This is a genomic window from Pseudomonas sp. NFR02 (assembly GCF_900119375.1).
GTDB classification, from domain to species: domain Bacteria; phylum Pseudomonadota; class Gammaproteobacteria; order Pseudomonadales; family Pseudomonadaceae; genus Aquipseudomonas; species Aquipseudomonas paracarnis.
In genome coordinates, this window is sequence record NZ_FPJJ01000011.1 from 1 (window position 1) to 95,101 (window position 95,101).

78 protein-coding genes and 2 pseudogenes are annotated in these 95,101 nt (G+C 60.2%); 41 read left to right on the forward strand and 39 right to left on the reverse strand.

The annotated features are described in order from the left end of the window. Positions 1-3,222, forward strand: a 3,222-nt coding sequence (locus BT199_RS25095; protein WP_072435665.1) for an RNase A-like domain-containing protein, incomplete at its 5' end; no start/stop codon positions are given. Continuing rightward, positions 3,219-3,521: a contact-dependent growth inhibition system immunity protein gene (locus BT199_RS25100; RefSeq protein ID WP_072435666.1), complete on the forward strand. Its 303-nt coding sequence runs from the start codon at positions 3,219-3,221 to the stop codon at positions 3,519-3,521. The genes BT199_RS25095 and BT199_RS25100, both read left to right, overlap by 4 nt. A gap of 76 nt (positions 3,522-3,597) precedes the next feature. On the opposite strand, the gene hemB is transcribed toward BT199_RS25100, so the two are convergent. The 3 genes from hemB to BT199_RS25115 all read right to left on the reverse strand — a co-directional run bounded on the left by hemB (position 3,598) and on the right by BT199_RS25115 (position 6,233). After that, complete coding sequence (hemB, locus tag BT199_RS25105; RefSeq protein WP_019817510.1) at positions 3,598-4,572, reverse strand: porphobilinogen synthase; 975 nt, start codon at positions 4,570-4,572, stop codon at positions 3,598-3,600. Positions 4,573-4,688: 116 nt separating this feature from the next. Continuing rightward, on the reverse strand, positions 4,689-5,531 hold the full coding sequence (locus tag BT199_RS25110) for a PhzF family phenazine biosynthesis protein (RefSeq protein ID WP_072435667.1): 843 nt from the start codon (positions 5,529-5,531) through the stop codon (positions 4,689-4,691). A 3-nt stretch (positions 5,532-5,534) separates the two neighbouring features. Beyond that, complete coding sequence (locus BT199_RS25115) at positions 5,535-6,233, reverse strand: glutathione S-transferase N-terminal domain-containing protein (RefSeq protein WP_032892475.1); 699 nt, start codon at positions 6,231-6,233, stop codon at positions 5,535-5,537. Between the two features lie 250 nt (positions 6,234-6,483). Here BT199_RS25115 and BT199_RS25120 point away from each other — a divergent pair, with 250 nt between their 5' ends. The 3 genes from BT199_RS25120 to BT199_RS25130 all read left to right on the forward strand — a co-directional run bounded on the left by BT199_RS25120 (position 6,484) and on the right by BT199_RS25130 (position 12,547). Then, positions 6,484-7,185, forward strand: coding sequence for a histidine phosphatase family protein (locus tag BT199_RS25120; RefSeq protein WP_072435668.1), 702 nt, complete (start codon positions 6,484-6,486; stop codon positions 7,183-7,185). A gap of 58 nt (positions 7,186-7,243) precedes the next feature. Then, positions 7,244-8,299 (forward strand): permease, encoded by a 1,056-nt coding sequence (locus BT199_RS25125; protein ID WP_072435669.1) that lies wholly within the window; start codon positions 7,244-7,246, stop codon positions 8,297-8,299. A 138-nt stretch (positions 8,300-8,437) separates the two neighbouring features. Continuing rightward, positions 8,438-12,547: a leucine-rich repeat domain-containing protein gene (locus BT199_RS25130; protein WP_072435670.1), complete on the forward strand. Its 4,110-nt coding sequence runs from the start codon at positions 8,438-8,440 to the stop codon at positions 12,545-12,547. Here BT199_RS25130 and mnmH read toward each other — a convergent pair. The 4 genes from mnmH to BT199_RS25150 all read right to left on the reverse strand — a co-directional run bounded on the left by mnmH (position 12,544) and on the right by BT199_RS25150 (position 15,810). Beyond that, positions 12,544-13,650: a tRNA 2-selenouridine(34) synthase MnmH gene (gene mnmH, locus BT199_RS25135; protein ID WP_072435671.1), complete on the reverse strand. Its 1,107-nt coding sequence runs from the start codon at positions 13,648-13,650 to the stop codon at positions 12,544-12,546. The genes BT199_RS25130 and mnmH overlap by 4 nt on opposite strands. After that, positions 13,650-14,684: a selenide, water dikinase SelD gene (selD, locus tag BT199_RS25140; RefSeq protein WP_072435672.1), complete on the reverse strand. Its 1,035-nt coding sequence runs from the start codon at positions 14,682-14,684 to the stop codon at positions 13,650-13,652. The genes mnmH and selD overlap by 1 nt, the downstream gene beginning before the upstream one ends. A gap of 93 nt (positions 14,685-14,777) precedes the next feature. Then, positions 14,778-15,527 carry a TerC family protein gene (locus tag BT199_RS25145; protein WP_014717958.1) on the reverse strand — a complete coding sequence of 250 codons (750 nt, stop codon included), beginning with the start codon at positions 15,525-15,527 and terminating at the stop codon, positions 14,778-14,780. Between the two features lie 31 nt (positions 15,528-15,558). Then, positions 15,559-15,810: a hypothetical protein gene (locus BT199_RS25150; RefSeq protein ID WP_014717957.1), complete on the reverse strand. Its 252-nt coding sequence runs from the start codon at positions 15,808-15,810 to the stop codon at positions 15,559-15,561. Positions 15,811-15,944: 134 nt separating this feature from the next. Here BT199_RS25150 and nhaR point away from each other — a divergent pair, with 134 nt between their 5' ends. Then, the gene (gene nhaR / locus BT199_RS25155) at positions 15,945-16,847 is read left to right on the forward strand and encodes a transcriptional activator NhaR (protein WP_072435673.1); all 903 of its coding nucleotides are present in this window, start codon (positions 15,945-15,947) and stop codon (positions 16,845-16,847) included. A 4-nt stretch (positions 16,848-16,851) separates the two neighbouring features. On the opposite strand, the gene BT199_RS25160 is transcribed toward nhaR, so the two are convergent. Next, positions 16,852-18,006: an MFS transporter gene (locus tag BT199_RS25160; protein ID WP_072435674.1), complete on the reverse strand. Its 1,155-nt coding sequence runs from the start codon at positions 18,004-18,006 to the stop codon at positions 16,852-16,854. A 241-nt stretch (positions 18,007-18,247) separates the two neighbouring features. Here BT199_RS25160 and sstT point away from each other — a divergent pair, with 241 nt between their 5' ends. Further along, a complete protein-coding gene (gene sstT, locus BT199_RS25165) occupies positions 18,248-19,468 on the forward strand; it encodes a serine/threonine transporter SstT (protein ID WP_072435675.1) in 1,221 nt (406 codons plus the stop codon). Positions 19,469-19,539: 71 nt separating this feature from the next. Here the strand turns inward: sstT and BT199_RS25170 are convergent, their stop codons facing one another. Together BT199_RS25170 and BT199_RS25175 are read right to left on the reverse strand one after the other, a co-directional pair. Further along, positions 19,540-22,800, reverse strand: coding sequence for a hypothetical protein (locus tag BT199_RS25170; protein ID WP_072435676.1), 3,261 nt, complete (start codon positions 22,798-22,800; stop codon positions 19,540-19,542). A 180-nt stretch (positions 22,801-22,980) separates the two neighbouring features. Next, complete coding sequence (locus tag BT199_RS25175; protein WP_072435677.1) at positions 22,981-23,490, reverse strand: DUF1993 domain-containing protein; 510 nt, start codon at positions 23,488-23,490, stop codon at positions 22,981-22,983. A 117-nt stretch (positions 23,491-23,607) separates the two neighbouring features. Between BT199_RS25175 and BT199_RS25180 the strand changes: the two genes are divergently transcribed. Next, the gene (locus BT199_RS25180; RefSeq protein WP_014717951.1) at positions 23,608-24,258 is read left to right on the forward strand and encodes a YceH family protein; all 651 of its coding nucleotides are present in this window, start codon (positions 23,608-23,610) and stop codon (positions 24,256-24,258) included. Positions 24,259-24,830: 572 nt separating this feature from the next. Here the strand turns inward: BT199_RS25180 and BT199_RS25190 are convergent. Beyond that, the gene (locus BT199_RS25190; protein ID WP_072435679.1) at positions 24,831-25,649 is read right to left on the reverse strand and encodes a shikimate 5-dehydrogenase; all 819 of its coding nucleotides are present in this window, start codon (positions 25,647-25,649) and stop codon (positions 24,831-24,833) included. A 156-nt stretch (positions 25,650-25,805) separates the two neighbouring features. On the opposite strand from BT199_RS25190, the gene BT199_RS25195 reads away from it, so the two are divergent. From BT199_RS25195 to BT199_RS25205, 3 genes are all read left to right on the forward strand, one after another. Then, on the forward strand, positions 25,806-26,180 hold the full coding sequence (locus tag BT199_RS25195; protein WP_019818659.1) for a hypothetical protein: 375 nt from the start codon (positions 25,806-25,808) through the stop codon (positions 26,178-26,180). Between the two features lie 234 nt (positions 26,181-26,414). Continuing rightward, positions 26,415-26,609: a hypothetical protein gene (locus BT199_RS25200; protein ID WP_003190284.1), complete on the forward strand. Its 195-nt coding sequence runs from the start codon at positions 26,415-26,417 to the stop codon at positions 26,607-26,609. 91 nt (positions 26,610-26,700) lie between these two features. After that, positions 26,701-26,883 (forward strand): hypothetical protein, encoded by a 183-nt coding sequence (locus tag BT199_RS25205; protein ID WP_072435680.1) that lies wholly within the window; start codon positions 26,701-26,703, stop codon positions 26,881-26,883. Positions 26,884-26,886: 3 nt separating this feature from the next. Here the strand turns inward: BT199_RS25205 and BT199_RS25210 are convergent, their stop codons facing one another. Then, positions 26,887-27,954 carry an AI-2E family transporter gene (locus BT199_RS25210; RefSeq protein ID WP_019818663.1) on the reverse strand — a complete coding sequence of 356 codons (1,068 nt, stop codon included), beginning with the start codon at positions 27,952-27,954 and terminating at the stop codon, positions 26,887-26,889. 171 nt (positions 27,955-28,125) lie between these two features. On the opposite strand from BT199_RS25210, the gene yegQ reads away from it, so the two are divergent. After that, on the forward strand, positions 28,126-29,439 hold the full coding sequence (gene yegQ / locus BT199_RS25215; protein WP_072435681.1) for a prephenate-dependent tRNA uridine(34) hydroxylase TrhP: 1,314 nt from the start codon (positions 28,126-28,128) through the stop codon (positions 29,437-29,439). 22 nt (positions 29,440-29,461) lie between these two features. Here yegQ and BT199_RS27790 read toward each other — a convergent pair whose 3' ends face one another. The 3 genes and pseudogenes from BT199_RS27790 to BT199_RS25225 all read right to left on the reverse strand — a co-directional run bounded on the left by BT199_RS27790 (position 29,462) and on the right by BT199_RS25225 (position 32,640). Then, complete coding sequence (locus tag BT199_RS27790; protein WP_370874666.1) at positions 29,462-30,283, reverse strand: methyl-accepting chemotaxis protein; 822 nt, start codon at positions 30,281-30,283, stop codon at positions 29,462-29,464. Between the two features lie 36 nt (positions 30,284-30,319). Continuing rightward, a pseudogene (locus BT199_RS27795) lies at positions 30,320-31,141 on the reverse strand (cache domain-containing protein); the annotation flags it as partial. Positions 31,142-31,320: 179 nt separating this feature from the next. Next, the gene (locus BT199_RS25225; RefSeq protein WP_161794324.1) at positions 31,321-32,640 is read right to left on the reverse strand and encodes a Na+/H+ antiporter family protein; all 1,320 of its coding nucleotides are present in this window, start codon (positions 32,638-32,640) and stop codon (positions 31,321-31,323) included. Positions 32,641-34,012: 1,372 nt separating this feature from the next. On the opposite strand from BT199_RS25225, the pseudogene BT199_RS27800 reads away from it, so the two are divergent. Both BT199_RS27800 and BT199_RS27805 read left to right on the forward strand, forming a co-directional pair. Further along, positions 34,013-34,159: pseudogene (locus BT199_RS27800) on the forward strand (HAMP domain-containing protein); the annotation flags it as partial. Positions 34,160-34,261: 102 nt separating this feature from the next. Next, positions 34,262-35,017: a methyl-accepting chemotaxis protein gene (locus BT199_RS27805; RefSeq protein ID WP_370694801.1), complete on the forward strand. Its 756-nt coding sequence runs from the start codon at positions 34,262-34,264 to the stop codon at positions 35,015-35,017. Between the two features lie 128 nt (positions 35,018-35,145). On the opposite strand, the gene BT199_RS25235 is transcribed toward BT199_RS27805, so the two are convergent. The 4 genes from BT199_RS25235 to BT199_RS25250 are packed head-to-tail and all read right to left on the reverse strand — an operon-like array spanning position 35,146 to position 37,737. Continuing rightward, a complete protein-coding gene (locus BT199_RS25235) occupies positions 35,146-36,459 on the reverse strand; it encodes a sensor histidine kinase (protein ID WP_014717944.1) in 1,314 nt (437 codons plus the stop codon). Next, complete coding sequence (locus BT199_RS25240) at positions 36,456-37,124, reverse strand: response regulator transcription factor (protein ID WP_003190268.1); 669 nt, start codon at positions 37,122-37,124, stop codon at positions 36,456-36,458. The genes BT199_RS25235 and BT199_RS25240 overlap by 4 nt, the downstream gene beginning before the upstream one ends. Next, positions 37,124-37,435 (reverse strand): PepSY domain-containing protein, encoded by a 312-nt coding sequence (locus BT199_RS25245; protein WP_003190266.1) that lies wholly within the window; start codon positions 37,433-37,435, stop codon positions 37,124-37,126. The genes BT199_RS25240 and BT199_RS25245 overlap by 1 nt, the downstream gene beginning before the upstream one ends. Further along, positions 37,435-37,737 carry a PepSY domain-containing protein gene (locus tag BT199_RS25250; protein WP_014717943.1) on the reverse strand — a complete coding sequence of 101 codons (303 nt, stop codon included), beginning with the start codon at positions 37,735-37,737 and terminating at the stop codon, positions 37,435-37,437. Before BT199_RS25250 ends, BT199_RS25245 begins: the two co-directional genes overlap by 1 nt. A 158-nt stretch (positions 37,738-37,895) precedes the next feature. On the opposite strand from BT199_RS25250, the gene BT199_RS25255 reads away from it, so the two are divergent. The 5 genes from BT199_RS25255 (at position 37,896) to codA (ending at position 42,821) form a co-directional block, all read left to right on the forward strand. Further along, on the forward strand, positions 37,896-38,975 hold the full coding sequence (locus BT199_RS25255; protein ID WP_072435683.1) for a patatin-like phospholipase domain-containing protein: 1,080 nt from the start codon (positions 37,896-37,898) through the stop codon (positions 38,973-38,975). Positions 38,976-39,072: 97 nt separating this feature from the next. After that, complete coding sequence (queD, locus tag BT199_RS25260) at positions 39,073-39,429, forward strand: 6-carboxytetrahydropterin synthase QueD (protein WP_003190259.1); 357 nt, start codon at positions 39,073-39,075, stop codon at positions 39,427-39,429. 64 nt (positions 39,430-39,493) lie between these two features. Further along, positions 39,494-40,117 carry an NUDIX hydrolase gene (locus tag BT199_RS25265; protein WP_072435684.1) on the forward strand — a complete coding sequence of 208 codons (624 nt, stop codon included), beginning with the start codon at positions 39,494-39,496 and terminating at the stop codon, positions 40,115-40,117. A gap of 149 nt (positions 40,118-40,266) precedes the next feature. Continuing rightward, on the forward strand, positions 40,267-41,535 hold the full coding sequence (gene codB / locus BT199_RS25270) for a cytosine permease (RefSeq protein WP_060764293.1): 1,269 nt from the start codon (positions 40,267-40,269) through the stop codon (positions 41,533-41,535). 50 nt (positions 41,536-41,585) lie between these two features. Next, a complete protein-coding gene (gene codA, locus BT199_RS25275; RefSeq protein WP_072435685.1) occupies positions 41,586-42,821 on the forward strand; it encodes a cytosine deaminase in 1,236 nt (411 codons plus the stop codon). Positions 42,822-42,830: 9 nt separating this feature from the next. Here codA and BT199_RS25280 read toward each other — a convergent pair whose 3' ends face one another. The 5 genes from BT199_RS25280 to BT199_RS25300 all read right to left on the reverse strand — a co-directional run bounded on the left by BT199_RS25280 (position 42,831) and on the right by BT199_RS25300 (position 49,776). After that, a complete protein-coding gene (locus tag BT199_RS25280) occupies positions 42,831-44,975 on the reverse strand; it encodes a lipase family protein (protein WP_072435686.1) in 2,145 nt (714 codons plus the stop codon). Between the two features lie 14 nt (positions 44,976-44,989). Then, on the reverse strand, positions 44,990-45,748 hold the full coding sequence (locus BT199_RS25285) for a hypothetical protein (protein WP_256575754.1): 759 nt from the start codon (positions 45,746-45,748) through the stop codon (positions 44,990-44,992). 13 nt (positions 45,749-45,761) lie between these two features. Then, the gene (locus BT199_RS25290; protein WP_072435688.1) at positions 45,762-46,598 is read right to left on the reverse strand and encodes a DUF4123 domain-containing protein; all 837 of its coding nucleotides are present in this window, start codon (positions 46,596-46,598) and stop codon (positions 45,762-45,764) included. After that, a complete protein-coding gene (gene tssI / locus BT199_RS25295) occupies positions 46,598-48,493 on the reverse strand; it encodes a type VI secretion system tip protein TssI/VgrG (protein ID WP_072435689.1) in 1,896 nt (631 codons plus the stop codon). Before tssI ends, BT199_RS25290 begins: the two co-directional genes overlap by 1 nt. Positions 48,494-48,789: 296 nt before the next feature. Continuing rightward, positions 48,790-49,776 (reverse strand): hypothetical protein, encoded by a 987-nt coding sequence (locus BT199_RS25300; RefSeq protein WP_020301889.1) that lies wholly within the window; start codon positions 49,774-49,776, stop codon positions 48,790-48,792. Between the two features lie 350 nt (positions 49,777-50,126). Between BT199_RS25300 and BT199_RS25305 the strand changes: the two genes are divergently transcribed. Continuing rightward, on the forward strand, positions 50,127-51,278 hold the full coding sequence (locus BT199_RS25305; RefSeq protein WP_014717858.1) for an MFS transporter: 1,152 nt from the start codon (positions 50,127-50,129) through the stop codon (positions 51,276-51,278). A gap of 8 nt (positions 51,279-51,286) precedes the next feature. Here the strand turns inward: BT199_RS25305 and BT199_RS27580 are convergent, their stop codons facing one another. The 7 genes from BT199_RS27580 to BT199_RS25340 form a co-directional block, all read right to left on the reverse strand. Next, the gene (locus BT199_RS27580) at positions 51,287-52,204 is read right to left on the reverse strand and encodes a type III secretion protein (protein WP_256575751.1); all 918 of its coding nucleotides are present in this window, start codon (positions 52,202-52,204) and stop codon (positions 51,287-51,289) included. 176 nt (positions 52,205-52,380) lie between these two features. Then, positions 52,381-52,548, reverse strand: a complete 168-nt coding sequence (locus BT199_RS27585) for a hypothetical protein (RefSeq protein ID WP_020301887.1) — start codon at positions 52,546-52,548, stop codon at positions 52,381-52,383. Between the two features lie 291 nt (positions 52,549-52,839). After that, positions 52,840-53,859, reverse strand: coding sequence for a type III secretion effector protein (locus tag BT199_RS27295; protein WP_175556225.1), 1,020 nt, complete (start codon positions 53,857-53,859; stop codon positions 52,840-52,842). 234 nt (positions 53,860-54,093) lie between these two features. Further along, the gene (locus BT199_RS25325; RefSeq protein ID WP_072435691.1) at positions 54,094-56,487 is read right to left on the reverse strand and encodes a TonB-dependent siderophore receptor; all 2,394 of its coding nucleotides are present in this window, start codon (positions 56,485-56,487) and stop codon (positions 54,094-54,096) included. A 97-nt stretch (positions 56,488-56,584) separates the two neighbouring features. Then, a complete protein-coding gene (locus tag BT199_RS25330; protein WP_072435692.1) occupies positions 56,585-57,535 on the reverse strand; it encodes a FecR family protein in 951 nt (316 codons plus the stop codon). Positions 57,536-57,561: 26 nt separating this feature from the next. Then, entirely contained in the window at positions 57,562-58,062 is a 501-nt protein-coding gene (locus BT199_RS25335) for a sigma-70 family RNA polymerase sigma factor (protein ID WP_014717852.1), read from the reverse strand. Positions 58,063-58,141: 79 nt separating this feature from the next. Next, positions 58,142-58,543, reverse strand: coding sequence for a c-type cytochrome (locus tag BT199_RS25340; RefSeq protein ID WP_020301884.1), 402 nt, complete (start codon positions 58,541-58,543; stop codon positions 58,142-58,144). Between the two features lie 147 nt (positions 58,544-58,690). Here BT199_RS25340 and BT199_RS25345 point away from each other — a divergent pair, with 147 nt between their 5' ends. From BT199_RS25345 to BT199_RS25355, 3 genes are read left to right on the forward strand one after another with little or no spacing between them, the layout of a single operon-like run. After that, positions 58,691-59,491, forward strand: coding sequence for a glucose 1-dehydrogenase (locus BT199_RS25345; RefSeq protein WP_072435693.1), 801 nt, complete (start codon positions 58,691-58,693; stop codon positions 59,489-59,491). Continuing rightward, entirely contained in the window at positions 59,484-61,310 is a 1,827-nt protein-coding gene (locus BT199_RS25350) for a glycoside hydrolase family 15 protein (RefSeq protein ID WP_019818710.1), read from the forward strand. Before BT199_RS25345 ends, BT199_RS25350 begins: the two co-directional genes overlap by 8 nt. Further along, a complete protein-coding gene (locus BT199_RS25355; protein WP_072435694.1) occupies positions 61,298-62,209 on the forward strand; it encodes an alpha/beta fold hydrolase in 912 nt (303 codons plus the stop codon). The genes BT199_RS25350 and BT199_RS25355 overlap by 13 nt, the downstream gene beginning before the upstream one ends. On the opposite strand, the gene BT199_RS25360 is transcribed toward BT199_RS25355, so the two are convergent. Further along, positions 62,195-63,163 (reverse strand): GlxA family transcriptional regulator, encoded by a 969-nt coding sequence (locus BT199_RS25360; protein WP_014717847.1) that lies wholly within the window; start codon positions 63,161-63,163, stop codon positions 62,195-62,197. The two genes, BT199_RS25355 and BT199_RS25360, sit on opposite strands and share 15 nt — an antisense overlap. 89 nt (positions 63,164-63,252) lie before the next feature. On the opposite strand from BT199_RS25360, the gene BT199_RS25365 reads away from it, so the two are divergent. Next, complete coding sequence (locus BT199_RS25365) at positions 63,253-63,933, forward strand: DJ-1/PfpI family protein (protein ID WP_072435695.1); 681 nt, start codon at positions 63,253-63,255, stop codon at positions 63,931-63,933. A gap of 165 nt (positions 63,934-64,098) precedes the next feature. On the opposite strand, the gene BT199_RS25370 is transcribed toward BT199_RS25365, so the two are convergent. Continuing rightward, a complete protein-coding gene (locus tag BT199_RS25370; RefSeq protein ID WP_019818714.1) occupies positions 64,099-64,353 on the reverse strand; it encodes a DUF6124 family protein in 255 nt (84 codons plus the stop codon). Positions 64,354-65,293: 940 nt separating this feature from the next. Further along, positions 65,294-65,923: a LysE family translocator gene (locus tag BT199_RS25380; protein WP_072435697.1), complete on the reverse strand. Its 630-nt coding sequence runs from the start codon at positions 65,921-65,923 to the stop codon at positions 65,294-65,296. Positions 65,924-66,092: 169 nt separating this feature from the next. On the opposite strand from BT199_RS25380, the gene BT199_RS25385 reads away from it, so the two are divergent. The 15 genes from BT199_RS25385 to BT199_RS25455 all read left to right on the forward strand — a co-directional run bounded on the left by BT199_RS25385 (position 66,093) and on the right by BT199_RS25455 (position 85,698). After that, positions 66,093-66,608, forward strand: coding sequence for a sigma-70 family RNA polymerase sigma factor (locus BT199_RS25385; RefSeq protein ID WP_014717844.1), 516 nt, complete (start codon positions 66,093-66,095; stop codon positions 66,606-66,608). Further along, positions 66,595-67,545: a FecR domain-containing protein gene (locus tag BT199_RS25390; RefSeq protein WP_072435698.1), complete on the forward strand. Its 951-nt coding sequence runs from the start codon at positions 66,595-66,597 to the stop codon at positions 67,543-67,545. Before BT199_RS25385 ends, BT199_RS25390 begins: the two co-directional genes overlap by 14 nt. Positions 67,546-67,649: 104 nt before the next feature. Then, positions 67,650-70,136 carry a TonB-dependent siderophore receptor gene (locus BT199_RS25395; RefSeq protein ID WP_072435699.1) on the forward strand — a complete coding sequence of 829 codons (2,487 nt, stop codon included), beginning with the start codon at positions 67,650-67,652 and terminating at the stop codon, positions 70,134-70,136. Between the two features lie 415 nt (positions 70,137-70,551). Beyond that, positions 70,552-71,991 (forward strand): undecaprenyl-phosphate glucose phosphotransferase, encoded by a 1,440-nt coding sequence (locus BT199_RS25400; protein WP_014717841.1) that lies wholly within the window; start codon positions 70,552-70,554, stop codon positions 71,989-71,991. Further along, entirely contained in the window at positions 71,991-73,451 is a 1,461-nt protein-coding gene (locus tag BT199_RS25405) for a mannose-1-phosphate guanylyltransferase/mannose-6-phosphate isomerase (protein WP_014717840.1), read from the forward strand. The genes BT199_RS25400 and BT199_RS25405 overlap by 1 nt, the downstream gene beginning before the upstream one ends. Further along, positions 73,451-74,362, forward strand: a complete 912-nt coding sequence (locus BT199_RS25410; RefSeq protein WP_014717839.1) for a glycosyltransferase family 2 protein — start codon at positions 73,451-73,453, stop codon at positions 74,360-74,362. The genes BT199_RS25405 and BT199_RS25410 overlap by 1 nt, the downstream gene beginning before the upstream one ends. A 6-nt stretch (positions 74,363-74,368) precedes the next feature. Further along, the gene (locus tag BT199_RS25415; protein ID WP_072435700.1) at positions 74,369-75,166 is read left to right on the forward strand and encodes a polysaccharide biosynthesis/export family protein; all 798 of its coding nucleotides are present in this window, start codon (positions 74,369-74,371) and stop codon (positions 75,164-75,166) included. 76 nt (positions 75,167-75,242) lie between these two features. After that, positions 75,243-77,222, forward strand: a complete 1,980-nt coding sequence (locus tag BT199_RS25420) for an exopolysaccharide transport family protein (protein WP_072435701.1) — start codon at positions 75,243-75,245, stop codon at positions 77,220-77,222. Beyond that, positions 77,222-78,403, forward strand: a complete 1,182-nt coding sequence (locus BT199_RS25425) for a glycosyltransferase (RefSeq protein WP_072435702.1) — start codon at positions 77,222-77,224, stop codon at positions 78,401-78,403. Before BT199_RS25420 ends, BT199_RS25425 begins: the two co-directional genes overlap by 1 nt. Continuing rightward, entirely contained in the window at positions 78,400-79,740 is a 1,341-nt protein-coding gene (locus tag BT199_RS25430) for a glycoside hydrolase 5 family protein (protein ID WP_019818726.1), read from the forward strand. Before BT199_RS25425 ends, BT199_RS25430 begins: the two co-directional genes overlap by 4 nt. Positions 79,741-79,762: 22 nt before the next feature. Beyond that, positions 79,763-80,977, forward strand: coding sequence for a glycosyltransferase family 4 protein (locus tag BT199_RS25435; protein WP_072435703.1), 1,215 nt, complete (start codon positions 79,763-79,765; stop codon positions 80,975-80,977). Then, entirely contained in the window at positions 80,968-82,071 is a 1,104-nt protein-coding gene (locus BT199_RS25440) for a glycosyltransferase family 4 protein (RefSeq protein WP_060767117.1), read from the forward strand. Before BT199_RS25435 ends, BT199_RS25440 begins: the two co-directional genes overlap by 10 nt. After that, positions 82,071-83,474: an O-antigen ligase family protein gene (locus BT199_RS25445; protein ID WP_072435704.1), complete on the forward strand. Its 1,404-nt coding sequence runs from the start codon at positions 82,071-82,073 to the stop codon at positions 83,472-83,474. Before BT199_RS25440 ends, BT199_RS25445 begins: the two co-directional genes overlap by 1 nt. Continuing rightward, on the forward strand, positions 83,471-84,292 hold the full coding sequence (locus BT199_RS25450; protein WP_014717831.1) for an acyltransferase: 822 nt from the start codon (positions 83,471-83,473) through the stop codon (positions 84,290-84,292). The genes BT199_RS25445 and BT199_RS25450 overlap by 4 nt, the downstream gene beginning before the upstream one ends. Beyond that, the gene (locus tag BT199_RS25455; RefSeq protein ID WP_072435705.1) at positions 84,292-85,698 is read left to right on the forward strand and encodes a lipid II flippase MurJ; all 1,407 of its coding nucleotides are present in this window, start codon (positions 84,292-84,294) and stop codon (positions 85,696-85,698) included. The genes BT199_RS25450 and BT199_RS25455 overlap by 1 nt, the downstream gene beginning before the upstream one ends. Before the next feature lie 36 nt (positions 85,699-85,734). On the opposite strand, the gene BT199_RS25460 is transcribed toward BT199_RS25455, so the two are convergent. The 3 genes from BT199_RS25460 to BT199_RS25470 form a co-directional block, all read right to left on the reverse strand. Continuing rightward, a complete protein-coding gene (locus BT199_RS25460) occupies positions 85,735-86,313 on the reverse strand; it encodes a DUF4174 domain-containing protein (RefSeq protein ID WP_019818734.1) in 579 nt (192 codons plus the stop codon). Between the two features lie 152 nt (positions 86,314-86,465). Then, on the reverse strand, positions 86,466-87,098 hold the full coding sequence (locus BT199_RS25465) for a glutathione S-transferase N-terminal domain-containing protein (RefSeq protein WP_014717828.1): 633 nt from the start codon (positions 87,096-87,098) through the stop codon (positions 86,466-86,468). Between the two features lie 48 nt (positions 87,099-87,146). After that, positions 87,147-89,504, reverse strand: coding sequence for a DNA polymerase II (locus BT199_RS25470; RefSeq protein WP_014717827.1), 2,358 nt, complete (start codon positions 89,502-89,504; stop codon positions 87,147-87,149). A gap of 217 nt (positions 89,505-89,721) precedes the next feature. Between BT199_RS25470 and BT199_RS25475 the strand changes: the two genes are divergently transcribed. After that, on the forward strand, positions 89,722-91,935 hold the full coding sequence (locus BT199_RS25475; RefSeq protein WP_072435706.1) for a TonB-dependent receptor: 2,214 nt from the start codon (positions 89,722-89,724) through the stop codon (positions 91,933-91,935). 41 nt (positions 91,936-91,976) lie between these two features. Here BT199_RS25475 and BT199_RS25480 read toward each other — a convergent pair whose 3' ends face one another. Then, on the reverse strand, positions 91,977-92,444 hold the full coding sequence (locus BT199_RS25480; protein WP_072435707.1) for an SRPBCC family protein: 468 nt from the start codon (positions 92,442-92,444) through the stop codon (positions 91,977-91,979). Positions 92,445-92,542: 98 nt separating this feature from the next. Between BT199_RS25480 and BT199_RS25485 the strand changes: the two genes are divergently transcribed. After that, positions 92,543-92,944 carry a GFA family protein gene (locus BT199_RS25485; RefSeq protein ID WP_072435708.1) on the forward strand — a complete coding sequence of 134 codons (402 nt, stop codon included), beginning with the start codon at positions 92,543-92,545 and terminating at the stop codon, positions 92,942-92,944. Position 92,945: 1 nt separating this feature from the next. On the opposite strand, the gene mrdA is transcribed toward BT199_RS25485, so the two are convergent. Further along, the gene (mrdA, locus tag BT199_RS25490) at positions 92,946-94,838 is read right to left on the reverse strand and encodes a penicillin-binding protein 2 (RefSeq protein ID WP_014717825.1); all 1,893 of its coding nucleotides are present in this window, start codon (positions 94,836-94,838) and stop codon (positions 92,946-92,948) included. Between the last annotated feature and the right edge of the window lie 263 nt (positions 94,839-95,101).

Sequence of the window (95,101 nt, forward strand, 5' to 3'; positions counted from 1 at the left end):
CGCCATACGCAGTTTCCATTGCCCAGCGACTCTCGACCCGCAATCACCAATAGCCTGGCGGAAGCGGCGATCTATTTGGGTTCGGCGCCTGACGAGTTGGTGCTGGCCCAAGCGTCACGGTTCTATCACTTTCGCGACGGTGTACTGACTGCGATCAGCGATGCGTATGACAACCGTCTACGCATTTGCCGTGATCGTTCCGGGCGGATTGAGCGGCTGGATAACGGCGCGGGTCGCTCGTTGCTGTTGCGTTATGAGCTGGATCGCATCGTTGCGGTGGACTACCAAGTACATCGTGCCAAAGGGCGAGAGCCCTACGTGTGGGAGACCGAGCAGAACCTTGTTTCCTACGCCTATGACGAACATGGACGACTGGTTTGCGCGACCAATGCTGTCGGTGAAAGCGAGCGTTATCGGTACGACGATCAGCACGTCATTCTTGAGCGCCAACTGGCCGGTGGCGCGAGTTTCTTCTGGGAATGGGAACGCGCGGGCAAGGCGGCGCGCTGCGTCCGGCATTGGGCAAGTTTTTCGCAGATGGACACGCGTTACGCCTGGGGGGATGACGGGCGTGTCACGGTGCATAACGCCGATGGTAGCCAGGAGGTGTATGTCCATGATCAGCGGGCGCGGCTGGTACAGAGGATTGATCCGGATGGTGCCACGCATTTCAAATCCTACGACGACAAGGGCCGGCTGACCGTCGAGCAAGACCCGATGGGCGCGGTGACGGCCTATCAGTACGACGATGCCGGACGCTTGGTGGCGCTGTTTCCGGGGGAGGATGAGCCGACATCCTACGAGCATGACAATGGGTTCGTACGAGTTGTGCGCCGTGGTGAGGCGGTCTGGAAATATGAGCGTAATGAGCAAGGCGATGTAACGCGTAGGGCCGATCCCGATGGTGAGGTTACTGACTACAGCTACAACAAACAGGGACAACTGACCGGTGTTTGGTATCCCGACAGCAGTTGCCATCGGCTGGTGTGGAACGAGCGTGGGCAGTTGCTTGAAGAGCAATTGCCCAACGGCGGGATCAAGCGTTATCGCTATGACGATCTAGGCCGGCAGATTGCGCGTGAGGATGAGCATGGGGCTCAAACTCAATATCAATGGGATGCCGTCGGGCGTCTGCTAAAGCTGATCGAGCCCGGTGGTGGTTGTAGGGAATTCAGCTACAACCCCTACGGCAAAATCATCGCCGAACGCGACGAACTGGGCCACGTCACCCGCTACGAATACGCCGACGGCCTGCACCTGATCAGCCGCCGGCTCAACGCCGACGGCACCCAAGTCAAGTACCGCTACGACAACGCCCGGCTGCTGCTCACCGAGATCGAAAACGAAGCCGGCGAAACCTACCAACTCGACTATCACCCCAACGGCCTGATCCGCCAGGAAACCGGCTTCGACGGCCAGCGCACCGCCTATGCCTACGACCTCAACGGCAACCTGCTGGAAAAGACCGAATACGGCGACGATGGCAGTCAGCTAATCACCCGTTACGAGCGCGACCACGCCGGGCGCCTCGTAAGAAAAACCCTGCCCGACAGCGCCGTTGTCGACTATGCCTACGACCGCCAAGGCAACCTCCTCAGCGTCGAGGACGGCCACTGGGCGTTGGCCTACGAATACGACCGCCAAAACCGCCTCACCGCCGAACACCAGGGATGGGGCACCCTGCGCTACGGCTACGACGCTTGCGGCCAGCTGAAAAACCTGTGCCTGCCAGACAACAACCGCGTCACCTTCAACCACGACAAAGGCGGCCACCTCGCCACGGTCGAACTCAACGGTGAAGTACTCACCTCACATCTGTTCAAGAGCGGCCGCGAACACCAGCGCCAGCAAGGCCAACTGCTCAGCCACTACCACTACGATGACCAACACCGCCTGCACGCCCACGCGGTGACCCAACAGCAAAACCACCTCTACCAACGCCAATACGACTACGACAAAGCCGGCAACCTCACCCGCCTGCTCGACACCCGCAAAGGCGAACACCGCTACCACTACGACCCCCTCGCCCGCCTGACCCGCGCCGACCACTCCCAAGACGTACAGGAACGCTTCGGCCACAACCCCGCTGGCAACCTGCTGATGCAAGACCGCCCCGGCCCGGACATCGTTGCGGCCAACCGCCTGATGATCCAGGGCGACCGTCATTACGACTACGACGCCTTCGGCAACCTCATCCGCGAACGACGCGGCAAGGGCCAGCAACTTGTCACTGAGTACCGCTACGACTGCCAGCATCGGTTAGTCGGGGTTACAACGCCCAACGGCCAAACCGCCAGCTATCGCTATGACCCATTTGGACGCCGCATCAGCAAAACCGTGGACGACAAAACCACCGAGTTTTTCTGGCAAGGCGACAAGCTGATTGCCGAACACCATGCAGAGCGCCATCGCAGCTACCTCTACGAACCCGGCAGCTTCCGCCCATTGGCACTATTGGACGGTTTCGGCCCAAAAGAAACCAAGCCCTACCACTACCAACTCGACCACCTCGGCACCCCGCAGGAACTGACCAACCCCGAGGGCGAAATCGTCTGGTCCGCCCACTACCGCGCCTACGGCCAGATCGCCCGGCTCGACGTAGGCAACATCGAAAACCCGCTGCGGTTTCAAGGGCAGTATTTCGATCAGGAAAGCGGCCTGCACTACAACCGCCATCGCTACTACAATCCGGATATTGGTCGTTACCTGACGCCGGACCCGGTGAAGTTGGCGGGGGGGATCAATGGGTACCGGTATGTGCCCAATCCGACAGGTTGGGTAGACCCGCTGGGACTTAGCTGTAAAAAAACAAGCTGCCCTGAAGGGCCGTATAGCGTAATCGTTCCAGGAGGAGGTTTAGCCGCACATGAGGCGGCAGGAGGACATCTAATGCAAAAGCATGTCGGTAGAACTGATCAACAGCTGCTGGACCGCTTGAGACAGGAACCACATATCCCGGCAGCCTCTACGTTTCATGATCGCGCAACAGCTGAACTCGCCGTTTCAAAGGTATTGGATAACAATCAAGACAAAATCAAAGACTTCCTAGAAGGAAACAACCAGCAGATAGTCATCACTCAACTATCCCCAGAGCCAATCGGCACAAGTTTCAAAAAGAACACTACGACACCTGTACCCGGAAAAGAAATTTACTTAATTATTCGCAGAGACCAAAAAATGCATACTGGATATCGAATTCACACAGGGTTTCCAAACCCATGAATAAAGACTACCCCGAGCTGCAGCAATTTCTTGCTGGATACTTCAATCAAGATTGGGTTGATGATCACAAAAGCGCAAACGACGTAATTGATTTTTTTATTTCGGAGTCGCCTGAAGATACGATAAAAATAGTGCTATCAGAGCTAGAAAAACTAATATCAGCCAAAAAAACAGAGCAAGATCTTCAAGACTTTTTACTCTCTGATATCGGCTGTTATTACTATTACCCTAATGAATGGAGTGATGGGCAAACGTGGTTAAACCATGTTGCCTTAACATTAAAAAACGCCATTAAATAATTTCCTGGCCGAGATACGGGGCTGCTAGGCAGCCCCACGCGAGCAAGCTCGCTCGCCACCGGTGTACTCAGCTCCTTTAGATCCCCGCCACCGCCAAATCCATCGCAAAATACGTAAATATCAAATCCGCCCCCGCCCGCTTGATCGACCCCAACGTCTCGCGCACCACTCGATCCTCATCAATCGCCCCGGCCTGTGCGCCGAACTTGATCATCGCGTACTCACCGCTCACCTGGTACGCCGCCACCGGCAGGCGCGAGGCTTCGCGGATGTCGCGGATGATGTCGAGGTAGGCACCGGCAGGCTTGACCATCAGCGCGTCGGCGCCTTCCTGTTCGTCCAGCAGCGATTCGCGCACGGCTTCGCGGCGGTTCATCGGGTTCATCTGGTAGCTTTTGCGGTCGCCCTTGAGCGCGCTGCCGCCGGCTTCTCGGAAGGGGCCGTAGAGGGCCGAGGCGAATTTGGTGGAGTAGGCCATGATCGGGATGTGGGTGAAGCCGGCGTCATCCAGCGCGCGGCGGATGGCCTGGACCTGGCCGTCCATCGCCGCTGACGGGGCGATCACGTCGGCGCCGGCGCGGGCGGCGGCCACGGCTTGTTTGCCGAGGTTGACCAGGGTCGCGTCGTTGTCGACATGGGCACCGTGCATCACGCCGCAGTGGCCGTGGTCGGTGTATTCGCAGAAGCAGGTGTCGGACATCACGATCATTTCCGGCACGGCGTCCTTGATGATCGAAGACATGCGCGAAACCAGGCCGCGTTCTTTCCACGTGTCGCTGCCGCTGGCGTCGAGGTGGTGGGACACACCGAAGGTCATCACCGACTTGATGCCAGCGCGGGCGTAACGCTCGATCTCACCGGCGAGTTTTTTCTCAGGAATGCGCAACACACCCGGCATGCTGGTGATGGGCACGAAGTCGTCGATTTCTTCTTCGACGAAAATCGGCAGTACCAAGTCGTTGAGGGTGAATTCGCTTTCCTGGAACAGGCCACGCAATTCCGGGGAGCGGCGCAGGCGACGTGGACGGGCTTGGGGGAACTGGCTGGTCATGGCAATCCTGAAAAATGGCTGAACACTTTGGGGCGAAAGCTTATGCCCCCAAGTCCCGGCAACACAAATGCCGAGGGGCCAATAGTGTATTGCCGGGTGCGTAACAATTCATTGATCTAAAGCTGTAGACGCCCTTCGATGCACAACGCTACGGCGCCGCCCACCCAGATTTCATCGCCCTGGCGCTCGATATGAATACGCCCCGCTCGCCCAATCGCCGTGCCTTGGCTGACCACGTAACGGCTGGGCGCCAGGCCCTCGGCGAGCAGCCATTGGGCCGCGCCGGCATTCAAGCTGCCGGTGGCCGGGTCTTCGGCGGCGCCATCGCCAGCGACAAAAGCGCGCACTTCAAAGTGCGCGTCCACCGCATCACGCGTCGGATCACAGGGGGCGATCACCCCTACGGCCAGACCCAGCAGTTGCGCATAGTCCGGTTGCAACGCAAGCACCGCGTCACGATCAGCCAGCATCACCGCCAGCCAACCCGCACCATTGTCGACCCACTGGCTGCGCACAATCGCCTCGGGCGCCAGCTTCAAAGCCAGGCGCACGCGCTCCAGCAACGGCGCCTCCACGGGCCCTGCACGCAACAATGGCGGCGCGATAAACGCCAGTTGGTCACCCTGGCGACGAATACGCACCAAGCCGATTTCGCACTCCTGGATAATCTCCTCCCCACGTGGCACGCCGCCAGCCTGCAACCAGGCGTGGCAACTGCCCAAGGTCGGATGCCCGGCGAACGGCAGCTCTTTGAGGGTGGTGAAGATTCTTACCCGATAGTCAGCACGTGGGTCGCGCGGCGTCAGTAAAAACGTGGTTTCGCTGAGGTTGGTCCAATTGGCAAAGTCCGCCATCTGCTGGTCGGTGAAGCTATCGGCCCCCAGCACCACGGCCAAGGGGTTGCCTTTGAGCGGCACGCTGCTGAATACATCCAGTTGTTGAAAATCGAAAGTCGGCATGCTTCAGCTCGGGATGTTCAGGCCACGGATCACCGCCGGACGTGCAACAAAGCCATCCAATGCGCGCAGTACGTTAGGGAAATCGGTGATGCCTACCAGATCACCGGACTCGTAGAACCCGATCAGGTTGCGAACCCACGGAAAGGTCGCAATGTCGGCGATGCTGTACTCGTCGCCCATGATCCAGGTGCGGCCCAACAGGCGCTTTTCCAGCACGCCCAGCAAGCGCCGCGATTCGGCGGCGTAGCGATCACGCGGACGCTTGTCTTCATACGCCTTGCCGGCGAATTTATTGAAGAACCCCAGTTGGCCAAACATCGGGCCAATGCCGCCCATCTGGAACATCAACCATTGCAGGGTTTCATAGCGGGTGGCCGGGTCTTCGGAGAGCAACTGGCTGGTCTTTTCCGCCAGGTAAATGAGGATCGCGCCGGATTCGAACAGCGCCAGCGGCTGGCCACTCGGGCCGTTGGGGTCGATGATCGCAGGGATCTTGTTGTTGGGGTTCAGGGACAGGAACTCGGGAGACAATTGGTCCTGGGTGTCGAAGCTGACCTTGTGCGCCTCATAAGGCAGGCCCAGTTCTTCGAGCATGATCGACACCTTGACGCCGTTGGGCGTGGGTAGCGAATACAGCTGCAGGCGTTCTGGGTGCTGGGCGGGCCATTTGCTATTGATCGGGAAAGCGGCGAGTGCGTTCATCGAGAACCCCCTGGTCGGAAAGCCCCATCATAGTCATCTGCCTGCCGTCGTGCATGGGTCATCGTTGCGCAACATTTGCCGGCTAGTATCCCGCGGGGGCGAACCAAAGCGCCCGAATGCACTCTTAAGAGCGCCCGAAGAATGAATGGAGGCTGCTTGCTATATCGACAGGGAACACCGCAGGACGCTGATGCGTCACTGGGGCCGGGCTTGTCCGCCTTAACCCGACGCACGAAGACTCGAACCTATCATGAAGATCAAGCCTCTGCGCCTTGTGCAACAATTCAAACGTTATTCATACATGATGTTGCCGCTGCTGCTGGTCAGCGCGGCCATCGTCACCGCTCTTGACGCCCGTGAAAGCCGTGCCCAACCCGTGGACGGCGTGCAAACCCTGGTATTCCTGCGCCATGGCGAAAAACCGGCCGGTGGCCTGGGCCAACTCAATTGCCAGGGCCTGAACCGCGCCATGAACCTGGCGACCCTGTTGCCGGAAAAGTTCGGCAAAGCCAACTATGTGTTCGCTGCCAACCCGACGCGCAACGTCGAGGAAGGCGAACTGGATAACTCCTACAGCTATATTCGCCCACTGATCACCATCAGCCCCAGCGCGATCAAGCTCGGCCTGCCGGTGAATATCGAGTTTTCAGCGAATGACACCAGTGCCCTGGCCGAAGAACTGGTCGAGGACAAGTACCGCAACGCGACCATCTACACGGCCTGGTCCCACGGTTACTTGCCGGAACTGATCAACAAAGTCGCCAGCGAAGCCGCCGGCGAAAAACACACCATTACCGATGATTGGTCTGGAAATGACTACGACTCCCTGTACGTGCTGACATTGACCTGGCACAACGGCAAAGCTTCGCTGCTCAGCCGCAACTACAAGCAAGGGCTGAATAACGGCGGGGAAAACTGCCCGGACCCGACCCAGGTCAGCGCAGATATCTGAAGCTTGGGCCGCAGGGGCGTATGATGCCGGGCTATCGACTCACCTGCGGATCCTCTCCATGTCCAACCTCGCTTCCACCCAGCCCAACCGCGGCTGGGCATTCTGGTGCAAACCTGCGCTGTTTCTCCTGGTGGCCTGCATCGGCCTCTACTATGTGAAGTGGTCGCCCTACTACCTCAAGGTGTTTGTAGCGGCCGACAACCACAGCATTGGCGCCTCGATTCTCAATGACCAGCAAAGCTCGCCCCTGGCGGCGGCGCTAGCCTATGCCCAGGTGTATTTCCTGGCCATCTGGAAAGCCGCCGTACTGGCAGTGATCCTCGGTTCATTGCTGCAGGTATTGATCCCTCGCGACTGGCTGCTGCGCCTGTTTGGCCGCGCCGGGCTGGGCTCGACCCTGCGCGGTGGGCTGTTCGCCCTGCCGGGGATGATGTGCAGCTGCTGCGCGGCCCCGGTGGCGGCGGGCATGCGCCGCCAGCAGGTGTCGGTCGGCGCGGCGCTGGCGTTCTGGATTGCCAACCCGGTATTGAACCCGGCCACACTGGTGTTCATGGGCTTTGTGCTGGGCTGGGGTTTCACCGCGCTGCGGCTGGTGGCGGGGATTGTGCTGGTGGTGGGCGTGTCCCTGGTGGCACAGCGTATTGCGCGCCCGGACCATGTGCCGGAAGCCGCGCTGGAGGCCGTTGCCGACGTCAGCACGGTGGAGTCGCAGCCGTTCCTGAGCCGCTGGTTACGCACGCTGTGGCAGCTGTTCTGGAGCACTATCCCGGTGTATATCCTGGCGGTGCTGATCCTCGGCGCGGCGCGGGTGTGGCTGTTCCCTCATGTGGACGGGGCGATGGCCGACAGCCTGGTGTGGCTGGTGCCGCTGGCGATTGTGGGCACGCTGTTCGTGATTCCGACAGCGGCAGAGATTCCCATCGTACAAACCATGATGACCCTGGGCATGGGCACCGGCCCGGCCGTCGCCTTGCTGATGACCCTGCCGAGCGTGAGCCTGCCGTCACTGCTGATGCTGCGCAAGGATTTCGATGCGCGGGTGCTGGTGACGGTAGCCGGGTTGACCATGTTGATGGGCGTCGTATGTGGCTTGATCGGGGCCGTTATCCTTTAACTGTTCACGTAAAACCGAGCGCCGCGTCCTGCTGCATTTGACGCGGCCTCCTATTTCCAGTCACCTGGATTTCCGATCCTCTTCCCTGTGCGCCAGCGGTATTGTCGAGCCTCCTATTCCGCAGACGGAACTGCTCATATGACAAACACCGCCCCCCATCAAAGTAGCCGCGAAATATTGCACGACATTTTGCGCAAAGCCATGCCCTTGACCCCTTATGACCACGGCGCGCAAACGATCAGGGATAAATGGGGCGCCGACCTCGACCCCATGAGCGCCCAACTGGTCACGCTTGACTACGACTACCATGGCCACCCACCGATTGATGGCGTGCACCAGGGACGAATTCGCTTCCAGCATTCACTGGTACAAGCGCTGCTCAGCGACTATCAAGCCGTGGCCGATGATCGTTTTGGCGAAACCGCCTTTGGCCTCTACACACCGCCGCGAGTCGGACCGGCCATTAAAATTGTCGAACATGTTGACGAGTTTGCCTATCAAGGCAGCGGCAACCATACCGCCTACGAAGGCATCTACCGCTGTGTCGACCCGCAAACCTACGGACCTGAAACACAAATTGATATCACGCCTGCCAGCTTCAAGAAATGGGTATGGCAACTCGACTACAAAGATATCTACAACGACTACCTGGACAAAACCCTGCCCAGTGACGAAACCATCACAGCCCATGCACCCTATGCATTGCGCACATCGGTAAAGACCGCTTTTGTCATGACAGCTTTTTTGCAAAAGCGCGAGTCCAGCTTGTCCCTCGACGGGTTGAAACTCGCGCTGTCGGCAGCAGGCCTTGGCGAAGGCCAGATCGAATTCGGCTTCATCAACAATGCCCAACTTGAGCAGCGCACCTGTCCCATGGCGCATGTGCAAGCCTCACGCCTGATGATCTATCGCTATACCGCCCGAGACATATGGGTATTTCGTCACCGTACCAGCGGGCGGGTGTTGATGTACATTCCAGGCAATTCATCCCCGCTGCATGAGTTTTCCGATCTCAAAGCAATGCGCACCTGGGTCGTGCAGCAAGGCAAAGACAGCGCCTGCAAGAAAGCGTTGGCCAGCCATTTTGCCAAGGATGATCGTTTGGACGGCACTTATCATGCCGGTGTGTTCACGGCGTTGGAGGCCATGGTCGAATACCCGAAGATGCATCGACTGGGTCGTGAAGCCGGTTTTTTCAACAACGATGGCTATTGGAACCCGGATGATTACATCAGTCTGGACACTGTACCCAATGCGCTTGATCCCTTTGTCGAATTGGTCAAGGTGCTCAAGGAAGACAACCTCAATACCGCGCAGGAAGCGATCCGCGATGATGCCGACGTCAACCGTGCCAACCTGAGCGCCGCGGTCGAGACGGCGGTGAGCTGGATCAACCGCTGGGGTGCCCTGGCTATATTTTTCCCCGGCGGCGAAGGGTTCCTGGCGCTTGCCGGCTTGATCGAGGCCGGCTACGGACTGAACGAGATCGCCAGCGCCGACACCCACGCCGAACAGGCTAAGGGCCTGACCCGTGTAGTGTTCGGCTTGCTCAACGCGCTGCCTTTGATCGTGAAGGCAGGTACGGCGCTGGCCCGCGATGTCGATGCGGCAGCGCAGGCGGTCAAAGTGCCGGAAAGTGAAACCCCGGGCGCGCCCGAGCCGGTGCCTGAATCGCTGCCGGCACTGCCGGTGAAGCCCCCATCCGGCATCCCGTTGCAGCCACCGGGCACCGAAGGACTCGAGTTGACGCAGTGGACCCGCCCGCAGTTGATGCGGGGTTTCGGCGACGCAGTTGAAGGCTTGTCCGATGAAACGCTGGAGCAGATCCGTCAGGTCAGCGATGTCTCGGATGATCACCTGCGTTATCTGCATGCCGAGGGCCTGGCGCCGCAGGGGATACTGGCGGACACGATTGTACGCTTCAAGTTGGACAGCGAGGTGGAACTTGCGCTGCATCAAAAGGGGGGAGCTGTTGCCCTGAGCGAACGCATCGCATTATTCGATCGGCGTTATCTGGAGGTCGTCAAACCCGACAGCGAACTGCTCCAGAGCCTGAGTCATGAGTTCCCGTCCTTGCCCAAGGCGGTACTCGAAGAGATGTTGGCCCGGGAAAACCTGAGCCCTCACAGTGAGCTGACACTAGGCCAGATGAAACAACTGTTTCAGCGTTTTGAACCGCATGTGCACGGCTATGAGCAAAGCCTGCGCATGGCTCGCGCCTACGAGGGCTTGTTTCTCGGCTCGGTACGCAGTACCGACAGCGATACGTTGCTGCTGCACAGCTTCAGACGCATGCCTGGCTGGCCGAAGGACGTTTCGATTGTCGTGCGTGACGGCTCGCCCACCGGGGCTGTGCTGGACCGGGTCGGTGCCACGTCACTGCCCAAGCAGCGGTTGGTGGTCAAAATCGGCAATCAATTCCAGGGGTACAACGAACTCCGGCAGCCGACTCACGCCTCGGATGATTTCGCCGATATGCTTGTGCATACCATGACCGAGGACGAGCTGAGGGCCATGAACCTGCACCTTGACCGGGGACTTGAGCATTTCAGGTTCAAAGTCCGTCGCAGCCTGTTGAACCGCGCCGACTTCACCAGCGTGCTTCAGCGCCAATCGCTCAGAAGCGCGTTTTTCGAGCCCGAGGATATCGGGTTGCGGGGAGGTGCCGGTGGTCAGCAGGCGCAGGTGCCGACGACAACCACTCGGGCCCAGGTCAAACGCTACTTTCCAGAGGCGACGGACCAACACGCGGATGACTTTATTGCGCGGTTTGGTGATACGCATGCGGCCGAGATCGAGCTGCAGCGTCTTCAGAGTGGTTATCCACAACTGGAACGGGAGGTTGGTGCCTGGGAGAAAAGCTATAAAGGCCCCGATGTCGCAGAGCGCAATCGGCGACTTGCAATCGGCGCCACCCTGCGTCGGCTGTACAAGTGGCAAGGCGAACCCGCAGAGAGAGTCTATCGCGATGGCCGACTGCTGGGTTTCAAGCTGAATATAAATCTGGGAACTCGCACCAATCAAACGGCTCCGCTTTTTTCGACGCGTCTCAATTCTGTTGTCTCCCTGAGATTGACGGGGCGCATTAACCGGCAGATGGAGGCTTTATTCACAAACTTTTCCCATATTGAACGGCTGGAAATGTCTTTGTCCGGACTCAGCAGACCGCCAGCAGCTCTGGAACTACTCACTGAGTTGAGAGCTCTGGACATGAGCAGGACCTCGCTCATCCTGAACTCAGTCGATACTGCAGTACTCGCAAAACTACCCCGTTTGCAAGAGCTGAACCTGGCACATTGCCGCCTGAAGGAGGCGCCGCCATTATACGGTTTGAAAAATTTGCGGGTACTGAATCTGAGTTACAACAACATCTCCATGGTTTCATACAGCTTCGGTGGAGTGTCTGAGATGACACATTTGGAGGTACTGGATCTGAGCTGGAACCGGAGGATGCTATATGCGCCTGACATTGGAAGTATGCCAGCGTTACGGGTATTGGACCTGACAGAAACCGGCCTCACACAGCCGCCTTCCGCGTTTGGCACTGCGCACGCGCCGCTGCAGCTGGAGATATTGAGACTAAGCGGTAATAACCTACGCGTTGCACCTTCGCTCAGAGGCATGACGGCCTTGCACGAAGTGGACCTTACCAATACGGGTATAGACAGATTCCCGGAGGGCATCACGTCAGAAATCCCCAGCACCCGCTTGATACTGCGTGACAATCATATTGCCTCGATCCCCGAATCCATCGAACTCAGAAAGGGTTTTGACCTGAGAGGCAACTCTATTAACGACCCGGTTTCCTTGCGGCGCCTGATTGCTGCACGCCGACAAACAGGCACCGATATCTGGCTGGGAGCGCCGAACAACGACAGGACGATAAACCTTTGGCTGCGAAATGTGCCGCAAGCGCAGATTCCTAACAAAAGTGCGCTTTGGCTTAGCTTTGCTAACGATTCTGCGAACCAGGTGCTGATGGAACAGATTCGAGCCCTGAGTCGTACGCCCGAATTCCTGGTCGAGCGTCAGCTGTTGCAGCGTCGGGTCTGGACGTTTCTTGAGAACTTCAATGAAGCCAGTGCTGGTGCGCGTGAGGAGATGAGAGCCATCGCAGACGCTGGTAATGCGAGCCCGCAGAGCCTCGCAGGGATGTTCGAGAGGCTGGAAACAATAATACGGGAGCATGACGCGGGGAGACAAAACCTGCCCATGTATCCGCTGCCCAAGCGCCCGAGACTCCATTAACAAGACTGCAAGGCGCTGCGCTCGCGCAAATACGCCACCACGGCGCCCTGCTCCCCTGCGAACTCGATTCGCGCCCCTTTGTTCTCGCGCTGAAACGCGTACATCGGGTCGTAATACTCGCGCAACAAGCCTTCGATCCACACGCGGTGCAGGTCCACTGCCCTGCTGCGGGCCTGTTCCGCCAGGGCGTTCTGCAAAATCGCCTGCAGCCGCTGGAAGCGCTCGCCGCCCAGGCGCTTATGGATATTGGCCAGGCTCTGGGTCAGACGTTCGGCAAACAATGCCTGGCCATGCTCACCAAATACCGCAATGAATTCGGCGCACAGGTCGACCACGTAGTCCTTCAGGATGCGCTCGACCCGGCCTTCGACGCTGTCTTCCAGCCACACCATCGGGAACGTCTGCATACCTTTGTGCAACGGCAGCGGCAGCGCGCAACTGCCGATCATGCGGCTCTCATCCTCGACCACGAACTGTTCGATACCCGCCACGCGCTTCTTCAGCAGGTCGACCGCGAGCCGGTTTTCGAAATCGATAGTGGACGGTTGCGCCGTGGCGCGCTTGCCGAAGCTGGAGCCGCGATGGTTGGCGTGCCCTTCCAGGTCCAGGGCGTTGCTTAACTGGCCGAGCACTTCGGTCTTGCCGGTGCCGGTCATGCCGCCGAGCAAGACGAAATCACATTGGGCGGTGGCCTGCTCGAGCGTGTCCAGCAGGAAGGTGCGCATGGCCTTGTAGCCACCGCCGACGCGGGGGTATTCGATACCCGCTTCGGTTTTCAACCATTGCTGCACGATTTGCGAGCGTAGCCCGCCGCGAAAGCAGTAAAGGTAGCCCTCCGGATTAGCCTGGGCAAACTGCGCCCACTGCTCGATACGTTCAGCCTTGATCGCCCCCGACACCAACTGATGGCCAAGCACGATTGCAGCCTGCTGGCCCTGCTGCTTGTAGCAGGTGCCCACTCGCTGACGCTCGTCGTCGGTCATCAACGGCAGGTTGACCACGCCGGGAAACGCGCCCTTGGTGAATTCGACCGGCGCGCGGGTGTCCATCATCGGCCGGTCGTTGAGGAAGATATCGCGGTAATCGGTGATGTCAGTCGCCATCAAATCACCTCTACCGCGTGGGTCTGCCGCTCCAGCAGTTCGCCGATCGGCTCAAGGGCCAGCCCCAGTTCAGCGGCCACCGCGTTGAACTCGGCGTCGCCTTCGGGCGTGACGGCGATCAACAGGCCACCGCTGGTTTGCGGATCGCACAGCACGCGCTTGTGCAGCTCCTGTACACGCCCGAGCTTGCTGGCGTAGCTGTCGAAGTTGCGCAAGGTGCCACCGGGTACGCAGCCCAGGTCCAGGTAGTACTCAACGCCCGGCAGGCGTGGGACTTTTGCATATTCGATGCGGGCCGTGAGACCACTGCCGTCGGCCATTTCCACCAAGTGCCCGAGCAGGCCGAAACCGGTGACATCGGTCATCGCCGTGACACCGGCCAATTTGCCGAAGCGGCTGCCAGGCTTGTTCAGCGTGCACATCCAGTCGCGGGCCAGGCCGATATCCGCTTCGCGCAACTTGCCCTTCTTTTCCGCAGTGGTAAGGATGCCGATGCCCAAGGGTTTGGTCAGGTACAGCTTGCACCCGGCGGTGGCAGTGTCGTTGCGCTTCATGTGGCGCTTTTGCACGATGCCGGTCACGGCTAGGCCGAAGATGGGTTCCGGCGCGTCGATGGAGTGCCCACCCGCCAGCGCAATGCCCGCAGCGTCGCATACCGCACGGCCACCGCGGATCACTTCGCGGGCGATCTCCGGCGCCAGTACATTCACCGGCCAGCCAAGAATGGCAATAGCCATCAACGGGTCGCCGCCCATGGCGTAGATATCGCTGATGGCATTGGTGGCCGCAATGCGGCCGAAGTCGAAGGGGTCGTCGACAATCGGCATGAAAAAGTCCGTGGTGGACACCACGCCGCGCTCGTCGTCGATGGCGTATACCGCCGCATCGTCGCGGGAGGCATTGCCCACCCACAGGTTGGGGTCGAGGTTCTGTGCACCGCTGCCCGCAAGGATCACTTCCAGGACCTGGGGCGAAATCTTGCAACCGCAACCCGCACCGTGGCTGTACTGGGTAAGGCGAATCGGCTCGTTCATGGGGGACCTCAAGCTATCAAGTGGGCCGATTCTAGCAGACAGCAAAAGGCCGGCTGGGCTCTTGTGAGCACAGCCGGCCTGTTTGTTCAGCGGTTACTGGCGCGCAGCGAGCAAACGTGCGTGCCGGTTACGCCGGGCGATGTTCAAGCATTCGATCGCCGCCGAGAAGGCCATGGCCGCATACACGTAGCCTTTTGGCACGTGGGCGCCGAAGCCTTCGGCGATCAGCGTCATGCCGATCATGATCAAGAAGCCCAGGGCCAGCATCACCACGGTCGGGTTGTCGTTGATGAACTTGGCCAACGGTTCAGCGGCCACCAGCATCACGATCACCGAGACCACCACGGCAATGATCATGATCGGCAAGTGCTCGGTCATGCCCACGGCGGTGATGATGCTGTCGATGGAGAACACCAGGTCGAGCATCAGGATCTGGCCGATGGCGGCAGCAAAGCCGATGGTCACGGTATTGCTGACGGTTGCCTTCTCTTCAGGCTCCGGGTCCATGCTGTGATGGATCTCGGTGGTTGCCTTCCACACCAGGAACAGGCCGCCGGCGATCAGGATCATGTCCTTCCACGAGAACGCCTGGCCGAATACTTCGAACACCGGTGTCGTCAATTGCACGATGAACGCGATGGTGCTCAACAGGCCCAGGCGCAATATCAACGCCATGCTGATACCAATGCGCCGCGCCTTGGCCCGGTGCTTCTCCGGCAGTTTATTGGTAAGGATCGAGATAAAGATCAGGTTATCGATGCCCAGCACGATTTCCATGACGATCAAGGTAGCCAGTGCGACCCAGGCGGTGGGGCTGGCGGCCAGTTGTAAAAGGTAATCCATAGGTCAGTCCTGACGTGGTAGTGCTGGGGAATTAGGTTTCTTTGGTGTCGGATTCAGCAGCGTTTTCAGCGTCTTTTTCCTGCTTCTCAGGGCTGATCAAGCCCTGGGTTGCTTCACTCAATGCCTGCTCGGCGGCCTTGTGGGTGTCGTCGATGGCCTGCTTGGCCGACTCGGTAGCCTTGCCCAGCACCTGTTGCGCGCTTTTCTCGACTTGATCACAGCCGCTGACCCCTATCAATGAAAGCGCAAGCAACGACGCCGCGCCCAGGGAATTGAGTTTCATGATGTATTCCTCGTTAGAACCATTGGGTCCAAGTAGTGGCCCCTCGATAGCGAGGCATTCTATGCAGACGAACAGTTCAGTAAAATTCGTATTTTTCTCGCGTATACTTCGGTTTTTGCGAAGTGTAAGCGAGCATGCTCAATTATCGACAGCTGCATTACTTCTGGGTGGTGGCCAAGACCGGCAGCATCGTGCGCGCCTGTGAGCAGTTGAACCTCACGCCGCAGACCATCAGCGGGCAGATCAGCCTGTTGGAGCAGACCTTCGGTATTGCCCTGTTTCAGCGGGTCGGGCGCCAGCTTGAACTGACCGAAGCCGGGCGCCAGGCGCTGCCCTACGCCGAGCAGATGTTCCAGACCGGCAACGAACTGGAGGCGATGCTGCGCGCCCAGCCCGACGAACAGCAGATCCCGTTCCGCGTTGGGGTGGCGGATGTGGTGCCCAAATCCATCGTGTACCGGTTGATCGCGCCGACCATGGAGTTGAGCGAACCGATCCGCATCACCTGCCGTGAAGACAAACTCGAGCGTTTACTGGCCGACCTGGCGATCCAGCGCCTGGACCTGGTGATTTCCGACAGCCCCATGCCCACGCACTTGGACATCAAGGGCTACAGCCAGAAGCTGGGAGAATGCGGCATCAGTTTTTTCGCCACCCAGGCGTTGGCTGACCAGCATGGGGGGGATTTCCCAAAGTGTTTGCAGGGCGCACCGCTGTTGATTCCGGGGGCAGAGACCGTGGTGCGCAGCCGTTTGCAACGCTGGTTTGCCGAACAGCAGATTCAACCCCGCATCATCGGCGAGTTCGACGACAGCGCCTTGATGCAGGCCTTCGGGCAATCCGGCAGCGGGATTTTTATCGCGCCCAGCGTGATCGCCGACGAGGTGGTGCGCCAATACGGCGTGGCGCTGATCGGCCAGACCGATGCAGTGACCGAGTCGTTTTATGCGATCTCAGTGGAGCGTAAGGTCAAGCACCCCGGCATTGTGGCCATTACCGAGGGTGCCCGGCGGGAGTTGTTTACCGCCCTGCCCTGATCGCTCAGGCATTGAGCGCCTTGGGTTTGGCGGTCATCAGCCACAGTGCGAGCAGGATCGACACCAGGATAAACCCCGAAGCGGCAAACCCCAGGCTGCCCAGGCCCAGGGTGTCGATGACATGCCCGCCCACCATCGCGCCCACGCCAATGCCGAGGTTGGCGCCGGCAATGTTCAGCGACGCCGCAAACGCCGGCGCATGGGGCGCGGCCTTCATCAAGCGCACATGGCTGACCAGGAACATCGCCGCCTGGGTCACGCCCCACACCGCCATCGCCGCGGCCAGGCCGATGGCCGAGTGAATCGCCGGCACCACTGCCACCATGCCCGCGATCATGAACCCGCAGAACACCATGGACGCAATCAACGGATGACGATCCACGGCACGTCCGCCCAGGGAGTTGCCGATCAGCCCGACCGCGCCAAAGCCCATCAGGCACCAGCCCACCAACGTGCCGTCGAACCCGGCCAGGCGCTCAAGGATATCTGCCAAGTAGGTATAGGCGGTGAACATGCCACTGAACACCAGGATCGACAGCAGGATATGCCCCTGCATCACGGGGCTGCGCAGGATCTTGAATTGCGAGCGCAAGCTGGCCTGCTGGTGCTTGGCCGGGGTAACCGGCAGGTAGACATACAGCAGCAATGCCTTGGCCAGGGCAATCACCGCGAGCACGGCGAACGCGGTGCGCCAGCCGAACATATCGGAAATCAGCGTGCCCACCGGAATACCAAATACGGTGGCGCAAACAATGCCAAAGCCGATTTTTTCAATCGCACGCCCGGCGAACTCAGGGCCGACAATGTCAACCGCCGTTTCGCTGGCCAGGGCCCAGAACACGGGCAAGCCCAGGGCTGGGATCAAACGGGCCAGGGCCATTACCCAAATATTCGGCGCCAGTGCCGCCACCGTATTGGCCGCTGCAAACATGATCAAGATGCTGATAAACAGACGCTTGCGTGGGAAGCGTGCGCAGTAGGCAGTGAGGAACGGGCCGAACGCGGCCACGGTGAACGCGAACAAGGTCACCAGCAGCCCGGCCTGGGACACACTGACGTTCAGGTCCCGAGCAATCGAGGGCAACAGGCCGACGATGACGAATTCTGTGGTCAGCACGGTAAAACCGGCGGCTGACAGCAGCAGGATAGGAAACAACATGAAAACTCCAGAAACAACGACATCAACGACAGCCCGAGGGGCCCGCTGACGGATAGGAAAGATGAGAGGGATGAAGCTTAACAGAACATGTGCGGATCTGACCAAGCCCGACTGAAACGGGTGACGGAATGCCGCAGCGAACGAGACGCGTCCTACAGCATGCTAGACTTCGCGCCTGCTTCCTACAGTGCTTTCTGCCTGCAATGCTGCGCCCTACTAAAAAAACTAGAGACAACTCTTTATGACTGCTGCCCCTTCCCTGTTGCAACGTTTAATGCGCGTCAGCCTGGTCACCCAAATTGTCATCGGCCTGATTGCCGGGATCGTGTTGGCCTTGCTGTTCCCCGAGGCCGCGCGCGCCACCGGTTTTATCGGCAAGGTATTTGTCACGGCGCTGAAGGCTGTCGCGCCGATCCTGGTGTTTGTGCTGGTCATGGCTTCCATTGCCAACCACAAGCACGGTCAGGAAACCCACATCCGCCCGATCCTGTTTCTGTACCTGCTCGGCACTTTTTCCGCCGCCGTGGTTGCAGTGGTCGCCAGTATGTTGTTCCCGTCTGCCTTGGTACTGGTCACCCATGACGCCACGGTAAGCGCCCCCGGCGGTATCGGCGAGGTGCTGCAAAGCCTATTGCTCAGCGTGGTGGATAACCCGGTCAGTGCGCTGATGAACGCCAACTTCATCGGCATCCTGGCCTGGGCCATTGGCATGGGCATCGCCATTCGCCATGCCGGTGAAACCACCCGTACGGTATTGGACGACTTGTCCAACGGCGTCACCCTGATCGTACGCGTGGTGATCCGCTTCGCCCCGCTGGGCATCTTTGGCCTGGTGGCCTCCACCCTGGCCACCTCGGGCTTCGGCGCCCTGCTCGGCTATGCCCACCTGCTGGCCGTGCTGATCGGCTGCATGTTGTTCGTGGCGCTGGTGATCAACCCGGCCATCGTGTTCTGGAAACTGCGTCGCAACCCTTACCCGCTGGTGCTGATGTGCCTGCGCGAAAGCGGCATCACCGCGTTTTTCACTCGCAGCTCAGCGGCGAATATTCCAGTGAACCTGGCGCTGAGCAAACGCCTGGGTCTGCATGAAGACACCTACTCGGTGTCGATCCCGCTCGGTGCCACCATCAACATGGCCGGCGCCGCAATCACCATCACCGTGCTCACCCTGGCGGCTGTGCACACCCTCGGGATTGCCGTGGACCTACCAACCGCCGTACTGCTCAGCGTGGTCGCGGCCATTTGCGCCTGTGGGGCTTCCGGCGTGGCGGGCGGCTCGCTGCTGCTGATTCCGCTGGCGTGCAGCCTGTTTGGTATTCCAAGTGAAATCGCCATGCAGGTTGTCGCCGTTGGTTTCATCATCGGCGTACTGCAGGATTCGGCCGAAACGGCACTCAACTCATCTACCGATGTGTTGTTTACTGCCGCGGCGTGCCTGGGTAAAGAAGACCAGGCCGCCTGAATGAGCAAAAAAAAGCCCGAGCCGTTCACTCAGAACCGACTCGGGCGTTTTCAATGACGGCTGAATATCTATCAAGATGGCGAAGTGGCCGCAGTGAATCCCTGAAGGGGCATCCCGTATCGCTCGTTTGTTTGCGGATTGAATCGGTACCACTTACCGGTAACGGTATCTAACTGAGCCATGATCTTCGTCGCATCCTCGCCCGGAGAAGTGCCCACCGTTACATTTTTCGGCTTATGCTTAAAAACCCTGTCAACACTGCGGTTAGCCGCAATGATCTTCCAGCCAAGGCTTCCTTTGCCCAGGATCGACGAGAACGTTGTCAGCCCCCTTGTGCCAATGGCTGCCCCGCCCGCAAATGGGTTGGCGGCGCTGATAAGTGCCCGCCCCAGCCTGCCTGTAACCCCCCCACGCCCTAGCTGCCCACCGACCTTGGCGATCTTTGAAATTTTGCCGACCGCGCCTGCACCTGCGACAACAAAACCAAATACGTCAAATGCCAGGAAAGTGAGTCCTTCACCGATCCTTCCCTGCTGAAAACTGTGAAGTGCCGACGCGCCCGGTATCAGTGCACGGGTCACCGCCTGGATTTTTTCGAATTCAGTCACTTCAGTGTCGAACGTGGTGACACCTCTGGCCGCGTTGACCACCGTTTCACGTTCGTCGGCCCTGAAAAAATGGCGTGTGACTACGTCTGCTATATGCTGCGTTCGCTGCGAATTGAAGGCTTGAGTAGGAGATGAAGTTTGAAGCTTTGATTCTCGCTCTTTACGTTCTGCCGGATCATTGGCATTAATTTCACTGATTTTGGTGTTGGATCGAACTCTGACCTTGGGTTTATTCGTAGCAACGGGGCTCCACTCGCCTTGCAACCCTGTCTTCAGCCCCTCCGCTAAATCTGCGCGATGCTGCAGCCCGCCCGTCGCGGGATTGAATTCGTAAATCCGTTTCTTGCCTTTATGCAGCGTCTCAAGAAATACAGAGCTACTTTTAACTTCTTCAGTCTCCGAAACATCGTACTGAATCTTGTAACCTGCCGATGTAATGGTTTGGGTAACTTTTTCCTCCCCATAGATTTTCAACGCGCCGTGCTGCAGTGCCTCTTGATCCTCCTGAGGCAGCAAAGACATCTGATGTTTAACATTCACGCTCATGGCGTCTTTAAATCCGTCGAAATACTCCAAGACATGTGATTCGAACGCTTCGTTTAAAGATTCCATCTCGCGAACGTCAGCCGCTATTTTTTCAATCGGAACAGCGGGATCATTGGAAAACCATCTGACATGTTGCTGCGGGGCCGAATAGATATCCAATATCGAATAGGGACCTTTTAAATCGCGGTGATTCTCGGTTGGATAGATTGTTTTTTTCTCGAAGTCTATTTTCCCATAGGTTTCCTCGGGAAAACGGTTCCTCAATATACTCAGCCCTAATTCCGAGCGACTATGTAATACCGTGCGTTGCGCTTCTGAAGCAGTTGTCAATAACTCGAAGCGCTCGTTCGCGAGGACGCCGGCACGTTCAATCTCTTCATTCGTATAATTGTTATCCTCCCGTTTTTCGATGGCCCCATCTGCCACCGCCCAATGAATCAACCCCTCTCGCGCCGCCGCCGCTTCCACTTGTATCCCGGCAGCATCTATGGGCCTCAAGTCGTCTTGGAGCAACTGCTCATACGTTTTAGTCGCCGCCAGACCTGGAGCGCGCATCTCAGCTTTGGCAACGATCGATTTCAAACTGACCCAATTCGGTGAGCCGTAAGTCACATGATCCGGGACATCTTTGACCAGCAATTCCGGAGCGTGGTGCGACAACAGCAGATAGGCCGCAACAGGAGCGTTACCGCCGTATGACTTGCTCAGATGATCAGTTAGCCCTTTCAGAACAAATGACAGCGGTTTTCCCCAGTTCTCGCGCGCCGACAGATCAAACCCAGCCACCTTGTTCTTTTCGCCCGGTTTCCACAACGCATCCTGATTGAGGCCTATCTGGAGAGCCGAAAGTGCCCAATCCTCAACACTGCCGACCCCCTCGAACTTGTCGCGCAAGGCTTCGCCCAAGGACTGCGCAGCCGGACTTTGCAAAAGCCTCAAGATCGCTTGTCGGGGATCTTTCAACTCTGCTTCGGACCATTGGATGGTTTGCGTAAGATACCCGAACGCGTTTTGGCTCAATTTCAACTGATCGAATTCAGGCAGCGCCATCGCGTTATAGGAAACAGCATCGTAGATCGCCTGCTGTTGGGTCGTATCGAGCGGCGTTGGCCACGCTAGCCCCCCGCCAAAATCCTGATGCGGTTGTGGGTACTGAAGTTGTTGTAAACTGTTGCCCATTTCCATTATCTCGGCTTTATTAACCGGATGCTTCCAGCCATTGGCCGTCATGAACTGCAAAAGGTTCACGTGTCGTCCGGCCATGGGTTGGTTATCCAGGTGGAAACCCGAGTCAGGGCCAAGCTTGATCAGTTGAGATTGCAGGAAAGATTGAAATCCGGCATCACGATCATAGGGAGGTCGGTAACTGCTTAGAATGCTGGGATCGTGGCGACGCCAGGATTCTTGCTGATCCAGATAATCGTCTACCCCCACAAGAGCTTTGATCAGGCCAGCGTTGAAGGATTGCAGATCGCGTCTATCGGCAAGTTGTTGTTTTTGCAACATCAGGGTTTCTTCAGAACGCGCCTGACCAACGCCCGACGTCGCAAATGCGTTGTTTTTTTGCAGCTCCCGAGCTCGTTTTCGATCTTCGGTTGAATCGTTATGTATCGTCTCTCCGTAAAACTGTGCAATCAACTTGAGGGGTACACTTTCGGCGCGCACGGCTGAGTAGCTTATCCCATCGGGAGCATAGGCTTTCAATGCGACCATAATGGGCCCTGCGTATAACGCCCACTGAGGGTGGTCTTTTAAAGTAAGTCGGGCTATCGCTCCATTTTTTTTATTAACGCTCAGCGTCCCGTCAGAGGCGATCTCCATGGTGGTCGGGTCAAAACCTTTCCGCTCCAGCATAAATATAAGATTCGGGTCTTCAAGTGTATTACGCAACTGTGTACGCCATTGGCCGAGAGACGACGCGTCTGGAATACTCGGAATAATAGTGTGCTCATCACGAGTCCGATCCTCTAGGGCATCTGCATAGAGGGCGGCCAATTCACTGTCAGCTTGAGCACGGTCAGAGGTTGATAGAACCGCTTCATTACCGTTAGCCTCTCGACGGGGCCGGCTCGTCGCAAGCGAGCTTGAAGACGAATCCTGGCTGACGGACGTATTGCGTGTGGCTTCGAAATAAGCGTTATGGGTGGTCGACGTTAACGCAGAGGAGGAAAGCTGCATTTAGTTTGTGGTCTCCAGGTTCTTCGGTTGAAAGTTTAATAGGCACTCCTGAGTGAGATTTACTGAATATTGGTTGCATCAAGATATGTAACAAAGCATTGGTGAAAAGAATATCCTGCAAAAAAAAACCGAGGCCGTTCATTTCAGAACAAGCCCCGGTTTTTTTATTGAAGCGTGAGTTTAGAACGCGCCCATGTAATCACGCTTGCCCACTTCCACACCGTTGTGACGCAACAAAGCGTAAGCGGTGGTGACGTGGAAGAAGAACTGCGGCAGGCCGTAGGTCAGCAGGTAGGACTGGCCGCTGAAGCGCTTCTCTTTCGGCGTGCCTGGGCGGGTGATGATTTCGATACCTTCCTTGCCGTCGATCTGCTCGGGCTTGATGGTGTCGACGAAGGCCAGGACCTTGGCGATCAGTGCTTGCAGGTCGGCAAAGGTGACTTCGCTGTCTTCGTACTTCGGTACTTCGATCTCGGCCAGGCGTGCCGACACACCTTTGGCGAAGTCCACGGCGATCTGCACCTGGCGCACCAACGGGAACATGTCCGGGAACAGGCGCGCTTGCAGCAAGGCGTTGGGCTCGATGTTCTTGGCGCTGGCGTGGGCTTCGGCTTTGTTCAGCACATCGCTCAACGCGTTGAGCATTTGCTTGAAGACTGGGATAGAAGCGGCGTACAGGGAAATGGTCATGTCAGTCTCACTGATAATGGCAGGGTTGGAACCAGCGGCGATTATAGCCATGCCCGGTGCTTGTCTTTTATTTTTTGAGGATTACGCTGGTGAGCTTCACTGCATAGGGAAAGCGCGATGACCGCCGAGCACGACACCGACACCCCTGAGCCGCGCCTGAACAGCACGGAAATCCGCATCCTGGGCTGCCTGATCGAAAAACAGGCGACCAACCCGGAAACCTACCCCCTCACCCTCAACGCCCTGGTGCTGGCCTGCAACCAGAAGACCAGCCGCGAGCCGGTGATGAACCTCAGCCAAGGCCAGGTCGGCCAGAGCCTGCGCGCGCTCGAAGGCCAAGGCTTCACGCGCCTGGTGATGGGCAGCCGCGCCGACCGCTGGGAGCACCGTGTGGACAAGGCCCTGGAACTGGTGCCGGCCCAGGTGATCCTGACCGGGCTGCTGTTCCTGCGGGGGCCGCAGACCGTCAATGAGTTGCTCACCCGCAGTGGGCGTATGCATGACTTTGAGGATGCCGAACAGGTTGTGCATCAGCTCGAGCGCCTGATTGCACGAGGACTGGCGCTGCTCGTGCCGCGTCAGGCGGGGCAGCGGGAAGACCGGTATACCCATGCACTGGGGGACCCGGCAGATATTGAAGCGATTATGACCGCGCGGGGGAATCCGGTAGAGCGTAGCGCAGGGGCTGTTTCGGTGGAGCGCATTGAAGAGCTGGAAGCGCGGATTGCCGCACTGGAAGAACGGCTGGCGCAGCTGGAACAGGGATAATGCAGATAAACATGTGGGAGCTGGCTTGCCTGCGATAGCCATTGGTATCGACACAACTTTGTAGGTTGCAGCAGCCAACGGTAACTACGATGCGAAGCGAGCCGCTCTTGATCTTGCTCTGCTTTTGATCTTAGGCGCCCCGTTAAACCACGCTGGCCGAACGCAGGCTTTAATTCGTGGGTAACCCGGCAGGACGCCGGGTTAGCCGCCCCGCGCCATGGATGGCGCGTGGCGGCGGCCCACGGATTCAAGCCTGCGTTCGGGCACACCGAGCCTAGGCGAGGTGCCGAGTGGTGGGGCAAGAGCCTTTTGCTTACTTTTGGGCTCTTTTCAAAAGTGAGCCGCTGTAAAAGCGGAACCCTAAGTAGCCGTTACCGCAGGAATGGATATGTACTCGGTATTACGGCGTCGACTGTGAGGCCGTCTTCGCAGGCAAGCCAGCTCCCACAGTTGGATCGTGGGGTGTCAGGTAGATAGCCGTCGCCTGGCAGGCCGCCATCGCAGGCGAGCCAGCTCCCACAGTTGGATCGCGTGCGCGTCAGTTAGATCACCGAATGGTTGTGCGTAAGGCTTTAGCTGCGGGCGAAGGCCACCGCTGCCTCGAACTGCTCCTGCGTAGGCCGCACGCCGGTATAAAGCACAAACTGCTCCAACGCCTGGATAGCGATCACTTCCAGCCCGGTAATCACCCGCTTGCCCTGGGCACGGCCACGCACGATCACCGGCGTTTCCGCCGGGATCGCCACCACATCGAAGACGGTCTCAGCCTGATCGATTGCCTCGGCCTCAAACGCCAACGCATCCGCCTCCGCCCCGCCAGTCATGCCGATGGGCGTCACGTTGATCAGCATCTGTGGCCGCAGGCTGCCCAGATCCGCCTGCCACGCGTACCCCAGGTTCCTGGCCAATGCCTGGCCCGCCACCTCATTACGTGCCACGATCACGCCATTGGCGTACCCCCCGTCACGCAAGGCACTGGCGACCGCCTTGGCCATGCCGCCGCTGCCGCGCAGGGCGAAGCTGGAGTCCTTGGGTACCGCGTGTTTTTTCAGCAGTTGCTCGATGGCGATGTAGTCGGTGTTGTAAGCCTTGAGGTGGCCGTTGGTGTTGACGATGGTGTTCAGGGAGTCGATGGCTTGAACCGAATCGTCGAGTTCGTCCACCAAGGCAATGGCAGCCTCCTTGAACGGCATGGACACCCCGCAACCGCGCACACCCAGGGCGCGGATACCGCCGATCGCGCCGGGCAGGTCCTGGCTGCTGAAGGCTTTATAGTAAAAATTCAGACCCAGTTGTTCATACAGGTGGTTATGAAAACGCAGGCCAAAGTTCCCAGGGCGCGCCGACAGTGACATGCACAGTTGGGTGTCCTTGTTGGGGTGCATCTGCATGGATAACTCCTTGAAGTAAGCAAATCGGTACAGACCTTACACAACCTTTACTCACTGGCCGTGCTGTTTTCTCGAAATACGTTGTCTTAAAAGTATCCCCGCGACAATCCTTGAGTCTATTGATTGCAGACCACAAGCGCAGGGGCTAATTGAGGAATGACCATCATGCGTAAACTTCCCAGGATCGCCTTGCTTATCGGCGCACTCGCAATGGCCGGCCAAGCTTCCGCCCACGGTGGTGGTTGGGGTGGCCCGGCCGTGTTCGGTGCGCTTGTCGGCGCAGCGGTAGTCGGCTCTGTGGTTGCCAGCCAGCCGCGTGAGGTGTACGTGCAACAACCGGTGTATGTGCAGCCGCAGCCGGTGTATGCCGCGCCGCCGCCGGTCTACTACGCGCCACCGCCACCAGTGTATGTGCAACAGCAGGTTTACTACCGCCCGGCGCCCGTCTATTACGGCCCACCGCGCGGTTATTATGGGCCACCTCGTGGCTACTACGGCCCGCCCCACGGTTACTACCGCCATGGTTGGTAAGGTTTAATCCCGTTGACAGCCACAGGCCTCGCCCACACGCGGGGCCTTTTTTTGCCTGGGAAGTCCGGATTTATCCTGCCAGTGTCGCTGTGAGAACAACGCCCGAGCGCCAATCCCACATCATAAGCGTCAAATATCCTCTTGATCGATTGCGGGCTGCGCTGTCATGTTTGCGTCACAAAACAGTCGCACTATCGACTCAGTCCAGCCAATAACAATTAAGGACGATTGACCATGCCCACACAAAACCCGCACCGCACCGCCGGCCTTTGCACCTCCAGCAAGGTCTACAGCGCCTTGACTGAACTCAAGCACCTTGAAGGCCATCGCAGCGCCAAGTTCCTGGCATTACTGGCAGAAAACCTGGTGCGCAAGGGCCTGCTCAGTGAGCACGAAGTGGTGAACATGCTCGACCAGGTGGTGGATTAACGCCTGGCGTTGATGTCGACTATCGAGCCAGGTGATTTTTCCCAGGCATCGGCAAACCGTAAGGTGACCTCCATAACGTTTGGAGGTATTTATGCCCACTGTTCAAATCATGTCTGTCATCGGCAGCGCCGTCCCCGCCCCGCTGCGCAAACTGGGCTTGCTCGCCTGCTGGTATGTCGTGCGCGATGGCGAGCCGATCAGCGGCCCGCTCACCTCGTTATCCGATGCCGAAACACAACGCCAAATGGCAACCGACTTCAGGCTCGAGGCCTGAACGCTATGGCAGCGGCAACTTGACCCGGGGCTTGGTTTCGACGAACAACGCCCAGCACGACATGAACAACGCCGCCACCAGCGGCCCGATGACAAAGCCGTTAAGGCCGAACACCGACAGGCCGCCCAAGGTCGAGATCAGGATCAGGTAGTCCGGCATCTTGGTGTCCTTGCCCACCAGGATCGGGCGCAGTACGTTGTCCACCAGGCCAATCACGAACACCCCGAACAGCCCCAGCACCACGCCCTGCCAGATCGAACCGCTCAACAGGAAGTAAACCGCCACCGGCCCCCAGACCAGCCCGGCACCCACCGCTGGCAATAGCGACAGGAACGCCATCAGCACGGCCCAGAGCAAGGCACTGGGGATGTCCAGGAACCAGAAAATCAAGCCTCCCAGCGCACCTTGGGTCACAGCCACCAGCACGTTGCCCTTGACCGTGGCGCGCACCACGCGGTTGAACTTGAGCTGCAGGCGACGCTTTTGCGGCTCGGCCAACGGTACGGCTGTGCGCACTTTGCGTACCAGTTCCGGGCCATCGCGCAGCAGGAAAAACAGCAGGTACAACATGATGAAAAAGCTCACCAGGAAATCAAACGTCCCCTGGCCGAAGCTGAACGCCTGAGAGGCAAAGAACTGACTGCCCTGCATCGCGCCCTTGACGACCTTTTCCCGCAGCCCTTCGAGGTTGCCCATGCCAAAACGGTCGAGCAATTGCTGGAAATACGGCGGTAGAACGTTCTTGAATTGCTCGATATAACCCGCCACGTCGAGTTTGCCGCTCTCGATGTTTTTGTAGAGCGTGGCCCCCTCTTGCACCAGCAAAGCACTGGTGATGATCACCGGCAGAATCGCGATCACCAGGCACACCATCAAGGTGGTCAGGGAGGTCAGGTTGCGGTTCCAGCTAAAACGCTGCTGCAGGCGGCGCTGCATCGGCGCAAAGATAATGCCCAGGATCACGGCCCAGAACACCGCGCCGTAGAACGGCAGCAATATCCAGATAAAAGCCACCGTGACCAAGGCCAGTAGCAGCAACAGGGTTTTGAATTGCAGGTTGGTTTGATTCATGTCCGGTCCATGTCAGAAAAACAGGGCCGATGGCGGCCCTGTTGCTTAGTCCGCAGCCAAACGTGGGAGTGCCCTTGTTTATCGAACAAGCATAGATCGCCATGCGTAGACGTGGATCAATGAACGGCGCCCGGCCCTGCACTACCCTCGCGCCTTTTGCGACCTACAGCCATGCCCTCGATGATTGCCCCCGAACTGCTCGCCCCTGCCGGCACCCTGAAAAACATGCGCTACGCCTTCGCCTACGGTGCCGATGCGGTCTATGCCGGCCAACCGCGCTACAGCCTGCGGGTGCGCAACAACGAGTTCGACCACGCCAACCTGGCCCTCGGCATCCACGAAGCCCATGACCTGGGCAAGCGCTTCTACGTGGTGGTGAACATTGCGCCGCACAACGCCAAGCTCAAGACCTTCCTCAAGGACCTGGCGCCCGTGATCGCCATGGGCCCGGATGCGCTGATCATGTCCGACCCGGGGTTGATCATGCTGGTGCGCCAGCACTTCCCGCAGATGCCGATCCACCTGTCGGTACAGGCCAATACGGTGAACTGGGCCAGCGTGGCGTTCTGGCAGCAACAAGGCATTTGCAGGGTGATTCTGTCGCGGGAGCTGTCCCTGGAAGAGATCGGCGAAATCCGCCAGCAAGTGCCGGCGATGGAGTTGGAGGTGTTTGTACATGGCGCCTTGTGCATGGCCTATTCCGGGCGGTGCCTGCTGTCGGGCTACATGAACAAGCGCGATGCCAACCAGGGCACCTGCACCAATGCCTGCCGCTGGAAATACCAGGCCACGCCGGCAGTGGAGAATGCCACTGGCGATATCGTCCATGAATATCAACCCACATTAGGGATCGGCACGCCCACCGATCAGGTGTTCCTGCTACAGGAAGCCAATCGCCCCGATGACTCCATGCCCGCTTTCGAAGACGAACATGGCACCTACATCATGAACGCCAAGGACCTGCGGGCCGTGCAGCATGTGGAACGCCTGGCACAGATGGGCGTGCATTCGTTGAAGATCGAAGGCCGCACCAAGTCCCACTTTTACTGCGCGCGCACCACCCAGGTGTACCGCCAGGCCATCGATGACGCAGTGGCCGGCCGGGCGTTTGACCGCGGCTTGATGACCAACCTCGAGTCCCTGGCCCAGCGTGGCTACACCGAAGGTTTTCTGCGCCGCCACGTGCACGATGAATACCAGAACTACCAGAACGGCAGCTCGGTTTCCGAGCGCCAGCAGTTTGTCGGGGAGCTGACTGGCGAACGTCGTGGCGCGTTGGCCGAGGTGAAGGTCAAGAACCGCTTTGCGCTGGGCGACCACCTGGAGTTGATGACGCCCGCGGGCAATTTTCATTTTGACTTGCCGAGCCTGCATAACGCCAAGGGCGAAAGCATTGAGGTGGCGCCGGGGGACGGGCATACGGTGTATGTGCCGATTCCGGCGCAGATGGACCTGCGCTTTGGCCTGCTGATGCGCGACGTTTAAACCCTGCCATGGGTTGAATGGATCAGATCCTGAACTGGCCCACCAACTGCCCGAGGCGCTGGCCCAGGTCGGCCAGACTGCGAGACGTCTGAGCGCCCAGTTGGGTTTCGTCCGCCACGCTGTCCACCGCTACCGCAATCTGATGCACGCTGCGGTTGATCTCTTCCGCCACGGCGGTCTGCTCTTCCGCGGCGCTGGCGATCTGGGCGTTCATTGAGTTGATGGTGCCAATCAGTTGCGCCATGGTGTCCAGGGACGCGCCGGCCTGGTTGGCCTGGGCCGAAGTGCCGTCGCCGGCATCGCTGGAGCGGCGCATAGCGTCCACGGCCGCCTCGGTGCCTTTTTGCAGGCGATCGATCATGCCCTGGATTTCCTGGGTGCTGGTTTGGGTGCGACTGGCCAGGGCGCGCACTTCATCGGCGACTACGGCAAAGCCACGCCCAGCCTCCCCGGCCCGTGCGGCCTCGATGGCAGCGTTGAGCGCCAGCAGGTTGGTTTGCTCGGCGATGGAGCGGATCACGCCGAGCACACTGACGATTGACGACACATCCTGCTGCAGGCTGTCCAGGGACACGCCGCTGCTGCGGATGTCGTTCACCAGCGCATGGATCTGCGCGATGCTGCCGTCTACCACACGTTTGGCGGCCTGGCCTTCGGCGTCGGTCTGCTGCGCAGCGACGGCGGCGCCTTGGGCACTGCGTGCCACTTCGTGCGCCGCCGAAGACATCTGGTTGATCGCAGTGGCCACCTGGTCGGTCTCGTGGCGCTGGCGTTCCATGGCCTGTTCGGAACGCTGGGCCTGGTCGGACACCTGGCTCACCAGCCCGGTGAGTTGGGCGGTCATGTCGGTGATCTGGCGCACCAGGCCGTGGATTTTCTCGACAAAGCGGTTGAATGCACCGGCCAGGTCGCCGAGTTCATCCTGGCTGGTAATGGCCAGGCGGCGGGTCAGGTCACCTTCACCCGCGGCGATGTCATCGAGGTTGGCTTTCATCAGGTGCAGCGGGCGCAGGATGGTATTGGCCAGCAGCATGCCCACGGCGGCGATCACCAGCAACACCACCACGGCGACGCCGAGGATGCTCAACAGCACGCCTTGCATGCGCTTTTCGACTTTAGCCTGCACCACTGCCACCTGGGCGTCGATGCCATCGAGGTTCACCGAGGTGCCGATCACCATGTCCCACTTGGGCAGGTACTCGGTATAGCCGAGCTTGGGCACCAGTTCGGTCTGGCCGGGCTGGGTCGAGCTGTATTGCAGGTAGTGGGTGCCGTCCTTGCCGACCTTGACCAGGTCGCGGTTGACGTAGACGCCGTTGGGATCGCGGTTGTCCTTGAAGCTCTTGCCCACGCCGTCCGGGCTGTTGCCCTTGAACAGGCGGATGGTCTCGGAGTCGTAGCCGAAGAAATAGCCATCTTTGCCGTAGCTGGTATTGGATAACAACTTGACCACCTGCGCCCGCGCCGCGCTGTCGCCGGGGGCTGCCGCGTCGTAGAGCGGCTTGATGGTGGTCATAGCCACCTCGACATAACTTTGCAGGGTGGCCTTGGCGTCGTTGAGCAGGCGCTGACGGGTTTCATCCACCTCGTTGCGGGCCTGGCCCTGCAGAATCCACACGGTGGTCAGGCTGATGACCACGGCAAACAACAACACCGGCACGACAGCAAGGGCCAGGACTTTGGCCTTCAAACTCAGACGCATGGCTTTTCTCTCTTGTTAGTGGCGACTTGAGAGGTTAACGGCCATGTGAGCGATTACTGTAGGCGCGAGCTTGTGTGGCCAGAGCTTGCTCCCGCTCGGGTGCGCAGCGCACGCAAGCTTTTTGGGGCTGCTTCGCAGCCCAGCGGGAGCAATCTCTGGCCACAGGGGGCTCACTTGGATCAGAGCGTCATCGCAGCCAGCCAGCCGAACGCCAGCAGCGGCAGGTTGTAGTGCAGGAAGGTCGGTACCACGGTGTCCCAGATATGGTGGTGCTGGCCGTCGATGTTCAGGCCGGAGGTGGGCCCGAGGGTGGAGTCCGAGGCGGGCGAACCGGCGTCGCCCAAGGCCCCGGCGGTACCGACAATGCACACGATGGCCAGCGGGCTGAAGCCCAGTTGCACACACAGCGGCACGAAAATCGCCGCGAGGATCGGCACCGTGGAAAACGACGAGCCGATGCCCATGGTCACCAACAACCCCACCAGCAGCATCAACAACGCGCCAACGCCCCGGCTATGACCGATGAACGCTGCCGAGGCCTGCACCAGCGAGTTCACGTCACCGGTCGCCTTGAGCACTTCGGCAAAACCTGAGGACGCGATCATGATGAAGCCGATCATCGCCATCATCTTCATGCCTTCGGTGAACAGGTCATCGGTGTCGCGCCAGCGCACGATGCCCGACACCGAGAAGATCAGGAACCCGGCCAGGGCGCCGATGATCATCGAGTCCAGCCACAATTGGATGATGAACGCCGAGGCAATCGCCAGGCCGGCCACCAGCAGGGTCAGCGGGTTGTACTGCACCGCCACTTGCTCGACACGCTCGATTTTCTTCAGGTCGTACACACGCTTTTTGCGGTAGCTGATCAACACCGCCACCAGCAGGCCGACCACCATGCCCAGCGCCGGCAAGCCCATGGCGTGGGTGACATTGACCCCGCTGATATCCACTCCGCTCTTGGCGACGTTAGCCAGCAGGATCTGATTGAGGAAGATATTGCCAAAGCCCACCGGCAGAAACATGTACGGCGTTATCAGGCCGAAGGTCATCACGCAGGCGATCAGGCGACGGTCCAGTTGCAGCTTGGTCAGCACATACAGCAGCGGCGGTACCAGCAGCGGAATAAACGCAATGTGGATCGGCAAGATGTTCTGCGAGGCAATCGCCACCACCCACAACAGGCCGATCAGCAGCCATTTAACGTGGTTGCCACCGCTGGCGTCCTGGCGGTCCACCAGCAGCAAGGCTTTGTCCGCCAGGGCATGGGCCAGTCCGGACTTGGCAATCGCCACGGCGAAAGCCCCGAGCAATGCGTAGGACAAGGCCACGGTTGCGCCGCCGCCCAGCCCGCCGTTGAAGGCCTTGAGCGTGGCCTCGATACCCAGGCCACCGGTCAAGCCGCCCACCAGGGCGCCGACGATAATGGCGATGACCACGTGCACGCGGGACAGGCTGAGTACCAGCATGGTGCCGACCGCGGCGATGACTGCGTTAATCATGGTTACCTCAAGCAGAAACAAAAAAGACAGGCATGCCCGCGCGCGGCCCATGGGAACAGCTGCCGGCGTGCAAGCTTGAAAGAGGTCTTATTAGAGGGCGCGCACTTTGCAGGAGCTGGGCTGTCATGTCAAAAACTGTGGTGAGGCAAAGCCCTCTGGACGGATAAAGAATTACAGGCGCTGGCCGATACGCTGTCTCTATGTGCTTTCAGGTAAGGATGTCCCGATGTCGCTCAGGCAGCTCTCCATTCAATGGAAAATCACCCTGCTGGCGGGCCTCTGCCTGCTGGGGATCGTGACCCTGCTGGTGGGTCTGTCGCTGTATCGCATGGCGCAGAGCTCGCAACAGGTCAAGGCATCCAGCATGCAGATGCTCGACGAAGCCGCCCAGTCGCGCATCGAGGCCCAAGGCGAAGTGCAAGCGCTGGGCATTCGCCAGCAGTTCATGGATGCCTACCAATACGGCCATGGTTTTTCCCGCCAGGTGCTGTTTTTGCGCGAACAGGCCGAGAAGCGCTTTCTCGATGCCTTCGACACCCGTGAAGACCTGACCCGCCAGGTCAAGGCCGCCCTGCAGGCCAACCCCGACCTGCTCGGCCTGTCCCTGGTGTTCGAAGCCAATGCGCTGGACGGCAAAGACGAACTGTTCGCCAACCAGGCAGAACTAGGCAGCAATGACAAAGGCCGTTTCGCACTGTACTGGTCGCAACCGACACCGGGAAAAATCACCTCGATGGCACTGCCCGAGAGCGACATGGCCGACACCTCCATCGGCCCCAGCGGCGAAAAAGCCAACGCCTGGTTCACCTGCCCGCGCACGACTCTCAAACCCTGCGTGATCGAGCCCTACTTCTATGTGATCGACGGCCAGAACGTGCTGATGACCAGCATCGTGTTCCCGCTGATGGTCAATGGCAAAGTCATCGCCTCGCTGTCGGTGGATATCAACCTCAACAGCCTGCAGGCGGTCAGCCAACAGGCCAGCCAGAAACTGTACGACGGCCAGACCCAGGTCAGCATCCTCAGCCCGACCGGCTTACTGGCCGGCTACAGCCCGGATGCCAGCAAACTCAGCCAACGCCTGGAGCAGGTCGACCCGGCCAGCGGCGCACAGTTGACCAGTGCCTTGGCCAGCAGTACCCAGACCCACAGCCTGCGCACCGACCATCAACTCAAGGTACTGGCGCCTTTTGCGCCGATTCCCGGCGGTAAGGCGTGGGGCGTATTGCTGGATGTACCGGAAAAAGTCCTGGTCGCCCCCGCCGAAGCGCTGAAAAACCAGCTGGACGCCGACAACGCCAAAGGCACCCTGCTAGAACTGGGCCTGGGCCTGCTCGCCGCCGTGGTCGGCTTGATCCTGGTGTGGCTGATGGCGCGCAGCGTGACCCGGCCAATCCTTGGCGTGGCGCACATGCTTGAGGATATCGCCAGCGGCGAAGGCGACCTGACCCGGCGCCTGGCCTACGCCAAACAGGACGAACTGGGCCAATTGGCCGGCTGGTTCAACCGCTTCCTCGACAAGCTGCAGCCGATCATTGCCGAGGTCAAACGCTCGGTGCAGGACGCCCGCGGCACTGCCGACCAGTCCGCGGCCATTGCCACGCAAACCAGCGCCGGCATGGAGCAGCAGTACCGCCAGGTGGATCAGGTGGCTACCGCATCCCACGAAATGAGCGCCACCGCCCAGGACGTGGCCCGCAGCGCCGCCCAAGCGGCCCAAGCCGCCCGAGATGCCGACCAGGCAACTCGTCAAGGCTTGACGGTTATCGACCGCACCACCGCCAACATTGGCGAGCTCGCCGCCGACATGAGCACCGCCATGACCCAGGTAGAGGGCTTGGCCGCCAACAGCGAACAGATCGGCTCGGTGCTTGAAGTGATTCGCGGCATCGCCGAGCAGACCAATCTGTTGGCGCTCAACGCCGCCATCGAAGCCGCTCGCGCCGGTGAAGCCGGCCGCGGTTTTGCCGTGGTCGCCGACGAAGTGCGCAACCTGGCGCGGCGCACCCAGGAATCGGTGGAAGAAACCCGCCTGGTGATCGAACAATTGCAAACCGGTACCAGCGACGTGGTCGGCTCCATGGGCAACAGCTATCGCCAGGCTCAGGGCAGCGTCGAACAGGTCGGCCAGGCCGTCACCGCCTTGCGCCAGATTGGCGATGCGGTCACGGTGATCAGTGATATGAACCTGCAAATCGCCAGCGCCGCCGAAGAGCAAAGCGCCGTGGCCGAAGAGATCAACAGCAACGTGGCGACCATTCGCGATGTGACCGAGTCGTTGTCGGAGCAGGCCAATGAATCGGCGCGGGTCAGCCAGGCGTTGAACAGCCTGGCAAATCAGCAGCAGGGGTTGATGGATCAGTTCAGGGTCTGAATGTAGCAAGGCTTTACTGTGGGAGCCGGGCTTGCCCGCGATGCAGACACCTCGGTATGTCAGGCAAACCGAGTCGATGCTATCGCAGGCAAGCCAGCTCCCACATTTTGAGCGGTGGTGTGTGAATGCTAGCGCCGTGGCAACTGGATCAATACCTTGAGCCCACCCAGCTCGCTCTCTTGCAGTTGCAACACCCCACCCCACACCTCAACGATATCCCGCACGATCCCCAAACCCAGGCCATGGCCAACCCTTTGCTCATCCAGGCGTGCGCCACGGCTGAACACTTGGTCGCGCTGGGCCTCGGGAATGCCGGGGCCGTCGTCTTCCACCGCCAGCCGATAGCCCTGGGGCGTCTCGCTAACGCTCAGGCGTACCTCGGCGTCCGCCCATTTACAGGCGTTGTCCAACAGGTTGCCCAGCAGTTCCAGCAGGTCTTCACGGTCCCAAGGCAGTTGCAGGCCCGGCGCCACCTGGTAGCTGAGGTCCAGGTGTTCGCCGTGGATCATGCGCAGGGTGGCCAGTAAACCGGGCAGTTCTTGTTCACAGTCAAACAACGCGCCCGGCAGCGCATCACCCGCCAGGCGCGCACGGTTGAGTTCACGGTTGAGGCGCTGCTGCACCTGCTCCAATTGCTCGCGCAGCAACTGGCTCAGTTGCGGATGATCCTTGAGGGCGTCACTGGAGGCCGCGCTCAACAACACTGCCAGCGGGGTTTTCAGCGCATGCCCCAGGTTGCCGAGGGCGTTGCGCGAGCGCTTGAGGCTGTCTTCGGTGTGCGCCAACAGGTGGTTGATTTGCGCCACCAGTGGCTCCAGCTCAAGCGGCACCTGAGTATCGAGTTGCGAGCGCTGGCCTTGTTGCAGTTGGGCGATCTGGTTACGTGCGGTCTCCAGGGGGCGCAGGGCACGGCGCACGGTGACCCGTTGCAGGATCAGCACCAGCAGCAGCGCCGCCAGCCCCATCACCAGGCCGACCTGACGCATCAGGCGAAAGCTCTCGCGCACAGGCGTGTAGTCCTGGGCCACGCTGATGGAAATCGATTGGCCAAAGCGCTTGTAGTCCGAGCGCAGCACCAACAGTTGCTGGCCTTCGGGTCCCAGTTGCAGGTTGCCCTTGAGCCCCGCCACCGGGAGCCGGGGCAGTTCCTGGTCCCACAGTGAGCGGGAGCGCCAATGCACATCGGCAAAGTCGATACGAAAGTAATGCCCGGAAAATGGCCGTTGGTACGCCGGCGACAGGCGTTGCTCATCCAACTGCACGCCGTTGGGCCCACGCACCAGCGCCACCAGCAGGTTTTCGCTGTCGTTGCGCAAGCCCGCTTCAAGGTAGCGCTGCAAACCCGCCTCGAACAACCACAGGCTGGTTTGCGCCAGCACCACGCCGACGATCACCATCACGCTGATCAACCCCAGGCTCAAGCGCCGCTGGATCGACCTCATGCCGGAGTGGCGCCGAATCGGTAACCCTGACCGCGTCGGGTCTCGATCACGCTGCGTCCCAATTTGCGCCGCAGGTGGTTGACGTGCACCTCCAGCACATTGGAGTCGCGTTCGGTCTCACCGTCATACAAGTGCTCGGCAAGGTGGCTTTTGGACAGGATCTGTTCGGGATGCAGCATGAAATAGCGTAACAAGCGAAACTCGGCAGCCGTCAGTTGGATCTCGGCGCCGTCACGTAGCACGCACTGGCGCCCTTCATCCAAATGCAGGCCGGCGGCTTGCAGGGTGGGCTGGTTCGTCTGGCCGTGGGAGCGGCGCAGCAGCGACTGGATGCGCAGGTACAGTTCTTCAGGGTGAAAGGGTTTGCTCAGGTAATCATCGGCGCCGGCCTTGAGCCCTTCGATACGCTCGGCCCAGGAATCGCGGGCGGTAAGGATCAGCACCGGGATGGCCAACGCGGCGGCGCGCCATTGGGCCAGCACGTCAAGCCCGGGCAAACCGGGCAGGCCAAGGTCGAGAATGATCAAGTCATAGGGCTCGCTGCGCCCTTGATACACGGCGTCCCGGCCGTCGGCCAGCCAGTCGACTGCATAACCCTGGCGCTGCAGGCCGGCCATCAGTTCGTCGGCCAGGGGCACGTTGTCTTCCACCAGGAGCAGGCGCATCAGTCTTCCTCATCTTTGATCAGGTCGCCATTGGTGGCATCCAGCTTGATCTCGCGCACCACGCCCTCGGTGGTCACCAGTTCCACTTCATAGGCGTATTGCCCGTGTTTCTTTTCCAGTTCGGCCTCCAGCAGCCGCGAGCCGGGGTATCGCGCCATGGCCTGCTGCAACAGCTGTTCCAATGGCAGGATCACGCCTTGCTGGCGCAGGGCCAGGGCTTCGTCCTGGTTGAGGTCGCGGGCCGCCAGGCTGGAACAAAACACCATGAGCACCAGCGCCACGCGACTGCCGACGCGTAAATTTACCTTCATTACGTATCCTGATGATTCTTGAGAACCTGCCCGGTGAGCGCATTCAATTCAACATCCCATTCAATGCCGTCGGTATCTCGTAGCTCGACTTCATAAACGTACTTGCCGTACTCCTCATCCAAATCGGTGTCCAGCAGCGTCGAACCAGGGTGAAGGGCCAGGGCCGTAGCGTCCAATTGATCGAAAGCGACAATTGTAACAGTGGCCGGCACGATCAGTGGCTTGTCGGGGTCCACGGCGGCGGCCGGGGTCGCCGTAACGAGGATGATAGCGGCGGCGCCCAGGGCAGTGAGGCGCTTCATGATAAGTCTCCGTTACATGATGTTTTCCTACGCCGGCCACGGTACGCGCTGCAACTTAACTGAAACTGAATTGCCACCATGGCAATTCCGGTTAAGCCATTTTTCCCACTGCCTGCGAGATTTCTTATACTGCCCCGCTCGCCTCAACAGAGACCGGTATGACAGCCATCCATATCAAGTTCCCGGCCTTGACCCTCAAGGCCGGCAAACGCGCCTTCACCCGCATCCGCGAGCAGGGCCTTGCGCCTGCCGACGTCGGTATCCTCCCCGGCGCGGCGGGCGGCCCCAAGGCCCTGGGTATCCAAGGGCTGGACCTGGCGCTGTTCGGTGACTGGTTGCCCCGTGCGCCGCGCGAGCGTGCGCTGATCGGCGCGTCCATCGGCTCGTGGCGGTTCGCCAGCGCCTGCCTGCCCGACCCGGTGCAAGGTTTGCTCGACCTGGGCCGCCTGTACAACGAGCAGCGCTTTGCCAAAGGCGTGACCATGGCGCAAGTCAGCCAGAGCTGCCAACGCATGCTCGACGACCTGCTGGCCGGGCGCGATGCGCGGGTGCTGGACAACCCCGACTATCGGCTGAACATCATGGTGGTCAAGAGCCACGGATTGCTCGCCGATGACCACCGTGGGCGGCTGGGGCTGGGCCTGTCATCGGTGATTGCCGATAATCTGCGGGGCCGCGCACGGCTGTCGCGGCATTTCGAACGGCTGATCATCCACGACCCGCGTCAGGCGCCTCCGGTACACCCCCTGAAAGATTTCCCCTCGCGCTTCCTCACCCTGGACGTGGGCAACCTGCGCCAGGCGTTGCTCGCGTCCGGCTCGATCCCCATGGTCATGCAAGGCGTGCGCGACCTGCCCGGTGCCGGGGTCGGCACCTACCGCGACGGCGGCCTGTTGGATTACCACCTCGACCTGCCCTACCACGGCGATGACATTGTGCTGTACCCGCACTTTACCGACCGGGTCATCCCCGGCTGGTTCGACAAGGGCCTGCCATGGCGACGCAGCAACCAGCAGGGCTTGCAGGATGTGTTACTGCTGGCGCCGTCCAGGGACTACCTGGCCCGCCTGCCCCACGGCAAGCTGCCAGACCGCAGCGACTTCAAGCGTTTCATGGGCGATGATCCAGGCCGCAACAAATATTGGCAAACTGCCATGAGCGAGAGCCAACGACTGGGAGATGAGTTTTTGGCATTGGCAGATAACGGCAAGCTCGGCGACCGTTTGCTAGCCCTTTGACCGCATGGGCGCCTGCGGCCGAGGGGCGGTATGCGCAGAGGTTGAGCAAACTGTTAAACTCGCCGCCTGCCAGACACCTGACCGAGCTGAAAACACTGTGGAAATCTTCAAAGAGTTTACCTTCGAATCCGCCCACCGCCTGCCCCACGTACCGGAAGGCCACAAATGCGGGCGTCTGCATGGGCACTCGTTCAAGGTGGCCATCCACCTGAGCGGCGACCTGGATCCCCATACCGGCTGGATTCGCGACTTCTCGGAGATCAAAGCGATTTTCAAGCCGCTCTATGAACGCCTCGACCACAACTACCTCAATGACATTCCCGGCCTGGAAAACCCCACCAGCGAAGTGCTGGCCAAGTGGATCTGGAATGAACTGAAACCCTTGCTGCCGGAACTCAGTGCGATCCGTATCCACGAGACCTGCACCAGTGGCTGCATCTATCGCGGCGAGTAAGCGATAACGTGTTGGAAAACCACCTGCGGGTGGTTTTTTTTGGAAATGCTTTCAGGAGAACGTGATGGAAACCACCTGGCTGGCCCAAGCCAAGCGCTTGCAGGCGCTGGCTTCCACGGGGTTGCATTTCTGCACCGATGCTTTCGAGCGCGAGCGCCTGGAGGAAATTGCCCTGATCGCTCACACCATGCTGGCGCAATTGGGCAACGTACCGCTGGAGCGTATCACCGGCCTGGTTTCGGATTTCGCCCAGCGTTATTCGACACCGATGATCGACGTGCGCGGTGCGGTGATCGAAGGTGAGCGGATTTTGCTGGTACGGGAATCGACCGATGGCTGCTGGGCATTGCCCGGTGGTTATGCCGATATAGGTTTGTCGGCGGCCGAGAACATCATCAAGGAAATCCACGAAGAAGCCGGGCTCACTGTCACCGCAAGGGCGCTATACAGCGTGACGCACAAGGCCAAGGGCTCGTACCGGCCAGATGTGAGGGATTTCTACAAGTTGTACTTCCTTTGTGACCGGGTGGACCAACTCGCACCCACGGCAGGTTTTGAAACCACCGAAGTCGGCTTTTTCACCTTGGATGACCTGCCGCCCCTGTCTCGCGGGCGCACGATTGAAAGTGATCTTGAGGCTGCCTTCGCATTTAATCGGGGTGAGACCACGCAGACACTATTCGACTGAGCCAGTTTGGCTCACCGCTGCACCGCTTTTGCGCTGGATTGGGCGGGAGACCCTATGAAGGGCTTGCTCCCGTCAGCGCATACCTGCCTGCACCTGCATTGGCACGCAGGATGCACACAACCTGGGTCACCACTCAGGGAGCAGCCCCCATGACGCAGCAAGACCCCGGCAACGATTACCCTCTTAGCGAAGTCCCCTTGCACGCGCGTAAGGGCCTGGCCTCTACGGCCATGGTGTTGCTGGGGTTCACGTTTTTTACCGCGACCATGTTCGCCGGCGGCAAGCTGGGAGTGGCGTTCAGCTTCATCGACATGCTCGGCGTCGTGGCCCTGGGTAACCTGTTGTTGGGTATCTACGCCGCAGGCTTGGGTTACATCGCGTTCAAGAGCGGCCTGAACTCGGTGTTGATGGGGCGTTTCTGCTTCGGGGAAGTGGGCAGCAAGCTCAGTGACTTGATCCTCGGCTTTACCCAGATCGGCTGGTATGCCTGGGGCACGGCCACGGCGGCCGTGGTATTGGGCAAGTATTTCCAATTGAGCCAGGGCAGTGTGCTGGGGCTGATGGTGGTATTCGGCTTACTGTTCTGCGCCACCGCCTACGTGGGGTATCGCGGCCTGGAGATCCTGTCCTACATCGCGGTGCCGGCCATGGGGCTTCTGTTGCTGCTGTCGATGTGGGTCGCCACCGTGAAGGTCGGCGGGCTGGAGGGGCTGCTGGCGGTGGTGCCCAGCGCTGAGCTGGACTTGTCCACCGCCATCACCCTGGTGTTCGGGACATTTGTCAGCGGGGCAACTCAGGCCACCAACTGGACACGGTTTTCGCGCTCGGCCAAGGTTGCGGTGCTGGCCAGCCTGATCGGCTTTTTTGTCGGCAACGGCTTGATGGTGCTGATCGGGGCCTATGGCGCCATCGTCTATCAGCAACCGGATGTGGTGGAGGTCTTGCTGCTGCAAGGTTTCGCCACGGCGGCGATGGCGATGTTGCTGCTCAATATCTGGAGCACCCAGGACAACACCATCTACAACTTCGCCGTCGCCGGTTGCAACCTGCTGCGCACCCAACGGCGCAAGAGCGTGACCCTGGCCGGCGCGGTGATCGGCACCCTGCTCGCCTTGTTCGGCATGTACGACCTGCTGGTGCCGTACCTGATCCTGCTGGGCACGGTCATCCCGCCGATAGGAGGCGTGATCATGGCGGACTTCTTCTATCGCTATCGCGGCCAATATCCCCGCTTGGCAGAGGCTCACTTACCGGCATTCAATTGGCCAGGTCTGATCGCGTATGGGGTGGGCACCGTGGTCGCGTTCAACTCGCCGTGGGTCGCGCCGTTGGTGGGAATTTTTGCCGCATCGCTGACCTATGTGTTGCTCAGCGCCATACTACGCGCCATGACCGCCTGGACATCGGTATCGCCCTGAGGATCTGGCGGCTGTCTGCCTGATTGTTTTTAGCCAAGAGGAACTTGCCCATGCACATCATCAATGCCCGCCTGCGCAACCGTGAAGGCCTGCATGATCTGCACCTGGAACACGGCCGGATCGCCACCATCACTGCGCAAACGGGGGAGCCGGCGCTGATGGCCGGCGACTTGGACGCCGCCGGCAACCTGGTAGTACCACCCTTCGTCGAACCCCACATCCACCTCGACGCCACCCTCACCGCCGGCGAGCCGCGCTGGAACATGAGCGGTACGCTGTTTGAAGGCATCGAGTGCTGGGGCGAACGCAAGGCCACCATTACTCTGGAAGACACCAAGGCCCGGGCCAAAAAAACCATTCAAGCCCTCGCCGCCCATGGCATCCAGCATGTGCGTACCCATGTCGACGTCACCGACCCGGACCTCACCGCACTCAAGGCTCTGCTGGAGGTACGTGAAGAAAGCACGCACCTGATCGACCTGCAAATCGTCGCCTTCCCCCAGGAAGGCATCGAGTCATTCCGCAACGGCCGCGAATTGATGGAAGAAGCCATTCGCCTGGGTGCCGATGTGATCGGTGGCATCCCCCACTTCGAATACACCCGCGACCAAGGCGTGAGTTCGGTGAAGTTCCTCATGGACCTGGCCGAACGCACCGGCTGCCTGGTGGACGTGCACTGTGACGAAACCGACGACCCCCACTCGCGCTTTCTCGAAGTCCTCGCGGAAGAAACCCGCAGCCGCGACATGGGTGCCCGGGTCACCGCCAGCCATACCACCGCCATGGGCTCCTACGACAACGCCTACTGCGCCAAACTGTTTCGCCTGTTGGGGCATTCCGGCATCAGCTTTATCTCGTGCCCCACCGAAAGCATCCACCTGCAAGGCCGCTTCGACAACTTCCCGAAACGCCGCGGCGTCACCCGCGTCAACGAACTGCTTGATGCCGGCATGAACGTGTGTTTCGGCCAGGACTCCATCGTCGATCCCTGGTACCCGCTGGGTAACGGCAACATTCTGCGAGTACTGGAGGCCGGTCTGCACATTTGCCATATGCTCGGTTACCGCAATTTGCAAAACGCCCTGGACCTGGTCACCGACAACAGTGCCAAAGCCATGGCCCTGGGTGATCGTTATGGGTTGCAAGCAGGCCGCCCGGCTAACCTGTTGATCCTGTCGGCCGACAGCGACTACGAAGTCATACGTAGCCAGGGCTTGCCGCTGTACTCGATTCGCAACGGCAAGGTGCTGATGAAGCGGCAACCGGCGCAGGTAGAGTTTATGTAACCGCACGGGCTAGACGACTGAGTCGATGTCCAGCGTTTGCACCCGTGCCTGTTCGTCGTGGGCAGGCGGCGGGATGCTAGCGAATTGGGCCGGCTCACGATTCTCGCGGTGGCTGAACCAACGTTTGAGGCTCGATTGGAGATGTGCAGAACGGGCATGGCTGCCGTAGACATCGCGGGCTTCCAGGCGTCGCCAGCGCAGGCTTGCCAAGCGCTCACGACTGGTGTGCAACCGGTCGATCTCTGCGTTCAAGGCATCAGTAGGTTCATGGCTACGATCATTGGCAGGGCGCCGTAGCGCAAGTTCACGCCGCTTGGCCCGGAGTTGCTCGCGCATGTCTTCAAAGGCCCGGTCGAGCAGCTCGAACTCCCTCTGAGTCACCAACGCGCCCTCACTCTCCAGGGTTTGTTGCCAGCGGCGCAATGTCGCCCACGCCGCGGGGATGTAGCTGGTGGTCATGAAGTGCTGGTCGGCTTGGAACAGCTGCCTCAGCACATTATCGCGCTCGGGCATGTCGCCCTGCAGTTGCAATGCGCGGTTGCAACCCGCTTCTTGGAGGGATTCACAGCCAGGCTTCCATAACACCGAGGAGTGGCTGCCATCCGGGAGCGTGATCGGCATGAAGTGATATTGCTCGCCATGATGTCGATAAGGGTTACCACCCACCCGCACCAGCCCTGCGGCGAACAACAGGCCACCGGGCACGGGGTGGCTGAATAGCGTGATGGCCCCGGGAATCCAGAGCTTGGCGGTGGTGTTCATCCAGGACGCCGGGACACTGGGGACGGGGTCGTTGTGGTTGACGATACGATGGTGGATCAGGGAAGAGGCACCGGCGGTAAATTCAGAGTCGGCGGCGCGGGGGGCGCCGTAGGTGTAGAGGAGTGGGTCGTAATCTCGATCTGGCGTGCGACGTAGGGCCTCTGCCAATAAGAGTGCTATAGCCCCCCCAAGACTATGGCCACAAATGATAATTCGTTGGCCGCTGTGATATCGAAAAAGGTAACCCGATACAAAATTATGCATGGCCTGAAATGCCTGATAAAAACCTTGATGGGCTTTTCCAACGCCCTCGATGAATGGGACTTGATGGGCGTTTGCATCGCGTAGAACATCGGCACCACTAGCGGTGCCGCGTACAGCAATAAGCACCACTTCATCGTGATGACAAATGAATGCTTGAGTATCTGTTCCAAACTCTACATCGTTAAAAAAGTGTATCCGCTCCGGATGCTCGAGATCATGCGCATTGGCATTCTGCCCGTACAACTCTGGATCAAAAGGCAAAATCTCGAAACGACGGGAATAAGCTACGTCTTCATACAATGGATAAAATCGTTGCACTTGCTCTGAGTCAAACCTCCACGCCTCCCGGTGACATGACAAGCGTTCGGAAAACAAATTCCCGATACTTGGATGCCAAGGAAAGCTGACTTTATCCTTAGGTTCTGCTGAAGGATCTTGGCCAAACTCGCAATAGCTTAATGTTGCCATTAACGCCAGTTGGTACAGGTTCAATGCGCAAAATTGATCCTGTGTAGAAAGGATTGGCCGTAATGCTCTTAGAGGTCGCACCTGCAACATCGTGAATTTTTTCGGAAAGAGCACCAGCCCCTTGAAGGAAGACTCGGGAGGTCCAAAACCAAGGTCTGCCATCATCTTGAGTGCATGCCGCATTGGACGGTGAGCCTGTGACGACAGGGGCGGCAAGTGAGCGCTATGTCGAACCAGGTCACTCACTTCAACCTGATAAAAATGATCTGCATTTGGGCGTGCGGGATTTTTTTCGACAATCTGATCGTGGTTATCAAGAAAATGGGTTTGCTCGGCACGCACTTGCAACTCAGTGATAGGCAATGCATAGAATGAACGTGTCATGAGCGACTGATAGAGCGTTTCCCGACCTGAATAGCGCTCCTCCATCATCAGAATTACGGGACCACAGAAAAAGCCCTCCACTCGGGCAAAACCCTCCCCGTTCAACCGACCGTTGTATTGCTGACCAGCGACGTCACGCAGGGTGTAAGGCAGTCCCCCATAACTTTTTCCATTTCCCGTTTCATCGACTAAGCAGAAGGTCAACCAATCCCCACTCAATGAGCAAGCAGGCATCCTGTCGTTGAAAAACTGTTGCTTCCATGCAGCTTGTTCCATGAGGTTTCTCCTGATTAATCACAGGTCGGATAAATATTGCATAAACGCCCATCGGGCATTTTGAAAGCCTTGAAGTCAGAGACATTGCCGCGACAAAACGCAAATATGTCTTCCTGGCTTTCTCCCCTGCAACGCTTCCAGCCACCGACAACCTTTACCCAGTTGTCTCGCACTGCTGGTTGTTCTTCTTCCGTTAACGCCAGCACCATTCTCAGCGTCTTCCCACGCAATCCAGCACGGGACACATAACCGCCAGCACGAGCTTTCGTAAGCTGTCCGCTGGTGTTCAGCGAATTGCATTTAAGCCCCTTAATAAGGGCATGCTGGGGGCCAACAGTACGAAACAACCATTGACATTGCCCTGGGAGCTCTTGGACATAACTTTCTGACATCAATGACATTCCGTCCTCCCAACTATCTTGGATATAAACAGCGGCGTAATCCCGTCCGACATCCGACCAACGCCCTCCCCACTTTGCGTTAATCGCAAACACAAGTTTACGTAACATCAGCGAGCAGCCTTCCACCCGCTCTGTCATTGGCACCTCGAAACTCACTCTATTCGCTACGGGTTTGCTGGCAGCCTTGAATATTTTGAGATCCGCTCGCTTGCCATGTCTTCGAGGCAACTCGCACGTCTCGCCCGGCGCGGGGGTGTAGGAAGCATCGCCCACAAGGCCGAATTGCGCCGGCAAATCCACCTCCAATGTAAAACGCTCCACCGTCCTCCCCGTACACCCCGAAAGCCACGCAGCCGCAACAACCAGCAACACCCACCCTATCCAACTATTCACCTTTCCCTACCTCCCCGTGCCATTGCTCCACCACTCGTTCAAAATGCTCCCCTGGCGCCTCGCCAATCCTCGGTAACCAATGAATAACACTGTTGCCGGTCGACTCTGCCAACCGGCGCACCACCAAAAATTCGAGCTGCTCCGGCTCCCGCCATTGCCAGGTGCGCGCCTGTTCCAGTACCTGGGCCAGCCAAATCCTGGGGTCTTGGAATTCGACTAATGCCGCCAGGTCTTCACTGTGCTCAGCCAGCAGGTAGCGCAGGATATTAGCGTGCAGGATGGCTTCGGCCTGGGGGTTGGGTGTGTTGAGCCACGGCGGGGGCTCAGGCACAGGGTAGTCGCCCGGTGCAGGGTTTTCGTGGTGGCACCAACGGCCTTCGTGCCAATAGCACACGCTGATCAGTGGCCCGAGGTAGACCGGCCAATGCTCCTCGGCCAGATGGGCCAAGGCACGCGCCAGGGTGCGGTTGTCGTGAAAGCGATAAAGCGCCTGTTGGCCTTCTGGCCCCCGCAGCAGTCTCTCGCGCCAATGGCGCGCCACACCCACCAGGTCGCTGGCCGACAGGCTGGCGAGCCAGCCCCAGTTCGACTCGGGGTGTAGCAACAGGTCGGCCAAGGCAGGCTCATTCAGTTGTTCCAGTAACAGTATGAGCGGGCCTGTATTCGCCAACTCCGCCGCAGCGGTCTCGCTGTAGAGGTTGCAATAGTGCGACGGAGCACGATCTGCCATCAGGCGTTGGCGAGCCTCGTGGTTACCATCAAGCATCAGGCACAATGGGTGTCCGCTCTGCTGTTGTTGGGCCATCCAACAATGGAGCAAGCTGTCCATCAGGCCGCCCTCCCTGGGATATCGCACAGGCCTTCGCGGCAGCCTTCGCACAGAGGGCAAAAGTCGGCGCCCAGTTGCTTGGCCAAGTCCATGATGACGTTTTGCACGGCAGAGATTTGCGTGCCGGCAACCCCTGATGGGTTCACCGAACGGCTTGCAGACGGCGAACCGCCCAGAGTGATGGACCGGCTGCTGGAAATACTGCCGGCTCGCATCACCAGGTGTTCCCCGCCTGCCTTCAAGCTCAGATGTGCACCGGCCTCTATGATCAGGCTGGCGCCGGCCTTGAGATGAACCTGCTGCCCGGCTTCGATCAACAAGCTCTTGCCAACGCGAGTCACGCTATCGCCCTCTACCTCCAGGCGACTGTCATGCCCCACCCGTTGCTCCAGGTCACGCTGGGCACGCAGGTAGATGAGTTCTTCGCCGCGCCGGTCTTCCAAGTGCAACTCGTTGGCGCCTCCGCCGCCCGGCGAGCTGCGGCTACGCAGTACGCTGCGTGTCTTGTGCTGCGGCAAAGCGTACGCCGGCAAGTGCGATGCATTGGGCAGGCAACTGGTGACAAGGGGTTGGTCCGGGTCGCCCTCCAAAAAGCTCACCAGCACTTCCATGCCCACCCGTGGAATGACCATGGCGCCAAACCCATCACCCGCCCAACCGGACGCCACGCGCAGCCAACAACTGCTCGTCTCGTCGCCCTTGTCCGCGCGATCCCAATGAAAGCGCACCTTCACACGGCCATAGGCATCGCAGTGCACGTCCTCGCCGGCAGGCCCGGTTACCGTTGCGGTCTGGCTGCCACTGATCGTCGGTTTGGGGTGCTTGAGGGCAGGTCGATGCACTGCGCGCCAGGGGGTTGCAGTGAACCGGTTGCGATAGCCTTGGAACCCATTGGCATCAACGATCGACTCCTCCAGCACCTGCGGCTGGTAACCCTCATGACGCACCGAGGTCAGCAACCATAAGTCGTTGCAGGCTGGGTCCGGGTGATCGCACAGTTCAAGGAAGTGGCCACTGCATAGCGCCGGTTGATCGCTCTTGCCCAGCACTCGATGGCGATCACGCTGGTGACGCTCCAGGCTGCGTCGCGCCAGCTTCGCACCACGTGCATGGCTCGTAAAGCCAGCAGGGTAGCCATAGTCTTCCAAAGGATCCGCCGGCCCGGCACCGGCTTGGTCATGCAGGCGAAACGAAGGGTGCTCAAAGTCATAGTCACGACGTACGGTGCGCCGGCTGCGCGTGACCAGGCGCCGGTCGAAACGTTGGACGACCGGGGCCCCAAGCGATGGATCAGCCGAGGAACAATAACGCTGTACCGGCAACCGGCGAAACACCGTCTGGTCATCACCAAACACCAGCAGATGATTCTCTGCGCTGTGACGAAAGTGATAGTGAATGCCCTCCTCTTCACACAGCCGTTGGATGAAATGCAGGTCGGACTCCCTGTACTGCACGCAAAAGGCGCGTGGTGGATACACCACCGGCCCGAGCTCAAAGGCATAGGCGTCGGCGAAGATGCCGTGCTGTTCGAGGACCGCAACAATGATCTGCGGTACGCTGCGCTGCTGGAAAACCCGCTGGTCGCAACGATAGGCAAGGGATGCCAGACGTGGCGCCAGTGTCAGGTGATAAAGGGCGAGCCGCATACCGGGATCATCCCGACCGATGGCAAAGATTTGCCCATGCAAGCCCTGACCTGCTTCGCCCAAGTGCAGATAGGCGGGTTGATGAAGCAATGCCTCCAGGTCAAGGGAGGGGTCTTCGCTGACTAACTGCACCTGTATAAAGTAGGGCTGGTCGAGGGCTTCGCTGCCTTTGAATGCCACTATCTGAAAATCTGTCTTTATACCTGCAAGGACCAATTTGAAACGTGACGAAACAAACGCGTTAACCATCCTTTGTTACCCGTCTTCAACTTTTCGTTTGAACAGCTTTCCCTCGTCAACGCCATTTGGATTGAGAAAAAGCACCTGAATGCGCTAAAGCTTAGCGATTTCAGGCGACTTTCGGCCCTTCAGAAATAATAAAGAAGTTTCGTACAGCAAAGATGGAAGTGTCTTTTACAGAATATAAATACAGCCAAAAAATCATCTAATAATTAGAGGCAAACTCTGACTGCGGCTTGTACTCTCTTAACTGAGTTTTAAGGAAACGGCTGACGCTTATTTAAGGCATCAGTCATTTCCGATGTTCAGACTTTTAATTGCGCTGTCCCGAAAAGACTAACACTCAGCACGTCTCCTGATTCGATCTGCAAGCGCACTGGCGCCGTGCCACCCGGCATTACCACCGCTACGTCGCCCCCCTCAACCCAACCTGCTCGCCATGCCGCGCACGCCACTGCACTGGCGCTGGTCCCCGAGGACGCCGTAGGCCCCTCTCCTCGCTCAAATACGCGTGCGATGATTCGATTGCCAGCGTCTCGAGCAACCCATTGCAGGTTGACCCCACCGACACAGGGTTGGCCGCACCCTGCCGGCGGTGCAAAAGCGATGGCCTTCAACTGCTTGAAAAGTACCGACTGATGCATCGTGTCACAGCCTGGCAATGCCGAAACCTGCTCAACCAGCGTCACACAATGGGGGTTGCCAACCCGGACAAATTGACTGCTCCCCCATTGCGGATTGAGCGACGTCAAGGCTGCCACACGACTGAGTTCATGCCGCCCCACAGCCACCGGGCTCACGCCAACCGCCCCCACCGCCAAAGGGCCAAACTCGGGCCGGCCCAAGGCCAGCCAGAAGCCTGGCACCTGTTCATGCTCAGCCGGCTCGACACAGGTGATTACGGGCGATACCGCATCCGGCTTGTCGTGATACACCCGCAACTCGCTGCCATGGACCAGCAAACCCTGGTCGGTCAACGCTTGGGCAAAGATAGTCAGCCCATTACCACTGCGTTCGGCGAGAGAGCCGTCGGTATTGATGATCAGCAGATCAAACGGTGGCTGGGCCTGAAATGGCCCGACCAACAAACCATCGCAGCGATGCGCCTTGGCACCAGCAGGACGCGGCAACGAACCCCAACCACATTCCGACGCAATCGCCGATGCGGCCCACGCCTTACGCGTGCTCGCAGCCAAGCCGGCAGTGTCGGGCACGGCAATACCCTGGCGGCATAAATAGGCGGGGCTGACCACCCCATAGATATTGCCGCGCGCGTCGTAGAATCGGGTCATAACCACGCCAACCGGAAATTCTTCATCGGTTCGTCCGTTCACTTATCTACTATCGGGACAGCAGCGTATTACACAACGGCCGGTCTGTGGGAAGTGAGCTGGAAGGTGGTAATCCTCCACAAGAAACCTGGGGTTCAGCCACTCCTGCAGGGATTACACACCTTCCAGCCCACCTCCTACAGGCTCGATCATTTCTACGTGGTGACCGGCCACCAAAGCGTTCCGTGTTTGTAAAAAGAATTTGCCTCACGCCCCGTAACACCAACGGAACCCGATTCGCTCAAGAGGGCCTGATATGCAAGGATGTCGCGCCGGACATCGTTCGTTGAACGCCAAACCAAGGATTTTCCATGACTGCCATTCCCACTCCTGCCCCCGTGGTTCCCGGGCGACTGGAGCAGATGTCGACCCGCATCGCTTTTTTTATCGCAGGTTTTGGTATCGCCGCCTGGGCGCCGCTGGTGCCGTACGCCAAGGCGCGTGCGAATCTGAATGAAGGCACCCTTGGCCTGCTGCTGTTATGCCTGGGGGTGGGGTCGATCATCGCAATGCCGGCAGCGGGCGCGCTGGCCTCGCGTTACGGTTGCCGACGCGTGCTGAGCGCAGGGACACTGATGATCTGCCTGGCTCTGCCGATGCTGGCCACCGTCAGTTCCATCCCGTTGCTGATTGCCGGGTTGTTCCTGTTTGGCGCAGGCCTGGGCACCGTGGACTCCACCGTCAACCTGCAAGCGGTGATCGTTGAGCGCGCCAGTGGCAAAACCATGATGTCGGGTTTCCATGGTTTGTTCAGCCTGGGGGGCATTGTCGGCGCTGCGGGGGTTGCGGGGTTGCTGGGCCTGGGCCTGTCGCCATTGCAGGCGACCCTGGTGGTGGTGGTTATTACACTGGCGGCGCTGTTGAAGGCTGCACCGCACTTACTGCCTTATGGCAGTGAAAGTTCGGGGCCGGCATTTGCAGTGCCCCATGGTGTGGTGTTGTTTATCGGTTGCCTGTGTTTCATCGTGTTCCTGGCTGAAGGCGCCGTACTGGATTGGAGCGCTGTGTTCCTCAGCGCCGAGCGCGGCCTGGATGAGGCTTACGCCGGCCTGGGCTACGCGGCATTTGCCTTGACCATGACCGCTGGACGCCTGACCGGTGATGCGATTGTTCGACGCCTGGGCCCCACGCGGGTCATCGTGATGGGCGGCACGCTGGCCTGTGCCGGCTTGCTCCTCGCGACGCTATTGCCTGCGTGGGAAACTGCGCTGCTGGGGTATGCGCTGGTGGGGGCCGGGTGTTCGAATATCGTGCCGGTGCTGTACACCGCCGTGGGTAAGCAAACGGTAATGCCGGAGCATATTGCAGTGCCTGCCATCACCACATTGGGCTACGCCGGCATTCTCGCCGGCCCCGCCGTGATTGGTTTTATCGCCCACGGCAGCAGCTTGAGCACTGCCTTCATCCTGATCGCCGTATTGCTGGCGGCGGTGGCCATCAGCGGCAAAGTCCTCAAGGTGTAGCTTGCCTTTCAGCGTGCCTTGCGTGCGGCGTCTTGCTCATGCCAGCGTTCGAGGCTTTTGTTGCTGAGCCACCCCTCTTTGTGAGGCGGGCCAAATAGTCGTGTGCCATTGGCGCGCTCCAACGAAGGCAGCAAACCTGGACGCTCAATAATGTTCTTCGCGGTGTAGACACAGAGTTCGCTGTATTTGGACTGGGGCATGCCCGTGGACGCATCCAGCACCGGCGCGCCCTGCTGATCAACCTCATGCGGGTCCTGCATGACCTCCCGCAGCCTGGCTATTTCAACATACTGATGCGGTTCAAACAGGTAGGTTCGGTCCATGGCCTTGTCTCTCAACAGCGGAAACTGGCTTTGTAGCGCCTCCACCACCTGCGCATTGCCTTGCGCATGAAACGGGTCCTGACTGAACTCGGTTGCCGAGCTGTTCCCCTGCAACGCTTGGGCCGCCGCGCGGAGGCTGTCACGGGTGATATCGCCGTCACGACTGAAGATCGCGTCACTTAACCGCGGGCGCTTGAGCATTTCCCCGACGACCTGAATCACGCCGTCCAACGCCTCGCTTTCACCCATAGGATGAACGGCGATCCGCTGCAAAGACATCCACGTCAAGCGCCCATCATTCAGAAAGGAGTGCAGCAGGCCGAAGGATTTTTCCAGGGCCTTCGCCAGTTGGTTGTCCGTTGAGCTAGCACCCGGCGGGGTACCACTGGCCCGCCCAAGGGGAAAGTTCTGCAAGTCACGATGGCGTAGAGCGGACAATGTTCCGCGTAAAAGAAAAGGCTTGCGCGACCCCTCGCCCGACGTCGATGAAGGGGGCTGATGCCAGGCCTCAGGGTGGATGGCCGCTGATGACGTAGTTGAGTGTACGGCCGGCTTGTCGGGGGGCAGAGGCCGTCCGGAAGGTAATACACCCTCGATTGTCATGGGTTTTCTCCAACACTTTTCAGATGCATATCCGCAGGGTGATTTTTACCTTGATGGGCAAAATCAACGAATGGACTCTACCCAGGCAGGCACCTCATGTGTGGTTGGAGGAACTCGGCAGTTCCGAGTCAACGATACCTACCAATGACAATATGTAAAACCGTGGTCAGCCGCGGTTAACCCAGCTTGCGCCTACGCCACCAGCCTGCCAGGCAATTGATCAAGCCCGTGTCGTTCAACGAATCGGCGCCCTCCCCCCTGACCTGCGGGTCTGCCAGCATGCCCCGGGAAAAGTCGTCCGACACGGGCGCCTGGAATCTACGCTCGCCGGCATAAGCCTTCATACGCCGTGCTTCTGCCTCATATTCCGTCGACGCAAAAGGGAAGCTACGCGAGGGGCCGCGCTCCTTGGATACTGGTGGACTTGTACGTTGGGTACTGCGCAACAGGTCGATGGGACCGTTTGGGGAAGAATTAAACGAGGCTGAAGTCATATGTTTTCCCTCATTCAGAATCTGAAAAGCGGCGGGTCGAATTACAACCGCAAGTATCACCTCTGTGGCAAATGGGCGTAATTCGTTCCTTGAAACATATTGGACTGGCGCCGCCCCCGAGAGGCGGCGCCTGATGAGCGGTCAGCGGGACAACAAGTACAGCCCTGTACGGCTGATTTTCCCGTCGTCATCTTTACTGGCGCGGTTATCCATTTTTTCAAGCAGATCACTGCGCTTGAGTATTATTTCCTGGGATAACTGAATCAGATGGTCCTTGGCTGCGTCGCCGGTAAGTGGCTGGCGGGCCCACTTTTTCAGGTCGCGGATTTTAAGGCTTGAGCCCCCGCTCCCGTTTTTCAACTCGTCGAAATGCTCAAGCAGCTCACCGGCCAGTTCCTTGTCGGTCTTGTACTTGAAGTAGTTTTCTCCTTTGATTACCGCGTTCAGGCTGTGCCGGTCGATCAGGCCATCCAAAGCGCCCGTGGAACCGTGCCGGTCCAATGCGGCCATCAGTTCCGGACGTCGTAGCAGTTCATTGGCCAGGCGAATGTTCTCGTTCATGACGGGGTTGGGCGACCACCCTCTTTTTGCCATTGCAAGAATGCTGTCAACGCTAATGGAACCAGGGTTCTTCGGGTCTCTGAAGGCGTTGAAGTTATCGCGCAACTGCTGCGCCAGCTCTTCTCTATTTTTCAGCGAGTACTGCGGATCAGGCCTGCCGGGGGCGGGCGGATACGGCCGACCTGCAGTGGGGTCCGGCCTCGGTGGCGGATTACTCCCAATGGGGTTCGGCCTGGGTGGCGGGTTGCTGCAACCTGGGTTCGGCTTTGGCGGCGGATGCCCACAGCCAGGATGCATAGACGGCCGATGCCCGAAGAACCAATGACTGATCCAGTGCGGGAGTTGGCCCAGGAAATTCTGCATCGCCGGTGATCTGTGGTGATGTCCAGGCACTTCAGCTGCGGAGGTGGGTACCTGGGGGTTACCGAATACCGGCCCGGCTTTGTTGTCCCCCGATTGAAAATTCACATGGGCAGCATTCTGGCCCTTGAAGGAAGGTGCAGCCTGGCGCGTGTTTTTGACCTCGGCCTTGGCGCTGGCCTGTGAAAGGTCAGGCGTTGATGAAGCAGAGACGGGTGTATCCAACATCGATACCGACATAAGTTTCTCCATACAGTGGGCGATTTTCAGCTTGTCGCTCCAACGCAGTGTCGAAGCCCATCAGCTTTCCCATGTGTGGTTTTGCGTGGGAATCAGTTCCTGATCCAGCCATAATCTGTGCTGTGGTGATGTAGGAAACAGAGTGTGGTCTTGCAGCAATGAGTGCGCGGAGCGCTTTGCCCAGGCAAAAAAAATCGCCCCCCTGAGGTTGCGATTTTTCCCAGAGACGACAGATCAGAACCCGACGCTTGCCTGTACAAAGAACGTGCGAGGCTCACCCAGGTACAACCCTGCATTGTTGTCGCTAGAGCGTGTGTAATGCTGCTGGTCGAAGACATTTTTCACGCCCACGCCCAGCTTCAGGTTCGACAACTGCGCGCCAAAGTCATAACCGCTGCGCACGTTGACCGAGACATACCCAGGGATATCACCGTATTGGCCATCCGCGGTGCCTTGGGTGATGTAGGTGGTTCCGGTGCCTGGCGCCCGTTGGCCGGACTGGGCATAGACGTCCAGGTTGTGGGTCCAGTGGTTGACGTCGTAGCGCAAGCCCAGGGTCGCCACTTGGCGGGAATACAGTGGCAGGTCGCGGCCCTTGAACGGCACATCACCTTCGGAGGTGGCCTTGGTGTAGGTGAAACCCGCGTTGGCGGTCAGGCCGTCGAGGCGCGGGTCGAGGTTGGACAGGTCGTAATGGGCCGATGCTTCGATGCCGCTGTGCTTGGTGGCGCCGAGGTTGGTCCAGCCCACGTCATTGCTGACGTATTGCAGTTCATCCGAGAAGTCGATGTAGAACAGCGTCACTTCGCCGCCCCAGACGCTGTCGTGGTAGCGCGTACCGACCTCGTAGGTCTTGGCCTTTTCCGGGTTCAGGCCGTTGGCCGTCTGGTCGCCGGTACCGCCCTGGCCCAGTTGGAAATACTGCAGGCTGCCGAAGGAGGTTTCGTAGTTGGCGAACAGTTTCCAGGCGTCAGACACGTGGTACATCACGCTCAGCGCCGGCAGCGGTTCGTTGTTGTGGACCTCGCGGCGTTTTTCCTCGGTACGCTTGCCGTTCAGGGCCACGACTGGGCGGTCATGCCATTCGGTACGGATATCTTCAAAGCGAATGCCCGGGGTGATGGTCCATTTGCCAATATCGATTTTGTTATCGATATAGAAGGCGTTGGCTTCAGTGCCCCCCGTGCGGTCCTGATACACGTGACCGTCGCTCTGCCCGCCCGGCGTCGGTACGTTGTTGACCAGGTTCAGGCTGGTGGCCTCCTCGTGCATGCCTTCTTTGAGGTAGCGATAGCCCACGCTGACTTCCTGGGTACTGGGCCCCAGGTCAAACACATGGGACACACGCGGCTCGATGCCGAAGGTGTAGTAGGTGCGCGGGTAGGAACTGAGGGTCTTGAGGTCGCGGTTGGCAATGTTGCTGCCACGGAAACTGTCGGAATAGTAAGTCAGCACTTCGGCCTGGGTGCGGTCGTCGATCTGGCGGATGTACTTGAAGGAGATGTCCTTGCGGCGCCCGCTGAAGTTGTCCCAGTCACGCACCGATTGGTACGGGTTGGCATCGAACTGCTTCTGGGTCAGGCCGCCGGGCATATCGGCGCTGGCATCGTAATAGTGGAAGTTCAGCGAGAAATCGTCTTGATCGGTCGGCGCCCAGTGGGTCTTGAAGATCACATCATCGATGTCGTTGCCGTTGTTGCTGTTGCGGTAACCGTTGCCATTGACTCCGGAGTACAGCAGCGCGGCACCGATACCGTTGTCGGCCGTGCCGCCGATAAAGGCGTTTTCCACATGCTTCCAGCCCCCGTGGGCAGACGTTTGCAGGGTGGTGCCGACTTCCCCGGAGAAGTCTTGCGGGATCGCACGGGTTACGAAGTTGATCACGCCGCCGACGTTCTGTGGCCCATAACGCACCGAACCCGCGCCACGGACAACGTCGATACTTTCCAGGTTACCGGCAGAAATTGGCGCCATCGACAGCTGTGGCTGGCCGTAGGGAGCGAACGCAGCCGGTACGCCGTCAATCAGCACGGTGGAGCGCGGCGACAAGCGTGACGTCAGCCCGCGCACACCGACGTTGAGGGAAATATCACTGCCGCCGGTGCCGTTGGATTCCTGCACTTGCACGCCAGGCACACGGCGCAGCACATCACCGACGTTCATCGCGCCCTGCTCTACCATGGCCTCGCGGCGAATAACCGTGCGCGCACCGGGGTGGTTCTGCACCACTTCGGCATCGGCGTCGGCAAGCCAGTCGCCCACCACTTTGATATCGGTGACCCCCAGTTCCAGCGGTGAGCCCGCTTCACCGGTGCCGCTGCGCACCGGACGCAAGGTCACGGAGCCGGCGTCAATCTGGTAATCCAGGCCACTGCCTTGCAGTAATTGCCGCAGGGCTTGTTCGGGCGAGAGGTTGCCATCGACCGCGGGAGCTTGCTTGCCAGCCACCATATCGGGGCTGAAGAACACTTGCAGCGAGGTCTGCTGGCCCAATTGGCTCAAGGCTGCGCCGAGGGATTGGGCACGAATGTGGATGCCCTCGGCAGCCTGTGCGGTACTGATGGCAACGGCCAGGGCCAAGGGCGCCCAGCGGGAAATTTTATTGTTGTGAAGAGCAAGTTTTTTCACGTCGAACCTAGTCCTGTGATCGCAAGCATGCGCAGCCGTTAATGCAAACCAGTTGCAGTTGTACGAGAAGACGAAGAACTCGAAAAAAACCTGAACGTCAGCGTGAAATAATTTCCTGGCTACCGTCCGGCAAAGTGCGCAAGGCGACCGGCAGGATGTGGGGCAAGGCCTTGAGCAAAGCGTCGGTGTCGCTGGATTTGAAGACGCTGGTCAAGCGCAGGTTGCCCACCGCTGCCGTGCTGACCCGCAGCGGTTGCTCGCGGTAGCGCGACACTTCCCGCGCCACGTCTACCAGGGTGGCGTTGTTGAACACTAGTTTACCGCTGCGCCACGCGGTCAGTTCTTCAGGGTTCACCGCGTAGGCCGCCGCCACTTGGCCTTGGGGATCGACATGGGTGCCACGCCCGGCGGTGAGCGTGACGATGTGATCGGATGCCCGGCCCTGCACCTTGACCGTGCCGGCTTCGACCGCCACGCGGGTCTGGTCTGCCTCCCGACGTACATCAAAGCGCGTGCCGGTGACGGTCACCTGCCCTGCCCCGGCTGCGACCACAAACGGGCGTTCGGCGTCATGTTGCACGCTGAACATCGCCTCGCCCTGCTTGAGCTCTACGCCCCGACGGCTCTTTTCGTAGCGAACCGCGACCACGCTGCGGCTGTTGAGGTCCATCACGGAACCGTCAGGCAAGGTCACCTGACGATGCTCGCCTAACCGCGTGCTGAATTCGGCATTGTAGGGCTTTGGCTGCCCCAGACCGCTGTACGCACCCAGGCCCACTGCAACGGCGACCACACTGGCGGCCACGGCATAACGCAGCAGCGCACGCCGTCCAAGGCGCTCGGTTGGCGCATCGCCCAGCGCCTGCAAGTGGGCCTTGGGCAGCAAATCCGTCGCACTCCATAGCCCTTGCAGCACATCGATTTCGTACTGATGCGCGGGCTGCGACCTGCGCCAGGCATCGAAACGTTGACGTTCCTGGGCGCTCAATGGGCCGTCTTGCAGGCGTACAAACCACTGCGCGGCCTCATCACGGACACGGTTATCCATCGTGGAATATCCTGTTTCAAAGCCGGTCATGGCGCGCTCGCATCCAGACGATCACGCAGATGCCGCAAGGTGCGGATCATATACTTTTCCACCATGTTTTTAGACAGCCCCAGGCGTGTGGCGATTTCCTGCTGGGTGAGCCCTTCGATCTTCTGCCAGATAAAAATCCTGCGACAGTTGAGCGGCAATTCGGCCAGCGCCCGCTCGATGGCGTCGGCCAATTGGATCGCGTGCATGTAATGTTCCGGGTCGCTACTGTGCGGCGTACTGTGATCAACCACCTGCAGCGTCAACGTCTCGCGACGGTCTTCGCGGCGGTAGGCGTCCACCGCAATATTGCGCGCGGTTTGATGCAGGTAGGCGCGCGGTTGCGCCACCTCGCAGGCAGCGGACTCAAGCACACGCACGAAGGTGTCGTGCGCCAGGTCTTCGGCTTGCTGACGGTTTCTCAGGCGGCGTGTCCAGGTGCCGATCAACTCTTCGTAGTGCTCGAAAAAGCCTGTTCTGCGGGGCGGCTGAGGAGTCATCGCGAGAGCACTGGGGAGGCGGGGCGTGAATAGTAATGCTTCCTATTAAGTGGGGCAATTGCTGCTCATCGCCCACCCGCTATTTGTTTGAAATGACCTCACTCATGTATTGATGCAAATCGCGAAAGTCTTTAACACTCCAGGCATGTGGCGCGATCTTTACGCCATTGTCTTGCAGCGTCTTGGGGATCAGGTTGCCATTGGGGCGAAGAATGACCGAGGAGACAATAACGCCAGGATATTCATGGAGTCGTTTCTTGAAGGCGGCGGTTGTCAGGTCGGGGGTTGGCGGATTGCTTTTTTTAGCCAATGGCCCCGTGCCTTTGATATCGGACCCATGGCATACAGCACAGCGCTGTAGATACAGCGTTTTACCATTGCTGTTATCGGCAAGGCACAGGGCTGTTTGAGTCAGTGATAAAACGGCCAAGACGCCGCTGACTAACAGTTTGATCAATCTGGTATCGGCCCGCGCCTGCATTCCATCGCTTCCTGTATTGCCCTTTGTTTTCAGCATCATACGATAAAGTCGCGCTTTTACCCGCGCTGGGCGTAAACGCGAGGGGGTGAACTTCCGCTCCCCGCCGCCAGTCAGCAAGAAGGACTCTCATAAAACGGTGGGTGGGCGATGCAGATTTCCTTGCAGCAACAAGTGGCCCTGGTCACCGGGGCCAGTTCCGGCATTGGCGCGGGCGCGGCCAAAGCCTTGGCCGCAGCGGGCGCCGCGGTGGTGCTTAACTACAACTCCCAGGCGGCACCGGCTGAGGCTCTCGCCGCGCAGATCAATGCCAACGGCGGCCGAGCGCTTGCGATTGGCGGCGATGTGTCCAAGGAGGCCGATGTCGAACGCCTGTTCGCCCAAACCCTCGACGCCTTCGGCCATCTGGATATTCTGGTGGCCAACTCCGGCCTGCAAAAAGATGCCAATCTGGTCGACATGACCCTTGAGGATTGGAACACGGTGATTGGCGTCAACCTCACCGGGCAGTTCCTGTGCGCTAGGGCGGCGGTGCGTATCTTCAATCGCCAGGGCGTTCGCGAAGGTGTGTCACGGGCGGCCGGCAAAATCATCCATATGAGTTCGGTGCATCAAGTCATCCCCTGGGCCGGGCATGTGAATTACGCCGCGTCCAAGGGCGGCGTGGAGATGCTGATGCGCACCCTCGCCCAGGAAGTCAGCGAACAGCGCATCCGTATCAATGGCATTGCGCCAGGGGCGATTCGCACGGCGATCAACCGCGCGGCCACCGAAGGCGCGGCAGAACAAGAGCTGCTTAAATTGATTCCCTATGGTCGTGTCGGTGACGTCCAAGACGTGGCCAACGCCGTGGTGTGGCTGGCCAGCGATGCCTCTGATTATGTGGTTGGCAGCACCTTGTTCATCGATGGCGGTATGAGCCTCTACCCGGAGTTTCGTGGCAATGGTTGATTTCAAGAACGAACCTCAAAGCGCCATTGATGCCCACGGGATCATTGGCGACATGCGCAGCGCGGCACTGGTGAACGACCGCGGCAGCATCGACTTCTTCTGCTGGCCGGAATTTGACAGCCCGTCGGTGTTTTGCGCATTGCTCGACACGCCCGAGGCCGGCACATTTCAGCTTACCCCGGACCTGCCCAACGCCCGCCGCGAGCAGATCTACCTGCCCGACACCAACGTGCTGCAGACCCGCTGGCTGAGCGATGAAGCGGTGGTGGAGATCACCGACCTGCTGACCGTCAGCGAAAACGTCGATGAACTGCCTTTGCTGATCAGGCGGGTACGGGTGGTCAGTGGCAAGGCGACTATCCACTTAAGCTGCGCCGTGCGCCACGACTATGCCCGGGCCGCTACCGAGGCGAAGGCCGAGGCTGCCAGTGTCGTGTTCACCGCCAACGGCCAACCCGGCCTGCGCCTGACCGGCAGCCAGTCGCTGACCCTCCAAGACAACACCGCCATCGCCACCTTTACCCTCGCCCAGGATGAAGGCGCCGAATTTGTCCTCGGTGGCCAGGAGGATGCGCGCGTCACCAACGACTGTACTGACCTCTACCTGGAGCGCACCTTGAAGTTCTGGCGCGGTTGGATCAGCCAGTCCAACTACCGCGGGCGCTGGCGCGAGATGGTCAACCGCTCGGCACTGGCGCTGAAACTGCTGACCTCGCGCAAACACGGCGCCATTATCGCCGCGGCCACGTTCGGGCTGCCGGAAACGCCCGGCGGCGAACGCAACTGGGACTACCGCTATACCTGGATCCGCGATGCGTCGTTCACCGTCTATGCGTTCATGCGCCTGGGTTTCGTCGAGGAAGCCAACGCCTATATGCGCTGGCTCAGGGGTCGGGTCAGCGACTGCTGCGGCCAGCCGACCAAGATCAACATCCTGTACGGCATCGACGGTCGCCAGGAACTGCCGGAAACCACCCTCGACCACTTGAGCGGCCACGGCGGCGCCCAACCGGTACGGGTGGGCAATGAGGCGTTCGATCAGATCCAGCTGGATATCTATGGCGAACTGATGGACGCGGTCTATCTGGTGAACAAGTACGGCGAAGCCATCTCCCACCAAGGCTGGAAACACACGGTGGAAGTGGTCGACCAAGTGTGTGAGATCTGGAACCGCAAAGACGTAGGCATCTGGGAAATGCGCGGTGAGCAGCACCACTTCCTGCATTCACGCCTGATGTGCTGGGTGGCCCTGGACCGTGCCATTCGCCTGGCCTCCAAACGTTCGCTGCCGGCCCCGTTCGCACGCTGGGACCAGACGCGCCAGGCGATCTACGCCGACATCTGGAGCAACTTCTGGAACGAAGAACGCGGGCATTTCGTCCAGCATATCGGCAGTACGGCGCTGGACGGCTCGATGCTGTTGATGCCGCTGGTGCGCTTCGTTGCAGCCACCGACCCGCGCTGGCTGGCGACGCTGGAAGCGATCCAGAAAAGCCTGGTGCGCGACGGCATGGTCTACCGCTACCGCAATGACGACAGCCAGATCGATGGGCTGCAAGGCGTCGAAGGCGCGTTTGCCGCCTGCTCGTTCTGGTACGTCGAATGCCTCGCGCGCGCCGGGCAAGTCGAAAAAGCCCATCTGGAGTTCGAGCAGTTGCTGCGTTACGCCAACCCGCTGGGGTTGTACGCCGAAGAGTTCGACAGCCAGGCCCGGCACTTGGGTAACACGCCCCAGGCCTTGAGCCACTTGGCATTGATCAGTGCGGCAACGTTCCTGGACCGCAAACTCAGCGGGGAGAAAACCGTATGGCAACCGTGACGTCCCCTGCCCCGCTGCTGTATGTGCGCACAACTCTACTTGATGTGGCTTACGAAACCCACGGCCCCATCGATGGCGAACCGGTGATCCTGTTGCATGGCTTCCCTTACGACCCACGGGGCTACGACGACATCGCGCCGGTGCTGGCTGAACGTGGTTATCGGGTATTGGTCCCGTATTTACGCGGTTATGGCCCGACGCGATTTATCAACACGCAAGTGATGCGCTCCGGCCAACAGGCGGCGCTGGCCAAGGATTTGCTCGACTTCATGAATGCATTGTCGATCCCGCAAGCCACCCTCGCCGGCTTTGACTGGGGTGGGCGCGCCGCCTGTATTGTCGCGGCGCTATGGCCACAGCGGGTGCGCGGGCTGGTGACCGGCGATGGCTACAACATCCAGGCCATCAGCCAGTCGCTCAAACCCCGGCCGCCTGAGACAGAGCACCGGCTCTGGTATCAGTACTACTTTCACACCCAGCGCGGGGTCGACGGCTTGACGGCCAACCGGCGTGAACTCTGCCAATTGCTCTGGACGCTGTGGTCACCGTCCTGGGCCGAAGGGCCAAGCCGCTACGCCCTGACCGCGCCGTCGTTTGATAACCCGGATTTTGTCGAGGTGGTGATTCATTCCTATCGCCATCGCTTTATGTATGCGCCGGGTGATCCCGCGCTGGAATACATCGAGCAGGCGCTGGTGCCCCAACCGGCGATATCGGTACCGAGCATTTCGTTGTGTGGGGCCGATGACGGTGTGGGCCCGCCGCCGCTTGTGGATGACGATGTGGAGCACTTCAGCGGCTTTTATCGCCGGCAGGTGTTGCCCGGCGTGGGTCATAATGTTTTCCAGGAAGCGCCGCAGGTCACGCTTGAAGCACTGCTGGAACTACTGGAGCGGTGAAAAACGCTCTCGATAAGCCTGGGGCGTCACTGACAAGGCCCGCAGAAAGCTGCGGCGCAAAGTCTCTTCACAGCCAAAACCGCATTGCATGGCGATACGTTTGATGGAGGTCGTGCTGTCTGCCAGTTGCCGGCGTGCGTTTTCGACGCGAATCAGTTCCACGGCCCGCGCCGGTGTTTGGCCAGTCTCGGTGCGGTAATGGCGTACAAAGCTGCGCTCGCTCATGCCAGCCTGGGCTGCCAGGGTGGCGATGCTCAAATCCAGCGTCAGGTTATCGGCGATCCAGGCATGCAGCTCGGCGAAGCGGCTGTCGCTCTTTTGCAGGGATAACGTCACGCTGAATTGCGACTGACCGCCAGGGCGCTTGAGGAACACCACCAAGTGGCGCGCCACCTCCAGGGCAATCGCACGCCCCAGGTCATCCTCTACCAGGGCCAGGCACAGGTCGATCCCGGCGGTCACGCCAGCAGACGTCCACACCGCGCCCTGCTGGATGAAAATCGGATTGGCCTCCACCGTGAGTGCAGGGAACTTGCGCGCCAGTTCTTCACAGCGCGTCCAGTGCGTGGCCACGCGGCAACCATCAAGCAGACCACTGGCGGCCAGCAGAAAAGCCCCGGTGCAGACCGAGGCCATGCGCCGGGTGTGCAGGGATTTATCACGCACCCATTGCACCAGCGTCGGGTCCTCGGCAACACCGTACACACCCCAGCCACCGGCGATCACCAGCGTGTCGCAGGGCTGGTCAATGGCGGGCAGCGGCTCGGCCAGCAGCGCCAGGCCGGCCGACGTCATTACCGGCCCAGCCTGAGTAGCAATGACGTTGACCGCGTAGGGCAATGGCAAACCACGTTGGCGCGCGAGATCGTTAGCCGATGCGAACACTTGTAGAGGCCCGGTGACATCGAGCACCTGGGCATTCTCAAACGCGAGTACATGAATAATTTTTGGCATGATTGGCGAGATTAGTGGGCTCAATGGCGTATTCGCCAAAGCCTAGGCTTCTACAGTGAGGACGTCCATTCCTTTTCGGAGCTTGAACCATGACCTTGCAGTTCGGTTTTCTATTGTTCCCCGGCATCCAGCAACTGGACCTTACCGGCCCCTATGATGTCCTCGGTTCGCTGCCAGACGTGAAACTGCACCTGGTGTGGAAAGACCTCGCGCCGATCACCTCCAGCACGGGCTTGGTGTTCACGCCGACCATCACTTATGCCGACTGCCCGAACCTGGATGTGCTCTGCGTACCCGGCGGCGCCGGTGTGGGCCCTTTGATGGAAGACCCGCAAACCCTGGACTTCCTCAAGGCCCAGGCACAGACAGTGCGCTACATGACCTCGGTGTGCACCGGTTCATTGGTATTGGGCGCGGCAGGGTTACTGCGCGGTCGCAAGGCCACCACCCATTGGGCCTACCACCACCTGCTCGCCCCGCTCGGTGCTATTCCCGTACAGGAACGTGTGGTGCGTGACGGCAACCTGTTTACCGGCGGCGGGATCACCGCCGGCATCGACTTTGCCCTGACTCTGGCCGCGGAGTTGTACAGCGAAGCGGCGGCGCAACTGGTGCAACTGCAGATCGAATACGCGCCAGCCCCACCGTTTGACTCAGGCCGCCCGGAGACGGCGCCCAGGCATGTGCTGGAGGAAGCCAACAAGCGCACGGTGGAGTCACGCAGAGTGCGCGGGGAGATTGTTGCGCGGGCAGCTGCGCGGTTGGGGTGAATGTTTATTCGTGGCGAGGGAGCTTGCTCCCGCTGGGGCGCGAAGCGGCCCCGTTCTTGGTTCGAGAAGAATGGGACTGCTACGCAGTCCGGCGGGACGGTTCGACGCCTCGACAAGCTCCCTCGCCACAGTACAGCGCTGCTTCTTAACTGACGGGCATCGCCGTTACTGCGCTCGCGTCTCGCCGCCTCCCTCTACTACCCGATCAACCAGCAACTGAACGCCCTCCACCATTCGGCAAATCCCCAGCACTACACTGCGCTGCGAACCTTCAACCTCAAAGGCCAGGTGCGCCGCAATGGCATTGATGGAGTCCAGATCCTGAGAGGCATTGACCAGCAGGGTTTCGGTGTCGAGGTTGGGATGGAGGGTGAAGAGCAGGTTTGAATCTGAAGGAGGATTGGGGCTGTCTTTGATCATGATGTAGTTCCTGAGAGTAATGGACTACCACCGAGTTTTTCTCACGAACTGAAGGTGGCAGCTGTACGCGGAGTGAGAAAACCAAGACCCCAGGAGCTTGGCCACGCCGAAGCGTGCCCGCGCACAGCCGCCATAACAGCGAGCCGAAAAGCGCGTGCACTGTATACGGTGAGCGCTTTTGCGCCAATGGAGTAGTTCGGATTTCTCACGTCCGGTCGCTGAATTGGCAGCGACTGGGCAAGACTAGTGATGACCATTCTTAGCAGCAACCTTAAAGGGTTGTGGGAAAAAACCGGCTTCAGCGCCTGGACGCAAGGTGAGTCCTAGGCTGCTGTACGAAACTTCTTGCGATTCTTTCGGTGCTAAACGGCCTGTCCGGTTGTAGCCGACTGTAACCACGATGCGAAGCGAGCCGCTCTTGATCTTGATCTTGATCTGCTTTTGATCTTAGGCGCCCCGTTAAACCACGCTGGCCGGAATTCGACAGGGATTTGGGGGGTAAACCGGCAGGGATGCCGGTTTAGCCGCCCCGCGCCATGGATGGCGCGTGGCGGCGGCCCCCCAAATCACTGGCGGATTAAGGGCACACCGAGCCTAAGCGAGGTGCCGAGTGGTGGGGCAAGAGCGCTTTGCTTACTTTCGCGCTTTTCGAAAGTGAGCCGCCGTCAGGGCGGAACCCTAAGTAGCCGTTACCGCAGGAATGGATATGCTCTCGGTATAACTGCGTCGCCTGTTAGGCCGCCTTTGCGAGCAAGCCCGCTCCCACAGTTTGATTGCGGGGTGCCAAGTAGATAGGCGTCGGCTGGCATGCCGTCATCGCAGGCAAGCCAGCTCCCACAGTTGGATTGCGGGGTGTCTGGTAGATGAGCATTGGCTGTCGGGCCGTTGCGGGAGCAAGCTCCCCCGCCACAAGAAACTTGCTTGGCTTCCCGCCTGTCATTCAGGCAGGACGCGACATCACCGCCAAGCGCACGGCCAACGCCGTCAGCACCGTTGCCAAGCCCCACTTCTGCAGCCAGGCGCTTTTGGTGCGCTTGGCGAAGAAGCGGCTGAGCGCCCCGCCAAACAGGCCCAATAGCATGTGAAACACGCTCGCGATCAACGTCAGCACGCCGCCCAGCACCATCAGTTGCAAGGCGATGGGCCCCGCCTCGGGCCGCACAAACTGTGGCAGGAACACCATGAAAAACAACAACGCCTTGGGGTTGAGCAAACTGTTGAGTATGGCTTGCAGAAACACTCGGCCCAACGCCACGCGACCGACGCGAGCGGTGTCCAGGCCGGGGCGTTTTTGCAAGGTTTTGAAGGCCAGCCACAGCAGGTAAATCACGCCTGCATAACGGATCAGGTCGAATGCCGGCGGCCAGCTGGCGACCAACGCCGTCACCCCCATGGCGGTCAACGCTGTCAGCAACAGGTCGGCCACGCCAATGCCCAGGGCCGAAGCAACGCCGCCGCGCCAGCCATGGGTGACGCCCTGACTGATGACAAATGCCATGTTCGGCCCCGGTGACAGCAACAACAGCAACACAGCGCCGGAAAAAACACCAAGTGTGACGAGGCTGATCATGGTCGAACCGTCCGCTGGGAAAAAATCCAGATTAATCGGCGCTGGCAGGCGCTACAAAAAATTGTGCTGGATACATTGCTCACGCAGCGAACCGAGTGATTGCTGAATGCCACAACCAACGTCTAGAATGCGAAACATTATCAATTAAGCCTGCTGCGCCAGGATGACCATGTCGAGCAATCACCCACTGGACCTTGCTGCCATCGGCCAGCTTTACCAAGCCCACCATTCCTGGCTGCGGGGCTGGTTGAGCCGGCGCACGGGTTGCCATGAGCGCGCCGCCGACCTCGCGCAGGACACCTTCGTGCGCCTGCTCAACGCGCGTCAGCAACAGACCTTGCAGCAGCCGCGCGCGTACCTGAGCAGCATCGCGCGCAGCTTGATGATCGACCAATACCGGCGCCGCGAACTGGAACGCGCCTACCTGGAAAGCTTGGCGCACTTTGCGCAAATGGAGGTGCCGAGCGAGGAAACACGGCTGCTGATCCTCGACAGCCTGGAGCGCATCGACCGTTTGCTCGACCAGCTCAAGCCACGGGTGCGCGAGGCGTTTCTGTTGGCCCAATTGGACGGCCTGACCTGCCCACAGATCGCCCTGCGCCTGGGCGTGTCCAAGGCCACAGTGGAGCGCGACCTGTCCAAGGCGCTGCACGCCTGTTACCGGTTGCGCTATGCCGACTCCTGACTCGCGCCTGGTCGACCAGGCCATCCAGTGGATGATCAAGCTGCGCTACAACACCGCCGACGACGCCAGCACCGCGGCCTTTGAGCAGTGGCTGCAGACCAGCGAGGCGCATCAGCAGGCCTGGCAACGGGTCGCCACCCTGAATGATGATTTCAACCACTTGCCGGCGCATGTCAGTCGCCATGCACTCGACGGCGCACGCCAGCACATCAGCCGTCGTGAAGGCCTGAAAATGCTCGGGCTGTTTGCCGGCGCCGCAGGTTTAGCCTGGCTGGGCCGCGACTACACGCCCCTGCCCGCCTTGATGGCGGACTACCGCACCGCCACTGGCGAGCGGCGCTGGGTAGCATTGGAGGATGGCAGCAAAGTCCAGCTCAACAGCGCCAGCGCCGTCGACATTACCTCCAGCGCCGAACAACGGCTGGTGAACCTGCGCCAGGGTGAAATATTGATCAATACCGGCGTCGACCGCCGTCCGCTATGGGTGCATACCCACGACGGTTACCTACGCGCCCTGGGCACACGCTTGCTAGTGCGCGAAGAACCCCAAGGCACCCTGCTGGCCGTGCAGCAGGGTGCGGTGGCGGTGTTTGCCGACCGCCATGACGGCACGGCACGCCAAGTGATCAAGCCTGGCGAACAGGTAGTGTTCAACCGTAGCGGTATCCGCCCGTCCCCCAACAACGGCCTGGACCCTTGGGCCTGGAGTGACGGCGTGATCAGCGCCCACAATATGCGTCTGGAGGACTTCCTGGCCGAGCTGGGCCGCTATCGCAATGGGTTGCTGCGTTGCAGCGAAGCCGTGGCGGGGCTGCGGGTGTCGGGCACTTACCAACTGGACGACACCGACCTGGTGCTCAAGTTGGTGGCGCAATCGCTGGCTATCGATGTGACCTACCGTAGCCGTTACTGGGTGACCGTCTCCGCTCGCGTGTGACCTTGCAAAATAAATGAGGTGAATTCTCATTGCCATTCGACCTGTAAGGAGAGGCCGATCAACAGGCCCGTGTTGTCCACTTCCTTCAGGAGCATCCCGCGGTCATGCAAGCGTTCCCCTCCAAACGTTCACCCCTCAGACACGCCCTCAATGCCACCCTCCTTGGCGCGTGCGTGGCGGCCAGCGCCTTGCCGTATACCGCAAGTGCCCAGGAGCCCGGCAGCGAGCGCCAGGCCCGCGCCTGGAATATTGCGCCTGGGCCGCTGGCGGGCGCCCTTGATCAGTTTGCGCGGCAGGCCGGTATCAGCCTGTCGTATGACGCTGGCAGCGTGGCAGGCAAAAGCAGCCCGGGGCTGAGCGGCACCCTGGCCCCACAACAGGCCCTGAACCGGTTACTTCAGGGCCAGGGTTTGCAGGCGCAAAGCCAGGGCCAGAACGCTTGGTTACTGCTACCCCAGCAGCAAGCCGGCTCGACGCTGAACCTGGGCGCCACCACCATCACCGGTGATCGTTTGGGCGCCACCACCGAAGGCACCGGCTCCTACACCACCGGCGCCGTGACCATCGGCAAGGGCGAACACAGCCTGCGACGCACGCCGCAATCGGTGAGTGTGATGACCCGCAAGCTGATGGATGACCAGAACATCACCACCATCGACCAATTGCTGGAGCGCACCCCAGGCATCACCAGCTACGAATCACCCATGGGCGGCAAGTATTTTTACTCCCGGGGCTTCAAGATGCTCGGCCAATACCAATTCGACGGCGTGCCACTGGATATCGGCAAGGACTACGTACAGGCCGACAGTTTCAGCGCGAACATGGCGATCTATGATCGGGTGGAAGTCCTCAAGGGCGCTGCTGGCATGCTCAAGGGCGCCGGCACCGCCAGTGGTGCGGTGAACTTCGTACGCAAACGGCCCCAGGACAAGCCCACCACCAGCCTTGGCCTCTCGGCGGGCACCTGGGATAACTATCACGCCGAATTCGACACCGGCGGCCCATTGAACGACAGCGGCACGGTGCGTGGCCGCGCGGCGGTTAGCCAACAGAATCGTGGCTCGTACATGGACCTTGCCAAGCGTCAGGACCAGGCGTTTTACGCGGCCCTGGACATGGATGTCAGCCCTGACACCACCCTGGGCTTCGGGGCCAGCTATGAGGATGTCGACTCCACGCCGTGCTGGAGCGGCCTGCCGCGTTATCGTGACGGCAAAAGCCTCGGCCTGAGCCGCTCCACATGCCTGGGCCAGGCCTGGAACGATTGGCAAAGCCAGCGCACCACGCTGTTCGCCGATCTGACCCATCACTTCAACGACGACTGGAAGCTCAAAGTCAGCGCCGTGCATAGCCGCAACCTGCAAGACATCAAATACGCCGCCAGCGAAAGCACCGTGGACTATGGTAACCCGGCCCCCACGCTCACCAGCTATGCAGCCTTGCTGGACTACGATCACAAAGACTACGGCCTGGACGCCTACATCGATGGTCAATTCGAAGCCTTTGGCCTGCAACATGAGTTGATCCTCGGCGCCAATGGCAGCCGTGGCACTCAGGACGATGTCTATGCGATCCGCAACCTGCCCCAGCGCCAAAGCGTCTTCAACCCCAACCACCACTTCCCGGAACCTGCCGACGACACCTTCTGGCCCAACATGTACCGTGGCGGCACGGTCAAGGAAACCGCCACTCAATACGGTGCCTACGCCACCTTGCGCCTGCGTCTGGCCGAACCTTTGATGCTGGTTTTGGGCAGTCGCGTCAGTTGGTATGAAAACCGCCGTAAGTCCCTGAACCTGGCCTGGGGCGAGTGGACCGACCAGGATGCACGCACCAAGGAAACCGGGGTGGTCACGCCGTTCGCCGCGCTGATCTACGACCTCAATGACAACCTTTCGGTGTACACCAGCTACGCCGATATCTTCCAGCCACAAAGCTCCTACGCTACGGTCAGCGGTTCGGCCCTCAAGCCGAAAATGGGTGAGAACTATGAGTTGGGCATCAAGGGCGAATGGTTTGACGGGCGCCTGAACAGCTCCCTGGCGCTGTTTCGCGCCATCGAAAAAAACGCCGCCCAAACCGATTTCGAGACCCGCTGCGGCAGCTCCTCCGACGGCTACTGCTACACCGACACGGGCAAAGTTCGCGCCCAAGGGGTCGAGGCCGAGCTGAGCGGCGAATTGATCGAGCGCCTGCAAGTGTTTGGCGGCTATACCTACACGCAAACCAAGAACCTGAAGAACATCGACAGCGCAGCCGAAGGCGCGGTGTCCAACACTTACGTGCCACGGCATATGCTGCGCTTGTGGGGCGACTACCAGTTGGACGGTGCGCTGTCGAAATGGACAGTCGGCGCAGGGGTCAACGCCCAAAGCAGCAACTACCGGCTGCAAACCATCAAACTGGAACAGGCCGGGTATGCGTTGTGGAATGCACGCCTGGCGTATCAGGTGGATGACACCTGGACCGTGGCGCTCAATGGCAACAACCTGTTCGATAAAAATTACTACCAGACCGTGGGCACCTCAGGCTGGGGTAATCTCTATGGAGAGCCGCGCAACCTGACCCTGAGCCTCAAAGGCAACTTCTAGGCACTGCCCCTCCTGTAGGAGCGAGCATGCTCGCTCCTACAACTTCCCCTTCCTGCCATCGTCAGAAAGCTTTTTTTCGCTGCCAGGCAAATCCCTACGTTTGTTCCTACACTCCAAAAAGCCAGCATCAATTCTCGATTTTTCTGAAAGCGTCCCCTCTTATGTCAATTAATCGTCATATCATGGAGGCCTTACGAGAGCCATTGACGGCAAAGGCCAAAAAGCCAAAACATTGACACGGACCCTCAAGAGAGCCACTATTTAGCCATCACTCCGTAAATTCCTGCGTCTGAACAGGCATTACGTATTACCCAGCAACAGCAGTTGTTCGATTTGCACCACTTGTAAAGCAAAGCTGCCTTATGGATGAGCAAACGAATAGGAACGTTCTGGTGGTGTATTGAGGATCTGATTTATGCGCGGTAAATCGTCGGTCGATAGCCTGTTTCTGACTCGTCCCGGTTTCGTTGAGTTTTTTGTCGTTTTCGTGAAACTGATCCACGGCCTTACGGCTGTGGTGCCGGCCATTATTCTGTTGTTCTACCCGGACCCCGTCGCCGAGCACATGCGCAACCACTACCTGGGCCTGCTGGTGTTTTTTGCGCTCCTGACCATCATTCTGTTCCAGGCTCTGGGGGTGTACTCCGAGGATCTGTTCAGCAACCGCCTGCGTTTTCGCGTGATGCTGGTGGCCTGGGTCTCGGCGTTTTGCATCCTGCTGTTCATGTACCAGATCCTGCTGCTGTTCCCACAGTTGAGCCCACGCAACCTGGCGGCCTGGTTTTCCATGAGCCTGGTGCTGTTTGGCGTGGAGCGGATATTGATGCTGCGCCTGTACCGCCATCTGATGGATAACGGCAAATTCCTCCAGCGCACCGTGATCCTGGGCTTTACCGACACGGCCGTGCATGTGGCTGAACACCTGTCGCGCAACAGTGACATCCGCTCCGGCCTGATCGGTTTTATCGACGACCGTACCGAGCGCATTCCCAAGGAATTGAGCCGCCTGCCGTTGCTGGGCAATACCCGCGATCTGGAAAAGCTGATCCGCTCCGAACAGGTCAACCAGGTGATGATCACCCTGCCCTGGGCTGCCGAGCAGCGCATCAACGGGTTGGTCAAGCGCCTGCGGCAGATGTCGGTGAACGTCATGCTGGTGCCGGATATGGCCGCCCTGCGCTACGGCCATAACCGCATCACCGATGTGGGCGGCATCCTGATGTTCAACACCTCGCAGTTGCCACTGCGGGGCTGGTCGCCCTTTATCAAGCGTTGTGAAGACCTGCTGCTGGCCAGCATCGGCCTGCTGCTGCTGTCGCCGGTGATGCTGGTGACCGCCATCGCGATCAAACTCGATTCCAAGGGCCCGGTGCTGTTTCGCCAGAAGCGCTTTGGCTACAACGACAACCTGATCCGGGTATTCAAGTTCCGCTCGATGTACGTCGAACAGACCGACCTCAACGCCGAAAACCAGACCACGCGCCAGGACCCGCGCATTACCCGGGTCGGCAGGATCATCCGCAAGACCAGCATCGATGAGCTGCCCCAGCTGTTCAACGTACTGCTGGGCAATATGTCGATGGTCGGCCCGCGCCCCCACGCCACGGCCACCAAGGCGGCCGGGATTCCTTTCGAGCAAGCGGTCAGCGAATACAGCTCGCGCCATCGGGTCAAGCCTGGCATCACCGGCTGGGCGCAGATCAATGGTTACCGCGGCGAGACCGACACGCTGTTCAAGATTCAGAAACGGGTCGAATACGACCTGGAATACATCGCCAAATGGTCCGTGTGGCTGGACCTCTACATCGTTTTCATGACGGTCCCGGCCGTTCTTTCCACCAAGGAAGTCTATTGATGAACCCACTTAACGGATTGATCCCGTGCATCATCTCCGGTGGTTCGGGTACGCGGCTGTGGCCGGTTTCGCGGCAGAACATGCCCAAGCCGTTCATGCGCATGCGCGACGACCAGAGCCTGTTGCAGAAGACCTTCCTGCGGGCCAGTCACTTGCCGGGCGTCGACAGCATCCTGACCGTGACCAACCGCGACCTGCTGTTTCGCACCCTGGACGACTACCGCGCGGTGAACACCCAGCGCCTGGGCCTCGACCTGCTGCTGGAGCCGTTTGGCCGCAACACCGCCGCCGCCATCGCCGTGGCTGCGTTGCATGTGCAGGAGCATTTCGGCGCAGACGCGCAGTTGCTGGTGATGCCGGCCGATCATCTGGTCCTCGATGAAGGCGCCTTTGCCCAGGCGGTGGAAAAAGCCCGCGCGTTGGCCGAGGCCGGTTACCTGGTGACCTTTGGCATCCAGCCTGACCGAGCAGAAACCGGCTTTGGCTATATCGAACAAGGGCCGGCACTGGGCGCTGGGTTTCGGGTGCAGCGCTTTGTCGAAAAGCCCGACCAAGCCACCGCCCAAGGCTACCTGGACGGCGGCAAGCACCTGTGGAATGCCGGCATGTTCTGCTTCAAGGCAGCCACCCTGCTGGAAGAATTGGCCAGCCACGCCCCGGCGGTTCTGGAGGCGGCCAAGGCTGCACTGGAGCACAGCCAGAGCCTGCAAAACAGCAGCAGCCGCCAGCGCGAACTGAGCCCTGAAGGTTTCGGCACCGCGCCGGATATCTCCATTGATGTGGCGCTGATGGAAAAATCCGCCCAGGTTGCGGTCGTGCCCTGCGACATTGGCTGGAGCGATATCGGCTCCTGGGAAGCCCTGCGCCAACTCACGCCCAGTGACGACAATGGCAACCAGATCAATGGCGAGGCGATCCTGCACGACGTACATAACTGCTACATCGATTCGCCCAAGCGGGTACTCGGTGCGGTGGGCGTGCGCGACCTGATCATCGTCGACACCCCGGACGCCCTGCTGATCGCCGACGCCCATCGCAGCCAGGACGTGCGGCATATCGTTGCCGAACTCAAGCGCCAGAATCACCCGGCGTTCAGCCTGCACCGCACCGTCACCCGGCCTTGGGGCACCTACACGGTGCTGGAGGAAAGCACGCGGTTCAAAATCAAGCGCATCGTGGTCAAGCCCAAGGGCTCGCTGTCCCTGCAAATGCACCATCACCGCAGCGAGCATTGGGTAGTGGTCAGCGGCGCAGCGATGATCACCAATGGCGAACGCGAGATCCTGCTCAACATGAACGAGTCCACCTACATTCCCGCCGGGCACAAGCACCGCCTGACCAACCCCGGCATCATCGACCTGGTGATGATCGAGGTACAGAGCGGTGAGTACCTGGGTGAAGACGACATCGTGCGATATGACGACATCTACGGCCGCGCGCCGGTTGAAGTGAAGCCCTGATGCGTACGTCATTGATCATCCCCACCCGCAACGCGGCCAGTCACCTGGACCGCCTGTTGCCAGCGCTGCGCATGCAGACGTTGCAACCGGACGAGATGCTGGTGGTCGACAGCGCATCGAGCGATGACACCGTGGCGCGCTTTCGCGAGTTTGGCGCACGTGTGGAGGTGATTGATGCCCGCGACTTCAACCACGGCGGCACCCGGCGCTGGGCCAGTGAACAGGTGGGCGGCGACGCCTTGATCGTGATGACCCAGGACGCGATTCCCGCCACCGCCGAGACCTTCGCCAACCTGATCAGCGAGCTGCAACTGGAGCCGCTCAATGGCGTGGCCTATGGACGGCAGCTGCCGCACCCCGGCGCCGGCGTGCTCGGCGCGCAGTCGCGGCACTTCAATTACCCGGCGGCCAGCCGCACCAAGCGCCTGGACGATGCAGCGCAACTGGGCATCAAGACCTGCTTCAGCTCTGACTCGTTTTCGGTGTACCGGCGCAGCGCCCTGAGCGCGGTGGGCGGTTTCCCCCGGGATGTGATTGGCAGTGAAGACGCCTATGTGGCCGCGCGCATGCTGCTGGCCGGTTACCAGGTGCGCTATGCCGCGAGCGCGCAGGTGTATCACTCCCACGATTACCGCTTGCTGGAAGAGTTTCGCCGCTACTTCGATATCGGTGTGTTCTACGGCCGCGAACCGTGGATTCGCCAGGCGTTTGGCGACGCCGGCGGCGAAGGCAAACGTTATGTGCTGGCCGAACTGCACGCATTGCGCGAGGCCAACGCGCTGTATCGCGCCCCCGAAGTGGTGGTGCGCAGTGCCTTTAAATTGCTGGGCTATCGCCTCGGCCACCTTGAACGCCACCTGCCCAACGCGCTTAAACGGCGCCTGGGCATGTTTTCCACCTACTGGACTTGAGCCGTCATGAAGACTATCAACCGACGTTTCCGTCTTACCCTGCTCGGCCTTTTGAGCACCTCAATCTGGCTGGCCGGTTGTTCGACCCCCGCGCGGGTGCCGCTTCCTGACAACACTACGCTCAAGGCCGGCCATCAAGCGGCGCTGACCCTGGCCGACCTGCCACCGCCGCAGGTGCTGATCCAGAGCGGCGACTCGCTGCGTATCGTGCGTGATGCCCAGGAACCGGCGGCGGCCGATGACATGACGGTGTTCGTGGTGCGCCCCGACGGCGTGATCTCGGTGCCCAACATTGGCCGGGTCAAGGCGGCCTTGCGCACGCCCGAAGACCTGGGCAAGGAGATCACCGAGAAGTATAAGCGCATCTACCGCGAACCTGCGGTGACGGTGAACATCGCCAGCGCACCGAGCAACAAGGTGTTTATCGGCGGCGCGGTGTCCAACCCGGCGTTTTTCGACCTGGCCGGCAACGTCAGCGTCGAGCAGGCGCTGCTCAGCTCCGGTGGTGTATTGCCCTCGGCGGATGCCTCCAACGTGGCCTTGCTGCGTACCGGGCCCGACGGCAAGTACAGGACGTACTTCATCAGCCTGGAAAGCATGCTGACCAACCCCAATCACCCGCGGGTGGCGTTGCAGCGCGGCGATTTGATCTTTGTGCCGCAGTCGGGCATCGGCGCGACGGTGGAGGCTGTGGATATGTATTTCACCAAGCTGTTTCCGGTTAGCAAAGGGGTTGGACTGGGCTTGAACTATCAGCTCAATGGTAACAAGTCCGGCGATACCTATATCAACCCTCCACAATGATTATGACGCAGGCTTTGTATCACTTGAGCACGCCGATTTCATTCGACGAACAACATCTATCCAATGGAGTGATCCTGTGATCGAAATCCGCTCTCTTCGCGACCTGCTGCGGCTGTTTTTTATCTACCGCCGCGAATTCAAACTGGCCGTGATCACCACGATCGTCGTTGCCGTGCTGGGTGCCTTCCTGTTGCCGGCTCGCTACGAGTCGGACGCGCGCTTGCTGGTCAAGCCGGGCCGGGACAACACCACGTTGCCGATCGAAGCCGCCAACCGTCAGACGCTGATTGCCCCGAGCACCCAGCACGACCCGATTGTCGACGAAGAAAAAATGCTCACCGGCCGGCCCATCGTGCATATCGTTGCCGAACGCTATATGGCGATGACCGCCGAACCGCCGCAAGGCTTCTGGAAGGTCACCAAGTTCTACATCAAAAAGGGCGTGGGCGAAGTCATCAATGGCATTCGTAGTGTGCTGCAGTTCGTCGGCCTTGCCGAGAAACAAAGCCCGCTGGAGCGCCTGGCGACCTCACTGGAGAAGAACTTTACCGCCGGTCACGAGCCGGGTTCTTCGGTGATCGAGATTTCCTTCACCTGGGACGATCCGGCGGTGGCGCAAAAAATCGTCGAGGAATGGGTCAATGCCTACCTTGAAGAGCGTGCACGAATTCTCGGGCGCAAGAGCCTGCACACCTTCTATGAAACCGAACGCGCCAAGGTGGCAGAGAACATCCAGAGTCTGAAAGATCAGTTGCAAGGCCGCTTGAAGCAGATCGACTCGATCAGTGTCGATGCACGCCTGAAGAACCTGACCAACCAGATCGACCGCGTCACCGATGCCAAGGTCAGCGCACAGAACCAGATATCGGGGATTCGCAGCCTCCTGGCCAACGCCAGCCAGCAGATCAAGAGCCAGCCGGCAGACGTGGTCACGATGCGCGAAACCAGCCTCAACCCCACCCAGCTCGACCTCAAGCGCCAGCTCAATGCGCTGCAAGTGGAGCGGGCTCGGCTGCTGCGCACTTACCTGCCGGGCACGCCGCAGGTCAATCAGATCGAACAGAACATCCGCGACATGGAAGCCCTCAGCGCCCAGGAAGCTACACGCCTGGAACGCTCGCAGAACACCGCGCCCAACAGCCTGGTGATCAACGTTAAACAGCAAATGATCGACGCCCAGTTGCAAGAGCGCAAACTGGCCGGGGAAATCGAGAACTACGACAAGACCCTTGCCGAACTGCGCGCCCAGCGTGACCAGGCGATGACCGATGAACCGCAACTCAACACCCTGAGCCAACAACTGCGCACGGCCGAAAAGAGCTATGCATTGTACTCGGACAATCTTGAACAGGCGCGAATCGACCACGAACTGGACAACAGCCAGATCAGCAACATCGCCCTGATCGAACACGCCACCCTCAACCCGGCCCGCGTGTTTCCCAAGAGCCTGCTGATGCTGTTGTTCGCCATTCCCGCCGGCGTGGCCGTGGGCTTGCTGACCATCTATGTGCTGTACCTGCTGGACCAGCGCATCCACGATGGCACGCGCTTGCAGGAGATGTTCCATGTGCCGCTATGGAGCAGCATTCCCGATGTGCAAGACGCAACGCCGGCAGCCGTCACCGCCAGCCTTTATCGATTGTACAGCCTGCTGCCCCTGGATCGCATTGCCGCCGAAGGTTTTGCCCTGGGCCTGACCTCGGCGCGCCATGGCGAGGGTGTGACCTTTATCGCCTCGCAATTCAAGCGTCTGCTGGAGGAACGTGGTCACCGCGTCTCGGTCGATGGGGCGAGCGCGCCAACGCCGGGTGAGGTGTTGCTGCTGGACGCCTCGGCGCTGTCCTCCAACCCGCAGGCCTTCCTGACGCTGCGCCGCGCTGACCAGATCGTACTGGTGATCGAGGCCCGCACCAGCACCGTACCGACGATCGAAAATGCCGTGTCGTTGCTGACCACTGCGTTCGGCAAAGTCGACGGCATGATCCTCAACCGCCGTCGCTTCGAAGTGCCGGCCAAGGTGCTGGCACGACTCAACAGCTGGCGCGGGGCGGCCTGATGCGTATCGCACTGCTGGCGCCGCTGCCACCGGAGCAGACCGGGATCGCCGATTACGCCGCGCATCTGCGCCATGCGTTGATCGAACAGGGGCTGGAGGTGGAGACCCCGCTCGCCGGCTGCCTGGAATTGCCTGAACAGTTGAAGCGCCTGCAGGCCTTTGACTGGCGCGGCGTGGACCTGGTGCATGCCGAACTGGGGGGTGGGCGCTTCGGTGAGTTCCAGGCGCTGGAGTACCTGCGCCGGGCGCAACCGCACCTGCCGTTGACCGCCACGGTGCATGACCCGGAGCGCCTGATCTGGCGCCGGGCCAAGCTGTTTTTCCCCTTGACCCTGCTTGAACGCCTGCCCCATCCGCTGCCCCAGGCGGCGGCGCTGCTGGCCGACCCGTTGACCTTGCACGAAGAGCGGCGCCTGGCCAAAGGCATGCGCCGCCTGATCACCCTCACCCGCCTGGGCGGCGACTGCCTGCGCCAGCGCATGGGCCTGCGCCCGCAACAGGTGGCGGTGATTGCCCATGGCAACCTGCCCATCGTGCCCCAGGCGTTGCCGCCATTGGCGCCACTGCGCCTGTTGTATTTCGGTTTTATCTACCGTGGCAAGGGCATTGAAGACCTGCTCCAGGCCCTGGCCCAGTCACTGGCCGCCCACCCGCAATGCCGAAGCCAGGTACGCCTGACCCTGGCCGGTGGCACCGCGCCGGAAATGACCTTTGACCCCGCCGGCAACTACCTTGATGGCCTGCGCGAGCAGATCAGCGCCCTGCATCTTGAGGATGTGGTGGACTGGCAACTGGACCTGCCATCGGCGCAGATCCCTTCTACGATCCAGGCGCACCACGTGATGGTGCTGCCCTATCGCGAATCGAAAAAACTCAGTTTCCTAGGGCAAATGCGCGGCACCAGTGGCGCGCTGTCGTGGGCCAATGCATGCGGGCGCGGGGTGATCACCTCCAACGCCCGCGCCTTTGCCGAAGAGGTGGCTGGCGGTAATGGCATCACCTATCAGCAGGGCGATACAGCGTCCTTGAGCAACGCCTTGAGCCGATTGATCCTTGACCCGCAACAGGCGCAGCAATGGGCCGCCCGGGCTGGAGAAATCGGCCACCAACGCCAGTGGGCCAACACGGCCCAGCGGTTTGCTGAATTATTTCGGGATGCTTGTGAGGAGCCGTTGCGATGAACCTGTCATCCGTTCGCCCACTGTGGCGCTACTTGCCGCTGGCGCTGTCAATCGCCGTCGGTAGCGCCCTGCTGTTGAGTGAAAAAGTCGATGCGCAGCCGGTGAACCTGGCCCCGGAGCGCACCGTCGTCTGGAAGGACTTTCTCGGCGTAAACGCACACTTTCTGTGGTTCACACCCGAGCAGTACCACAAGCAGATCAAGCAGTATAAAAAGCTTGGATTGCAATGGGTGCGGGTCGACCTGCACTGGGATCGCCTGGAACCCAAAGAAGACGGTTATCAGCTCAACACCTTCGATGAACTGGACCGCACCCTGACCGCTGAAAAAATCCGCTCGGTGTTTTACCTGGTGGGCTCGGCGCCCTTTATCACCACCGCCCCCAAGGGTGCGCAGTTCCAGGATCAGTACCGACCGCGGGATCCGGAAGTGTATGCGTTGCGCCTGGCACTTCTGGCCAAACGCTACCCCACTATTGATGCCTGGCAGGTGTGGAACGAGCAGAACCTGCCGAACAACTGGCGCCCCAAAGTCGACGCCAAGGAGTACGGGCAATTGTTATTGGCCAGTCACCAGGCGCTGAACCTTGCCGCGCCCGGCAAACTGCAGGTCATGGGCGGCATGGCGTACTACAGCCAAATGCCGCCGCGTGGCAAAACCCTGATGTTTGAAGCACTCGGCGCGCTGGGTGTGCAAAACCTGGGCATGGTCGCGGCCTATCACCCTTATTCGATGACCCCGGAAACCGATGAGCCGGGCAAGAACGAAGTGCTGCTGCGCGGTGATCAACTCAACTCAATGCTGCACGGCGCCGGGATCAAGAACGTATGGGCCACCGAGTGGGGCTGGTCCAGCTACGCCGGCCCCAAGGAGATGCAGGACTTGATCGGTATCGACGGGCAGGCCGACTACACCTTGCGCCGCCTGGCGTTGATGGCGTCCCAGGACTACCAGAAGATTTTCCTGTTCGCGCTGTCCGACCTCGACCAACGCGCCTCGCCACGCGACCAGCATTACGGCCTGTTGAACCTTGATGGCGAACCCAAGCCGGTATACACCGCCCTCGCCCGCTTCCTGGAGATTACCGGCCCCACGCTTAAACCCGGCAACACGCCGCAGTTGCAGGATGTACCGGACAGCTTCTACAGCGTGGCCTGGACCCGCCCTGACGGAAAACACCTGCTGATGTATTGGAGCGCCAAAGGCAGCAGCATTAGCCTGCCCGGCATCAAACACGCAGAACTGCTGGACCCGCTGACCGGCGCCCGGCAAACCCTGAGCGACGACAACGGTATTCGCCCAGCGGTGAAGCCAAGTTTGCAGATACTGGTGTGGTAGCCCCGGGCATGGAGAGCTGTACATGAGAATCCTCTGGATTGTGCCCTACCTGCCGTGGCCGACCACCAGCGGCGGCAAGACGCGGCAGTACCATTTGCTGCGCACCTTGAGTGAGCGCGGGCATCGCATCACGCTGCTGGCGCAATCGAAAACGCCGGCCGATGACGCGGCGCATGCGGCCTTGGAGCCGTTACTCGAACGCCTGATCGTCGTTCCACGCCGGCCGCTGAAACATCCGCTGACCCTGCTCGGCGGCCTGTTCGCGCCCTGGCCGCTGTTGACCACGGTCAACGGCCTGTCGGCACCGTTGCAGGCCCAGTTTGCGCAATTGTTGAATGAGCGCTGGGACGTGATTCAGGTAGAACACAGCTACAGCCTGCAGCCGTTTCTGCGCACCTTGCAGCAGCAACGGCGCGAGTTTGTGCTGACCGAGCACAACCTGGAATCGAGCCTCGGCGGCGCCACTTACGACCGTTTCCCCAAGTGGGCCGCACCGTTTGTACAGTATGACCAGTGGCGCTGCCGGCAATGGGAACGCAAGGCGTTCGATGCCGCCGCTCATGTGGTCGCCGTGACCGAGGCGGACGCTCAGGCCATGCGGCCGTTGTCCTCGACGCCGGTAAGCGTGGTGGTCAATGGGGTCGACAGCCGCGCCTTTGCCGAGGTCAGCGCCAATGCGCAGAGCCAGCGCCTGTTGTTCGTCGGCAATTACGAGTACGCACCGAACCTGGACGCCGTGCAGTGGCTGCTCGACGAGATCTTCCCCAGGCTCTGGTTGCAGTGCCCGAGCGCACGCCTGGCAGTGGTCGGCTATGGCTTACCCGAACACTGGCGCGAGCGCTGGCCCGATGAACGTATCGAGTGGCTGGGGTTTGTTCCCGACCTGTGTGCCTTGCAACGCCGCTGCGCCGGTTTTGTCGCCCCGTTGCGCCATGGCGGCGGCTCCAAGCTCAAGGTGTTGGAGGCGATGGCCGCCGGCTTGCCGCTGGTGAGCACGGCCCAGGGCGTGTCCGGGTTGGCGGTACAGCCACAGGTACATTACTTGGCCGGCGAAAACGCTGAGGCCCTGGCCGACGCCGTTGTGCGCCTGCTGGATGAACCGGCGCTGGCCGGGCGACTGGCCGATGCGGCACGCGACTACGCGCGGCAATACCACGACTGGGCGGTGGCGGCTAATGAACTGGAGCACCTCTACCGCAGCTTGCTCACCGCCAAGGAGTCTCAGCCATGCGTGTAGCCCTGGACTATCGCCCCGCCACGGTTGCGCCGTCTTCGGGCATCGCCCGCCAGGTCGTGGCCCTGGAAGACGCCCTGCGCGCGCGGGGCAACACCGAGGTGGTGCTGTTCAGCGAAGCGCCCCTGGAGCATCCGCAGCGCCAGACTGCCGTTTGCCCGGCCTGGGCCAGCCCGCTGGACGGCCTGCAACGCCCACAAGTGCGCCTGCGGTTCGAGCGCGGGTTCTTGCCCAGGGCGCTGCACGAGCAGCAGATCGACCTGTACATCGCCACCGCCAATATGGGCTTGCCGTTGTGCCGTAAACCCGCCGGCACCCGCTATGTGCTGGTGCTGCATGACCTGTTTCAGTTGACCCACCGCAACTTCCATCGCTCCAAACTCAAGGCCCTGGCCTACCGCCTGATCGACGGGGCCTCGATTGCCTGGTCGGTGTGGCAGGCTGATCGGGTGTGGTGCCCGTCGCAGTTTTCCTGCAATGAAGCCGCGCGCCTCTTCCCCTGGGCACGGGCCAAGTTCCGCGTGCTGAACAACTTGGTGCCCGAATTGAATGCAGCGCCAGAACCGCTGCCCGCCAACCTGCCGGCGCGTTACTGGCTGGTGGTGGGCACGCGGGAGCCGCGCAAGAACATGGAGTTCTTTCTGCGCCAATGGCAGGCCTGCCGTGCGCTGAACCCTGAGGTGCCGGACTTGGTTCTGGTGGGCCACCCCAGCGATGTACCGGCGACACTCGGTGAGCTGCCGGGCCTGCATTGGTGCAGCGGTTTATCGGACAGCCAACTGCAAGCGCTCTACCGTCATGCGGCGTGCCTGTGGCAGCCGTCCTATGCCGAGGGCTTTGGCTTGCCGGTGGTGGAAGCCTTGAGTGTCGGCACGCCGGTAGCAGTGGCACGCGGCAGCGCCCTGGATGAAATCGCGCCGCCCGACGCCCCGCGCTTCGCCCCCCATGACGCCGAGCAATTGCACAAGGTCATGCAACAACTGGCAGGCGCCGAGGCCATGCAAGACGGCGACACACACCGCGCCTGGGCCCGGCAATTTGCCGAACCGGCTTATCGCGCGCGCCTGGACACTTTGCTCAAGGAATTGGACCGCTAATGCTGCCAGGAAAATTCGTCAGTCTGCTGCTGGGCCTTCTGTTCGGCGGGTTGCTGTTGGCCCTGTCGCCGATCAAGGTCATGCTGGTGGTGGCCGGTGTGGCCGTGGCCTTGACCCTGATCCGCTTTCCCCTGTGGGGCTTGCTGATTTTCGCGGTACTGGCCACCAGTATTCCCTACACCACCTTGCAACTGGGCATCCGTACCACCGTCAGCGAGGCGGTGTTGGGGCTGACCTGGGTCGGGGTGTTCTGGCAATCGTTCATCGGCAAGACCCGTGGTTTCATGCTGTGGCGACCGACCGAGCGGGCGCTGATGTGGCTGATGCTGTTCAGCACCATTCCGTTTATCTGGGGCATGCTGATCATCCATGCCGAAGGCAACGGCCCGGTGAACTGGGTGCGCTGGCTGATGAACCTGTCGATGTTGTTTATCGTGCCGCTGTTGCTGCGCACCGACGCCGACCGCGACAAGGTGGTGGTCGCCCTGTTGCTGGGTAACCTGGCGATGCTGCTGCTGTCGATCTTCATGTTCCTGAAGACACGCAATGCGATGTCGATGATCGATATTCTCACCGACCTCAAATACGCCCACCCGGAAGCGGTGAAGGATATTTTCTCTGCCAACTACACGCGCATGGCCTCGCCCTGGGTGCACCCCAACCTGACCGGTGGCGTGCTGGTGCTGTTTATTCCCCTGGCGCTGTTCTATGGCGGGACCCGCAGCGGCTGGCGTCGGGCCCTGGGCCTGGCGGTGGCGGTGCTGGGGTGTGCCGGCCTGCTGCTGAGTATTTCCCGTGGTGCCATCGTGGCCCTGGCGCTGGTATTGATCTGGCTGGCCTACAAGCGCGTGCCGAACAGCGGACGCATTATCGGTATCGGGGCGGCGTTCGCCGTTGCGCTGGTGATGTTCTATCCGCCGTTGCAGGAGCGCTTGCTGACCATCTTCTCGACCACCAACGCCAGTACCGAAATCCGCTTTGACGAGTACGCCCGGTTCCCCACCGCCATGGCGACCTACCCCCTGGGGATCGGCTTCAAGATCGACCCGCCCGTGCCCGGCTCCAATCTGTTGGGGATCTCCAACCTGTGGCTGAACTTCATCTACAAAGTCGGCATTCCAGGGATGCTGCTGTTTATCACCGTCACGCTGTTGTGGTGGCGCGAAGTGCGCCCCCTGGGCCAGGTGCGCAAAGTCACCGCCGACAATGCGCTGTGGCTGGGGTGCCTCTGTGGTGTGTTGGCGGCACTGCTGACGGGGATTTTCGACCATTATTTCAGCTTCACCTTTGTACTGATCGCGCTGTTCTGGCTGTTGATGGGCATGAGCCTGCAACAGGTGCGTCTGCGCCCCTCCATTACCGCCCCTGTTGCTGCTATTGCGCCAAAGGATAACCAACCATGAAGCACCGGATGATCCACTCCACCGACTTGCGTGACCGCCTCCCCACGCTGGCCGCTGAAATGGGCGTGAGCCTGCCGGACCTGGAAGAGGCGCTGGACTGGTGCCTGGCCAACGACGTGGTATTTGAAGAAGGCGAAGGCGACAACAAGCGCTTCTGGATCAGCTCCATCGATCTGGAAACCGCGATTGAGCACCCGGTGGCGCGCCGCCTGTTCCACCGGATGAAACAGGACCTTGCGGCCCAGCTACTGCCGCGTTACGGCAAAAACTGGGCGACCGTCAAAGACCGGTGGCGCAGTGTCTGGGACATGGCCTACAACATCTTGATCAACAAGATCCCCAGCCACCATGTACGCATCGCCTGGCTGCGCCTGGGTGGCGCGAAGATCGGCAAGGGCTCCAGCTTGTGGCGTAACACCGAGGTGCTGGGCATGCACAATCTGGTGGTCGGCGACGATTCGGTAATCGGTTGGCATTGCCAGGTGGACGCCCGCGCCGGGCTGGTGATCGGTAACCACGTGGCGATCGCCTCCCACGTGCTGATCATCGCCGGCAGTCATGATTTGCAGGCTCCGGAGTTCTGGTCGATTTCCGGGCCGATCTACATCGACGACTACGTGTGGATCGGCAGCCGGGCGTTGATCGGCTATGGCACGCACCTGGGCTATGGTTCAGTGATCAGCGCCAATACCGTGGTGGCCAAGGCAGTAGCCCCCTACAAAATCATTGGCGGTTCCGGGGCCAAAATCATGGGCGAACGTTGCCATGATCTGAACTACAAGGTGGGTGGCAAAGGCCTGTTCACCCTGTTTCACTGATGTTCGGCAGCACGCTCTGGCTGACCATCGCAACCCTCGCAGGGCTGGTCGCCGGTTTCGCCCGCGAATGGCTGCTGGTGGCGGCCTGGGGCGCGGGCAGTCGCAGCGACGGGTTTCTGGTGGCGGTGTTTTTGCCCGAAGCATTGCGCATGACCCTGGCCGCCGGCCTGCTTGCGGCGGCTGCCCTGCCCCTCTATCAACAACGCGACCCACACCGCCAGCAGGCCTGGCTGGCCAGCCTATCCCCACGCCTGCTGGGAGTGGGCCTGGCGCTGTTTGCCGTACTGGCGCTGGGCGCGCCACTGTGGGTGCGCCTGATCGGCCCCGGCCTGGACGTGGCGGCCCATGCCGAAGCCGCCGCTAACTTGCGTTGGCTGGCCGCCTGTGCGCCGGGCCTGGTGATGCATGGGCTGTTCAGTATTCCCTTACAGGCACGCCAACGTTTTGTCCTGCCGGGCCTGGGCTCTTTACTGTTCAATCTGCCACCGGTGCTGTACCTGTTTATCCGTGGCAGCTCCAGCGACAGTGCCGAACTGGCCATGAGCTTTTTTGCCGGCAGTGTGTTGATGTGCCTGCCGTTGCTGGTGCCGGTCTGGTCTTTCGGCTGGCGGCCGTGGCAGATCAGCGGCGACCCGCTGGCAGGCCGCGAATTGCTGGGCCGCATCGGCCCGTTGTTGGCCAGCAACGTGGCCAGCCAGGGCCTGGCGCTACTGGAGCGATTGATCGCCAGTTTCCTGGGGGAAGGCGCGGTGACGTGGGTTAACCTCGCACGCAAGCTGATCAACCTGCCATTGATCGCCCTGATGAGCCTCAACCAAGTGCTGCTGGGCATGATGAGCGGCGAACAAGGTCAGCAGCGCCTGGCCCTGCTGCGTCGCGGCCTGGATGCAGCGACCCTGCTGAGCCTGCCGGCGGCCTTCGGCCTGATTGGCGCCAGCCCCACGCTGATCCATCTGCTGATGCCCGCCCAGAGCGTCGATGGCCCACTGCCGGCGCTGCTGGCCTGGTTCGCCACGCCTCTGGTGTTTGGCGCCTGGAACGCGATGCTCGCTCGCTATGCCTATGCCAGCGGCGACACGCGCCTGCCGCTCAATTGCGAACTGCTGGGCAGCCTGGTCAACGCCGCCTTGCTGGTGGTGCTGCCCTATTGTATCGGCCTGCCGGGGATCGCCTTGGCGGCGTTGGGTGGCGTCGTGGTGACGAACTTGTTGCTGATGCACCGCCAGCAACTGCTCGGCCAACTGGGCTGGCCATTGCAGTGGGGCTTGAGCGGGGTGCTGTTGGGTGTGGCGGCGCTGGCCCTGCACCCCTTGCACAACGATGGGTGGCAGTTGGGGTTGAGTAGCCTGGCCGGCGCGCTGGTGTTGGTGGGGTTGGGGTTTTGGCTCAAGCCGTGGAAAGCCTGAGGCCGGTTCCCACCAGAACGGTGGGAGGGGACCTGTTCAATCTTCCAGCGGCTTGGGGGCTTTGTTGCCGGGCTTGGCGGGCTTGGTGCCCTTGGCCGCAGCCGCTGGCGCGGCTGGAACAGGCTCCGGCTCCGCAGGTGCGGCAAGCTCCTTTTCCGCCTGAGGCATCTGGTCAATGGCGCTGAAGAACTCCTTCAGGTCAAGGCTGTCCGGTGGCACGGTTTTTTCGAGTTTCTTCTCACCGTCCTTGCCGATCAGAATCACCTTGGTGCCGCTGCCGACGCCGAGCTTGAGGGCGCGGATCAGCGCGTTGGTTTCAGGCGGCGTGAGCTTTTTGCTGTCCTTTGGGTCCTTGGCGAACTTCTCTCCTTCAGCGCCAATGCTGCCGAACTTCACGGTATAGAACACCATGCTGCGCTCTTCGAAGGACTGCTTGGTGGCAGCCTCTTCCAGTTGTTTCTTCAGCGTTGCCAGTGTCGGGTTTCCAGCATCAAGCTCCACGACCACCAGGGGGCGCGTCTTGCCCAACTCCTGCTTGAGCGGATTATCATCAGCGGCCAACAACGGCCCCGTAAAAGCCATCAAGGTAGCCAGGGTCAGCGACCGGATGAGCATGCGCACCTCCTTTGAATTCCATGCAGGGTTCTTGAGTTTCATGTCTGCGACAGCCAAATTCAAGGATGATTCCTACACCACCTTGAGAAGCGTAGGTCAGGAAGCCCGCTACGCAAGGGCTTGGACAGTGGCCTGGTCATTGTTTCTTCCGGTTACGAGACCTTCCACTGCGGCCAATGCCGGGCAAAAACGGGGGCCACGACAGGGTCGGCGTCTACCCGCTCCAGGCTCTGCGCAAAGCCCGGCGCCAGGTTGCCGAGCACCTCGCGCGCGTCGTCCCAACGCGATACCGCCGCCGCCATGATGCCCAGTGCATTCGGCGCGTTGCTGGGTGTAAACAGTTGGCCGGCAAACTGATCGGCAAACACGACCCAGGCCTGATGCAGGTAGCGCCGTGTGCCGCTGACCAGTTGTGCTTGCTGCACCTCATCGGCATTGCCCAACCAGCGTTGCGGGTAGTCGATGATGCCGATCGCCGAATAGCAGTTGGCGGCGATATACAGCAAGCCGCGCAGGATCTGCGTACGATCGCCAGCCAGCAACTCGGCCTTGGGATACTCCAGGCCCAGGTGGATCAGGATCGCGGCGCTTTCGGTCAGTACCTGGCCATTTGGAGTGACCAGGGTGGGGATCTGCTTGAGTGGATTGATACGTGCGAGGGCGTCGCTACCCTCGCCGTCCTGCCAGGAACTGGCCTGCACGCGATGCCACGGCACTGCGCAGCGCTGCAGGGCGATTTCGATCATGCAGGATCCGGATTCGTCGGTGCCGTAAAGGGTGTACATGGGCGTTTCCTCCTGAGCGATGGGCAATATTGAGCCTGTGGTGATTACCTAGAATAGCCCCATCTGCCCGCCTACCAGGGTACCGAAATCGTCATTCACGAACGGCAGGATTGCGTCAGCCACGGGCTGCAATTGGCGCGTGACGTAGTGGTCGTAGTCGATGGGTGCCCGCCGCACTTCCAGCGGTTCCGGGCCGTTGACGCTGATCACGTAGCTGATCCAGCCACCGCGCTGGTACTGGCGCGGGCGGCCCAGGCGATCGTTGTACTCGTCCGCCAGTCGCGCGGCGCGTACGTGGGGCGGGACGTTGCGTTCGTAGTCGTGCAAGGGCCGGCGCAGGCGTTTGCGGTAGATCAGCAACTCATCGAATTCGCCGCTCAAGGTACGCCGCACGTAGTCGCGTATGTAGTCCTGATGGGGTTGGCGATGGAAGATGCGTTGGTAGAGTTCCTGCTGGAATTGCCGGGCCAGGGGCGACCAGTCGCTGCGCACGGTTTCCAGGCCTTTGTAGACCATTTCTTCGCCGCCATCTTCGCGCACGACCAGGCCCGCATAGCGCTTTTTGCTGCCCTCCTCGGCGCCACGAATGGTCGGCATCAGGAAGCGGCTGAAGTGGGTTTCGTATTGCAGCTCCAGGGCGCTTTGCAGGCCGTACTCGTTGCTCAGGTGCGCGCGCCACCAGTCGTTGACGTGCTGCACCAGCGCCAGGCCGATGCGATTGGCGTCCTGCGCAGAGTGCGCGCTGCCCAGCCAGACGAAGGTGGAGTCGGTGTCACCGTAAATCACCTCGTACCCTTGGGCCTCAACCAGCGCGCGGGTCTGGCGCATGATCTGGTGCCCCCGCAGGGTGATCGAGGATGCCAGCCGGGTGTCGAAGAACCGGCAGCCGCTGGAGCCGAGCACACCGTAAAAGGCGTTCATGATGATCTTCAGTGCCTGGGACAACGGCGCATTGCGCTCGCGCTTGGCCTCTTCGCGGCCTTCGGACACTCGGGTGACGATGGACGGCAGGCAATGCCGGGTGCGGGAGAAGCGTGCGCCGCGAAAGCCTTCCACCGAGTCGCTGTCGTCAGGATGCTTGAGGCCTTCGATCAAGCCGACCGGGTCGATGAGGAAACTGCGGATGATCGATGGGTAAAGGCTTTTGTAGTCCAGCACCAGCACCGATTCATAGAGGCCCGGGCGCGAGTCCATGACAAACCCGCCGGGGCTGGCTTGGGGCGGTTTGTCACCCAGGTTCGGCGCGACGAAACCCTGGCGGTGCATCAACGGCATGTACAGGTGGGTGAAGGCGGCCACCGAGCCGCCGTTACGGTCGGCCGGCAACCCGGTGACGCTGGCGCGTTCGAGCAAGAACTTGAGCAGCTCGGTCTTCTCGAAAATCCGCGTGACCAGTTCGCAGTCCTTGAGGTTGTAGCGCGCCAGGGCGGGTTTGTCCTCGGCGAACATGCGGTTGATTTCGTCCATGCGCTGGTACGGCGTGGAGATGTCCTTGCCTTCGCCAAGCAGGGTTTGCGCGACGTTTTCAAGGCTGAAGGATTCAAAACTCCAAGTGGCCGAACGCAACGCTTCGATACCGTCGATGATCAACCGCCCCGCCGCCGCCGCGAAGTAGTGATTGCGGCTGCCGTGTTCGCGCCAGGCCATGGTTTCACCGCCACGCCCCAGCAACAGCGGCACGTTCAGGCGCTGGGCGTGTTCGTGGAGTACGCGCAGGTCGAACTGCACCACATTCCAGCCGATGATCGCGTCGGGGTCGAAAGTGGCCAGCCATTGGTTGAGGCGCTCGAGCAGTTGAGCACGGGTGTCGCAATAGTCGAGCTTGAAATCCACCGCGTCGGTTTTGTTCGGCGGGCCGAGCATGTACACCTGGCGCTCGCCGCAGCCTTCGAGGGCGATGGAATACAGATCGCCCTGGGCGGTGGTCTCGATATCCAGGGACACCAGCTTCAAGGGCGGGCGATAGTCGGGGGCAGGCTTCATCTGCGCGTCGAGCACGGTGCCGCTTGCATCAGCGGTGCCCCCGAACCAGACGGGAGCGGTGATAAAACGCTCCATCATGTAGCGCTCCGGCGGGCGCACGTCACCTTCGTAGACATCGACTCCGGCAGCGCGCAGGCGCTTCTCGATATCCATCAACTGGCGGTGCTGGCGCGCATAGAGGCCCAGAACCGGGCGGTGATGAAAGTCGCATAGCTGCAAGGGGCGCAACTCGAGATCACGTTCACCCTTGAGCAGCCAATCGAGCGGCTTGCGGTGGGCTTGCGGGATGAACACCACCGAGGTCTGCACGGGTAGGCGAATGCACCGTGGCCCTTGGTCGGTGGCCAGCCAGAAGCTGACCTCGGTACCCGCCGGGGTATCGCGCCAATGCCGGGTCAGGACAAAACCCTGCTGTAAATCCACCGTACCGCACCTCAAGAATCGCGTTCAGGGCGTAATTCTACTCGGCATCCGTACAAACGCGTCGGGTAAACGCACACGCAGTGCGCGATCGCATAAATTTGTTGCAGAACATTAATGGTAATTACTATCATTTGCGCTGGAGCCGTATCCGCGCAGTGAGGAAGCGCGACGTTGTTGTCCACTTCCTCCTAGTGACGGTTCGCCGTCAGGATCGACCATGCCCATCTGTCACCCTCTCGCTGTGCCGTTTCGCCCTGCCCTGCTTGCCATGTGCTGCTCCCTGAGTGTTACGGCACAGGCGGCCCCCCCATCGACGTCAGACACCGTGCTAGAGCTGGGTGCCACCCGCATCAATGCCGAAGCGCCGGCGCCCACTGCGCTGCCCCCCGAGTTTGCCGGCGGCCAGGTTGCACGTGGCGGCCAACTGGGTGTGCTGGGCAACCAGGACATTATGGATGTGCCCTTCAGCATGTCCTCCTACACCGAGAAGTTGATTCGCGACCAGCAGGCAGAAACCGTTGGCGACGTGCTGCTCAATGACTCCTCGGTGCGCCAGGCCTCGGGGTATGCGAACCAGTCACAGACGTTCATGATCCGTGGCCTGCCATTGAATGGCGACGACATTTCCTATAACGGTTTGTACGGTGTCCTACCGCGTCAGATCATCTCCACCGATGCCCTGGAGCGGGTGGAAGTGTTCAAGGGTCCCAATGCCTTCATCAATGGCGTCACGCCCACCGGCTCGGGCATCGGCGGCGGTGTGAACCTGCAACCCAAGCGCGCCGATGATGTGCCGCTGCGTCGTTTCAGCACCGACATCAGCAGCGATGGCCGGATTGGCGAGCACCTGGATATTGGCCAGCGCTTTGGCGAAGACAACCGTTTCGGCGCACGGGTCAACCTGTCCCAGCGCGAAGGCGATACCGGCATTGATGATGAGAACCAGCGTTCGAAGCTGTTTGCCGTCGGCCTCGACTACCGCGGCGATGCGTTGCGCTTGTCCGGTGACTTTGTGTATCAGAAGCAGCGTATCAACGGTGGGCGCAACTCGGTCTTTCTCGGCAAGATCACCCACGTACCGGATGCCCCTTCGGCAGACACCAACTACGCACCGAGCTGGAGCAGTACCAACCTTGAGGACACCTTGGGCATGCTGCGCGCCGAGTACGACCTCAACGAACACTGGACCGCATACGCGGCAGCCGGCGCCAAGCACAGCCGCGAAATGGGGCGCTACTCGTCGGTGACCCTGAGCGATAACCTCGGCAATGCCAGCGCCAGTGGCTCGACGATCGCCCACGAAGAAAACAACACCAGCGCGATGGGTGGGCTCAATGGCAAGTTCCAGACCGGCCCCGTCAGCCATCGGCTCAACTTTGGCTTGGCCGGCATCTGGACCGAGGCGCGCAACGCCTATGTGTTCGCCAGCGCAAAAACGGCAACCAACATCTACCACCCAGTGACCGGCGCGCCACCGGCCCTCAATAGCCCGCGCAATACCCCAGGTACCGACTTCAGCGATCCGACCATCACTGGCAAGACGTTCGTACGCAGCCTCGCGGCATCCGACACTTTAGGGTTCTTCGACGACCGCTTGCTGGTGACCGTCGGCGCACGCCGCCAGCAGATGGTGGTACAGAGTTACAACTACATGAGCGGCACCCGCACGGCCAATTATGACGAGTCGATCACCACGCCGGTATACGGCATTGTGTTCAAGCCTTGGGAGCATGTGTCGCTGTATGCCAACCGTATCGAAGGCCTGGCCCAGGGCCCGACATCGCCGCTCAAATCTGGCAGCCTCACGGTCATCGGTGGGGGGCAGGCTTATGCGCCTGCACGGTCCAAGCAGATCGAAGCGGGTGTCAAAGTGGACATGGGCTCCTATGGCGCGACCTTGGGTGTGTATCGTATCGAACAGCCAGGCGCGGGTTATGCCGAAGCCATCGACGCCACCAGCGCCCGCTATGTGCGTGAAGGCCTGCAGATCAACAAAGGCGTCGAGCTGAACGTCTTTGGTGAGCCCGTCAGCGGCCTGCGCCTACTGGGCGGAGTGACGCTGATGAATACCGAACTCAAGGGCACACTCAACGGCGCCAACGACGGCAACCGCGCCATTGGCGTACCTTCATTCCAGCTCAACGCCGGGGTGGATTGGGATGTGCCGGGCTTGCAGGGCGTGACGCTCAACGGCCGTATGCTACGCACCGGCGGCCAGTACGCCGACGCAGCCAACGAGCTGAGCCTGCCGGCGTGGAACCGCTTCGACGTGGGTGCGCGCTACACCTTCATGCTGCAACAGCGCGAGGTGACTGTGGGTGCCACGGTGGAGAACGTGGCCAACGAGAAGTATTGGGAATCGGCCCAGGGTGGATTCTTGAGCCAGGGGGATCCGCGGGTGGCGAAGTTGTCGGCGACGATTGATTTCTGAAAACGTAAAAGAGCTGGGGGCAGAACTCCCCCTGCGCCCCATCACTTTATTGGGGGCTTGCTCAGATAATCTTCGATATTGCTCATTTGTTCGTCCCAGCCACGGGAGTTCATCTTGAAGGCTTTCTGGCGCCGCGCTTCGGGGATCTGGTCAAAACCGGACTCGACGACCCGCAAGAGGATGCCTGGAGCGCGATCCTCAATCGTGAACTCCACCAGCGTCGGTGTTTCCTTGTCGTAGTCGACGCCCTCTTCCACTGCAAAAGGATGCCACCAGAAAGAAAACAGCGTTTGGGGCAGGATGCGTTCGATCCTGGCCTTCCACACGACATGTTCGTAACCTGGGTAGGTAATTGGCGCTTCGATGGTTTCTCCGGCCACAAAGGTTTTACCTTTAAGCGCGATACCGAACCAGTTACCAAATTGCTCGGCCTGCGTGAGTGCCTCCCAGACTTGTTTACGTGATGCGTTGAGCAGCACTTTTCGTTCGATGCGATCTAATACGTGCATGAGTCACCTCCTTCACTAAACACTAGGCGACATCAACCAATGCGCAACCTTGCGTTGTGCGCGATGATGATGACCCCCTCCTTGCCTGGCCATAGGTTATGACTGACCCACTGAATGGAAGTTGCTTGTGCAAAGGTGTGCGCTACCAAGTCGACAGCCTGGACATGCCCATCAGCCACTGCCACTGCAAAAGCTGCCGCAAGGCACACGCGGCCGCGTTTGTTGCCACGGCCGGGGTGATGCGTGAGCATTTTCGCTGGACGCAGGGTGAGGAGTTGCTGTCGTCCTTTGAATCTTCGCCGGGCAAATTCAGGCATTTCTGCTCGCGTTGCGGCGCGCATCTGATTGTTGAACGTGGGCATCAGCCCCACGTGATCGTGCGGGTGGCGACGCTGGATGATGATCCGGGCGTCAGGCCCACCTCGCATATCTGGACGGCCCATGAAGTGCCCTGGCTGGCCTATGACGGCGTAGCGCGCTGGGACGAATGGAAGGTCTGAGTCAAACCCGTGGATCACCCGGAGCCTTGGCCGGCGCCGCGTATTGCGGCTTGAGGTGGCCTTCCTGGTCGAGCAGCCAGGCATCCATGATCTGGCGCACCACAGGCCCGGCTACACGGCCGCCGGCCTCACCGTTTTCGATCATGACTGAAATCACGATTTTCGGATGTTCGGCCGGCGCGAAGCCGACGAACAAGGCGTTATCGCGATGCCGCTCCAAGGTCTTGTTGCGGTTGTAGCGCTCACCCTGTTTGATCGCCACCACCTGGGCGGTACCACTCTTGCCGGCGATACGGTATTGGGCGCCTTGTGCTGCCGCTCGGGCGATACCGCGTGGATCGTGCATCACCAATTGCATGCCGTGGTTGACCTGCTCCCAGTCACGAGGGTCCTTGAGCACCACGTTGGGCATTGGGTGCTCATCTACAGGCGCCACGCCATTGATGGTCTTGGCCAGGTGCGGGCGGTTCCATACACCTTTGTTGGCAATCAATGCTGTGGCCTGGGCCAATTGCAGTGGCGTCACCTGCATATAGCCTTGGCCAATGCCGAGGATCACGGTTTCGCCTGGGAACCACGGCTGGCGACGGGTCGCACGCTTCCAGGCTTGGGATGGCATCAGGCCGGCAGACTCTTCGAACATATCCAGGGACACTTTCTGGCCCAGGCCGAACTCGGCCAGATAGTCGTGCAGGCGGTCGATCCCGAGCTTATGGGCCAGGTCGTAGAAGTAAGTGTCGTTGGAACGCATGATGGCCGCGTCCATGTCCACCCAGCCGTCACCGCTGTGGTTCCAGTTGCGGTATTTGTGGTCAAAGTCTGGCAACTGATAGTAACCCGGGTCGAACACTCGGGTTTGTGGGGTAACGACACCGCTGTCGAGACCGGCAATGGCCACTTCCGGCTTGATGGTTGAACCTGGCGCGTAGAGCCCGCGTAGCACGCGGTTGAACAGCGGCCGGTCAATGGAGTCGTGCAGCGCGGCGTACTCCTTGAAGCTGATGCCGGTGACGAACAGGTTCGGATCGAAACTCGGTTTACTGACCATAGCCAGTACTTCACCGGTTTGCGGGTCCAGGGCGACCACTGAACCGCGACGGTCGCCCAAGGCCTCTTCGGCGGCTTCCTGTAGCTTGACGTCGAGGCTCAGGACGATGTTTTTGCCAGGGATCGGATCGGTGTGCTTGAGCACGCGCAGCACACGGCCCTGTGCGTTGGTCTCGACCTCTTCATAACCGACATGGCCATGCAGTTCTGACTCGTAAAAGCGCTCGATTCCGGTTTTGCCGATGGATTGGGTACCGCGGTACTCCACCGAATCCAGGGTCTTGGATTCTTTTTCGTTGATGCGGCCGACGTAGCCGATGGAGTGGGCAAAGTGCGCGCCCAGGGGGTAGTGGCGAACGAATTGTGGCTCGACGTCCACACCAGGTAGACGGAACTCGTTAACGGCCAAAACGGCGATCTGCTCTTCGGTCAATTCGTAGAACAACGTGACGGGAACAAACGGGTGACGGGCCTGCTTGAGCGCCTTATCAAACACCGCACGGTCTTCGGCAGGCAGGTGCAACAGATTGACGATTTCGTCCAGCTCACCCTTGAGGTCGGCGGTGCGCTCACGGGTGATGGTCAGGTTATAACTCGGGCGGTTGTCGGCCAGCACCACGCCATTACGGTCGTAGATCAACCCGCGAGTCGGTGTGATGGGCAGTACGTGGACCCGGTTGTTTTCCGAAATTGTGGAGTGGTAGTCGTACTGCACCACCTGCAGGAAATACATGCGCCCTACCAGCGCACAGGTGATCCCAATCACCAGCACCGCACAGGCGAGCAAGCGCTTGTTGACCAGGCGGTTTTCTTTTTCGTGATCTTTGATAGGTATCGGTTCAGGCATTTCTACAGCATCTCGTTGGAAAAGGTCGACGCCGCATCCTGCGGATAAGGATCAATCCTTGTGAAAATGTGCTGCACCATAGCAAAAATGCAGAAACACTTTGTATCGAATTCCCTCAACGGCAGCTTATTTAATGTTGCCAGAAGCGCTGGAATTTTCGAGCGCCCAAAACAAAACCCCTGTTTGCGTTAGCAAACAGGGGTTTCGGAATTTAATCTTGACGATGACCTACTCTCACATGGGGAAACCCCACACTACCATCG

Excerpts from the sequence above, each read along its gene's own strand:
- BT199_RS25100 (WP_072435666.1), top strand. The coding sequence starts at position 3,219 with ATGAATAAAGACTACCCCGAGCTGCAGCAATTTCTTGCTGGATACTTC.
- hemB (WP_019817510.1), bottom strand. The coding sequence starts at position 4,572 with ATGACCAGCCAGTTCCCCCAAGCCCGTCCACGTCGCCTGCGCCGCTCC.
- BT199_RS25110 (WP_072435667.1), bottom strand. The coding sequence starts at position 5,531 with ATGCCGACTTTCGATTTTCAACAACTGGATGTATTCAGCAGCGTGCCG.
- BT199_RS25115 (WP_032892475.1), bottom strand. The coding sequence starts at position 6,233 with ATGAACGCACTCGCCGCTTTCCCGATCAATAGCAAATGGCCCGCCCAG.
- BT199_RS25120 (WP_072435668.1), top strand. The coding sequence starts at position 6,484 with ATGAAGATCAAGCCTCTGCGCCTTGTGCAACAATTCAAACGTTATTCA.
- BT199_RS25125 (WP_072435669.1), top strand. The coding sequence starts at position 7,244 with ATGTCCAACCTCGCTTCCACCCAGCCCAACCGCGGCTGGGCATTCTGG.
- BT199_RS25130 (WP_072435670.1), top strand. The coding sequence starts at position 8,438 with ATGACAAACACCGCCCCCCATCAAAGTAGCCGCGAAATATTGCACGAC.
- mnmH (WP_072435671.1), bottom strand. The coding sequence starts at position 13,650 with ATGGCGACTGACATCACCGATTACCGCGATATCTTCCTCAACGACCGG.
- selD (WP_072435672.1), bottom strand. The coding sequence starts at position 14,684 with ATGAACGAGCCGATTCGCCTTACCCAGTACAGCCACGGTGCGGGTTGC.
- BT199_RS25145 (WP_014717958.1), bottom strand. The coding sequence starts at position 15,527 with ATGGATTACCTTTTACAACTGGCCGCCAGCCCCACCGCCTGGGTCGCA.
- BT199_RS25150 (WP_014717957.1), bottom strand. The coding sequence starts at position 15,810 with ATGAAACTCAATTCCCTGGGCGCGGCGTCGTTGCTTGCGCTTTCATTG.
- nhaR (WP_072435673.1), top strand. The coding sequence starts at position 15,945 with ATGCTCAATTATCGACAGCTGCATTACTTCTGGGTGGTGGCCAAGACC.
- BT199_RS25160 (WP_072435674.1), bottom strand. The coding sequence starts at position 18,006 with ATGTTGTTTCCTATCCTGCTGCTGTCAGCCGCCGGTTTTACCGTGCTG.
- sstT (WP_072435675.1), top strand. The coding sequence starts at position 18,248 with ATGACTGCTGCCCCTTCCCTGTTGCAACGTTTAATGCGCGTCAGCCTG.
- BT199_RS25170 (WP_072435676.1), bottom strand. The coding sequence starts at position 22,800 with ATGCAGCTTTCCTCCTCTGCGTTAACGTCGACCACCCATAACGCTTAT.
- BT199_RS25175 (WP_072435677.1), bottom strand. The coding sequence starts at position 23,490 with ATGACCATTTCCCTGTACGCCGCTTCTATCCCAGTCTTCAAGCAAATG.
- BT199_RS25180 (WP_014717951.1), top strand. The coding sequence starts at position 23,608 with ATGACCGCCGAGCACGACACCGACACCCCTGAGCCGCGCCTGAACAGC.
- BT199_RS25190 (WP_072435679.1), bottom strand. The coding sequence starts at position 25,649 with ATGCAGATGCACCCCAACAAGGACACCCAACTGTGCATGTCACTGTCG.
- BT199_RS25195 (WP_019818659.1), top strand. The coding sequence starts at position 25,806 with ATGACCATCATGCGTAAACTTCCCAGGATCGCCTTGCTTATCGGCGCA.
- BT199_RS25200 (WP_003190284.1), top strand. The coding sequence starts at position 26,415 with ATGCCCACACAAAACCCGCACCGCACCGCCGGCCTTTGCACCTCCAGC.
- BT199_RS25205 (WP_072435680.1), top strand. The coding sequence starts at position 26,701 with ATGCCCACTGTTCAAATCATGTCTGTCATCGGCAGCGCCGTCCCCGCC.
- BT199_RS25210 (WP_019818663.1), bottom strand. The coding sequence starts at position 27,954 with ATGAATCAAACCAACCTGCAATTCAAAACCCTGTTGCTGCTACTGGCC.
- yegQ (WP_072435681.1), top strand. The coding sequence starts at position 28,126 with ATGCCCTCGATGATTGCCCCCGAACTGCTCGCCCCTGCCGGCACCCTG.
- BT199_RS27790 (WP_370874666.1), bottom strand. The coding sequence starts at position 30,283 with ATGACCGCCCAACTCACCGGGCTGGTGAGCCAGGTGTCCGACCAGGCC.
- BT199_RS27805 (WP_370694801.1), top strand. The coding sequence starts at position 34,262 with ATGGAGCAGCAGTACCGCCAGGTGGATCAGGTGGCTACCGCATCCCAC.
- BT199_RS25235 (WP_014717944.1), bottom strand. The coding sequence starts at position 36,459 with ATGAGGTCGATCCAGCGGCGCTTGAGCCTGGGGTTGATCAGCGTGATG.
- BT199_RS25240 (WP_003190268.1), bottom strand. The coding sequence starts at position 37,124 with ATGCGCCTGCTCCTGGTGGAAGACAACGTGCCCCTGGCCGACGAACTG.
- BT199_RS25245 (WP_003190266.1), bottom strand. The coding sequence starts at position 37,435 with ATGAAGGTAAATTTACGCGTCGGCAGTCGCGTGGCGCTGGTGCTCATG.
- BT199_RS25250 (WP_014717943.1), bottom strand. The coding sequence starts at position 37,737 with ATGAAGCGCCTCACTGCCCTGGGCGCCGCCGCTATCATCCTCGTTACG.
- BT199_RS25255 (WP_072435683.1), top strand. The coding sequence starts at position 37,896 with ATGACAGCCATCCATATCAAGTTCCCGGCCTTGACCCTCAAGGCCGGC.
- BT199_RS25265 (WP_072435684.1), top strand. The coding sequence starts at position 39,494 with ATGGAAACCACCTGGCTGGCCCAAGCCAAGCGCTTGCAGGCGCTGGCT.
- codB (WP_060764293.1), top strand. The coding sequence starts at position 40,267 with ATGACGCAGCAAGACCCCGGCAACGATTACCCTCTTAGCGAAGTCCCC.
- codA (WP_072435685.1), top strand. The coding sequence starts at position 41,586 with ATGCACATCATCAATGCCCGCCTGCGCAACCGTGAAGGCCTGCATGAT.
- BT199_RS25280 (WP_072435686.1), bottom strand. The coding sequence starts at position 44,975 with ATGGAACAAGCTGCATGGAAGCAACAGTTTTTCAACGACAGGATGCCT.
- BT199_RS25290 (WP_072435688.1), bottom strand. The coding sequence starts at position 46,598 with ATGGACAGCTTGCTCCATTGTTGGATGGCCCAACAACAGCAGAGCGGA.
- tssI (WP_072435689.1), bottom strand. The coding sequence starts at position 48,493 with ATGGTTAACGCGTTTGTTTCGTCACGTTTCAAATTGGTCCTTGCAGGT.
- BT199_RS25300 (WP_020301889.1), bottom strand. The coding sequence starts at position 49,776 with ATGACCCGATTCTACGACGCGCGCGGCAATATCTATGGGGTGGTCAGC.
- BT199_RS25305 (WP_014717858.1), top strand. The coding sequence starts at position 50,127 with ATGACTGCCATTCCCACTCCTGCCCCCGTGGTTCCCGGGCGACTGGAG.
- BT199_RS27580 (WP_256575751.1), bottom strand. The coding sequence starts at position 52,204 with ATGACAATCGAGGGTGTATTACCTTCCGGACGGCCTCTGCCCCCCGAC.
- BT199_RS27585 (WP_020301887.1), bottom strand. The coding sequence starts at position 52,548 with ATGAAGGCTTATGCCGGCGAGCGTAGATTCCAGGCGCCCGTGTCGGAC.
- BT199_RS27295 (WP_175556225.1), bottom strand. The coding sequence starts at position 53,859 with ATGTCGGTATCGATGTTGGATACACCCGTCTCTGCTTCATCAACGCCT.
- BT199_RS25330 (WP_072435692.1), bottom strand. The coding sequence starts at position 57,535 with ATGGATAACCGTGTCCGTGATGAGGCCGCGCAGTGGTTTGTACGCCTG.
- BT199_RS25335 (WP_014717852.1), bottom strand. The coding sequence starts at position 58,062 with ATGACTCCTCAGCCGCCCCGCAGAACAGGCTTTTTCGAGCACTACGAA.
- BT199_RS25340 (WP_020301884.1), bottom strand. The coding sequence starts at position 58,543 with ATGCAGGCGCGGGCCGATACCAGATTGATCAAACTGTTAGTCAGCGGC.
- BT199_RS25345 (WP_072435693.1), top strand. The coding sequence starts at position 58,691 with ATGCAGATTTCCTTGCAGCAACAAGTGGCCCTGGTCACCGGGGCCAGT.
- BT199_RS25350 (WP_019818710.1), top strand. The coding sequence starts at position 59,484 with ATGGTTGATTTCAAGAACGAACCTCAAAGCGCCATTGATGCCCACGGG.
- BT199_RS25355 (WP_072435694.1), top strand. The coding sequence starts at position 61,298 with ATGGCAACCGTGACGTCCCCTGCCCCGCTGCTGTATGTGCGCACAACT.
- BT199_RS25360 (WP_014717847.1), bottom strand. The coding sequence starts at position 63,163 with ATGCCAAAAATTATTCATGTACTCGCGTTTGAGAATGCCCAGGTGCTC.
- BT199_RS25365 (WP_072435695.1), top strand. The coding sequence starts at position 63,253 with ATGACCTTGCAGTTCGGTTTTCTATTGTTCCCCGGCATCCAGCAACTG.
- BT199_RS25370 (WP_019818714.1), bottom strand. The coding sequence starts at position 64,353 with ATGATCAAAGACAGCCCCAATCCTCCTTCAGATTCAAACCTGCTCTTC.
- BT199_RS25380 (WP_072435697.1), bottom strand. The coding sequence starts at position 65,923 with ATGATCAGCCTCGTCACACTTGGTGTTTTTTCCGGCGCTGTGTTGCTG.
- BT199_RS25385 (WP_014717844.1), top strand. The coding sequence starts at position 66,093 with ATGTCGAGCAATCACCCACTGGACCTTGCTGCCATCGGCCAGCTTTAC.
- BT199_RS25390 (WP_072435698.1), top strand. The coding sequence starts at position 66,595 with ATGCCGACTCCTGACTCGCGCCTGGTCGACCAGGCCATCCAGTGGATG.
- BT199_RS25395 (WP_072435699.1), top strand. The coding sequence starts at position 67,650 with ATGCAAGCGTTCCCCTCCAAACGTTCACCCCTCAGACACGCCCTCAAT.
- BT199_RS25400 (WP_014717841.1), top strand. The coding sequence starts at position 70,552 with ATGCGCGGTAAATCGTCGGTCGATAGCCTGTTTCTGACTCGTCCCGGT.
- BT199_RS25405 (WP_014717840.1), top strand. The coding sequence starts at position 71,991 with ATGAACCCACTTAACGGATTGATCCCGTGCATCATCTCCGGTGGTTCG.
- BT199_RS25410 (WP_014717839.1), top strand. The coding sequence starts at position 73,451 with ATGCGTACGTCATTGATCATCCCCACCCGCAACGCGGCCAGTCACCTG.
- BT199_RS25415 (WP_072435700.1), top strand. The coding sequence starts at position 74,369 with ATGAAGACTATCAACCGACGTTTCCGTCTTACCCTGCTCGGCCTTTTG.
- BT199_RS25425 (WP_072435702.1), top strand. The coding sequence starts at position 77,222 with ATGCGTATCGCACTGCTGGCGCCGCTGCCACCGGAGCAGACCGGGATC.
- BT199_RS25430 (WP_019818726.1), top strand. The coding sequence starts at position 78,400 with ATGAACCTGTCATCCGTTCGCCCACTGTGGCGCTACTTGCCGCTGGCG.
- BT199_RS25435 (WP_072435703.1), top strand. The coding sequence starts at position 79,763 with ATGAGAATCCTCTGGATTGTGCCCTACCTGCCGTGGCCGACCACCAGC.
- BT199_RS25440 (WP_060767117.1), top strand. The coding sequence starts at position 80,968 with ATGCGTGTAGCCCTGGACTATCGCCCCGCCACGGTTGCGCCGTCTTCG.
- BT199_RS25445 (WP_072435704.1), top strand. The coding sequence starts at position 82,071 with ATGCTGCCAGGAAAATTCGTCAGTCTGCTGCTGGGCCTTCTGTTCGGC.
- BT199_RS25450 (WP_014717831.1), top strand. The coding sequence starts at position 83,471 with ATGAAGCACCGGATGATCCACTCCACCGACTTGCGTGACCGCCTCCCC.
- BT199_RS25455 (WP_072435705.1), top strand. The coding sequence starts at position 84,292 with ATGTTCGGCAGCACGCTCTGGCTGACCATCGCAACCCTCGCAGGGCTG.
- BT199_RS25460 (WP_019818734.1), bottom strand. The coding sequence starts at position 86,313 with ATGCTCATCCGGTCGCTGACCCTGGCTACCTTGATGGCTTTTACGGGG.
- BT199_RS25465 (WP_014717828.1), bottom strand. The coding sequence starts at position 87,098 with ATGTACACCCTTTACGGCACCGACGAATCCGGATCCTGCATGATCGAA.
- BT199_RS25475 (WP_072435706.1), top strand. The coding sequence starts at position 89,722 with ATGCCCATCTGTCACCCTCTCGCTGTGCCGTTTCGCCCTGCCCTGCTT.
- BT199_RS25480 (WP_072435707.1), bottom strand. The coding sequence starts at position 92,444 with ATGCACGTATTAGATCGCATCGAACGAAAAGTGCTGCTCAACGCATCA.
- BT199_RS25485 (WP_072435708.1), top strand. The coding sequence starts at position 92,543 with ATGACTGACCCACTGAATGGAAGTTGCTTGTGCAAAGGTGTGCGCTAC.
- mrdA (WP_014717825.1), bottom strand. The coding sequence starts at position 94,838 with ATGCCTGAACCGATACCTATCAAAGATCACGAAAAAGAAAACCGCCTG.